Source organism: Pseudomonas sp. GW821-FHT01D09, assembly GCF_059422465.1.
In genome coordinates this window covers 115,344-227,216 of record NZ_JBWKWY010000005.1, presented here as the reverse complement: position 1 = coordinate 227,216, position 111,873 = coordinate 115,344, and the positions used below count along the sequence as shown (strand labels likewise).

The following is a 111,873-nucleotide window of genomic DNA, read 5'->3' as shown; positions in this document are numbered from 1 at the left end:
CCTTTCACGGCCAGGTCGTCGACGATGCGTAGCAGCAGCGGGTCATCAGGGGATATGTGCATGGCGCGCATAGTATCCATACGCCTGGAAAACCGACAGCGCCGCCGAGCGCCTAAATACACTTTAGTCAGGCGATTGATAGGACTTCTCGACAAATCCTACGCCCGACACGGACAATAGTGGCCGACTGACAGGAGTCCCTATGCGTCGTTTGTTTTTATCCTTGCTGATGTTCTGCGTGTTGCCCGCCTGGGCAGACAGCCATGACCAGTTGTACACGGTCGCCGGCTGGCCGGAACAACGTGCGCATTTTACTGACGCCTTGAGTGCCGCCCAGCAGCGCTACCGCAACAGCTTGCCACCGGCGGTGTACCAGGCGCTGGTGGACAACAGCAATAAACGCTTCGCCCCCAAGGCCATGGATCAGCGCGCCGAAGCCCAGTTGCGCCAGAACCTGGCCGACCCCAAGCCGGCGCTGGCGTTTTTCCAGTCGCCGCTGGGGCGCAAGATTGTCGCCGCCGAGTTGCTGGCGACCCGCCGTGACCAGTTGGCCAAGAACGCCCAGGGTTTGCCGCAGATCCAGGCCGACGCCACCCGCAGCCTGATCATCGGCCACCTGGCCCAGGCCCTGCCCGCCCGCGAAGCCGGGGCCGAGGTCAGCCTGGCGATTGCCGGCGTGGCCGCAGACAGCCTGAGCCAGATGATCCCTGGCCTGTTGGGCGCAGGCCAGGCGCAAAGCCTGCTCAACGGCCAGCGCGAGCGCTTGATGCAGCAGATCGGCAATGACCTGCACAACACCCTGCTGTACGTCTATCGGGACCTGTCGAACCCGGAGCTGGAAGAGTTCGCCACCTTTGCCGAATCGCCGGAAGGCAAGGCTTACTACCAGGCGGCACTGGCGGCGATCCGCGCCGGGCTGGCGGTCGGCCAGAGCACCTCAAGCCTGGCCCCCTGATACCCGCCCTGTAGGAGCGAGCTTGCTCGCGCCTACAGGGGGAAGGGTCAGGTCAGATGGTCGGTGAGGAACTTGAAGTATTCCTCGCGAATTTCAGGCAGCTCATTGGCCAAGTGATGCCGCCCACGGGGCAACATCAGGACCTGCGGCTGATCAAACTTGCCACGCAGCACCTGCAGGTTGTGCTGCCAATCCACCGTCATATCCTCCTCGCCCTGCACGATCAGGGGCCGCCGCGGACTGCGCGGCGCCGCTTCGATGCGTTTGATCCAGCGCGCCAGCGCGCCCACCCAGGCGGTCGGCAACTGCCGGGGCTGCAATGGGTCGGCTTCGAGGAAGGGGCGGAACGCCGGGTCGTTGCTGTTATCGCTGAAGCGCCGGGCGATGCCTTTGACGAACGGCTTGAGCAGGTAATAGCTGAGCTGCGACCAGCCCCAGGCACGCGGCCGCACCAGTGGCGACAACAGGAACGTCTGCCCCTGCGCCGGGCTGCTGGCGCCCTGGTTGAGCAGATGGTCCACCACAATCGCCCCACCGGTACTTTGCCCGAACAGATGCCAGGGCTTGGGCAGTTGCAGCGCGTCGGCCTGCTCGAACAAGCCCTGCACCACGTGCTGGTACACCGCAAAATCATCGATGCTGGCGCGCTCGCCGCTGGACAGGCCATGGCCCGGCAAATCGCAGGCAATCACCACGAAGCCCTGGTCCAGGCCCCACTCCACCACGTTGCGGTACAGGCCCATATGGTCGTAGAAACCGTGGAACATAAACAGTGTTGCCACAGGTTGCGCCGGCCACCAGGCCTGGCTGACCACCTTGAACCCCTCCACCTCGAAGCACCCCAGGCGGCTGGCCACCGGGGTTTTGCGCGCGGCCAGGTCCAGCCCGTAGAAGCGCTGGTAGACCCTGGCCTCGGCCGAAAGCGGCTGCGCGTCCACCAGGGGCCGCAAGCTTTCGCGCAGATGATCGGGGTCAAAGGTAACAGGCATAAACACTTCCAGACTCAGGCTTCACAGCCTTGAACAGATGAATATCGAGTCGCGATATTCATCTGTCAGGGCAAGCATGGCAAGCTACGCCACCTTCGAGGATGGTTCTGAATGCGAAAACCCTACCGCACCGCCCTGTTCGCCAGCCTGATCCTGCTGATCTGCGCCGCCGTGCTGTGGGCCGCGTATGACTGGTTCCAGGGCCGCTACCTGCGGGCTTTCAGCGAACATACAGCGGTGTTTTCCGGGGACCTGCTGCGCCTGCCCGACGACCTCGCCGGGCCCGGGCCGATCCGCCTGGTGCACTTCTGGGACCCGGCCTGCCCGTGCAATGTCGGCAACCAGCAGCACCTGAGTGAACTGATCGAGCAATACGCGCCCCAGGGCGTGGAGTTCTATGCCCTGCAAAAAACCGGCAGCCACGGCCAACTGCCCGCGACCCTGGGCACGATGAAAATCCTCACCAGCCTGCCCGGTGCCGACCAACTGCCCGCCAGCCCGGCAGTGGGGATCTGGGATCGCAATGGCAAACTGGCGTATTTCGGCCCGTACAGCGAGGGCCTGACCTGTAATTCGAGCAACAGCTTTATCGAACCGATCCTGCAGGCGCTCAAGGGCGGTCGAGCGGTGAACGCGACCCACACCCTGGCGGTGGGCTGCTATTGTTCTTGGCCGGAAGGTTCATAGCCCTACACGAATAAAAAGGATTGTTCATGAAGCGCGTCTTGTCGGGTCTTGCGGCCCTGCTGGTGTTGATCGCCCTCGGGGCTGGCTGGTACGTCTACAGCAAGCAACCCACCCGCCAGGGCACGGTAGAGTTGGCCAACCTGCAAGGCTCGGTCACGGTGCGCTACGACGACCGTGGCGTGCCGCATATCCGCGCCGAGAACGAGGCCGACCTGTATCGCGCCCTGGGTTATGTGCACGCCCAGGACCGCCTGTTCCAGATGGAAATCATGCGCCGCCTGGCGCGCGGTGAACTGGCCGAGGTGCTGGGCGCCAAGTTGCTGGACACCGACAAACTGTTCCGCAGCCTGCGCATCGGCGAGCGCGCCACCACCTATGCCGCGCAGATGGACCGCCAGTCACCGCACTGGAAGGCCCTGCAAGCCTATCTGGACGGGATCAACCAATATCAGGACCGCCACGCCAGCCCCATGGAGTTCGACGTGCTGGGCATCCCCAAGCGGCCGTTCACCGCGGCCGACACCGTCAGCATCGCCGGCTACCTGGCCTACAGCTTTGCCGCAGCTTTTCGTACAGAGCCTTTGTTGACCTACGTGCGCGACCAACTGGGCAGCGACTACCTGCAAGTATTTGACCTCGACTGGAAGCCCAACGGCGACCTGGGCCTGGCCGCCGCCGACTGGCAAGGCCTGAGTGCCATCGCCCGCCTCAGCGAGCAGGCCCTGGCCGACAACGGCCTGCCGCAGTTCGAGGGCAGCAACGCCTGGGCCATCAGCGGCAACCGCACCAAAAGCGGCAAGCCGTTGCTGGCAGGCGACCCGCATATCCGGTTCTCGGTGCCGTCGGTGTGGTACGAGGCGCATCTGTCGGCGCCCGGCTTTGAACTCTATGGTTATCACAACGCCTTGGTGCCGGTGGCGTTCCTGGGCCACAACAAGGCGTTTGGCTGGAGCCTGACGATGTTCCAGAACGATGACCTCGACCTGATCGCCGAGCAGGTCAACCCGGACAACCTCAACCAGGTGCGCTACCACGACCAGTGGGTCGACATGACCACCAGCGAACAACAGATCGCGGTCAAGGGCCAGGCCCCGGTAACGCTGACCCTGCGCCAGTCGCCCCACGGCCCGATCATCAACGACGTGCTGGGCGCCCATGCCGGCACCACGCCGATTGCCATGTGGTGGGCCTTCCTCGACACCGAAAACCCGATCCTCGAGGGTTTCTACCAGCTCAATCGCGCCGACACCCTGGCCAAGGCGCGCATGGCGGTGGCCAAGGTGCATGCGCCGGGGCTCAATATCGTGTGGGCCAATGCCCGGGGCGATATCGGCTGGTGGGCGGCGGCGCAACTGCCGATCCGCCCGGCCGGGGCCAACCCCGGGTTTATCCTCGACGGCAGTACGGCCCAGGCCGACAAGCTGGGCTTCTACCCGTTCAGCGCCAACCCCCAGGAAGAAAACCCCACCCGTGGCTACGTGGTCTCGGCCAATGCCCAGCCGGTGTCGCCCACGGGCATGCCGATCCCCGGCTATTACAACCTGGCGGACCGCGGCCAACAGTTGAACGCGCAATTGAGCGACAACCAGGTCAAATGGGACCTGGACAACAGCCAGGCCGTGCAACTGGGCACCACCACCGCCTACGGGCCCCGCCTGCTGGCGCCGCTGTTGCCGGTGCTGCGCGAGGTGGTCAAGGACCCCGCCGAACTCAAGTTGCTGGAGCAACTGGCCGCGTGGAAAGGTGACTACCCGGTAGAGTCGATCCCGGCCACGCTGTTCAACCAACTGTTGTACGACCTGGCCGACGCGGCCTTTCGCCCCAAGCTGGGCGACGAGATGTTCAAGACCCTGATCACCACCCGTGTCGTCGACGCGGCCTTGCCGCGCCTGGCTGCTGCGGTGGATTCGCCGTGGTGGAACGGCCAGCGCGCCGAGACGCTCAAGCGCGCCTGGGACAAGAGCCTGGCCCATCTGAAAAGCACCTTCGGCGCTGACCCGGCGCAGTGGCAGTGGGGCAAGGCCCATACCCTGACCCACGGCCATCCGCTGGGCGTCAAGCAGCCACTGGACCAGATCGTCAATGTCGGGCCGTTTGCCGCACCGGGCAGCCACGAAGTGCCGAACAACCTGTCGGCAATCATCGGCCCGGCGCCATGGCCGGTGACGTACGGCCCGTCCACCCGACGCCTGGTGGACTTTGCCGACGCCGCCCACGCCCTGACCATCAACCCGGTCGGCCAAAGCGGCGTGCCGTTCGACAAGCACTATGCCGACCAGGCCCAGACGTATATCGAGGGTGGCTACGAGCAGGCGCATTTTGATGAAGAAGAGGTCCAGGCCAATACTCGCGGCACCCTCAAGTTGTTGCCGGCCCGCCCCCCACAACAGCCCTGAAGAAACACCCACACAAGCCCACAGTTTTAATCTGCGTTGCGCATTCGACCGGGCGCTTGGCCATATGCCTCCTTGAATTTCTTGCTGAACGCCGCCTGGGACTGGTAACCCACCCGGGCCGCAATATCCGTCAGGCTCAGCCGTGACTGCTGCAGCAGATTGAACGCCAGCTCCATGCGCAACTGGGTCAGCAGCACCCACGGCGACACGCCGGCCACTTTGACAAATGCGCGCATGAACGTGGCCCGGGACATCGATGCAGCCCCCGCCAGGCTGTCGATGGTCCAGTCATGCCCGGGCTCGGCCAGCATCGCCTGCCAGGCGCGGCCCAGGCGTTTGTCGGTGAGCAAGGCAAAGGTGCCGGCCAGCGGCGCCTGTTGCGCCAACCAGGTGCGCACCAGCAAGGTGAACAGCGCCACCGACAGGGCATCAATAAACGACCGCGCGCCCAGCCGCTCACCGTCAGCCTCGCTGCGCATCAGCGCAATCAGTGCCGCCAGTTGCCCATCGGCCGGCCATTGTCGGCTGGACACCACCAGGTACTCGGGCAAGGCCGCAAACAGCAACGACTGGCGGTTGTAGTGAAAGGCGCCACAGAGCATCTCCACCTGCGGCTGATCACCGCCCAAGCGATGCACCTTCAGTACCCCGCTGTCGATCACCGTGGGCAGCCTCGGCGGGGCCTGCGCGCCCTGGCTGCGCAGCAGATGGGTCGCACCACCGGGCATCAACAGGATATCGCCTTCTACCAGCGTCACCTGCTGCCCACCCGAAAGCTCGGCGTGGCAGGTCCCCCGTACGACAATATGATACGGCGCCACCCCCAGCGATTCGGGCGCATGGTCCAGGGCCCAGTCGCCCTGGAACTGGCAGCGCACGTCAAGGCGGCCGCGCAGGTTGGCCAGTGTGATCAGCGTGTCGATAGCGTTCATTTGCGAATATCGGTCAAAAAGATGAGCGGATCGAACAATACCGCCAAATCCGAACGGCACACACTGGCTTCACACCCAACCCGTTCAGGAGTCAACGCAATGTTCAATAACTGGCCCGACTTGCTGCCCACCGTGAAGAACGCCTTTGGCGCACTGGGCAAGAGCAACCCGAAGATGGTCAAAGCCTACATGGCGCTGGGCGAGGCTGCCGAGGAAAACAACGTCCTGGATGCCAAGACCCGCGAACTGATCGCGATTGCCGTGGCCATCACCACCCGCTGCGACGGCTGCATCGGCGTGCATGCCGACGCCGCGATCAAGGCCGGCGCCACCCGCGAAGAAATCGCCGCGACGCTTGCCACCGCGATCTCGTTGAATGCCGGCGCCGCCTACATCTACTCGCTGCGCGCGCTGGAAGCCTACGACACACTCAAACCAACGCCGCAAAGTTGAGCTGAAACGCCGGGCGCTGGCACGTACATCAAGATCGTTCCCACGCTCTGCGTGGGAATGCAGCCCTGGACGCTCCGCGTCCACAGCGTGACGCAGAGCGTCACAGGAGGCGCTACCACGCAGAGCGTGGGAGCGATCAGTCTTAGACCGGCGCTGGCACGTACATAAGATCGTTCCCACGCTCTGCGTGGGAATGCAGCCCAGGACGCTCCGCGTCCACAGCGTGACGCAGAGCGTCACAGGAGGCACTCCCACGCGGAGCATGGGAGCGATCAGTCTTAGACCGGTGCTGGCGCCCGGCGTACATCCGGCTGTTTCCAGCCATCCGCCGCAGCTTCTTCAATCGCTTGCTGGATCGCCTTCTTGCGCCGCTCTTCAGCACGGCGGCTGAAGAACCACACCAGGAACGTCACCAACGACACCGCCAACAGGATCAGGCTGGCCACGGCGTTGATCTCGGGCTTGACCCCAAGGCGCACCGCCGAGAACACTTCCATCGGCAAGGTGGTCGAGCCCGGGCCCGAGACGAAGCTGGCCAGTACCAGGTCATCCAGGGACAGCGCGAACGACATCATGCCGCCCGCCGCCAGCGAAGGCGCGATCATCGGGATGGTGATCAGGAAGAACACCTTCCACGGCCGCGCCCCCAGGTCCATGGCCGCTTCTTCGATCGACAGGTCCAGCTCCCGCAGGCGCGCCGACACCACCACCGCCACATACGCCGCACAGAACGTGGTGTGGGCGATCCAGATGGTGACGATGCCACGCTCCTGGGGCCAGCCGATCATCTGCGCCATGGCCACGAACAGCAGCAACAGCGACAGACCGGTGATCACTTCGGGCATGACCAGTGGCGCGGTCACCAGGCCGCCGAACAGCGTGCGGCCCTTGAACTGGCTGATACGGGTCAGCACGAACGCGGCCAATGTGCCCAGCGCCACCGCGGCCACCGCCGTGTAGCAGGCGATTTCCAGGGAACGCGCCACCGAGCCCATCAACTGGGTGTTGTCCAACAGGCCCACGTACCACTTGATCGACCAGCCGCCCCACACCGTCACCAGTTTCGATTCGTTGAACGAATAGATCACCAGGATCAGCATCGGCAGGTAGATGAACAACAACCCGGCTACCAGCATGAAGCTGGAGAAACTGAAGCGCTTCATACCTTGCCCTCCATCTCTTTGGCTTGGCTGCGGTTAAACAGAATGATCGGCACGATCAGGATCGCCAGCATCACCACCGCCAGGGCGGAAGCCACCGGCCAGTCACGGTTGTTGAAGAATTCTTGCCACAACACTTTACCGATCATCAGGGTTTCCGGGCCGCCCAGCAGTTCCGGGATCACGAACTCGCCCACCACCGGGATGAATACCAGCATGCAGCCGGCGATGATGCCGTTCTTGGACAACGGCACGGTGATTTTCCAGAAGCTGTTGAAGGTGCTCGAACCCAGGTCCGACGCGGCTTCCAGCAGGCTCTGGTCATGTTTGACCAGGTTGGCGTACAGCGGCAGGATCATGAACGGCAGGTACGAATAGACCACGCCGATATACACCGCGATATTGGTGTTGAGGATCTGCAACGGCTCGTTGATCAGGCCCATGGACATCAGGAAGCCATTGAGCAAGCCGTTGTTGCTGAGGATGCCCATCCACGCATACACGCGGATCAGGATCGCGGTCCAGGTCGGCATCATGATCAGCAGCACCAGTACGGTCTGCATCTCTTTGCGCGCACTGGCGATGGCGTAGGCCATCGGGTAGCCGATCAGCAGGCACAAGGCCGTGCTGAAAAATGCCATCTTCAGCGAACCCAGGTAGGCGGCGATGTACAGCTCGTCGCCGGCCAACAGGCTGTAGTTGGCCAGGTTGAGCACCACCTCCAGCTTCTGCTCGAGGTAGGTGTAGATCTCGGTGTAGGGCGGGATCGCCACGTCGGCTTCGGCAAAGCTGATCTTCAGGACAATGAAGAACGGCAGCATGAAGAACAGGAACAGCCACAGGAATGGAATCCCGATGACCACCTGCTTGCCGCTGGGAATTATTCGGTGCAATCGCCGTTTGAATTTCTTCATGTTCATGAGCGAAGTACCACGCCGCTGTCGTCTTCCCACCACACGTAGACCTGGTCACCCCAGGTCGGCCGCGCGCCACGGCGTTCGGCGTTGGCGACGAAGGACTGCACCAGCTTGCCGCTCGGCAGCTCGACGTAGAACACCGAGTGGCCGCCCAGGTAGGCAATGTCATGCACCTTGCCGCTGGACCAGTTGTGCTCGCAGGTCGGCATTTCGGTGGTGACCAGCAGTTTTTCCGGGCGGATGGCGTAGGTCACCGACTTGTCTTCCACCGACGTGGCGATGCCATAACCCACGTAGATATCGCGGTCCAGGTCGGCGCACTTGAGCACCGCGTGGCCTTCGGCGTCATCCACCACCACGGTGTCGAAGATGTTGACGTTGCCGATGAACTCGCACACCAGGCGGCTGGTGGGGGTTTCGTAGATATCGATCGGGCTGCCGATCTGCGCGATCCAGCCCAGGTGCATGATCGCGATGCGCTCGGCCATGGTCATGGCCTCTTCCTGGTCGTGGGTCACCATCACGCAGGTCACGCCGACGCGCTCGATGATCTCCACCAGTTCCAGCTGCATCTGCGAGCGCAGCTTCTTGTCCAGGGCGCCCATCGGCTCATCGAGCAGCAGCAGTTTCGGGCGCTTGGCCAGGGAACGGGCCAGGGCCACCCGCTGACGCTGGCCGCCAGACAACTGGTGCGGCTTGCGCTTGGCGTACTGGCTCATCTGTACCAGCTTGAGCATCTCGGCCACGCGGGCCTCGACTTCGGCCTTGGGGATCTTGTCCTGTTGCAGGCCGAAGGCGATGTTCTGCGCCACGGTCATATGGGGGAACAAGGCGTAGGACTGGAACATCATGTTGATCGGCCGCTCGTAGGGCGGCATGTCGGTGATATCCACACCGTCGAGGAAAATCCGCCCTTCGGTCGGGCGCTCGAAACCTGCGAGCATGCGCAGCAAGGTGGACTTGCCCGAACCCGATCCGCCGAGCAAGGCGAAGATCTCGCCTTTCTTGATTTCCAGGGACACATCGTCCACGGCAATCGTCTCGTCGAACTTCTTCGTGACCCGGTCGATTTTGACCAACACCTTTTTCGGTGTCTGGTCGCCCTCGAGGGCTTTCTTATAGGCGCCGGAGGCAACTGCCATTTACGAAACTCCCAGAAAAAAAGAGTGCAGAACGTCCAATACGAACGAACCTTAGATAGTGTGAGCCTTACTTGCCCGTCTTGACCTTGGTCCAGCTACGGGTCATCAAGCGTTGCACTTTCGGGGGTAGCTCGAAGTTGACAAACGTCCGGTCGAGAACCGCCTGCGGTGGATAAACCGCTTCGTCAGTGCGTATCGATTGCTCCATCAGCGTGTCCGCCCCTGGGTTAGGGTTGGCGTAGCCGACATAATCACTGACCTGAGCGATCACTTCAGGTTGCAGTAAATAGTTGATGAAGGCGTGGGCCTCCTTGACGTTGGTCGAATCCTTGGGGATCGCCAGCACGTCAAACCACAGGTTGCCGCCTTCTTTCGGAATCACGTAGGCGATATTCACGCCCTTGCCCGCCTCGGCTGCACGGGCCTTGGCCTGGAATACATCGCCGGAGAACCCGGCGGCCACGCAGATATTGCCGTTGGCCAGGTCCGAGATGTATTTGGAAGAGTGGAAGTAGGTCACATAGGGACGCACTTTCAGGAGCTTTTCCTCGGCCTTCTTGTAGTCGGCCGGGTTGGTGCTGTTGGGGTCCAGGCCCATGTAGTTGAGCACCGCCGGCAGCATTTCATCGGCCGAGTCCATGAAGGACACGCCGCAGCTGGCCAGCTTCTTCATGTTTTCCGGCTCGAACAGCACAGCCCAAGAGTCGATCTTGTCGACACCCAGCACTTCTTTGACTTTGTCGACGTTGTAGCCAATGCCGTTGGTGCCCCACAGGTAGGGCACGGCGTATTGGTTACCCGGGTCGTTCTTTTCCAGGCGCTTGAGCAGCGCCGGGTCGAGGTTGGCGTAGTTGCTCAACTGCGCCTTGTCGATTTTCTGGAACGCGCCCGCCTTGATCTGCTTGCCCAGGAAGTGGTTGGACGGCACCACCACGTCATACCCGGTGCGCCCGGCCAGTAATTTGCCTTCCAGGGTTTCGTTGGAATCGAACACGTCATAGACCGGCTTGATGCCGGTGGCCTTTTCAAAGTTGGCCAGGGTCTCGGGGCCGATATAGTCCGACCAGTTATAAACATGCACAGTCGAAGCCGCCTGCACGCTGACTGCCAACGTGAGACCCGCCCCTACCAGCAAGGCTTTGCGAAATAAAGAAATTGGCAAGTGGAGGTCCTCTTAAATAGTTGGGCCCAAAGTTGTTGCCCGACAACAAAACCGGCGCGCAACTTACCCTCGATAAACCGATCCGGCAAAACTTTCTGTCATTTAATTTGTGAGAGCGGGCCTGGGTGGGAGCGAGCCCGCTCCCACACAAGCTCGCTCCTACAGGTTCTTGCTTATTTACCCGACTTGATCTTGGTCCAGCTGCGCGTCAGCAGGCGCTGGGTCGCGGCCGGCAGATCGCTGATTGCATACAGCTTGGCTTTCACGTCATCCGACGGGTAGATGCTCGGGTCGCCCGAGATATCCTTGTTCACCAGCGGCGTGGCGGCCTTGTTACCGTTCGGGAAACGTACGCTGTTGGTGATTGCCGCCATGACTTCAGGCTTGAGCAGGTAGTTCATGAACTGGTAGGCGGCGTCCAGGTTCTCGGCATCTTTAGGGATGGCAACCATGTCGTAGAAGCTGCCTGCGCCTTCCTTCGGAATGGCGTAGGAAACCTTGACCTTGCCACCGGCTTCAGCCGCGCGGGACTTGGATTGTTCCAGGTCACCCGAGTAACCCACGGCTACGCAGATGTTGCCGTTGGCCAGGTCCGAGATGTACTTGGAGGAGTGGAAGTAGCCTATCGAAGGACGGATCTTGAGGAACAGTGCCTCGGCTTCAGCCAGTTGCTTCTTGTCCTGGCTGTCGGTCGGGTAGCCCAGGTAGTGCAGGGCCACCGGGATCATTTCGGTTGGCGAGTCGAGGAAGCTCACGCCACAGCTCTTGAGTTTTTCGATGTTCTCGGGCTTGAACAGCACATCCCAGGAGTCGATCTTGTCCACGCCCAGCGCAGCCTTGACCTTGTCCGGGTTGTAGCCGATGCCGATGGTGCCCCACATGTACGGGAATGCGTGCAGGTTGCCTTTGTCGCTGGCGTCACCGACAGCCTTGAGCAGGTCGGTATCAAGGTTCTTCCAGTTGGGCAGCTTGGACTTGTCCAGTTCCTGGTACACACCGGCCTTGATCTGCTTGGCCAGGAAGTTGTTCGACGGCACCACCACGTCGTAGCCGGACTTGCCCGCCAGCAGCTTGGCTTCCAGGGTTTCGTTGCTGTCAAAAACGTCGTACACCACCTTGATGCCGGACTCTTTCTCAAAGTTGGCGATGGTGTCCGGTGCGATGTAGTCGGACCAGTTGTAGACGTGCAGCACTTTGTCGGCAGCCTGGGCCATGCTGGCCATTGCGCCCATCAGGGACAAGGCCAGGAGGGTCTTGCCAGCGTTCTTCAAACCTAATGCCTTCATTCGGTCATGCTCCAATTTTTTCTTTTTTGGGCCACATTTCTCTATGTTTCATGGCCCGTCGAGGGGCGACAAAACAGGGCGACAGTCTGGCAAGTTCAGGGGCCGGCTTTCAACCAAAGCCCCGCATTTATCATTGCCCGGATGCAACAGCCGCAGCCGCTGCATTCTGAGCCTAGCACTTAGCCCTGCAATGCCGCCAAAGTCAGGTCCAGGCACTGGCGAGCCTTGGTGACCAACTCGTCAATTTCGGCCTTGCTGATCACCAGCGGCGGCGAAATGATCATGGTATCGCCCACGGCGCGCATGATCAGGCCGTTCTCGAAGCAGAAGGTGCGGCAGATCATGCCCACGCCCTTGCCTTCATAACGCTTGCGCGTGGCCTTGTCCTGGACCAGCTCGATGGCCCCCAGCATGCCGACACCACGCACTTCGCCCACCAGCGGATGATCCGCCAGCTCGCGTAGACGCTTTTGCAAATACGGTGCCGTTTCGTCATGGACGCGGCTGACAATTTTTTCATCGCGCAGGATGCGGATGTTTTCCAGGGCCACCGCCGCCGCCACCGGGTGGCCGGAATAGGTGAAACCGTGGTTGAAATCGCCACCTTCGTTGAGCACCGCCACCACTTCGTCGCGCACGACCAGGCCGCCCATGGGGATATAACCCGAGGTCAGGCCCTTGGCGATAGTCATCATGTCTGGTTTGAGGCCGAAAAAGTCGCTACCGAACCACTCACCGGTGCGGCCAAAGCCACAGATCACTTCATCGGCGACAAACAGGATGTCGTACTTGGCAAGGATTTCCTTGATGCGCGGCCAGTAGGTCTCTGGCGGCACGATCACACCGCCGGCGCCCTGGATCGGCTCGGCGATAAAGGCACCGACGTTGTCCACGCCGACTTCGAGGATCTTCTCTTCCAGTTGGTTGGCCGCCCATACCCCGAATTCTTCAGGGCTCATGTCGCCGCCTTCGCCGAACCAGTACGGCTGGGCGATGTGCACGATGCCCGGGATCGGTAAGTCGCCCTGCTCGTGCATATACGTCATGCCGCCCAGGCTGGCGCCGGCCACGGTGGAGCCGTGGTAGCCATTCTTGCGGCTGATGATGGTTTTTTTGTTCGGCTGGCCCTTGATCGCCCAGTAGTGGCGGACCATGCGCAACATGGTGTCGTTGCCTTCGGAGCCGGAGCCGGTGAAGAACACATGGTTCATGCCGGCCGGAGCGATATCGGCGATGGCCTTGGCCAGTTCCAGCACCGGCGGGTGGGCGGTCTGGAAGAACAGGTTGTAATAAGGCAGTTGTTTCATCTGCTGGGCGGCGGCATCAGCCAGCTCGTCGCGGCCATAACCGATGGCCACGCACCACAGGCCGGCCATGCCGTCGAGGATCTTGTTGCCTTCGCTGTCCCACAGGTAAACGCCCTTGGCGTTGGTGATGATGCGCGGGCCTTTCTCTTTCAACTGCTTGAAATCGCTGAACGGCGCCAGGTGATGATCGTTGCTCAGGGCTTGCCATTCACGGGTTTGCGGGTTGTTGCTGGACATACCAATCTCCAAAAAGTAGGTGAAGGTGCGGCGTATGACAGCCGCACCCGGCGCATCAGACGGCGAAGAGCAGGAATTCCCGCTCCCACGAACTGATCACGCGCTTGAAGTTTTCATGCTCGGCCCGCTTGACCGCGACGTAGCCAGTGATGAATTTGTGACCCAGGTATTTCTCGATGGTCTTGCTGTTTTCCATGCGTTCCAGTGCGTCTTCGATGGTCAACGGCAGGCGCAGGTTGCGGCGCTCGTAACCACGGCCGACCACCGGGGCGCTCGGGCTGATGCCTTCGACCATGCCGATATAGCCGCACAGCAAGCTGGCGGCGATGGCCAGGTACGGGTTGGCATCGGCGCCCGGCAGGCGGTTTTCCACACGGCGGTTCTGCGGGCCGGCATCCGGCACGCGCAGGCCCACGGTGCGGTTCTCTTCGCCCCACTCCACGTTCACCGGCGCCGAGGTGTCCGGCAGGAAGCGGCGGAACGAGTTGACGTTGGGCGCAAACAGCGGCAACAGCTCGGGGATGAACTTCTGCAGGCCACCGATGTGGTGCAGGAACAGCTCGCTCTTGGAGCCGTCTTCATTGGAGAACACGTTCTTGCCGGTGGCGATATCAATGATGCTCTGGTGCAGGTGCATGGCGCTGCCGGGCTCGCCGGTCATGGGCTTGGCCATGAAGGTGGCGGCCACATCATGCTTGAGTGCGGCTTCACGCATGGTGCGCTTGAACACCAGGATCTGGTCGGCCAGGGACAGGGCATCGCCGTGACGGAAGTTGATTTCCATCTGCGCCGTGCCGTCCTCGTGGATCAGGGTGTCGAGGTCCAGCTCCTGCAGCTCGCACCAGTCGTAGACGTCTTCAAACAACGGGTCGAATTCGTTGGCCGCTTCTATAGAGAAGGATTGGCGACCGGTTTCCGGGCGGCCGGAACGGCCAATCGGCGGTTGCAGCGGGAAGTCCGGGTCTTCGCAGCGCTTGGTCAGGTAGAACTCCATCTCCGGCGCCACGATAGGCTGCCAGCCTTTGTCGGCGTAGAGCTTGAGGACTTTCTTGAGCACGTTGCGCGGCGACAGCTCGATCGGGTTGCCTTGCTTGTCGTAGGTGTCGTGGATCACCTGGGCGGTGGGCTCGATGGCCCAGGGCACCAGGAATACCGCGTTCTGGTCGGGGCGGCAGATCATGTCGATGTCGGCCGGGTCGAGCAATTCGTAATAGATGTCGTCTTCGACATAGTCGCCGGTCACGGTCTGCAACAGAACGCTCTCGGGCAGGCGCATGCCTTTTTCGGCGATGAACTTGTTGGTCGGCGAGATCTTGCCCCGGGTGATCCCCGTGAGGTCGCCAATCATGCATTCGACTTCTGTGATCTTGTGGTCTTTCAACCAATCGGTGAGCTGGTCGAGGTTGTTACTCATAAATGCCTCTGGGCTGGGTTTCCTGACATCCATTAAAGGTCAGGCGTTGTTTGACGCGTGTGCGTCTCTTTGTTTCGCCCGCGTTCGGCAGGCATCGCCAAATGCCTGGAAGATCGCGAGGTAGTACGGGTTGGAGCTTACCTGCCATTCGGGGTGCCATTGCACTCCTAATGCAAAAGCCTCTGCAAATGCCTTGCCCTGTTTGAGCGAAAAAGCCTCGACCAGGCCGTCCGGCGCGCGCGCTTCGACCTGCAGGCCGGGCGCCAGGCGGTCAACGCCCTGGCTGTGGATCGAGTTGACCTGGATCGTGTCCGGCAAGCCCAGGCCAGACAAGACCCCGCCCGGCGTGATCGCCACGGCATGCGCCGGGCCGTACTGCACGTCCAGCGGCTGGGTGTCGTCTTCGCGGTGATCGAGCATACCCGGCAGTTCATGAACCTTCTGGTGCAGGCTGCCGCCCAGGGCCACGTTCATTTCCTGGAAGCCCCGGCAGATCCCCAGCACCGGCACGCCTGCGGCAATCGCCGCGCGAATCAGCGGCAGGGTGCTCTGGTCCCGTGCAGGATCATGGGCAGTCCCGGGCGCGCTGGCCGGACCGTCGTAGTGAAAGGGTTCGATATTGGAAGGTGAGCCGGTAAAGAGAATGCCGTCCAGGCCGTCAAGAATATTGGCCGGGTCGAGCAACTGCCCCAGGGACGGAATAATCAATGGCAGGCCCTTGGCAGCGACTGCCACGGCGCGGACATATTTGTCGCCACTGATGTGATAAGCATGCAGACCGACCTGTTTGGAGCAGGCGGTGACGCCGATTAACGGCAGGCCAGACATGAAGCACCCCGGTATTATTGCTGTTATGGGTTTGAATCGAGCTTAGCCTTGTTCATTTTTTTACACAACACCCCCGTAAAAAATACAACACGGCCCGCTCAAGCCTGCTAGTCCCAAGCCGGTCAAACCGATAAAACTGCCCAAAAAAGCCACAAAAAAGCCCTCAACGCGCTTTTTTAGGGCAAAAAAGGCCTCGCTTGACTTCGGCATGCCGTTCGGGTTGACTGAAACCAGAAAAGATCAATGATTGATATTTTTAACAACAAAGGTGTTGCATCATGTCGGTACCCCCGCGTGCCGTTCAGCTTAACGAAGCGAACGCGTTCCTTAAGGATCATCCTGAGGTTCTGTACGTAGACCTTCTAATTGCGGATATGAATGGTGTGGTGCGCGGTAAGCGCATCGAACGCACCAGCCTCCACAAGGTTTACGAGAAAGGCATCAACTTGCCGGCCTCTTTATTTGCCCTGGATATCAATGGCTCAACGGTGGAAAGCACCGGCCTGGGCCTGGACATCGGTGATGCTGACCGAATCTGTTATCCAATCCCCGACACCCTGTGCAATGAACCCTGGCAAAAGCGCCCTACCGCGCAACTGCTGATGACCATGCACGAACTTGAAGGTGAACCTTTCTTCGCCGATCCGCGCGAAGTGCTCCGCCAAGTTGTAACCAAGTTTGACGATATGGGCCTGACCATCTGCGCCGCCTTCGAGCTTGAGTTCTACCTGATCGACCAGGAGAACGTGAACGGCCGGCCACAACCTCCCCGCTCGCCGATTTCCGGCAAACGCCCGCACTCGACACAGGTCTACCTGATCGACGACCTCGACGAATACGTCGATTGCCTCCAGGACATTCTGGAAGGTGCCAAAGAGCAAGGCATCCCGGCTGACGCCATCGTCAAGGAAAGTGCCCCGGCGCAGTTTGAAGTGAACCTGCACCACGTCGCCGACCCGATCAAGGCGTGCGACTACGCGGTACTGCTCAAGCGTTTGATCAAGAACATTGCCTACGACCATGAGATGGACACCACCTTCATGGCCAAGCCTTACCCAGGCCAGGCCGGCAATGGTTTACACGTGCATATTTCGATCCTGGACAAAGACGGCAAGAACATCTTTGCCAGCGAGGATCCCGAGCAGAACGCCGCATTGCGTCACGCGATCGGCGGTGTGCTGGAGACCCTGCCTGCACAAATGGCCTTCCTGTGCCCCAACGTCAACTCCTACCGTCGTTTCGGCGCACAGTTCTACGTGCCGAACTCGCCGTGCTGGGGCCTGGACAACCGCACCGTGGCGATTCGCGTACCGACCGGCTCGTCCGACGCCGTACGTATCGAACACCGTGTGGCCGGCGCCGATGCCAACCCTTACCTGCTGATGGCTTCGGTCCTGGCGGGCGTGCACCACGGCCTGACCAACAAGATCGAGCCTGGCGCACCGGTGGAAGGCAACAGCTACGAGCAGAACGAACAAAGCCTGCCGAACAACCTGCGCGATGCCCTGCGCGAGTTGGACGACAGCGAGGTGATGGCCAAGTACATCGATCCGAAATACATCGATATCTTCGTCGCCTGCAAGGAAAGTGAGCTGGAGGAATTTGAACACTCCATCTCCGACCTTGAGTACAACTGGTACCTGCATACCGTGTAAGCGGTGGCTGCAATAAATGAACGCTGCAGGCTTATGGCCTGTGGCGTTTTTTTATGCCCTGCTCCCTCGTTCCCCCGCGGAGCGTGGGAACGATCAAGGTCGCGTACAATGCCCGCTGCCTTGTAGGAGACTTCCATGACAACCCGCCCCGCCGCCCCTCGCAAACCCCGCGCCCGCAGCCAGGCCCGGATCGACGCGATCCTCGACGCCGCCCGCACGTTGCTGGCCGCCGAAGGCGTGGCCAGCCTGTCGATCTACAGCGTGGCCGAACGGGCGCAGATTCCGCCGTCATCGGTGTATCACTTTTTCGCCAGCGTCCCGGCCTTGCTCGAAGCCCTGACAGCCGATGTGCACGCCGCCTTCCGCGCCGCGCTGCAAGCGCCCATCGACCACGACCAACTGCACACTTGGCGCGACCTGTCGCGCCTGGTCGAGTTGCGCATGCTGGCGATCTACAGCAAGGACGCCGCCGCCCGCCAATTGATCCTCGCCCAGCACGGCCTCACGGAAGTGACCCAGGCCGACCGCCAGCACGACCTGGAGTTGGGGGATTTGATGCTGCACGTGTTCAACCGCCACTTTGAAGTGCCGGTGCTACCAGCGGATGTGGACGTGTTTGCCCTGGCGCTGGAACTGAGCGACCGCGTGTATGCACGCTCGGTGCATCAGCATGGGCAGATCACCCCGCGCATGGCGGAGGAAGGGATGCGGGTGTTTGATGCGTATGTGGGGCTTTATTTGCCGGCGTTTTTGCCCAAGCGCCTCCAATGATCGTTCCCACGCTCTGCGTGGGAACGCCTCTTAGGACGCTCTGCGTCCGCTGTTGTGACGCAGAGCGTCACGGGGTGCATTCCCACGCAGAGCGTGGGAACGATCATCCGCAGAGCGTGGGAACGATCATCACAGCTTGGCGATCGACACCTCGGTGGACTTCACAAACGCAATCACTTCACTGCCAATCACCAGCTCCAGCTCTTTCACCGAGCGAGTGGTGATCACTGATGTGACGATGCCGGATGCCGTCTGCACATCGATCTCCGACAGTACGTCGCCTTCGACGATTTCCTTGATGGTGCCTTTGAACTGGTTACGCACGTTGATGGCTTTGATAGTCATGGTGTTCTTCCTTCGTAGGACAAGTGAGTTATTGCGCCCACCGCAATTGCGTAGGCAACGGTGAAACAGGTTCCGGCGCAGGCGGCGTGCCGGGCAGTGCCAGCACACGGTTGAGCACTTCGGTTTCCAGGGCCGCCTGGCGATGGGAGCCACGGACCCGCGGGCGCGGCAGTTCCACCTGCAAGTCGAGGCCGATTGCGCCGTCTTCGATCAGGATCACCCGGTCGGCAATGGCCACGGCTTCGCTGACGTCATGGGTCACCAGCAACACGGTAAAACCGTGCTTGCGCCACAGGTTCTCGATCAGTTGCTGCATCTCGATGCGGGTCAGGGCATCCAGCGCGCCCAAGGGCTCATCCAGCAGCAACAGACGCGGTTGGTGAATCAGCGCGCGGGCCAGGGCCACCCGTTGTTTCTGCCCACCGGACAACGCCGCCGGCCATTCATCGGCACGCTCGGCCAGGCCGACCGCTTCCAGCGCCTCCAGCGCCTGGGGCCGCCAGTTGCCTTTAAGGCCCAGGCCGACGTTATCGATGATCTTTTTCCACGGCAGCAGGCGCGCTTCCTGGAACATCAGCCGCGTGTCTTCCAGCGCGTCACTCAACGGTGCGGAGCCTGCAAGCAACTCGCCACTGCTGGCGCTATCAAGGCCGGCCAGCAGGCGCAGCAAAGTACTTTTGCCGCAGCCACTGCGGCCGACCACAGCGACGAACTGGCCCGCCGGGATGTGCAGATCGATCTCGCGCAGCACTTCCCGCGCGCCAAACGCCTTGCGCAACTTGCGCACCGCCAACGGGATGCCGCGCAGCAAACGTGGAGGTTGTTGAGCGGTCATGCCGCACCTCCCTTATGCACTTGATAGGCCGGATGCCAGCGCAGCCACACCCGCTCCAGGCCTCGCGCCGCGAGGTCCGCCAACTTACCGAGCACGGCGTACAGCACAATCGCCAATACCACCACGTCGGTTTGCAGGAACTCCCGGGCATTCATCGCCAGGTAGCCAATACCGGAACTGGCCGAGATGGTTTCCGCAACGATCAGCGTCAGCCACATAAAGCCCAGGGCAAAGCGCACCCCCACCAGGATCGAGGGCAAGGCGCCGGGCAGGATCACCTGGCGAAACAGACTAAAGCCGGACAAGCCATAACTGCGGGCCATCTCCACCAGTGCCGGGTCGACGTTGCGGATGCCGTGATAGGTGTTGAGGTAGATCGGGAACAGCGTGCCAAGGGCCACCAGGAAAATCTTCGCCGTCTCATCGATGCCAAACCACAGGATCACCAGCGGGATCAGCGCCAGGTGCGGCACGTTGCGAATCATTTGTACCGAGCTGTCCAGCAGGCGCTCGCCCCAGGCCGACAGGCCGGTGATAAAACCCAGGGCCAAGCCGATGCCGCCGCCGATCACAAAGCCCAGGCCAGCACGCCAGCCACTGATGGCCAGGTGGGTCCAGATTTCACCGCTGCTGACCAGGTGCACCCCGGCCGCAATCACGGCGCTGGGGGCCGGCAGAATCCGTGTCGACAACCAGCCCGTCGACACCGACAACTGCCACACCGCCAGCAACAGGATCGGCAGCGCCCACGGCGCCAGCCGATGCACAATCCGTTGACTCTTCATGACGGCGCCTCAGCTCTGCGACGCGGCTTTGGGAAGAATGTCGTTGGCCACCATCTCGCCAAACGGGCTGACGTAACCGGCGCTTTTCGGCAGCTCTGGGCGCTCGATATCCAGGTGCGGGAACAGCAATTCCGCGACCCGATACGACTCTTCCAGGTGTGGATAACCAGAGAAGATAAAGGTGTCGATGCCAAGCTCTGCGTATTCCTTGACCCGCGCCGCCACGGTCGGGCCATCGCCCACCAGTGCCGTGCCAGCACCGCCGCGCACCAGGCCGACGCCGGCCCACAGGTTGGGGCTGACTTCCAGGTTGTCGCGGCTGCCGCCATGCAGGGCGGCCATGCGTTGCTGGCCCACCGAATCAAAGCGCGCCAGCGAGGCCTGGGCGCGGGCGATGGTGTCGTCGTCCAGATGGGAGATCAGTTTATCGGCGGCTTTCCACGCCTCTTCGTTGGTTTCACGCACGATCACATGCAAGCGAATACCAAAGCGCACAGTGCGCCCAAGCTTGGCCGCCTTGGCCCGTACCTGCTGGATTTTTTCCGCCACCGCCGCCGGTGGTTCGCCCCAGGTCAGGACCATTTCCACCTGTTCGGCCGCCAGGTCCTGGGCCGCTTCGGAAGAGCCGCCGAAATACAGCGGCGGGCGCGGTTGCTGGATCGGCGGGTACAGCAGCTTGGCGCCTTTGACGCTGATGTGCTGGCCGTCGTAGTCCACGGTTTCGCCTTCCAGCACGCGCCGCCAGATGCGGGTGAATTCCACCGAGGCCTGGTAGCGCTCCTCATGGCTGAGGAACAGGCCGTCGCCGGCCAGTTCTTCCGGGTCACCACCGGTCACCAGGTTGAACAACGCCCGGCCACCGGACAGCCGGTCCAGGGTCGCCGCCTGGCGCGCCGCCACCGTCGGGGAAATGATCCCGGGGCGCAGTGCAACCAGAAATTTCAGGCGCTGGGTCACCGGGATCAGCGAGGCGGCCACCAGCCACGAGTCTTCGCAGGAGCGGCCGGTGGGAATCAACACCCCGCCAAAGCCCAGGCGATCAGCGGCCTGGGCCACCTGTTGCAAATAACCGTGATCCACGGCGCGAGCGCCTTCGGCAGTGCCAAGGTAATGGCCATCGCCGTGGGTAGGCAGGAACCAGAAAATACTGAGGCTCATGGAGTTGTCTCCTGAAGAAGTCGGATTACGGCGCTTTGGCCACGGTCGCAGGTGGGGTCCAGATCACGTCCTTGATGCTCAAGGGCTTGGGAATCAATTTGAGCTGGTAGAAGGTGTCGGCGATTTTCTGCTGGGCGGCGACCACTGCCGGGGTCAGGAACAGCGCGCCATAGCCCTGGCGTTTCACCGAGGTCAGGGTGATGTCAGTCGGCAGGCCGAGCAGCGGTGCGACTTGTTCGGTGACTTGCTGGGGGTTGGCCTTGGACCATTCGCCCACGGCGCGCACTTCTTCCACCAAGGCCTTGATCACCTGCGGGTGTTTCTCGGTGTAAGGCTTGGTGGCCAGGTAGAACTGATGGTTGTCGGCAATGCCGGTGGCGTCACGCAACGTGCGGGCTTGCAACTGCTTCTCGGCAGCCGCCTGGTACGGGTCCCAGATCACCCAGGCGTCGACACTGCCCCGCTCGAAGGCGGCACGGGCGTCGGCGGGCGGCAGGAACACGGTCTGTACATCGGTGTATTTCAGGCCGGCATCTTCCAGGGCGCGCACCAGCAGGTAATGCACATTGGAGCCTTTATTGAGCACGACTTTCTTGCCCTTGAGCCCGGCCACCGATGTGATCGGCGAGTCCTTGGGCACCAGGATGGCTTCGCTGGTCGGCGCTGGCGGTTCATAGGCGACGTACAGCAGGTCGGCGCCGGCGGCCTGGGCAAACACTGGCGGGGTCTCGCCGGTGACGCCAAAGTCGATGGAGCCGACATTCAGCCCTTCAAGCAACTGCGGGCCGCCGGGGAACTCGGTCCACTGCACGTTCACGCCCTGCTCGGCCAGGCGTTTTTCCAGGGTGCCCTTGGCCTTGAGCAGCACCAGGGTGCCGTATTTCTGATAACCGATCCGCAGGGTTTCGGCCGCTTGAGCTTGAACAATGGCGCCGAAGGACACAGCCGCAGCAAACAGTGCGACCAGGCCCCGACGCAAGATGACAGTGCGCATGGCGCTCTCCATATTGACGATAAGGGTTGTGGCTGCACCTGCTTGGCCGTTGGCGGCGAAGTAAGGTGAGGGTTTCTTACATTAGGGTTCGGCTTAGATGCTCCAGCGAGCACTCAACAAACGTTCATTCAACACATGGGGGTCCAGCGGTTGTGGGCGGCGGGCCATGGCGCTGTAGAACTGCTCCAGGGCTTCGCTCAAGCGTTGTTCCAGGATCGGCAGCAACTGCGCCTGGGCACTGCCTTCGCCATAGGCAATCTGACTGTCTTCGGCAAAAATCCCGTGCAGCAGCTCCTCGGCTTTGAGCGCCGACAGCACGGGCTTCAAGGCGTAATCCACCGCCAACATATGGGCAATGCTGCCACCGGTGGCCATGGGCAATACCACCTTGTGGGCCAGGGCCCGTTCCGGCAGCAGGTCGAGGACGGTTTTCAACGCGCCGGAAAACGAAGCCTTGTACACCGGCGTAGCGATCAGCAAACCATCGGCATTGGCCACCTGGGCCAGCAGGTCGAGGACCTTGGGGCTGTCAAAGCGGGCATACAGCAAATCTTCGGCCGGGAAGTCCCGTACCTGATAACTCACCACTTCCACGCCTTGCTGCTGCAGCCAGCGCCGGGAATGATCCAGCAGCACCCCGGATCGGGAGCGTTGGCTGGGACTGCCACCAAGTGTTACGACCAGCATTGGGGAGGTTCCTTGAGCAAGTGTCGGCGGTTCGCGGTGTGGCGATGGCGCCAAGATGGAACAGACCTTATCAGCAGATTTATATATCTATAAATCTTATTTATTCATTTGTTTATTCTTAAATTGCATATGAGAAAGAGCATTCGGAGGGCGAAAAAAAGGCCGTCGAAACGGCCTGAAAACCCCTGCTAGGTGAGCACTGAAATGCGATCCACTTGTGCGCGGGCTTGTGTGGGAGCGGGCTTGCTCGCGATAGCGGTGTTTCAGTCAGCACATTTTTTGCTGATCCACCGCCATCGCGAGCAAGCCCGCTCCCACATTAAATTCGGTTCCTACAGTTGGATTTAGGTTAGCGGTTGGGCTGCGGGGTCAGCCGCAGATACGGCTTCACCGCGCGATAGCCCTTGGGAAAGCGTTTCTGGATCTCGTCCTCATCCTTGAGCGACGGCACGATCACCACTTCATCACCGTCCTGCCAGTTGGCTGGGGTGGCGACCTTGTAGTTGTCGGTCAGCTGCAACGAGTCGATGACCCGCAGGATTTCATGGAAGTTGCGCCCGGTGCTGGCCGGGTAGGTGATGGTCAGGCGAATTTTTTTGTTCGGGTCGATCACGAACAGCGAACGCACGGTAAGGGTGTCGTTGGCATTGGGGTGAATCAGGTCGTACAGGTCCGAGACCTTGCGGTCGGCATCGGCCAGGATCGGGAAGTTGACGAGGGTGTTCTGGGTTTCGTTGATGTCCTCGATCCACTTGTGGTGGGAGTCCACCGGGTCTACCGACAGGGCAATGGCCTTGACCCCACGCTTGGCGAATTCGTCCTTGAGCTTGGCAGTAAAGCCCAGTTCGGTGGTGCACACCGGGGTGAAGTCCGCCGGATGGGAAAACAACACGCCCCAGCTATCGCCCAGCCACTCGTGGAAGCGAATCTTGCCGGCGCTGGAATCCTGTTCAAAGTCGGGGGCGATATCGCCCAGTCTGAGGCTCATGGTGTGGCTCCTGATGAGTGCTTATGGAGCCCACTGTGCCTGTGCTGCTGGTTTTTTTAAAAGAATAAATATCGATTTATTTAGACGATATAGGAATATTAAAAATCTGTTCACTGGACCGTGGAAAAGACCCAGGCCAACATGCCACCCAAGGTTCGAGAAGGCCTTGAGACACGGTAAAAAGAGGGTTCAGGAAGGGCTGCGGGGGCTGGGCCCGACTTGTGCAGACAAAAAAACCTCGCGATAAACGCGAGGTTTTTTTATGCACTTGGCTTACAGGAAGCTGTAAGTGTAGTTAAAGATCAGACGAGTCTGATCCTGGTCCTGAATGCCGGTACCGCTGCCGCGATAGGCACCATGACGCAGTGTGGTGCCAAAGCCTTTAAGCGCGCCCGACTGAATGGTGTAGTCGATACGCATATCGCGTTCCCACTCAGACTGGTCACTGCCACCGTTCTTGGCTTTGATGTTGTCGCCACGCAGGTAAGCAATCGAGGTTTTCAAACCTGGAACGCCCAAGACAGCGAAGTCATAGGAGTACTGACCGAAGGTGGTGTTTTCACCTGCACGTACGAAGGAGTTGATCATGCTATCGGTGAAGAGGTAGAAGCTGGAACCACCGGCACCTTCGTTACGACCATTACCGTCGACAACACCGCCCTGGTTCAACCAAACGAAGCCACCGTCGTCATTGACACGCTGGTGCCCGAGCATGAACGCGCTGCCACCCAGGGAGTAGGTAAACATGGCGCTCCAGGTTTTGTTATTAACCTCGCCAGCATCCTTCGCGTAACCACCATTGTTGTTGAACTGGTAGCCCGCCTGGCCATTCTTACCGTCGGAGCTACTGTCAAAGTAGCGCAGGTCGGTTTTGAACGACTGACCTTCCGTGATCGGGTAGACGTGAACCAGACCCAGGAAGTGTTGCTTATAGAAGTCTTCCAGGTTGGCGTAGTAGTACTGCAATGTCAGGTCTTTGGTGACTTTCCAATCAGCACCGCCAAAGCGGAACTTGTTGCTTTCCTGACTGGCGCCGGCCACAGACAGGCCGGTGCTGTTGGTCGAAGCACGCCCGGTGGCGTGCTCAAGTTGGCCGCCGTTAAACGTAACGTTGTCGATTTCTTTAGAGGTGACGGTGCCGCCCTCGAAGGTCTGTGGCAACAGACGACCGTCACTGGCAATCAGAATCGGCAGGTTTGGCGCCAGAGCGCCACCCAGATGGGCTTCTGTCTTGGAGAAGCGGGCCTTGACATTGGCGCTTGCGCTGCTCCAGTTGCTTACAGCAGAGCCGTCGGTGTCGCTGGGTACAAAGGAGTTGTTGTCTGGGTGATGACCACGGCCACCATCCAGGTGGATACCGACCAGTGCCTGAGCATCAATACCAAAACCAACGGTGCCTTGAGTGAAACCAGACTGGTAGTTGAACTTCAGGCCAGTGGCCGTTTCGCGTTGGTCCGCCCCACCTTCGCGCTGGTCGTTATCAAAATACAGGGTCCGGGAACTGACAGTTGCCTTGCTGTCCTCAAGGAAACCCGCGGCGCCGGCTTGTTGAGCCAGAACCCCAGCTGCAACGGCGATCGCCAATGTGTACTTCTTCATATTTCGCTCCTCTGATTTCTAATTTTTGTAGTTCTTTGGTCTCGGGTCTGACGCCCTCGATCCATAGATGCGCGATTAGCGCCAGATCATGACTGACAAGTCAATCGTAACCTTGTGTGTCTACTACCTTCGTCTAATCGCAGTTGATTGAATCTCTACAGGTTAATGAGTTTTTCATACACCCAAAAAGAATTATTTCATCCTTTTTCATACTATTCAGGAATAACAATTTCCATGGAGCCACCAGCCCGCAGCGGGGTATCGCTCCATAAGCTAATTCCTAAAGGGTATTTATTGGCCGTTTTTTAGATCGTTTAGTGTGAGCAAAATCTTGCACACGTCACTCACGATCAAAAAGGCGACGCCATCATGGCCAAACGCGCATCCTCTAGTCAATTTGTTACAGTTTTACTGTCAGTTACACTTTCTTTTGGCGTGCAGGCAGCCAACCTCACCATCGGCTACCAGACCGGCGTCGACCCAAGCAAAGTGCCCCAGGCCGACGGTCTTTACGAGCAAGCCATCGGCGAGAACATCGACTGGCGCCGCTTCAACAGCGGCCCGGACGTGATCAGCGCAATGGCCTCTGGCGATGTGCAGATCGGCAACCTCGGTTCCAGCCCGTTGGCCGCCGCCGCATCCCGCAATCTACCCATCGTAGCGTTCATCGTATCGGCTCAGATCAACAGTTCTGAAGCGTTGGTAGTGCGTAACGACAGCCAAATTGACGCACCCAAGGACCTGATCGGCAAAACCATTGCCACACCTTTTGTCTCCACATCCCACTACAGCCTGCTCGGGGCCTTGAAACACTGGGGCCTGGACACCCGCCAGGTGAAAGTGGTGAACCTGCAACCGGCACAAATTGCCGCAGCCTGGAAACGCGGGGATATCGACGGGGCTTTTGTCTGGTCGCCTGCCCTGGGGGAAATCCGCAAAACTGGTAAGACGTTGACCGATGCGGCCGAGGTGGGCCAATGGGGCGCGCCGACCTTCGAGGTGTGGGTGGCGCGCAAGGACTTTGCCGAGAAACATCCTGAGGTCGTGGCCAAGTTTGCCAAGGTCACCCTGGATTCGTTTGCCGAGTATGCGGCGCACAAATCCGAGTGGACGGTGGATTCGGTGCCGGTACAGAAGATCGCCCGGTTGACCGGGGCAAACGCTGCGGATATCCCGGAACTGCTGGAGGGCAGCACATTCCCGGATGTCCGGGCGCAGCAAACTGAGGCCTTGCTCAATGGTGGGACGGCCAGGTCCATTGGGGAAACAGCGAAATTTCTCAAGGAACAAGGGAAGGTAGAGACAGTGCTACCAGACTATTCGGCCTATGTGACCGGAAAATTCATCAAGGAATAAACCCGGACAAAAATGTGGGAGCTGGCTTGCCTGCTCCCACACTAGATGTGTGGCGCCTATAGGGTCTTCTCGAAGATCTTTGAATTACGCTGGAAGTTGTACAGCGAAGCCCGCGCCGACGGCAGGCGGTCTACGCTGCTCGGTACAAAGCCGCGCTCGCGGAACCAGTGGGCGGTGCGGGTCGTCAACACGAACAGGGTCTTCAAGCCTTGGGTGCGGGCGCGGGTTTCGATGCGTTCGAGCAGCTCATCGCCACGCCCGCCATGGCGATATTCCGGGTTGACCGCCAGGCACGCCAGCTCACCCGCGTCCGAATCGGCAATCGGGTACAACGCGGCGCAGGCGATGATCATGCCTTCGCGCTCCACCACGCTGAACTGCTCGATTTCCCGCTCCAGCACTTCCCGCGAGCGACGCACCAGGATCCCCTGCTCTTCCAGCGGGCTGATCAGGTCCAGCAAGCCGCCGACATCCTCAATCGCCGCCTCGCGCACCAGCTCGAACTGTTCCTGGGCCACCAGCGTACCGCCGCCGTCCCGGGTAAAGAGTTCGGTCAGCAGTGCACCATCCTCGACATAACTGACGATATGGCTGCGCCCCACGCCCCCACGACAGGCCTCGGCCGCCGCATCCAGCAGTTCGGCCTGGTAGTTGTTGCCCAGGCGTTGCAGGTGCGCCGGCACTTGCTGCGGGCGCAGTTCGCGCACCAGCCGGCCATTTTCGTCGATCAGGCCCAGGTCGGCGCCAAACAGCAGCAGCTTGTCGGCGCCCAGGTCGATGGCGGCGCGGGTGGCCACGTCTTCACAGGCCAGGTTGAAAATCTCCCCGGTCGGCGAATAGCCCAGGGGCGACAGCACCACGATGGAGCGCTCGTCCAGCAGGCGGTTGATACCCTTGCGATCGACCCGGCGTACTTCGCCGGTATGGTGGTAGTCGATGCCATCCAGCACACCGATGGGCCGCGCGGTCACCAGGTTGCCGCTGGCCACCCGCAGGCGCGAGCCCTGCATCGGCGACGATGCCATGTCCATGGACAGCCGCGCTTCGATGGCGATGCGCAGGTGGCCGACCGCATCGATCACGCACTCCAGGGTCGCCGCATCGGTAATGCGCATGCCGTCGTGGTAATGCGGGGTCAGGCCGCGAGCGGCGAGGCGGGTTTCGATTTGCGGGCGCGAGCCGTGCACCAGCACCAGGCGCACGCCGAGGCTGTGCAGCAGCACCAGGTCGTGGACGATATTGCCGAAGTTGGGGTGATCCACACCGTCGCCCGGCAACATGACCACAAAGGTGCAGTCGCGGTGGGCATTGATATAGGGCGAAGCGTGACGAAGCCAATTGACGTATTCGGGCATAACACCTGGGCCTGTAATAAAAAGCAGCCAAAAAAGGATGAATCGCTAAACGCACAGCGGGCTGATGGTTATCGTCGGAACAGGCTTGGCGACACGCTCGCTCTCCTTCTATGTACGGGGTGCAATGGGGTTAATTTATGCGGGTTTGAGGCAGTAGTGTTCAATCAATTCCCGCAATAGACGCACTGTAGGCGTCAAGCGTGACATTTCTAGGTACTCGCCCGGTTGATGGGCGCAGGCGATGTCGCCGGGGCCGAGCACCAGGGTTTCGCAACCCAGGCGCTGAAGATAAGGCGCTTCAGTGCCGAACGCTACTGCTTCGGCACGATGGCCGGTCAAACGCTCCGCGACCCGCACCAGCTCGGCGTCTTCGGGCTGCTCGAAGGGTGGCACTTCGGGGAACAGCGGCGCGTAGTCGATCTGCACCTGGTGGCGCTCGGCAATGGGCGTCAACTTCTGGCGAATGGCCTCGCGCAACACCTGGGGGTCCATGCCGGGCAAGGGCCGCAGGTCGAACTCCAGGGAGCACTGGCCGCAAATGCGGTTGGGGTTGTCGCCGCCGTGGATGCAGCCAAAATTCAAGGTCGGCTGGGGCACGCTGAACTGAGGGTTGCGATACTCCCGCTGCCAGGCCAGACGCAGGCCGCGCAGCTCGCCCATGGCGTCATGCATGGCTTCGAGGGCGCTGTGGCCCAGGCTCGGGTCCGACGAATGGCCGCTGCGCCCGAGAATATCGATGCGCTCCATCATCACGCCCTTGTGCAGGCGGATCGGCTTGAGGCCCGTGGGCTCGCCAATCACCGCCGCGCGACCCAGGGGGCGACCGGCCGCCGCCAGGGCGCGGGCGCCGGCCATGGAGCTTTCTTCATCACAGGTGGCGAGGATCAACAGCGGCTGCTTGAACGGTTGGTCCAGCAGCGGCAGCACCGCTTCGATGGCCAGCGCGAAAAAGCCTTTCATGTCGCAGCTACCCAGTCCTACCCAACGGCCATCCACTTCCGTCAATTTCAAAGGATCGGTCTGCCACAGCGCTTCATCGTACGGCACGGTATCACTGTGCCCCGCCAGCACCAGGCCACCGGGGCCGCTGCCGAAGCTGGCCAGCAGGTTGAATTTGCCGGGGCTGACCTGCTGGATATCGCAGGCAAACCCCAGGTCGCCCAGCCAGGTGGCAAGCAAGTCGATCACCGGGCGGTTGGTCTGGTCGAGAGACGCTTGGGTACAACTGACAGAGGGCGCGGCAACCAGGGCGGCAAACTGTTCTTTCATGGACGGTAAAGGCATACGCTGTCTCTCAACTTCCACGGATGAAACCCATCATAGAACCATCTGCGCTGCACAATAAACCCGTTGCGGCACGTTGCCCGGCTCAGTCCTGTACACTGCACGACCTTGGCAGCCACCGATTCCCCCGGCTGCACTCCCGATCCTGGATGTTCCGGCCATGCAAAAAGAAACCGAAATCAAGCTGCGCGTCAGCCGCGAGACCCTCGTCGCGCTACGTGAGCACCCGCTCCTGAAAAAACGCAACAAAAGTGGCTGGGAACGCCGTGAGTTGATGAACCAGTACTTCGACACCCCCGAGCGCGACCTGGCCCAGGCCAAGGTTGCCCTGCGCCTGCGCAAGGATGGCGACGAAGTGATCCAGACCCTCAAGACCCGTGGCCACAGCGTTGCCGGCTTGTCGGAGCGCAATGAATACGACTGGAAACTGGCCAAGGCCAAGCTCGACGTGAAGAAACTCGACGGCGAATGCTGGCCCGAGCAACTGGCCGAGCTGGACAAAAAGACCCTCAAGCCGATCTTCACCACCGACTTCGTACGCGAACGTGCCGAGATCGCCTGGGGCCGTGGCAAAGCCAAGGTGGTGATCGAAGCCGCCCTGGACCTGGGCCAGGTAATTGTCGGCAAGCAGAAGGAAGAAATCTGCGAGCTGGAACTGGAACTGCGCGAAGGCGAACCCGCCGCCCTGCTGGAGCTGGCGGCCGAACTGGCCCAGACCCTGGCGCTGATGCCGTGTGATATCAGCAAGGCCGAGCGCGGCTATCGCCTGTTCGACGCCAACAGCTACTCCCTGAGCCTGCCGGCCCCGCAACTGCAACCGCAAATGCCCCTGGATGACGTTTTCGCCGCGCTGACCTGGCATCTGCTGGGCAGCAGCCAGCGCCTGGCCGAGCAATATCGTTTCAACGGCCACTGGCGCCTGTTGCAGGACTGGGTAGAAAACCTCGCACAAATGCGTGCCCTGATCGGCAGCCTCGGCCAGGCCGCACCACGCCAGTCCACCAGCGAACTGCGCAGCGCCCTCGACGCCCTGCTGGAAGACTGGCGCCCGCTGGTCCAGGCCGGTGAAGACGATGAAGACGTGCGCAAGGCCGCGCCGGAACAGTTCCTCGAAGAATTGACCGACGTGCGCTGGGGCCTGTTCTCACTGAACACTTCACGCTGGCTGCTGGCCCGTACCTGGACCCTGGAGCGCAATGTGCGGGGCAACCGCCAGGGCGCCGCCCAGGTCGCCAACTGGTTGCCACGCCTGCTGGCCGACGAAGCCGTCGCCCTGCGCCTGCCACGCTACCAGCAACAGCCGGAAGACCTGGCCGAGCAACTGCCGCGTATCGAGCGCCTGCAGGCCTGGCTGCACCACGCCCGCCACCTGCTGGAGATCCCGGAGCTGGACCGCTTGTACGGTGAACTGAACAAGTTGGCGGCCCTGGCCAACCAGCCGATCACCGATGAGTCGCTGGATGCGCGGATGCACCAGGTGATTGCGGTGTATCAGAACCGGGCCTGGAAGACTTTGTTGCGCATGTAAGATTGCTATCGCGGGCAAGCCCGCTCCCACATTGGAATGTATTTTCCTGTGGGAGCGGGCTTGCCCGCGATGACACCCGTACACTCACCGCAACACTGGCAGGCTGGTGGTGGACTTGATCTCCGACAGCGCCACAATCGAATTAACCTCCTGTATCCCCGGCACCATCGACAGCTTCTCGAAGAAAAACCGCTCATATGCCTCGATATCCGAGGTGACAATGCGCAACAGAAAATCCACCGACCCCATCAGCACATAACACTCCAGCACTTGCGGGAAGCCGCGAATCGCCTCGGTGAATTCCGTGAAGTTGGAGCGCCCATGGGCGTTGAGTTTGACCTCGGCAAAGATCTGCGTGTTGAGGCCGATTTTCTTGCGGTCGAGCAATGTCACCTGGGCACGAATCACTCCCTCTTCCTTGAGCCGCTGGATCCGCCGCCAGCAGGGCGACTGCGACAGGCCGACCTGTTCGGCAATCTGCGCGCTGGAGAGCGACGCGTCTTCCTGGAGCAACGCCAGAATCCGACGGTCGTAGACATCCAATTCACTGTGCATAAAAATACCTTTAAACCCCACTTCCGCGAATTGCCTTAGTCATTTATAAGGCATATCGCTCAAACATAGATAAAAAATACCCGCCACCCCATGTAAAAATTTCTCCAGTCAATTTTGGAGAACGGCCATGCATTCAGTCCCCGCCAGCCCCGCCACCCGCCTCGATGCCTGGGCCGTCAACAACAGCCATTGCCAGGCGCGCTATCAGATCCTCGCCGAGGCCGAGCCCGATGTGCTGTGCCGCATCCTCAACTACTTCGCCTTGCAGTGCCTGGTGCCCCAACAAGTGAGCGTGACCCGCGACGATGACCTGCTGAACATCGACGTGGTGATGGATGGCCTGAGCTGGCACCGTGCCCAGGTGATCGGTGAAAAGCTTCGTAACCTGATCAGCGTGTGCTCGCTGGAACTGCAACCCGTTGAATCCACAAAGCTGCAAGCCGTACAGGCGGTGGCGCAGTAAAAGCCGGCAACAACCCTGGGGGCGACAGCGGCCAGGAGCGGACTAGCCTTGGCGCTACTGCTCGAAATTGCCCAGGAAACCGCCATGTCCGCTGTGCCAGAACACCAGGATCGCAGGCTTTGTCTCGACGACCTGCTGCCCGCCCTCACTGCCCACGGCCTACTCGACCAGGCCCTGGCCGAGCGTTTGCGGCGCACCCCGGCGGGCGGCCTGCACCCGTTGGAGTTTCTCGCCAGCCAGGCCCTGCCCGACCCCGCCCGGCCCGGCCTGTCGCTGTCCCTGGAGCACCTGTCGGAGTGGCTCGCCAGTCATGTGGGGCAACCCTATCTACGCATCGACCCGCTGAATATCGAGGTGGCGAGCGTGGTGCCGCTGATGTCCCATGCCTTCGCCCAGCGCCACCATATCCTTGCCGTCGCCCTTGAGCGCGACAGCGTGACGGTGGCCAGTGCCGAGCCGTACCTGCGCGAGTGGGAAACAGGCCTGGCCCATGTGTTGAAGCGCTCGATCAAGCGCGTGGTGGCCAACCCCCAGGCGATCCGCCGTTGTACCCAGGAGTTCTTCCAGCTGGCCAGGTCGGTCAGCGGGGCCGATCAGGTCAACCCCGCTGCATCCCCTATGGAGACCCTACTCAGCCTCGGCGCCAGCGATCAGGAACCCGATGCCAACGACGCGCACATCGTCAATATTGTCGATTGGCTGCTGCAATTTGCCTTCGGCCAGCGCGCCAGCGATATCCATATCGAGCCTGGCGGCGACCAGGGCCGCGTGCGCTTGCGTATCGATGGGCTGCTGCACGATGTCTATCAGTTCCCGCCCCAGGTCACCACCGCCGTGGTCAGCCGCCTGAAAAGCCTCGGGCGGATGAATGTCGCCGAGAAGCGCAAACCCCAGGATGGCCGGATCAAGACCAGGACCCCCACGGGTCTCGAAGTGGAACTGCGTCTTTCAACCCTGCCCACGGCCTTCGGCGAGAAACTGGTGATGCGGATTTTCGACCCCCAGGTCCTGCTCCAGGATTTCCAGCAACTGGGCCTTTCGGCCGATGACCTGCAGCGCTGGCAGCAAATGACCGGCCAGGCCAACGGCATCATCCTGGTCACCGGCCCTACCGGGTCGGGCAAGACCAGCACCCTCTATAGCACCCTGCGGCAACTGGCGACCCGCACGGTCAACCTGTGTACGGTGGAAGATCCCATCGAGATGGTGGAGCCGGCCTTCAACCAGATGCAGGTCCAGCACAATATCGACCTGACCTTTGCCAGCGGCATCCGCGCCCTGATGCGCCAGGACCCGGACATCATCATGATCGGCGAGATCCGCGACCTGGAAACCGCCGAAATGGCGATCCAGGCAGCCTTGACCGGCCACCTGGTGCTCTCGACCCTGCACACCAACGACGCCCCCAGCGCAGTCAGCCGCCTGCTGGAACTGGGCATTGCCCATTACCTGATCAAGGCCACCTTGCTTGGGGTCATGGCCCAGCGCCTGGTGCGGCGGTTATGCCCACAGTGTAAAAGCCCGGTGGCGTTGAACCAGGACGACTGGCACAGCGCCACCCAGTCCGGCATGCCGCCACCCGCCAGCGTCTACCGGGCCAATGGCTGCGCAGAGTGCCGGGACAGTGGCTATCGCGGGCGCGTCGGGGTCTACGAGATCATGCTGATGAATGACGCTGCCAGGGCCCTGGTCAGCGCCGACACCGACCTGCAGGCCTTGCGCCGCGAGGCGCTCAAGGGCGGCATGCACAGCCTGCGCCTGGCGGGTGCGCACAAGGTGGCTGCCGGGCTGACCACCCTCGAAGAAGTGTTGCGGGTCACCCCCGCGAACGAGTAAACCGTTCTTATCTGCGACAAGCCCGTTACAATCGACAGACCTCACGTTAGCCATCACCAGACAAGGAATCGTTATGCAGATCGGAACAGTGCTTCTCCTCTTCGTAGGCTTGGCCATCGCCATCCTGTTCATGGGCTTCAAGGTCGTGCCCCAGGGCTACCAGTGGACGGTGGAGCGCTTCGGCCGCTACACCAATACGCTCAAGCCTGGCCTGAATATCATCATCCCGGTGATGGACCGCATCGGTCGCAAGATCAACGTGATGGAAAGCGTGCTGGATATTCCGCCCCAGGAAGTGATCACCGCCGATAACGCCACGGTGCAGATCGACGCGGTGTGTTTCTTCCAGGTGGTGAACACCGCCCAGGCGGCCTACGAGGTCAACAACCTCGAACATGCGATCCGCAACCTGCTGCAAACCAATATCCGTACGGTGCTCGGTTCCATGGAACTGGACGCCATGCTCAGCCAGCGCGACGGCATCAACGAAAAGCTGCTGCGCACGGTCGATGAAGCCACCGCGCCGTGGGGCATCAAGATCACCCGTATCGAGATCAAGGACATCAGCCCGCCTGCCGACCTGATGGCGGCCATGTCCGGCCAGATGAAAGCCGAGCGGATCAAGCGTGCCCAGATCCTGGAAGCCGAAGGCCTGCGCGCCTCCGCCATCCTGACCGCCGAAGGCAAGAAGCAGGCGCAGATCCTCGAGGCTGAAGGGGGTCGCCAGGCCGCGTTCCTCGAATCCGAAGCCCGTGAACGGCAAGCCGAAGCCGAAGCCCGCGCCACCCAAGTGGTCTCGGAAGCGATTGCCACCGGTAACGTGCAGGCCATCAACTACTTTGTCGCGCAAAAATACATCGATGCCCTGGGCAAGCTGGCCTCGGCCAACAACAGCAAAGTGATCCTGATGCCGCTGGAGGCCAGCCAGGTCATCGGCGCAGTGGGCGGCATCGGCGAAATCGTCAAGGCCACCTTCGACAACAAGAAAGCCTGAGGCCCGCACCATGTGGGAATTTTTGCAACACCTGTCGTTCTGGGATTGGCTGGCGCTGGGCACGGTGCTGTTGATTCTCGAAGTGTTTGGTGCCGGTGGCTATCTGCTGTGGATGGGGATCGCGGCGGCGGCCGTGGGCGTGCTCAAGTTCCTGATCCCGGGGCTTGGGCTGGAGCTGCAACTGCTGCTGTTTGCCGTGCTGTCCATCCTCACGGCGGTGTACTGGTGGAAGCGCCAGCGCAGCAGCGCCAAGGCCAGCGACCAGCCGGGCCTGAATATGCGGGGTTCGGAGCTGGTTGGCCGTACCTTTGTGGTGCACCAGGCAATTATCGATGGCCGGGGCAAGATCAAGGTCGGCGATGGGGTATGGATGGTCACCGGGCCTGATGCGCCTGTGGGGGCTCAAGTGCGGGTGGTTGGCCAGGACGGCGTGATTCTGCGGATCGAAACTGTTTAGGCCGCCACGGAACTAGGCTGGGTTATCGACAATCAAACAGTTCAGTTAACCCAGTCGGAGTCACCCATCATGCGTCTCAAATATGCTGTCGCCACCCTCGCCGTGCTGTCCCTCCCTGTTGGTTCAGCGATGGCCGACAGCTTCTGGCGTAATGTCATCTCATCGGGCGCCACTACCGGCTCGACCTACCTGACCTTCAAGGACCACAAGCTGGTCGTCGCCGCCCAGGACGACGCTGGCAGCTTCGTCGCCAGCGACGGTGGCATCCGTGGCCCTTACCTGGAAGCCGCCATGCAGAAAGTGCGGGCCGACCACCCAGGCCTGAAGGCCACGGACATGGAACTGGCCAACGCCATCCTGGCGAAAAACGCCATTGCTGCCGAGTAATACCGTCCAGTAAAAATGCCGCTTTTTAAAGCGGCATTTTTTTGCGTTTTTTTCCTACAAGCCGCACTGAATATTCAATAGACGCTTGCATCGACGTCGCCAACAAATGCCAGAGAAGTCCTGTTCAGACCAGGCACTCCCCGCCGCAAGCTATGGATTCCCTTCTTGGTGAAAGTGAATCAACAACCATGCAAAAGCTGCCTCTGACCCTGCTACTGGCCACGGTCGCAACCACCTCAGCCCAGGCGGAAGGCTGGTACGGTTCGGCAAAATTCAACAGCGCCCGTCAAAACCTCTCCAGCGCACTGCTGACCAGCCCGCGTGTTAACGAACGGGTCGATGCGCCAGACAACACCAAAACATTCACCCCGGCCTTCGCCGTGGGTTATGCCTTTATGGAGGGGTGGCGCCTGGAAGGTGAATACACCATGCCAAGCAACTCGACATTCAAATCCTATTGGGCGCCCTTCAACGCCAACGTCAACAGCCTCGACACCCATAGCCAACGCTTGATGCTCAATGGCTACAAGGATATCCCGCTCAACGATTGGCTTTCGTTTTATGGCATGGCCGGAGTGGGGCTGGCCCGTATCGACTCCGACGGTTACCAGACCAACGAAACCCGGCGCTTTGCCGGCAACCGCCAGCACAACTTTGCCTACAGCGTAGGTCTTGGGCTCGACGCCAAGGTCAGCGAAAAAGTGACCCTGGGCGTCGGCTATCGCTATGTGTCCATGGGTGATGTTGAAACGGGCTACAACACCTTCGCCAATCGTATAAACGCGCGGGATGAGCAGCTCAAAGGCAAGCTCAAGGAACAGAATCTCTTCCTTGAAGCCCGGGTTGCCTTCTAAGCACCATGGCTGACAATTCGTTCACAGGCGACAGGCTATATTCAGTCAGGCCGTGCAACCATACCGGCACTGATCTGCTTCTTTACTTATCGCCTATCTGAAACGGATGCTTTCAACATCATGAGCCAACTGCCTTTCCTGCCGTTTTCAAAACCTAGCATTGATGAAGCCACTATTGCGGCGGTTGGTGATGTGTTGCGTTCCGGCTGGATCACCAGCGGGCCCAAGGTGCAGGCGTTTGAAGCGCAATTGTCGGCCTATTTTGGCGGCCGGCCGGTACGTACCTTCAACTCCGGCACCTGCACCATGGAGATTGCCCTGCGCATCGCCGGTGTCGGGCCAGGGGATGAAGTGATCACCACGCCGATTTCCTGGGTGGCAACGGCCAACGTGATTCTGGAGGTCGGCGCCACGCCCGTGTTTGCCGATATTGACCCGGTGACCCGCAATATAGACCTGGCGCAACTGGAGGCGGCCATTACGCCGCGCACCAAGGCGATCATTCCGGTCTACCTGGCGGGCCTGCCGCTGGACATGCCGATGCTCTACGCGCTGGCCAACAAGTATGGGCTGCGGATCATCGAGGATGCCGCCCAGGCGCTGGGCTCCAGCTGGGATGGCCAGCGTATTGGTGCCACCGGGGATTTTGTCTCGTTCAGTTTCCAGGCCAACAAGAACATTACCTGCTCCGAAGGCGGCTGCCTGGTCTTGAACACCCCAGAAGAAGCACGCCTGGCAGAGAAGTACCGCCTGCAAGGCGTGACCCGCAGCGGGTTCGATGGCCTGGACGTGGATGTACTGGGCGGCAAGTTCAACATGACCGATATCGCCGCCGCCATCGGCCTGGGCCAGTTTGCCCATATCGAACAGATCACCGCCCATCGGCAAGCGCTGGCCCGGCATTACTTCGAGTGCTTTGGCGACGACTTCGAGCACCTGTACGGCGCGCAGCTGCCACCTGCAGACTTTGAAAACAGCAACTGGCACCTGTTCCAGCTGGTGCTGCCCGAGCGCGCGGACGGCCTGCCGGCCCGTGCCACGTTCATGGAACAGATGCAGGCCCAGGGCGTGGGCATTGGCTATCACTACCCGCCGATCCACCTGCTGAGCCTGTATCGGGCACAGGGGTTCAAGGACGGCATGTTCCCGGTGGCGGAAAGAGTCGGGCGTTTGATTGTGTCGCTGCCGATGTTTACGGCGATGACCAAGACGGATGTGGAGCGGGCTGTGGCGGCGGTGAAGCTGGTGCTCAAGCCTTGACCTTTGCAGGGGCCGGCAAGCCGGCTCCTGCAGCGGGCGCTGTTATTCGCCGATGGCGGCCTTGTAGCCAGCGGCATCCAGCAATTTTTCCAAGTCGGCGGTATCGCTTGGCTTGACCTTGAAGATCCAGGCCTCGTAGGGTTTTTCATTGAGCGACTCAGGGGCATCGGCCAACGCCTGGTTGACCGCAATCACTTCACCCGACACTGGCGAATAAATATCCGAAGCAGCCTTCACCGACTCTACTACGCCCGCAGCGTCGCCTGCGGCGAACACCTTGCCCACTTCCGCCAACTCAACAAAAACCACATCACCCAACGCTGACTGGGCGTGATCGGAGATCCCGACGGTCACGGTGCCATCCGCTTCCAGGCGTGCCCATTCGTGGCTTTCGGCAAAACGCAGTGCGGCAGGGATATCGCTCATAGTCTGTGTCCTCAAAAAGAAATGTCAGCGGCCATTGGCCCGCCAGAAAAGGTTAGATCAAGGTTTTGCCATGACGCACGAAGGTCGGCTTGACCACTCGCACCGGGTACCACTTTCCGCGAATCTCAACTTCGGCACGGTCAGCGGTGGCCATCGGTACACGCGCCAGGGCAATGGATTTACTCAGCGTAGGAGAGAAACTACCACTGGTGATCTCTCCTTCGCCAACATCGGCGATACGAACCACTTGATGAGCGCGTAAAACCCCGCGTTCTTCCAGCACCAAACCCACCAATTTAAGCTGCACCCCGGCCGCCCGCTCGGCTTCCAGGGCGGCGCGCCCGATGAAGTTGCGGCTGGCGGGCTCCCAGGCGATGCTCCAGGCCATATTCGCGGCCAACGGTGACACATTCAGGTGGATATCCTGGCCGTAGAGGTTCATGCCGGCCTCCAGGCGCAGGGTGTCGCGCGCGCCCAGGCCGATGGGCGAGATGCCCGCGCCCACCAGGTCGTTGAAAAACCCCGGGGCCTGGTCGGCAGGCAGGACGATTTCCAAGCCATCTTCGCCAGTATAGCCAGTACGTGCGATAAACCAGTCGCCGTCGGCACGGCCCTCGAAAGGCTTGAGCTGGTGGATCAACACACCGCGAGACTGGGTAACCAGCTCGGCAATTTTGTGCCGGGCGTGGGGGCCCTGGATCGCCAGCATGGCCAGGTCCGGGCGTTCGCGCATCAGTACCGGGTAGTTGCCCAGTTGGGCCTGCATCCAGGCGATATCCTGGTCGCGGGTGGCCGCATTGACCACCAGCCGGTAACCGTCTTCGGCGCGGTAGACAATCATGTCGTCCACCACCCCGCCCTGCTCGTTGAGCATGGCGCTGTACAACGCATGGCCGCAACCATGCAAACGATCGACATCATTGGCCAGCAGGTACTGCAGCCATTCCCTGGCCTGGGGGCCCGAAATATCGATCACGGTCATGTGGGAAACATCAAACACCCCGCAGTCACGACGCACCTGATGGTGCTCCTCGACTTGCGAGCCGTAGTGCAGAGGCATATCCCAACCGCCAAAATCGACCATCTTCGCGCCAAGGGCGAGATGCAGGTCATACAGAGGCGTACGCTGTCCCATGGGTTTCTCCTTCCGGGCGTGGCGAAGGTGCGGACGGTTGCCGTTCGGGCTACACACCTTGAAATACAAGGCCCGCAGCCACAATCAGCAACCCAGCCCGAAAGACGGGCCGCACCGAATGCCGCGCATTGTAGCCTCAAGCCGTAGGACTGGCACCTAACCGATTCGTCGGGCCGAACGTCGGATCAGACCGATGACCGGCAACAGGCCGACCAATACCAGGGTCAGGGCAGGCAAGGAGGCACGCGCCCACTCGCCCTCGCTGGTCATCTCAAAGATGCGTACCGCCAGCGTATCCCAGCCGAACGGGCGCATCAGCAGGGTCGCGGGCATTTCCTTGAGCACATCGACAAACACCAGCAAGGCCGCGCTCAAGGTGCCTGGCAGCAACAGCGGCAGATACACTTTGCAAAACAGTCGTGGCCCACTGACCCCAAGACTACGCGCTGCCTCCGGCAACGACGGGCGGATGCGCGCCAGGCTGTTTTCCAGCGGGCCATAGGCCACGGCCAGGAAGCGCACCAGATAGGCCATCACCAGGGCCGACAGGCTGCCCAGCAACAAAGGCTTGCCCGCACCGCCCAACCAGCTGGAAACCGGGATCACCAGCTCGCGATCCAGATAGCTGAACGCCAGCATGATCGACACCGCCAAGACCGACCCCGGCAAGGCGTAGCCCAGATTGCCCAGGCTGATCCCGGAACGGATGGCCCGGGTCGGCGCCAGGCGGTTGGCGAAGGCCAGCAGCAACGCGACGCTGACGGTGATCAACGCGGCCATGCCGCCCAGGTAGAGGGTATGCACGATCAGCCCGGCATAGCGCTCGTCAAGGTCGAAACGCCCGCGCTGCCAGAACCAGGCCAGCAGTTGGATCATCGGGATGACGAAGGCGCAGGCAAACACCAGGGCACACCAGCCCGTGGCGGCGGCTGCCTTGAAGCCATGCAGGTGATACAGCGCCTTGCCCCGCGGTCGCTCATTGCCCGGGCGGCTGGCCCCCCGGGCACGGCGCTCGCCGTAGAGCACCAGCATCACCACCAACAGCAGCAGGCTCGCCAGTTGCGCGGCGCTGGACAGGCTGAAAAAGCCATACCAGGTCTTGTAGATGGCGGTAGTAAAGGTATCGAAATTAAACACCGACACCGCGCCGAAATCCGCCAGGGTTTCCATCAACGCCAGGGCCACGCCGGCACCGATAGCCGGGCGCGCCATGGGCAGGGCCACCCGCCAGAAGGCCTGCCAGGGCGATTGGCCCAGCACCCGCGCCGCTTCCATCAAGCCCTTGCCCTGGGCCAGGAAGGCGGTACGCGCCAGCAGGTAGACATAGGGATAGAACACCAGCACCAGCACGATGATCACGCCACTGGTCGAACGCACACGCGGCAGGCGCAGGCCCATGCCGAACCATTCGCGCAGCAGGGTTTGTACCGGCCCGGAGAAGTCCAGCAGGCCAACGAAGACAAATGCCAGGACATAGGCCGGGATGGCAAACGGCAGCATCAAGGCCCAATCCAGCCAGCGTCGGCCGGGGAACTCACAGAGGCTGGTCAGCCACGCCAGGCTCACGCCCAGCACCGTGACACCCACCCCGACGCCCAACACCAGGGTCAAGGTGTTGCCCAGCAGACGCGGCATCTGGGTGGCCCACAGGTGCGACCAGATTTGCGTATCGATGCTTTGCCAGGACAGCAGCAGGACGCTCAGCGGCAGCAGCACCAGGGCGGCGACAGTGAAGACCGGCAGGTACCAGCGGCGTTGGGCGGGGTGGGCCAAAAGGAATTCTCAAGCAGTGGATGATTTGGAGGCATGCACAAAACATTGTGGGAGCTGGCTTGCCTGCGATGCAGACACCTCGGTTTATCAGTGATACCGGGGTGATGCTATCGCAGGCAAGCCAGCTCCCACATTAGATTTGTGGAGCCTTACAAATTGTACTCAGTTCCAGCCTGCGCGATCCATCAGGCGAATCGCCTCGGCCTGGCGCTTGCCCGCCACTTCCACCGGCAGGGTGTCGGCCTTGAACTTGCCCCAGGCAGCCACTTCTTCAGACGGCTGCACCGCCGGGTTGGCCGGGAACTCCTGGTTCACGTCGGCAAAGATCTTCTGCGCCTCAGGCGTGGTCATCCATTCCACCAGGGCCTTGGCGGCTTCCGGGTGCGGCGCGTACTGGGTCAGGCCGATGCCCGAGAGGTTGACGTGTACACCACGGTCACCCTGGTTCGGCCAGAACAGTTTGACGCCCAGGTCCGGCTTTTGCTTATGCAGGCGGCCATAGTAGTAAGTGTTGACGATACCGACATCGCATTGCCCGGCATTGATCGCTTCCAGCACGGCCACATCATCGGAGAACACGTCGGTGGACAGGTTGTTGACCCACCCCTTGATGATCTCCTCGGTCTTTTGCGCGCCATGGGTCTCGATCAGGGTGGCGGTCAGCGACTGGTTGTAGACCTTCTTCGCCGTACGCAGGCACAGGCGGCCTTCCCATTGTTTGTCGGCCAGGGCTTCGTAGGTGGTCAACTCACCCGGTTTGACGCGAGCGGTGGAGTAGGCAATGGTCCGCGCCCGCAGGCTCAAGCCGGTCCAGGCGTGGCTGGCAGCACGATATTGCGCAGGAATATTGGCGTCGATCACCTTGGAGGTGAACGGTTGCAGAATGCCCATCTGCTCGGCTTGCCAGAGGTTGCCGGCATCGACGGTCAGCAGCAGGTCAGCCGTGGCGTTCTGACCTTCGGCCTTGATGCGCTGCATCAGCGGCGCTTCCTTGTCGGTGATGAACTTCACCTTCACCCCGGTTTTCTGGGTGTAGGCGTCGAAGACCGGCTTGATCAACTCATCGATACGAGAGGAGTAGACCACCACCTCGTCAGCCGCCTGGGCGGTGGTGCTGGCGATCAGGGTGAGTGCCAGGGCAGTCAGGAGGCGCTTGGGTGCCAACATAGGTGCGGTCTCTCGTAGGAAAAGTGAGCGCAAATGATAAGGACTCACATTTAGCATCTCAACCGAACACTGGTCGCAGAAGTTACGAGATGTTGCATGAGCCCCCCTTTAGGGTGCGGCAGATGGCCTCAGGCCTTGGCCAGATCCGGCAAGTCCCCAGTCAAACCCAGCGCCTGTCGCACAAACAGGGCCTTGGCCTCAGGCATCTGGTCGACCATCTTCAACCCGGCATTGCGCAACCAGCGCAACGGCAACTGATCGGCCTGGAATAACCGTTCAAAGCCCTCCATCGCCGCCATCAGCGCCAGGTTGCGGGGCATGCGCCGCCGCTCGTAGCGGCTGAGCACCTTCACATCCGCCAAGCGTTCACCGCGTTCAGATGCCTGCAACAGCACCTCGGCCAACACCGCCGCGTCGAGGAAGCCCAGGTTCACGCCCTGCCCCGCCAATGGGTGGATAACGTGGGCGGCATCACCAATCAGCGCCAGGCCCTCGGCGACGTAGCGCTTGGCGTGGCGCTGGCGCAGCGGGACGCACAGGCGTGGGTCGGCACTGACCACGCGGCCCAGCCGGCCTTCAAAGGCGCGCTCCAGTTCACCGCAGAAGCTTGCGTCGTCCAGGGCCATCAGGCGTTCGGACTCGCTCGGCGTGGTCGACCAGACGATCGAGCACCAATCGTCCTGGCCATCGCGCACCAGCGGCAGGAACGCCAGCGGGCCATGGTCGGTGAAACGCTGCCAGGCCGTGCGCTGGTGTGGTTGGCTGCTGCGCACGCTGGTGACGATGGCGTGGTGCAGGTAATCCCATTCACGGGTGGCGGTGCCGGTCAGGCGGCGCACGGCCGAGTTGGCACCGTCGGCGGCGATCACCAGCCGCGCGCGCAAGGTGCGGCCATCGGCCAGGGTCAGCAGCCAGTCATCGCCGGAGCGACGCATCTGCTCCAGGCGCGCATTGGCCAGCAGGCCCAGGTCGCAATCGTGCAGGCGGTCGAGCAGGGCGTCCTGGACCACACGGTTTTCGACAATATGCCCCAGCACCTCGGCATGCACGCTGGCCGCCGAAAAGTGGATCTGCCCGGTGCCGCTGCCATCCCACACCTGCATCTCGCCGTAGGGGCTGGCGCGGCGGCTGGCAATGCCGTCCCACACGCCCAGGCGTTCGAGAATGCGCTGGCTGGCGGCCGACAAGGCGCTCACCCGCGGTTCAAAGGGTGCATCGGCGTCGAACGGCTTGACGCTCATTGGGCTGCCATCGAGCAGCAGCACCTGCAGGCCACTGCCCTGCAACGCCAGCGCCAGGGCGCTTCCGACCATTCCGGCCCCGACAATCAGCACATCTGCGCGCATGTCCATGCTTTATGCCTGTTTCGCTGGCGGCGTGTGCCGCAGGTAAAGGACTCGCGCCACCTGGGTGGCGCAACTGTCATGAAGGTGTTCGTAGGGCAACCACTTACGCATCGGGGCGCGTGCCCAGGCCCATGGCCTGTCGGGCGAACCAGCGTTTGGCCGGCGGCAGCAGGTCCAGGCCCAGCAGGCCGAGGTTGCGGCCCATGGCGACTAGCGGTTGGCCACTGCCGAACAGGCGGGTGACCTGGTCGGAGAAGCCCACGGTCAATTGCTGGTCCAGGCGCTGGCGTTCGCGGTAGGCCTGCAAGGTCGCCAGGTCGCCCGGCACCGCCGGCCCGGCCAGCAAGGCCTCGGCCAAGGCATAGGCATCGCGCAGCGACAGGTTGAAACCCTGGCCGGCAATCGGGTGCAGGCTGTGGGCGGCGTTGCCGAGGATCACCAGGTGCGAGCGCACCTGCTCCTCGGCCTCCACCAGAGTCAGCGGATACAAGTGACGGGCACCGACCTGCTTGAGGGTGCCCAGGCGATAGCCGAACACGCCCTGCAACTCGCTGAGGAAACTGCGTTCATCCAACTGCGCCAAGCGCTGGGCGTCCATGCCGACGCGGGTCCACACCAACGCGCAACGGTTGTCGGCCAGGGGCAGCAAGGCCATCGGGCCATCGTCGGTGAAACGCTCGAAGGCCTCGCCGTTATGGGCTTCGCTGGGGGTGATGTTGGCGATCAGGGCACTCTGGTTGTAGGGGCGCTGCTTGACGCCAATGCCCAACTGCTCGCGCAGGCCGGAGCGGCCACCATCGGCCAGTACCGCCAGGTCGCACTCGATGACGGTTTCGTCGTTGAGGGTCAAGCGGTAGCCATCGGCCAGCGGTTCCAGGCGGCTGACTTCGGCCGGGCAACGCCAACTGATCACGTCCTTATCCAAGCCTTGCCACAGGCACTGCCCGAGCCAGGCGTTTTCCACCACATAGCCCAGGGCCGGCACACCCTCTTCGAGCGCCGACAAGCGTGCCGTGGAGAAGCGGCCACGGTCGGAAACATGGATCTGCTTGATCGGCTCGGCGCGCCGGGAAATGTCTTGCCACACACCCAGGCGCTGATAGATCTGCCGCGCGCCAAAGGACAGCGCCGAGGAACGGGCGTCGTAGCTCGGCTGGTAGCTGTCGCCGGGGGCGAAGGGTTCGATCAGCACGATCTTCCAGCCCCGGGCCTTGGCCCCGGCCTGCAACGCCAATGCCAGGCTGGCGCCCACCAGGCCGCCACCGATAATCGCCAGGTTGACCCGGCTCATCGGGCGGCCGCCATCAGCGCTTCGATCTCGGCCACACCCTTGGGCACGCCACCGGTCAGAATTTCACAGCCTTGCTTGGTCACCACCACGTCATCCTCGATGCGCACGCCTATGCCACGCCATTTCTTTGCCACGTTCTGGTTGTCCGGGGCAATGTAGATACCCGGTTCCACGGTCAGGGCCATGCCCACTTCCAGCACCCGCCATTCGCCGCCGACCTTGTACTCGCCTACATCATGCACATCCATGCCCAGCCAGTGCCCGGCGCGGTGCATATAGAACGCCTTGTAGGCTTCGCTGGCGATCAACTCGTCCACCTCACCCTGCAACAAGCCCAGCTTCACCAGCCCGGCGGTGATCACTTGCACGGTTGCCTCATGGGCCTGGTTCCAGTGCTTGTTCGGCGCGATCTGCGCAAAAGCGGCTTCCTGGGAGGCCAGCACAATTTCGTAGATCGCCTTCTGCTCGGCGGAGAACTTGCCATTGACCGGCCAGGTCCGGGTGATATCGCTGGCATAGCAGTCGATCTCACAACCGGCGTCGATCAATACCAGGTCGCCGTCCTTGAGCAGCGCGTCATTCTGCTGGTAGTGCAGGATGCAACTGTTGCGCCCCGAAGCGACGATGGAGCCATAGGCCGGCATCTTCGCCCCGCCCCGGCGGAACTCGTAGTCCAGCTCGGCTTCCAGGCTGAACTCATGCAGCCCGGCGCGGCAGGCCTGCATCGCCCGGATATGGGCCGCGCAGGAAATCCGCGCGGCTTCGCGCATGACTTTCACTTCTGCGGCGGATTTATACAGGCGCATGTCGTGCAGCAGATGATCCAGGGCAACGAATTCGTTCGGCGGCTGCGCGCCGAGGTGCGCCTTGGAGCGGATCACATTGATCCACTCCATCAGGTGCCGGTCGAACTCGGCATTGCTGCCCATGGCCGAATACACCCGGTCGCGGCCTTCGATCAGGCCGGGCAGGATGTCGTCGATATCGGTAATCGGGAACGCATCGTCGGCGCCGTATTCGCGAATCGCGCCTTCGGTGCCAGCGCGCAGGCCGTCCCACAATTCGCGCTCGGCATTGCGTTCGCGGCAGAACAGCACGTATTCGCCGTGAATGCGCCCAGGCATCAACACAATCACCGCTTGCGGCTCGGGGAAACCGCTCAGGTACTGGAAGTCGCTGTCCTGGCGGTAGACGTGTTCGACATCACGGTTGCGGATCGCCACAGCGGCGGCCGGCAGGATCGCGATGCTGTTGGGTTCCATCTGCGCCATGAGCGCCTTGCGGCGGCGGGTGTATTCCGCTTTGGGGATATGGATCATGGGCAGGTGGGTTCCCTCTCTTAGTGCAGCGACGGCTTGATGGCGGCGGGTTCAGCCGATTTTTTGGTCTCGGTGAACAGCAGCAGCGGCGCGACGCGCAGGTATTCCATGACTTCCATGTAGTCGCCTTCGCCGTCTTCGGATTCTTCCAGGGCATCTTGCACCTGGGAGATGGCTGCCAGGTCCTGCAACACTTCCTGGGCGTCGGTGCTCAGTTCCAGGCCGCCGGAATTCACGCCAAAGCCGGTGAGGAAACCCTTGCACCATTCGCCCAGGGCGGCAGCGCGCTCGGCCAGTGGCGCATCATCGCTCGGCAGCAATAGGACTACCGCAATGTCATCGCCGGTCAACTCGCCCTTGACCATTTCTTGCAGGCCGATCAAGGCGTTACGAACATTATCTACTGGCTCCGTTTCGAGCACTTCTGCGGCGTCGGCCAACCAGTTGTCGGCGTCAAAACCGACGCCGGTGCAACTGCGGCCCAGCAGCACGCCATGCAGTTCGGCAGGCGAGCAAGAATGACCGCTGGCGCTCAGCAGTTTGGAAAAAGCATCGTACGGGGAGTTCTGAATAGGCATGATGAGCTAGGCGCCAGGCGGCGCGATGTCTAGAATGAAGCGCTGTATCCTAGCACCGGCAGACGCACCCGACTATCAAGGGCGTCAGATCGTTTATCCTGCAGTTGCCATTCATCAGACAAATCCAGTGGAACCCCATGGAAGACACCGACTTGCAAGCGCTGATGGCCAGACTCGAATTGCTAATTACCCGGGTCGAGCAACTAAAGAGTCAAAACGGACTCCTATTAGCTCAGGAAAAGACCTGGCGCGAGGAACGCGCTCACCTCATTGAAAAAAACGAAATCGCCCGGCGTAAGGTCGAATCGATGATTTCGCGCCTGAAGGCCCTGGAGCAAGACTCATGAGTTCAAGCAATAGCGTCACCGTGCAGATCCTCGACAAAGAGTATTCAATCATCTGCCCCCAGGAAGAGCGCAGCAACCTGGTGAGCGCCGCCCGCTACCTGGATGGCAAGATGCGTGAAATCCGCAGCAGCGGCAAAGTCATCGGCGCCGACCGTATCGCCGTGATGGCCGCGCTGAACATTACCCACGATTTGCTGCACAGGCAGGAACGCCCTGACGTCCAGGCCAGCGGCTCGACACGCGAGCAAGTACGCGACCTGCTGGAACGTGTCGACCTGGCCCTTTCCAACGATCAAGAGCAACCCAAAGGCTGATTGCCGGACCTGTTTGGGGTATACTCGCCTCACTCCCTGGCGTGCTTGCCAGTCGGCGATGTCCCTGAGCCGATTCGCACTACCCTGGAAGTTGCACGTTGGGCTGGTGTGCATGTCCGCTAGACGGAAAGCCTTAAAGCCTACTGCTTCTTCCACCTTGAACTTTCGGGTTCAAGGGCTAAGTCGACAGCGGTTCTGTCGGGGAGCCTGAATTCCCAAACTCAATGCCAGTCCCCGGACTGGCATTGTTTTATGAGCCGAACACCATGACCGAACCTGCGCCGCTTTCCCGTCCGCACCTTCGACGCATGTTGCGCAAGGCCCGCCGCGCCCTCACGCCAGGCGAGCAACGCCAGGCAGCGCTTGGCCTGTATCGGCAACTGGCACAGCACCCGCTGTTTTGCCGGGCCAAACATATTTCCCTGTACCTGCCGACGGATGGCGAAATCGATCCGCGCTTGCTGCTGCGCGCGGCCCAGCGTCGGGGCAAGGCCACCTACCTGCCGGTGCTCAGTGCCTGGCCACGGACCAAGATGGTGTTCCAACGCGTGCGCCCCGGGGAAAAGCTTGTGCCCAATCGCTTCGGCATTCTTGAGCCACGGGTCAATGTCGGCCGCCAGCGCAAGGTCTGGGCCCTGGACCTGGTGCTGCTGCCGTTGGTGGGGTTCGATGAGGCGGGTGGGCGGCTGGGCATGGGCGGCGGTTTTTACGATCGTAGCCTGGCGTACCTGGCGCGCCGCTCGGCGTGGCGCAAGCCGACGCTACTGGGGCTGGCCCATGAGTGCCAGAAGGTCGAACGCCTGGCGCAGGCAAGCTGGGACGTGCCGCTGAATGGCGCCGTGACCGACAGGAAGTGGTATGTCGCAGAGGGGACGCCGCTGCAATCAACGGCGCCGAAATAACATCAACGCTTGAAGGTTTGTGGCTGCTGCTGTGCAAATTCAACAGGCGCTTCGGTCTTGTTCGACCAGAGGCTCTGCGCATACCCGGTGGTCACGACGCCCAGACCGAACAAAATAACCAAAATCCATAGTAAATCCGGTTTGCGTTTCATCGATTGCCCCCCTTCAGGCCTATCACACACGATGACAGCAACGTTCCAAAGTAGCCCGTTCCAGCTGCGTCAAGCTTAAAATCCCGGCATTCTGCGTTAACGTGAACCAACACGCAAACCTTGACGTCAACCGACCGTCGGTTTGTCATGAAGTTGCCGCACAACCTATCCAATCCCCTGCAAAGGAGCAAAAACCATGGCCTATTGGCTGATGAAATCCGAGCCTGATGAGTTGTCCATCCAGGGCCTGGAAAAACTCGGCGAAGCACGCTGGGATGGCGTGCGCAATTACCAGGCGCGCAACTTCCTGCGGGCCATGGCCGTGGGTGACGCGTTTTTCTTCTACCACTCCAGTTGCCCGGAACCGGGGATTGCCGGCGTAGGAAAAATCATCGAAGCGGCGTATCCAGACCCGACGGCGCTGGAGCCCGGCAACCATCACTTCGATGCCAAGGCCACAGCAGAAAAAAATCCGTGGAGCGCCATCACCGTGGCCCACGTCGAGACCTTCCCCAAAGTCCTCGGGCTGGGCTACCTCAAGCAACAAACCGCCCTGGCCGAATTGCCGCTGGTACAAAAAGGCAGTCGCTTGTCGGTGATGCCGGTGACGGCCGAGCAATGGGCGGCGGTCATGGCCCTGCGTTAACGCCTAAAGGGATTCATTTGACCGGTATCAACGGCTATCGGTTACGATCCCGGCAAACTAGGACGCTAACACCGCAGGATGCACCCATGTCGACGCCCCATCGCAGTTCGCACTTTTTCGCCTTTCTTCTGATTCTGTTGCTGGTGGCCGCCGGCGGCTTCGGCTACTGGAAGTCCACCCTCGACCGCCTGCCGGAAGGTTTGCACATGGGCAACGGCCGGCTGGAATCCACCGAAGTGCAGATCGCCACCAAGATCCCCGGGCGCCTGGCCGAGGTACGGGTCGATGAAGGCGACAAAGTGCTCAAGGGCCAACTGCTGGCACGTATCGACACCCGCACCCTGGAAGCCCAGCGCTCCCAGGCCGAAGCCGAAGTGCTGCGGGCCAAGGAAAACTTCGCCGCCGCCGAAGCCAATGTGCAGCTGCGCCAGAGCGAAAACCTGCTGGCCAGCCAGGAACTCAAGCGTACCCAAGAGCTGTACCGCCGCGGCTTCGCCAGCGCGCAGTTGATCGACCAGCAACAGGCACGCCAGAACACCGGCAATGCAGCGGTGGTAGCCGCCCAGGCCCAGGTCAATGCGGTCAAGGCTGCCATCGGTGCGGCCCAGGCCCAGGTGGCGCAACTGACCAGCGAAATCGAGGACAGCAGCCTGCGCGCGCCCATCGACGGCATCATCCAGCTGCGCCTGGCCGAACCTGGCGAAGTGCTCGGGGCCGGCGGGCGAGTGTTGCTGCTGATCGATCCGAATGACCAGTACATGAACCTCTACCTGCCCGCCTCCGTCACCGGCCGCCTGACCGTGGGCAGTGAAGCGCGGATCGTACTCGACGCCCTGCCGGACCAGCCGTTGCCGGCGAAAATCAGCTTTGTTGCGGCCAAGTCGCAGTTCACCCCCAAAGAAGTGGAAACCCGCGACGAACGCCAGAAACTGGTGTTCCGCGTCAAACTGCGCCTGACTCAACCCAGCGCCGTGCCCCAGGCCAAGCCCGGCATGCCCGGCGCCGGCTACGTGCGCACTGCCGACCTGGACTGGCCGGCCAACCTGCAATGAACGGGCTGGCGCTGCACGCCACGGGCATCAACCACCGCTACGGCAAGCAACAGGCACTGCTCGACATTGCCTTCAGCCTGCCGGCCGGCACCCGCTGCGGCCTGATCGGCCCGGATGGCGCGGGCAAGTCGAGCCTGCTGGGCCTGATCGCCGGGGTTAAAAAGCTGCAGGCCGGCGACCTGCAGGTGCTGGGCGGCTCCATCGAAGACCGCCGCCACCGCAACAGCCTGTACCCGTTGATCGCCTTTATGCCCCAGGGCCTGGGCGGCAACCTGTACCCCGAGCTGTCCATCCGCGAAAACATCCGGTTTTTTGCCACCCTGTTTGGCCTGTCCAAAGCCGATTGCGAGCAGCGCATGCACAACCTGCTGCTGGCCACCGACCTGGCACGTTTCGCCGACCGCCCAGCCGGCAAGCTGTCGGGCGGGATGAAGCAGAAACTGGGGCTGTGCTGCGCGCTGATCCATGACCCGGACTTGCTGATCCTTGATGAGCCCACGACCGGCGTCGACCCATTGTCACGCCGACGTTTCTGGGAGTTGGTAGAAACCGTACGCAGCGAGCGCCCGCAACTGACGCTGCTGGTGGCCACGGCCTACATGGAAGAAGCCGAGCAGTTCGAGCACTGCCTGATGCTCGACCGCGGCAAGCTGATTGCCGATGGCCTGAGCCATGAACTGGCGGCGGTCACGCCCAGCGGCAAGCTGGATGAAGCCTTTACCCATTTCCAGGGCGACAGCGCGCACAACAACCAGCCGCTGGTGATCCCTCCTCGGGCACACGACACCACCGATATCGCCATCGAAGCCCACGACCTGACCCTGCGCTTTGGCGACTTCACCGCCGTCAACAAGGTCAGCTTCGCCATCGGCCGTGGTGAGATCTTTGGCTTTCTCGGCTCCAACGGCTGCGGCAAGACCACCACCATGAAAGTCCTCACCGGGCTGATGCCGGCCAGTGAAGGCAGCGCCACACTGCTGGGCAACCCGGTGAATGCCAAGGACCTGGCGACCCGCAAGCGCGTGGGCTTCATGTCCCAGAGCTTCTCGCTGTACGGCGAACTCAGCGTGCGCCAGAACCTGGTGCTGCACGCACAGTTGTTCGACCTGCCCAAGGCCGACAGTGGGCCGCGCATTGAGGAACTGATCCAACGCTTTGACCTGGGCGAAATCGCCGAACAGCCCTCCGGCGAACTGCCCCTGGGTTTGCGCCAGCGCCTGTCCCTGGCTGTGGCGGTGCTGCATCGCCCGGAAGTGCTGATCCTCGACGAACCCACGTCCGGCGTGGACCCCGCCGCGCGCGACGATTTCTGGCGTTTGCTGGTGGAGCTGTCCCGCGAGCAAGGGGTGACGATTTTCCTCTCCACCCACTTTATGAACGAAGCCCAGCGCTGCGACCGCATCTCGTTGATGCACGCCGGCAAGGTGCTGGCCTGCGACACCCCGGACGCTCTGCAACAGCAATTCCACGGCGAGACCCTGGAAGCCGCGTTCGTCACCTGCCTGGAGCAAGCCCAGGAGGCCCCGGAAGCCGCCGCGCCCAGTGCAACCGTCAGCACACCGAGCACGCCGCCGGTCAGCAAACGCGGCTTCAGCCTGGTCCGCCTGCTGGCGGTGGCCAGTCGCGAAGGCAAAGAGCTGCTGCGCGACAAAGTGCGCATGGCCTTTGCTCTGCTCGGGGCGATTTTCATGATGGTGATCTTCGGCTACGGCATTTCCCTGGACGTAGAGAAGCTCGCCTTCGCCGTGTACGACCAGGACCAGACGCCGCAAAGCCGCGCTTACCTAGAGGCCTTCCGCAGTTCGCGCTACTTCGCCGAACAGCCACCGATCAGCGATTCGGCCGAGTTGCACCGGCGCCTGCAACGTTCGGAAATCAAACTGGCCCTGGAAATCCCCCCGGGCTTTGGCCGCGACCTGTACGCCGGGCGCCAACCGGCGGTGGCCGCCTGGCTCGATGGCGGCATGCCGTTTCGCGCCGAGACCAGCCGCAACTATGTCGAGGCTGTGCATCAGGCCAATCTGCAGCAGTTGGCCGAACTCAGCAGCACACCACAGACCCGCCCCGCCGCCGCCAAACTGGAAACGCGCTTTCGCTATAACCAGGACGTGGTCAGCGTCAATGCCATCGGCCCGGGCGTGATGGCGCTGATCCTGGCGTTTATCCCGGCCATGCTCACCGCCCTGGGCATCGTGCGCGAGAAGGAACTGGGCTCGATCACCAACTTTTATGCCACGCCGCTGACCCGCCTGGAGTTCCTCCTGGGCAAACAGGCACCGTACCTGGTCATCAGCCTGATCAACCTGGCCTTGCTGGTGGCGATGAACCGCTGGCTGTTCGGCGTGCCGTTCAAGGGCAGTGGCGTGACCCTGGCGTTTGGCGGCCTGCTGTATGTACTGGCCACCACTAGCATGGGCCTGCTGATTTCCGCGTTCACCCGCACCCAGATCGCGGCGATCCTCGGCACCATGATCATCACCAGCCTGCCGACCATCCAGTTCTCCGGGTTGATCGTGCCACGCTCATCCCTGGAAGGCGCGGCCGCGCTGATGGGTATGCTGTTTCCCGCCGGTTACTTCCTGGATGTCGCCGTCGGCACCTTCACCAAAGCCCTGGACCTGCGCCAACTGTGGCCACAGTGCCTGGCGCTGTTCGGGTTTTTCCTGGGGTTCACCGGGCTGAGCCTGGTCATGCTCAAGAAGCAGGAGGCCTGATGCATAAGTTCGCCCATATCCTGCGCCTGGGGCTCAAAGAACTCACCAGCCTGCGTCACGACAGCGTGTTGCTGCTGTTTCTGTTCTACGCCTTCACCGTCGCCATCTATATGCCAGCGGCCGGCTCGGTGATTGGTGTGCATAACGCCAGCGTGGCCTTTGTCGATGAAGACCATGGCCAATTGTCACGCCAGTTGGCCGAAGCCCTGCAACCCCCGGAATTCCAGCCCGCCGTGCCACTGGCCTACGACCAGTTGGACAAGGTGATGGACAGCGGCCAGTACACCTTCGTGATCAACGTGCCGGCCAATTTCCAGGCCGACCTGCTGGCCGGCCGCCAGCCGAGCGTGCAGGTCAATGTGGATGCCACGGCCATGAGCCAGGCGTTTATGGGCGCCGGCTATATCGGGCGGATTTTCCAGCGCGAACTGCTGACCTACAGCGGCCAGGCGGATGCCAGCCAACGCGCGCCGGCGGCGCTCACCACCCGCGCGTTGTTCAACACCAACCTGGAAGGTGGCTGGTTCCTGGCGGTGATCCAGATCGTCAATAACATCACCATCCTCGCCATCGTCCTGACCGGCACCGCCCTGCTGCGCGAGCGTGAGCACGGCACCCTCGACCATCTGCTGGTGCTGCCACTGACCGCCCTGGAAATCATGCTGGCAAAAATCTGGAGCAACATGCTGGTGGTGGTGCTGTGTACCTGGCTGTCACTGGAAGTGGTGGTCAAGGGCCTGCTCGGCGTGCCGCTGGCCGGCTCGTTGAGCCTGTTCCTGCTGGTGACGGCGCTGTACCTGTTTGCCAGCACCGCCCTGGGCATCTTCCTCGCCACCCTCGCCCGCTCGACGCCGCAGTTTGGCTTGTTGGCGATCCCGGTGATTATTCCGATGTTGCTGTTGTCAGGCGGCAGTACGCCGCTGGACAGCATGCCCGAATGGTTGCAATGGGTGATGCAGGGCTCGCCGTCGACGCATTTTGTGAGCTTGAGTGCGGCGATTCTGTTTCGCGATGCCGGGGTGAGTGTGGTGTGGCCGGATTTACTGGCGCTGGGGGGGATTGGGTTGGTGTTTTTTGCGGTGGCGTTGGCCAGATTCAGGAAAAGCCTGGCATCTTGAGGCGCCCGCAAGGCCGTCATCGCAAGCCAGCTCCCACACTTTGATTTGTGAACACCGTCAAAATGTGGGAGCTAGCTTGCCTGCGATGGGCGCTAAGCGCCCGCTTTACTGGATGATCAGATTATTGAACAACAAGTCCTCAACCACCGGCTTCCCCGTCTCATCATTCATCACTTGCTGAGTCTGCTTCAACGCTTCCTGACGCAACTTCTCTTTGCCTTCGACACTGCCCATGCTTTCGACAGTCTGCTGGGTAAACAGCGCCACCAGTTGATTACGGATCAACGGCTCATTGGCCTTGATCGCCGCCGCCGCTTCCGTGCCGGTCACGCGCAGGGCCACATCGGCCTTGTACACCCGCAGTTTCGGGCCGCCATCCAGGGCGTAGTTGCCGACAAAGGGCGGGGTCAGGCTGTAGTAGCTGACCTTCGGCGCTTCGCCTTCCTTGGCTTCTTCGGCATGGGCTGCCATCGGCAACGTCAGGGCCAGCATCAACAGGATCCACGCTTTCACAGTTCATTCCTCACATTCGGTTGCCAGTAGCATAACGCTAGCAAGGCAGAGCACAAGCTTATGGCGACTTATCAGGCCGGGGCATGCTCGTTGACCCGTGACCTGACCCACCTACACTTATCGGCCAATACGCCAAAAGGAATAGTCCGATGAAAGCCGTGCTGTGCAAAGCCTTCGGCCCTGCCGAAACCCTGGTGTTGGAAGACGTCGAAAGCCCGGCGATCAAGAAGAACGAGATCCTGCTGGAGGTGCATGCCGCCGGGGTGAATTTCCCGGACACGCTGATCATCGAGGGCAAGTACCAGTTCAAACCGCCCTTCCCGTTCTCGCCGGGTGGCGAAGCGGCAGGGGTGGTCAGCGACGTAGGGGAAAAGGTCAGCCACCTGAAGGTCGGCGACCGGGTCATGGCGTTGACCGGTTGGGGCAGCTTTGCCGAGCAGGTCGCGGTGCCGGGCTATAACGTATTGCCGATCCCGCCGAGCATGGACTTCAACACCGCCGCCGCCTTCAGCATGACCTACGGCACCTCGATGCACGCCCTCAAGCAGCGTGGCCAGCTGGCGGCCGGCGAGACCCTGCTGGTACTGGGCGCGTCCGGTGGCGTGGGCCTGGCCGCTGTGGAAATTGGCAAGGCCATGGGCGCCCGGGTGATCGCCGCCGCCAGCAGCGCCGACAAGCTGGCCGTGGCCAAGGCGGCGGGTGCCGATGAATTGATCAACTACAGCGAAAGCAACCTCAAGGATGAAATCAAGCGCCTGACCGACGGCAACGGTGCCGACGTGATCTACGACCCGGTGGGCGGCGATCTGTTTGACCAGGCCATTCGCGCCATTGCCTGGAACGGCCGGCTGCTGGTGGTGGGGTTTGCCAGCGGGCGCATCCCTGAATTGCCGGTGAACCTGGCGCTGCTCAAGGGCGCGGCGGTGGTCGGGGTGTTCTGGGGTGCGTTTGCCCAGCGCCAGCCGCAGGAGAATGCGGCGAATTTCCAGCAGCTGTTTGGTTGGTATGCCGAGGGGAAGTTGAAGCCGCTGGTGTCGCAGGTGTATCCGCTGGACAACGCGGCGCAGGCGATCAATGACCTGGGGCAACGCAGGGCGGTAGGCAAGGTGGTCGTGCAGGTCCGCCAGTGATTTGAAATGCAGTCAATGTGGGAGCTGGCTTGCCTGCGATAGCGGTGGGTCAGCTACATCTTTCGTGACTGATCCACCGCTATCGCAGGCAAGCCAGCTCCTACATTTGATCTGCGGTGTTCTGAGGAATCTGATCACGACCCAAATTTATCTATTAGCGACATGTTCGTAAAAGAACATGTAATTACTCCAGTTTCCTGTGTTTGCAGATAAGAGGCGATGCTATTTTCGGTAACGAAACTGTAACATTCGCATCCGCAGTCAAAACAAGAAATTTGGAGCTCTTGAATGTTTGCTTTCTTTCGTCCTGCCCCTCATCAGGCACCCCTGCCTGAAGAAAAGATCGACAGTACCTACCGACGACTGCGCTGGCAGATCTTCGCCGGTATTTTCTTTGGCTACGCGGGTTACTACCTGCTGCGCAAAAACTTCTCCCTGGCCATGCCGTACTTGATCGACGAGGGTTACACCCGTGGTCAGCTGGGCCTGGCCATGTCGGCGATCGCGATTGCCTACGGCCTGTCCAAGTTCCTCATGGGCCTGGTGTCCGACCGCTCCAACCCGCGCTACTTCCTGCCCTTTGGCTTGCTGGTATCGGCCGGGGTGATGTTCATTTTCGGTTTCGCGCCTTGGGCAACGTCCAGCGTGACCATGATGTTCATTCTGCTGTTCATCAACGGCTGGGCCCAGGGCATGGGCTGGCCGCCGAGTGGACGGACCATGGTGCACTGGTGGTCGCAGAAAGAACGCGGTGGCGTGGTATCGGTATGGAACGTGGCGCATAACGTCGGCGGCGGCCTGATCGGCCCGCTGTTCCTGTTGGGCATGGCCTGGTTCAACGACTGGCACGCAGCGTTCTATGTCCCGGCAACGGTGGCCTTGGCAGTGGCGGCCTTTGCCTTTATCACCATGCGTGACACCCCGCAGTCGGTAGGCTTGCCGCCGATCGAGAAGTACAAGAACGACTACCCGGAAGGCTACGACGACAGCCACGAAGACGAATTCAGCGCCAAGGAAATCTTCGTCAAGTACGTGCTGCGCAACAAGATGCTGTGGTACATCGCCTTCGCCAACGTGTTCGTCTACCTGCTGCGTTATGGCGTGCTGGACTGGGCACCGACCTACCTCAAGGAAGCCAAGCACTTCACCGTCGATAAATCGTCGTGGGCGTACTTCTTCTACGAGTGGGCGGGGATCCCCGGCACGCTGCTGTGCGGCTGGATGTCGGACAAGATCTTCCGTGGCAACCGTGGCCTGACCGGCATTGTGTTCATGGCCTTGGTGACCGTGGCGACCCTGGTGTACTGGCTCAACCCGCCGGGCAACCCGATGGTCGACATGATCGCGCTGTTCTCCATTGGCTTTTTGATCTACGGCCCGGTGATGCTGATCGGCCTGCAGGCCCTGGAACTGGCGCCGAAGAAAGCCGCAGGTACGGCGGCAGGCTTTACCGGTCTGTTCGGTTACCTGGGCGGTTCGGTAGCCGCCAGTGCGGCCATGGGCTACACCGTGGACCACTTCGGCTGGGACGGCGGCTTTGTGCTGCTGATCGGCGCGTGCCTGTTGGCCATCGCGTTCCTGATCCCCACCCTGTGGCACACCAATAGCGTCAGCTCGGCGCGTTAATCGCCGCGACGCCTTTGGCACATCGCTTGAGCCGCGCCTCCAGATTCTTGTCTGGCATGGCGTGGCTACGCAGGGCGTTGACAGTCTGCTCGACATAATCGCGAGTGGTGCCGTAACGCCCGCAAGCACAGGCAAAGACCTGGTTCAGCACACTGTCGGGCAAGTTGCCGGCATAGCTGGGCAGGTGCCGCTCCAGCACAAAACCCAATGCCTGCACCTGGCTGCCGTCTTCAAGCCGGCAACTGAGCCAGTGTGGCCGGTAGGACGGGTAAGGCATCTCGCGCTGCCACAAGGCATAGAGCGAGGCCTCCAGTTGATCCTCCGGCAGGCGATAGGCAAAACCGCTGCACGAGCCGCCACGATCCAGGCCAAACACCAGCCCCGGTAACTCCGGCGTGCCCCGGTGTTCGTGGGACCACAGGTACAGGCCCCGGTGATACCCATGGACCCGTGCGCGCACGCGCTGGGCTGCCGAACATTCCGGGCGCCAGATCAGCGAACCATACGCAAACAGCCAGACCGGCCCACCCTTGTGCAGCCCCATGGTGGCCTGCATCGAGCTCATTAATTGTTCGTGAGTGAGTTGCGGCCCCAGATCGAGCCGCGGCGGGTAAGCCCATTGCAGAAGTTCGGATTCAATAACGGTCATGGCAGATCGCTTAGGTCTCCTGTGCCTTACCAGTTATAGGCGACTTTACCGTAATAGAACGCGCCGCTGTAACCGCAAGGCGAAAAAGTGCTAGTGGATGAGCCCGGAAAACGCCGCAATTTTCAGCGTCCGTTCAGCCTTTATCGGCGGCCTGCCCGCAAAATAGACCCGCGTCACGACCCACTTTGTCGCGCATCTACCGACTATCGAGGTCGCCCCATGAAAAACCGACTTTCCGGCCTGCTGCTCCTGGCGCAGGCCACCACCGCCCTGGCCGCCGAAGCGCCGGCCAACGACGACAAAGGCTTCTGGTACGCCCAGACCAGCGTCTACACCCGGCACTTTGCACCGGATCCCGAGCACAACAACCATCAAGACCTGATCGGCCTGGAGCGCAATGACGCTTCGGGGTGGGTGTATGGCGGTGCGACCTTTCGCAACTCGTTTCGCCAGCGCTCGTATTACGCCTATGCGGGTAAGCGCTATGACATGGCCGACTATCCGGTGTATCTGAAGCTGACCGGCGGCGCGATCCAGGGCTATCGCGGCCAATACCGCGACAAGATCCCGCTGAACCGCTACGGCGTAGCGCCAGTGATCATTCCGTCGGTGGGTGCCTACTACGGACCGGTGGCGGCGGAGTTTGTGTTGCTGGGGTTCAATGCGGCGATGGTGACCACGGGCGTGCGCTTCTGACGCCGCACACCTGAGTAGACACAATCCAATGTGGGAGCTTGCCCGCTCCCACAGTTTGAGCGGCGTCTCAGGCGCGGGGGGCGTAGGCAAATACGTCAGCGCGCATCTGGTGCGCATCCATCCCGGCATGTACCAGCGCATCCAGCGTGCCATAGATCATCGCCGGCGAGCCGCTGGCGTAGACATGCACGGCCTTGAGGTCGGTGATGTCTTCGCACACCGCTTCATGCAATAAGCCACAACGCCCTTCCCACCCGCACAGGTCGCTGACCACTTTGTGCAGGAACAGGTTGGGCAATTGCTGCCACTGCTCCCAGTGCTCGACCTGGTAGAAATCCTCGGGACGGCGCACGCCCCAGTACAGATGCACCGGGTACTTGAAACCGCTGGCCCGGCAGTGTTCGATCAGGCTGTGCATCTGCGCCATACCGGTGCCAGCCGCGATCAGCACCAGCGGACCGTCGGGTAGCTCGGCCAGGTGGGTATCGCCAAATGGCAGTTCGACCCGCGCCATCTGGTTACGCTGCAACTGCTCGATCAGGCTGCGGGCGCTGTCTTCACGCACCAGCACATGCAGCTCCAGCTCGCGCCCGGCATGGGGTGCCGACGCCAGGGAAAACGCCGACTTCTCGCCGTTCTCGCGCTCGATCATCAGGTACTGGCCCGCGTGGTAACGCAGCGCTTTGCCAGCCGGGGCCCGCAGGCGCACGCGCCACACATCGCCCCCCAGCTCCACGCATTCGCTCAACTGGCAGGCAAGCTGGCGCACCGGCAACTCGCCCGGCGCCAGCACGCCATCCCACAGCACGATGCAATCTTCCAGCGGTTCGGCGATGCAGGTGTAGAACTCGCCATGATCGCGTACCTCACCGGCTTGCTGCACCCGGCCCTCGACCAGCAGCGCCGCACACACGTGACACACTCCATTACGACACGCCTGGGGGCATTCATAGCCCAGGCGCCGCGCACCTTCAAGAATCCGCTCGCCCGGCTGCAAGTCGAGGACCGCACCGGAAGGTTGCAGGGTTACACGCATCAATCTATTCCCAATTCTTTCCACATCGCATCGACACGCGCCGTCACCGCTTCATCCTTGACGATCACCCGGCCCCACTCGCGGGAGGTTTCACCCGGCCATTTATGGGTGGCATCCAGGCCCATCTTCGAGCCCAGGCCCGACACCGGCGAGGCAAAGTCGAGGTAGTCGATGGGCGTGTTATCGATCATCACCGTGTCGCGCTTGGGGTCCATGCGCGTGGTGATAGCCCAGATCACGTCGTTCCAGTCCCGGGCGTTGATGTCGTCGTCGGTGACAATAACGAACTTGGTGTACATGAACTGTCGCAAAAACGACCACACACCGAGCATCACGCGCTTGGCATGGCCCGGGTACGACTTCTTCATGGTCACGATGGCCATGCGGTACGAGCAGCCTTCCGGCGGCAGGTAGAAGTCGGTGATTTCCGGGAACTGCTTCTGCAGGATCGGCACGAATACTTCGTTCAGCGCCACGCCGAGGATCGCCGGCTCATCAGGCGGGCGGCCGGTGTAGGTGCTGTGGTAGATCGGCTTGATCCGGTGGGTGATGCGCTCGACGGTGAACACCGGGAAGCTGTCGACTTCATTGTAGTAGCCGGTGTGGTCGCCATACGGGCCTTCATCGGCCATCTCACCCGGATGAATCACGCCTTCGAGGATGATTTCGGCGGTGGCCGGCACTTGCAGGTCGTTGCCACGGCACTTCACCAGCTCGGTACGGTTGCCGCGCAGCAGGCCGGCAAAGGCGTATTCGGACAAGCTGTCGGGCACCGGCGTCACGGCGCCGAGGATCGTCGCCGGGTCGGCGCCCAGGGCCACGGAGACCGGGAACGGCTGGCCCGGGTGCTTCTCGCACCACTCGCGGTAATCCAGGGCGCCGCCACGGTGGCTCAGCCAGCGCATGATCACCTTGTTGCGGCCAATCACTTGCTGACGGTAGATGCCGAGGTTCTGGCGGTCCTTGTTCGGGCCCTTGGTGACGGTCAGGCCCCAGGTGATCAGCGGGCCGACGTCGCCGGGCCAGCAGGTCTGCACCGGGAGCATCGCCAGGTCGACATCATCGCCTTCGATGACCACTTCCTGGCAGACCGCGTCCTTGACCACCTTGGGCGCCATGGCAATGATCTTGCGGAAGATCGGCAGCTTCGACCACGCATCCTTGAGGCCCTTGGGCGGCTCGGGCTCCTTGAGGAAGGCCAGTAGCTTGCCGATCTCGCGCAGTTCGCTGACCGACTCGGCGCCCATGCCGAACGCTACCCGGTCGGGTGTGCCGAACAGGTTGCCGAGCACCGGGATATCAAAGCCTGTGGGGTTCTCGAACAGCAGCGCCGGGCCCTTGTTGCGCAAGGTGCGGTCGCAAATCTCAGTCATTTCCAGGACCGGGGACACCGGCACCTGAATACGTTTCAACTCTCCGCGCTGCTCAAGTTGCTGCACGAAATCCCGAAGATCCTTGAATTTCATTAACCATGCCACCCGTAAAATAGGCGTACATCCTACCTGCTCTGAGGGCCGCTGGCAGCCTTATCGAGGCGCAATTACCCGCCAGGTGTCGTTAAAAATCCCGGGCAAAAAAATGGCGCCCCTAGGGGCGCCATTCTTTCGGACCTGAAACGTCGTATTACTTACGTTTCATCGACAGGAAGAACTCGTCGTTGGTCTTGGTGGTTTTCAGCTTGTCGATCAGGAACTCGATGGCAGCGACTTCGTCCATCGGATGCAGCAGCTTGCGCAGGATCCACATGCGCTGCAGCTCGTCGTCGGCCGTCAGCAACTCTTCGCGGCGAGTACCGGAGCGGTTGATGTTGATGGCCGGGAACACACGCTTTTCAGCGATGCGACGGTCCAAAGGCAGCTCCATGTTGCCGGTACCCTTGAACTCTTCGTAGATCACTTCGTCCATCTTCGAGCCGGTTTCAACCAGCGCGGTGGCGATAATGGTCAGCGAGCCGCCTTCTTCGATGTTACGCGCAGCGCCGAAGAAGCGTTTCGGCTTCTCCAGGGCGTGGGCATCGACACCACCGGTCAACACCTTGCCGGAGCTCGGGATCACGGTGTTGTAGGCACGGGCCAGACGGGTGATGGAGTCGAGCAGGATCACCACGTCCTTCTTGTGCTCGACCAGGCGCTTGGCCTTCTCGATCACCATTTCGGCAACCTGCACGTGGCGGGTTGGCGGCTCATCGAACGTCGAGGCAACCACTTCGCCGCGCACGGTGCGCTGCATTTCGGTCACTTCTTCCGGGCGTTCATCGATCAGCAACACGATCAGGTGAACTTCAGGGTTGTTACGCGCGATGTTCGCTGCAATGTTCTGCAGCATGATGGTCTTACCGGCTTTCGGCGGTGCGACGATCAGGCCACGCTGGCCCTTGCCGATCGGGGCGCACAGGTCGATCACACGACCGGTCAGGTCTTCGGTGGAACCGTTGCCGGCTTCCATCTTCATGCGCACGGTCGGGAACAGCGGCGTCAGGTTCTCGAAGAGAATCTTGTTCTTCGCGTTCTCCGGGCGATCGAAGTTGATCGTGTCGACCTTGAGCAGGGCGAAGTAACGCTCGCCTTCCTTCGGAGGGCGGATCTTGCCAACGATGGTGTCACCGGTGCGCAAGTTGAAGCGACGGATCTGGCTCGGCGAGACGTAGATATCGTCTGGGCCGGCGAGATAGGAGGCGTCTGCAGAGCGGAGGAAGCCGAAGCCGTCCTGGAGAATCTCCAGCACGCCATCACCGGAGATTTCCTCGCCGCTTTTCGCGTGCTTTTTCAGCAGGGAGAAAATCACGTCCTGCTTGCGCGAACGGGCCATATTTTCTATGCCCATTTCTTCGGCCAGTTGGAGCAGGTCGGTAATCGGCTTTTGCTTGAGTTCAGTCAGATTCATATAGGAATGACGTAATCATTTATAGAGGGGGGGAATTAAGCTTTTGGCTTAATGAGGCCGCGCCGCAGAGAAGGCGACAGGATCGCGTACTAATCGAAAGGAGTGCGTCGGCGACGGCTTGCAGGGGGCAGTGGAGAAACCAGTGCGGGGCCGAATGTACCACCTGGATTTCAGAGCGTCTAGCCCTGCTTCACGAAAAAGCCCCGCAAATTGCGGGGCTTTTTTACGACGCTTAGATATTGGCGTCGAGGAATGCCGCCAGTTGCGACTTCGACAGTGCGCCGACCTTGGTGGCTTCGACGTTGCCGTTCTTGAACAGCATCAGGGTCGGGATACCACGCACGCCGTGCTTGGCCGGGGTTTCCTGGTTCTCGTCGATATTCAGCTTGGCAATGGTCAGCTTGCCTTCGTAGGTGGTAGCGATGTCGTCCAGGACCGGAGCGATCATTTTGCAAGGACCGCACCACTCAGCCCAGTAGTCAACCAGCACCGGGCCTTCAGCCTTAAGTACTTCGGCCTCAAAGGTCGCGTCGGTGACGTGCTTGATAAGATCGTTGCTCATGGATGTCTCCGGGTTGTAAGCAAAAAAAACGTTGCCCATCATAGCCGCCCTTCCTTCATTCAGGAAGCCGCCGCTGATTGACTCTTGCTATGGGATGCGCTCATTTTGGGTATGGCCCATTGCCGAAGCCGACGGTAAAGACCTCGACGCCACCACGCTGACCTGCGGCAGAAAGCCGGCATGGCGCTCCAGCAGTGCCTGACGCAACCGCGCACCGCTGAGCCGGCCAACGTCATTGGCTCGGTGGGGCAACCGGGCTGACGCCAACCCCACGCGGCAACCACTCGACCTGTATCTGCCCTTCGAGCGTTGTTTCACGGCGGACAGAAAAGGCATCGGACGATAGAGAGGGGTCGATCTCCAGTTGCACCGATAACCGACGGCCGGTTACCGGTACACCAGCCGCCCGGGCGATCAGAACCTGCCCGGGCACAAGGCGCTCGCTGGCCTCTGCCGGCGCCGAATCCTTGGCGACCAGGTCCACGGACCGGCCGTCAAGGTGGGCATCCCGGACACTCAGGGCAACGGCACCGGCGCCGCCAAACCGAAAGCCCTGCGCACCTCCTGGCGCCCCACTGAACCGTAGCGCCATGGGGACCGGGTCGATACACACTACGTTCAACAGCACCGTACGCTTGCCCAGGGACTGCGGGTTGGCGTGCCCGTCAAACACCTGCCCTTGGCGCAATACACCGTAATCAACCCGCGGCTGGCTTAACGCCAACTGACAGCTGGCGGCGCTGACCTCACTGATCAACAACACCATCACGAACAACAGGCATGGATAGACCCTGCCTGGCGATTTACAGCGCACGACAGGTTGCCGAGGCGGTTTCATACAGTTTTTCATTGGAAGGATCTGGCTCAAGGTTCAGTTGCAACAGGCAGGGTTTCGTGGAGCCCGGCATTTCCACCCTCAGGGTTTGCTGAGGCTGGCTGTCATTCAGGAAGATCAGGCCTTCACCCACCACGCTGGTCAGGAAGGCCTTGTCCTCGCCAAATACCGGGGCGCCCTGGGGTAATGCCCGCCCACTGGCGTCGCGAGCGGTCAACAGCACGCGGCGAGCGCTGATCACCTTGAACTCCACGGTATTGAACGAGCCGCGTGCGGCAGCGAGCGTCTGCGTGCCGTTCTTGAGGTCGACACGCTTGGGCAGGGACTGGGTCTGCACTTCGAGGTGACTGTTGCTGTAGGCCGGCAAGCCAGGAATGACCGCGAAGCCACGGTAATCGGTCCAGACCGGGCCCTGGGGGGTCTCGACTTTGGCGCCTGAGACATTGCCCACCGACAGTAAGCCGAAAGTGTCCTGCACCGCGTAGGGCGAAAAGGTCAGCCCCTGTTCATGGGCCACAATAGCGCCCTGCAATTGCCCGGTGTAGCTGGTGCCCGATGCATCCCGGTTGATTCCCGCACCCACACGGGTGTAGCGCGGCATGACATCGACCCGGCCGTGTACCGCTTGCTGACGATCCGTCAGGTCGCGTTCGGTTCCGACTTCGTAGTCCACATACTCGTTGACTCGTTCCGACAGGGTTGTACCGATATCGGAGCGGCCATTGCGGCGGCTGGCGAAGGAGGTAAGGCGCCGGCTCTCGCCGAAGGGCACGCTGACTTGCAGACGCACCGACACGCCTTCGGAGGGGAGTTCCTCATTGGCGGTGTAACGACGCTTTCGCCGCCTTGACGGGCCGGTCTGCGAATCGGCGATCAGGGCCACATCGACATCCCTGAAGCGCTGGTTCCACGACGCGAACACATGCTCGGCACCCTGCCCGTCAAACTGCTCACTGCGCGAATAGCTAAGGGAGAACCCGCCGAACGTCGGCCCGCCCCAACTCAACCCGACGGTGTACTGGCGATGGAAGCGCGCATCCAGGTCATCCCTGGCCGATGCGCCGGCCTCCAGGACATCGCGATAGCCTCGACTCTGGGTGGTGGCACTCAGGTTAACTTCAACCCCGGCGCCCACTGGGCTGCTCAGCGACAAGGCATTGCGCGTGCCCCCCACGCCACGCACCTGATCCCGGGACACGTTGTGCCGTGCCGCCACCGAAACCCGCTGGAAAAAGACACGACTCAATGTCCCCCCTGCCGCGTGGTATTCATCCGTCCCCAGCAAGCCGAACCCCAGGGCCGTGCCCGCCCCCAGGCCCCAGGTGCCGCTGCCCATCGCCACCACCGGCGGCTCTCGGTCGCTGAGAAGCGTTTCGCGCACCTTGCCCAGGGCAAAGTCAAAGCCTGGCGCAACAGGCACCTGGGCACCGAAGGACGCAGCGGGCACCACAAAACTGCGCTTGCCACCCCGCATGTCGATAACGCTCACGTCTAGGTCACTGGTGCCATTGAGCAGCGGCAGGCCGGTGAGGCTGAACGGCCCTTCAGGCACCAGGGTCGAATAAATCAGCACCCCGGACTGGCGCACCTCGACCCTCGCCTGGCTATGGGCCAAGCCCTCGACCACAACGTCATTAGCGCTCCCCAGGCGTGAAACACCGTCGGGAAAGAGTTGGAAACCCGACAGTTGGAGCCCGCCAAACACCGGGCTCCGGCTGGAGATCTGGCCGACCTGGAAGGTCGATTGCAGGGGCGCGAAATCCCGCTGGGCATAGGCATACACATGCTCGCTGCTGCCCCGGCCATTATCAGAGATATAGAACTGCCGACTGCGCACCACCCAGTTGCCAAGGTTGAACCCCGCCTCGGTATAGGCCGAGACAAACCGGCTGGAATCATTGCGCCCCTGGTTATCGAACCCCAGCACATCGTAATTGAGCAGGGCGGCCGTACCGCCCTGGCTGAAATTGCCCGCCTCCCATTGCGGCTCGCGAAACGACTGCGTGGGCACCACCAGGGACACTTCGTCATTGCTGGGACGCAACCTCACCAGCGTCGCCGGGAACTCGCCAAGGAAGTCATGGCACGCCTGGTCGGCCGTAACACCCGCCTGCAGGACCGTCGACGGCACCCGCAAGCCGGCCTTGTCCAGCAACCCGCGGGTAAAGCACAACTGGCCCTGATAGTCGAAACGGGCATCGACCAGCCCCAATGCGACGCCATTGACCCGCAGCCCGACCACCTGGACACCCTCGCGAAAGCGCGCAGCACTGCGGAAATAATCCGAGACCTTTGGGTCAATGCCGTGGGTGGTCAGGGCCGCCAGGTCAAAGCCGTCCCCCAATTCGAGGGCCAACGCCTCGCCATGAAACCCTGAAAGGGTTGCCAGGCCCATAAACAGCCCCGAACAACAGGCTGCACCGGCCCCCTTGCTCACCGCCCGGTCAAATCCCATGATCGGTCACATCAGCTTTGTAGCTGTCAACACTGAAGCCATACACCGTGGCAGGCTGCAAAACCACCGAGGTAACACCGGCCAGGGAACCCTGGGTGTCGACCGCCAGCACTTCACCCGGCAGGACATAGCTGCGCGGCAGGGTCGCCAGCCGTTTTTCCGGCAGCAACTGCAACTCCAGCGCCAGCCGTACCACATACGCACTGTCGTTGTGGACCGTCAGGCGACTGCCTTGGCGCTTCCACTTCAGCAACTCCCACGGTGCCAGGTGCTTGGCCAACCCCTTGGGGTGCAGGATCAGCGGCAGGTTCTGTCGCAGCGTGATCCCAATGGTCGCCCCTCCGGGGGTGCGGGCCTGAGGAATGCCTTCAAAGGACACACGCTTCAGGCGCTGGGTCTTGAGTGGCGCCCCGACGGTGCTGATAAAGCGGACCAGCTGGGTTTCGCCGGCCTCGACCCGGGTAATTGGTGGCGTGACTATCAGCAAGGGCTCCTGGTCTTCCGGTATGTTTTCGATGACCGAATAAAGCAGTGCGGGCCCCGGGTCTGTGTTCTTGATATTGATCGTTGCTTCACCGTCTTCTTCATTAAGCACGACGACGGTTGTTTCGGGCTGCATACCATCGGCTATCACGATGCCATTTGCGCCAAACAATAAACCTGCACACCACAACAGCGTCACACTTGCTTTCAAAAAACGATTCACCGTGTTTTCTCCGCAACGACCCAAATATTCAGCAAATAAATAATCACCCACGCGAAAGCAGCCGATAAGTTCCGCAAGTACCATGACAACTTCCGTCCCACTATCGGCTGTTTTCTTCGCTTATATGTAGCTAAGTACTAAGGTCGCACGCCCATCCAGGGTGACATCACGCGACAGGTCCAAGTCCTGTGCCTTGTTGATGACCGCTTTTACAGCAATGACACCTGTTAGCTGAGCGATCGCGGCCGGCGTAATCGTTGCACCATTACGCCATGAGTACTGGCTAGGTGCTTGCGCGACTTTGCCATCGCTGCTCTGCCAGGCGCCTTGGCTGATCCGCACGATCGGATTCAACGTAGCGCCTGAAGACCTCAGGTCGCGTAGCGTGACCGAGTACCCGCCCGTACGCCGGGACGCTGTAGCGCCCAGGCCAAAGTTCTGGGCTTCGGTGTAACCACTACCGAGGATGCCAGGCACCTTGCTGGCCGACTGCAAGTCGGTCAGGGCCAGGCCGAACTTGGTCGGCGTGGTGCCACAGTTGACAGACAGCGATGTGGTTTTCTCTTCACGGGGGTTGAAGGCGGTCTGGGACAACTCACCGGAGCGGATGGTCCCGTAGTCGATGATCCCACCCCCCCCCAGGCTGAGATTGCAGGCTGCGGGAACGATCGTGCCACGCACCACCAACTGCGCAACGTTTGTTGCTTGAGCGCCAATACTTGCACCCAAGCAGATAATGCCCATCGTCAAACCTAATACTTTTTTCATGATCAACCTGTCGTTTGTAAGTGTCAGGTATTTTTTATTCAAACCGGGCAGTTCCACCGCCCACAATGAGTTCCTCCATGAAACAAAAAGCCATAAATAAATAACACCACGGCATCATTGCCGAACGACAGTTTCCCTCTTCAACTCACCCAAGAAATATAAGACTAAACCTTGATCCTTGTGAGACTCGTTAAAAACAATTGTCAACCTCACAAACTTCAGAAGTAGTCCAAAACAAGTTATGAACCTTCACAAGTAGATTCACCATGTAGGAAACAGCATAAAAACTCTAAAAAAACCAACTACCTCTTACTTACCTACAGCCCCTGGAATGATGTCATCCGCCATCCAGGAATTTGCCTTACATTTTTTACAAATTTTGATCGAGAGCATGTGTAGGGCAAATCACCGAGCACTGCGCGTTGGCGTCAGCGTTTGATCGTGGCACGATGGCGAGGTTATCGACCGAGATCCCCTACCCATGCCGCAATCCAAAGCCAAGAATCTGTCCCTGATCGCCGCCATCGACCTGGGCTCCAACAGCTTTCACATGGTCGTGGCCAAGGCCCAGAACGGTGAGATCCGCATCCTTGAGCGGCTCGGCGAAAAGGTACAACTGGCAGCCGGGATCGACGACGAGCGCAAGCTCAACGAAGAATCCATGCAGCGCGGGCTCGATTGCCTCAAGCGCTTTGCCCAGTTGATCAACGGCATGCCCCAGGGCGCCGTGCGCATCGTCGGCACCAACGCATTGCGCGAAGCGCGTAACCGGGGCGAATTCATCCGCCGTGCCGAGGAGATCCTCGGGCACCCGGTGGAAGTCATCTCCGGCCGTGAAGAAGCGCGCCTGATCTACCTCGGCGTTTCCCACACCCTGGCCGATACCCCCGGCAAACGCCTGGTGGCCGACATTGGCGGCGGCAGCACCGAGTTCATCATCGGCCAGCGCTTCGAGCCGCTGCTGCGCGAAAGCCTGCAAATGGGTTGCGTCAGCTACACCCAGCGCTATTTCAAGGACGGCAAGATCACCCCGGCCCGCTACGCCCAGGCCTACACGGCGGCGCGGCTGGAGATCATGAGCATCGAGCACGCCCTGCACCGCCTGACCTGGGATGAAGCCATCGGCTCATCCGGCACCATCCGCGCCATCGGCCTGGCCCTGAAGGCCGGCGGCCATGGCACCGGCGAGGTGAATGCCGAAGGCCTGGCCTGGCTCAAGCGCAAGCTGTTCAAGCTCGGCGATGCGGAGAAGATCGACTTCGAGGGCATCAAGCCCGACCGCCGGGCCATCTTCCCGGCCGGCCTGGCGATCCTTGAAGCCATCTTCGACGCCCTCGAACTGCAACGCATGGACCACTGCGATGGCGCCCTGCGTGAAGGCGTGCTCTACGACCTGCTGGGCCGCCATCACCATGAAGACGTGCGTGAGCGCACCCTGGGCTCGCTGATGGAGCGTTACCACGTTGACCTGGAACAGGCGGCACGGGTCGAGCGCAAGGCGCTGCATGCCTTCGACCAGGTGGCTGCGGACTGGGAGCTGGAAGACGGGGTCTGGCGTGAACTGCTGGGCTGGGCGGCCAAGGTCCATGAAGTGGGGCTGGATATCGCCCACTACCATTACCACAAGCACGGTGCGTACCTGATCGAGCACTCCGACCTGGCGGGGTTTTCCCGGGAGGACCAGCAGATGCTGGCGCTGCTGGTACGCGGTCATCGCCGCAATATTCCCAAGGACAAGTTCGCCGAGTTCGGCGCCGAGGGCATCAAGCTGATTCGCCTGTGCGCCCTGCTGCGCTTTGCGATCCTGTTCCATCACATTCGCGGCACCCAACAGATGCCGCAAGTCACCCTGCTCGCCAATGGCGACAGCCTGGATGTGGTGTTCCCCGAAAATTGGCTGGATGAAAACCAGCTGACCCAGGCGGATTTCGCCCAGGAGGCCGAGTGGCTGACGCGGGTGGGTTTCAGCCTGAACGTGCACTGACCCCCTAGGCGTTCTCGGACGACACCGGCGTGCCAGGCAAGAACGCCGGCTCGCGGATGGCCTGCGAGGCCTGTTCATAGCCATGGGCGACCGAGAGCAGCGTGGCTTCACTGTTGCCCGCACCCGAAAAATGCAGCGCCGTCGGCATGCCCTCGTCATCCATGCCCGAGGGCACCGAGATGCCGGGGTAACCGGCAGCGGCAGCAAAGTAGTAACTGTCAGAGCGGAAGTTCGACACGATGGCATCGAGCCTGTGCTCGCTCAGCGGCTTATCGAGGGTGCCCTTGAACACCGGCAGGACGCTCGCCCATAGTTGCTCGCGCTGTTCATCCGTCACCTGCAGGCGGTTGATCTGCTCCAGCAATGCCTGGTCCGGCTCCCCGGCCTGCCTGTCACGCTCATTGAAGGCAATCAGTTCAGCCAACGACTTCACGGGCAACCCTTCCCGGCCAGCCAGGTAGCTGTCCAGGTGGTGCTTGATCCCGGCAAGTAGCGCATCGCTGTATTGATCGTAAGCTTCACGGGAGACCTCCGCATCCAGCCTGCCTATCGGCACCATGACGGCGCCCCTGGACGCCAGCAATGCGATCGCGTCCGCGAAGTGCCGGCGGTCCGCGCGCAAGGCCGGATCCCCGGCCTCCTCAGGCGACAACACAGGCAGCGGCGTGTAGCCAATGCGCTTGCCCTGTAAGGCATCCGGCGTGAGCCCGGCGGTGTAGCCGGTTGTTTCGGTCATGGCATTGAGCGCTTCGCCAGCATCGCGCACGCTGCGCGTAAAGGTGCCCACCGAATCCAACCTTGAACTGGTCATCACCCCCTCGGTACTCACCAGCCCGGCCGTGGTTTTCAGCCCGACCACGCCGTTGTAGGCCGCCGGGGCAATGATCGAGCCATTGGTCTCGATGCCCAGTGCCAGCGGCACCAGGCCCTGGGCGACCGCCACCGCCGACCCCGAACTGGACCCTGCTACCTGCCCTCCCAGTCGATGGGGATTGAGGGTTTGCCCACCACGAGAGCTCCAGCCATCGACCGGTACGCTGGAGCGGAAGTTGGACAGTTCGCTCATATTGGTCTTGCCCACGATCACGGCGCCGGCCTTGAGCAGGTTGTCCACGACCCTGGCGTTTTTGCTCGACGGTGAACCGACCAACGCCCGGGACCCGGCACTGGTGTGCATTTTCCCGCGGGTTTCAAAGACATCTTTCAGGGCAACCGGCACGCCATGCAAAAACCCGCGCACAATACCGCCGGCACGCTCCTGGTCGCGCATGCGCGCCTGCTCACGCGCATCGGGGTTGACCTGCACAAAGGCATTGCCGCCCTGCAAACCCTGATCGATAGTGGCAATACGCCTCAATGCATCGCGCACCAGTGACTCGCAAGTGACTGCCGCCCGAGCCATGTCGGACGACATGGCCTGCGCACTGCGGTAGCCCTTTGGCGGCGAAGCCAGCGCTTCGTATAGCCCCACAGTGCCCAACCCGATACCAACGGATCCCATCATCGAAAATTCCTTAACTGCCCTGTACCGGCTATCGCCTGATAGCCCGAGGTCAGTCTAGGAACCGGAGCCTGGCTCCCCAACCTGGAAAATCTGACAATCCTGTCCGATTTCCCGGTGGCCGATGTAGGCCTAGTCGATATCAGCGAACCGTCAGCACCGGGCTGCCCAGGCGCTCCAGCAAGGTCGCCTGCGCACTGCGCGGGTTCTGGTTGCCGGTCGGGGTGTTGCGCAGGTAGCGCCCGTCCGATTGCAGGCTCCAGCTGTGGGTGTTATCGGTCAGATAGCTCTCCAGCTCCTTCTTGACCCGCATGATCAGCTTCTTGCCTTCCACCGGGAAACAGGTCTCTACGCGCTTGTCGAGGTTGCGCTCCATCCAGTCGGCACTGGACAGGAACATCTGCTCTTCGCCGCCGTTGAGGAAGTAGAACACCCGCGTGTGCTCCAGGAAGCGGCCGATGATCGAACGCACATGGATATTGTGGGACACACCCGCGATGCCCGGACGCAGGCAGCACATGCCCCGCACCACCAGGTCGATACGCACGCCGGACTGGCTGGCCTTGTACAGCGCGCGGATGATCTTCGGATCGGTCAGGGAGTTGAACTTGGCGATGATGTGCGCCGGCTTGCCATCGAGGGCGAACTGGGTCTCGCGGGCAATCATGTCGAGCATGCCCTTCTTCAGGGTAAACGGCGCATGCAGCAGTTTTTTCATGCGCAGCGTCTTGCCCATGCCGATCAACTGGCTGAACAGTTTGCCGACGTCTTCGCACAAGGCGTCGTCGGAGGTCAGCAGGCTGTAGTCGGTGTAGAGCTTGGCGTTGCCGGCGTGGTAGTTACCGGTGCCCAGGTGCGCGTAACGCACGATCTCACCGGCTTCGCGGCGCAGGATCAACATCATCTTGGCGTGGGTCTTGAAGCCCACCACGCCATAGATCACCACCGCGCCGGCCGCTTGCAGGCGGCTGGCCAGTTGCAGGTTGGACTCTTCGTCGAACCGCGCACGCAGCTCGATCACCGCCGTGACTTCCTTGCCGTTACGCGCAGCGTCTACCAGTGCATCGACGATTTCCGAATTGGCGCCGCTGCGGTACAGGGTCTGGCGCACGGCCAGGACGTGGGGGTCCTTGGCGGCCTGGCGCAGCAGGTCGACCACCGGGGTGAACGACTCGAAGGGGTGCAGCAGCAAGATGTCCTGCTTGCTGACCACGCTGAAGATGTTCTCGCTGTTTTGCAGCAGTTTCGGGATCTGCGGGGTGAACGGCGTGTATTGCAGCTCCGGGTGACTGTCCAGGCTGGTGATACTGAACAGGCGCGTCAGGTTCACCGGGCCGTTGACCTGGTACAGCTCGGTCTCGGCCAGGTTGAACTGCTTGAGCAGGTAGTCCGACAGGTGCTTGGGGCAGGTATCCGCCACTTCCAGGCGCACTGCGTCGCCGTAGCGCCGCGAGAACAGCTCGCCGCGCAGGGCGCGGGCCAGGTCTTCCACATCTTCGGTGTCTACCGCCAAGTCGGCGTTACGGGTCAGGCGGAACTGGTAGCAGCCCTTGACCTTCATGCCCTGGAACAGGTCATCGGCGTGGGCGTGGATCATCGACGAAAGGAATACATAGTTATCGCCAGCCCCCCCGACCTCTTCCGGTACCTTGATAATGCGTGGCAACAGGCGCGGCGCGGGGATGATCGCCAGGCCCGAGTCACGGCCAAAGGCATCGATACCTTCGAGCTCGACGATAAAGTTCAGGCTCTTGTTCACTAGCAGCGGGAACGGGTGCGTCGGGTCCAGGCCAATCGGGGTGATGATCGGCGCGATCTCGTCGCGGAAATAGCGACGGACCCAGGTCTTGAGCTTGACGGTCCAGTTGCGCCGACGGATGAAGCGCACCTGGTGCTTTTCCAGCTCCGGCAACAGGATGTCGTTGAGGATGGCGTATTGGCGGTCCACATGGCCGTGCACCAGCTCGCTGATGCGGGCCAGGGCCTGGTGCGGCTGCAGGCCATCGGCGCCGGCCTGTTCACGGGCGAAGGTGATCTGTTTCTTGAGGCCGGCGACACGGATCTCGAAGAACTCGTCCAGGTTGCTGGAGAAGATCAGCAGGAACTTCAAGCGCTCCAGCAGCGGGTAGGACTCATCCAGCGCCTGTTCCAGCACACGGATATTGAATTGCAGTTGCGACAGCTCGCGATGGATGTACAGGCTGCTGTCGTCCAGGTTCGGAATCACCAGAGGCGGTGCCGCCACCACCGGCTCCGCGATCACGACAGGCTGCTCAGGCACAAGCTCCGGCGGGGTTTCGGCGACCTGTTCAACCACCGGGTGCGCATCTTTTACAGCAACGTCTGTGAGTCCTTCGGTATTCATCGAGTGTTCCTGTGAGGGCTATTGTTGCTCTCTAAGCAATTGGGCGGCACGGGCGGCAAAGTAAGTCAGGATGCCATCGGCACCCGCACGTTTAAAGGCGGTAAGAGATTCCAGGACGACACCTTCACTCAACCAGCCATTTTGAATCGCGGCCATGTGCATCGCATATTCACCACTGACCTGATAGACAAAGGTCGGCACCTTGAATTCCTCCTTGACCCGATAAAGGATGTCCAGGTACGGCATGCCAGGCTTGACCATCACCATATCGGCGCCTTCGGCCAGGTCCGCCGCCACTTCGTGCAAGGCTTCGTGGCTGTTGGCCGGGTCCATCTGGTACGAGGCCTTGTTGGCCTTGCCCAGGTTCAACGCCGAGCCGACCGCATCGCGGAACGGGCCGTAGTAGGCACTGGCATACTTGGCCGAATAGGCCATGATCCGCACATTGACATGCCCGGCCAGCTCCAGCGCCTCGCGGATCGCCTGGATCCGACCATCCATCATGTCCGACGGAGCCACCACCTGGGCGCCCGCGGCGGCATGGGACAGCGCCTGCTTGACCAGTGCGTCAACAGTGATGTCGTTCTGCACATAGCCTTCTTCATCCAGGATGCCATCCTGCCCGTGGGTGGTGAACGGGTCCAGCGCCACGTCGGTGATCACCCCCAACTCCGGGAACCGCTCGCGCAGAGCGCGGGTCGCACGCTGGGCAATGCCTTCGGGGTTCCAGGCCTCGGCGGCGTCCAGGGACTTGAGCCCGGCCGGCGTGACCGGGAACAGCGCCAGCGCCGGGATCCCCAGCTCGACCCACTGTGCGGCCTCTTCCAGCAGCAGATCGATGGTCAAACGCTCGACACCCGGCATCGACGCCACCGCTTCCCGGCGATTTTCACCGTCCAGCACAAACACCGGCAGGATCAGATCATCCACCGTCAGGACGTTTTCACGCACCAGGCGGCGAGAAAAATCATCACGGCGGTTGCGGCGCAGGCGGGTAGCGGGAAACAGGCGTTGGGCGGGGGTAAAGCTCACGGCAGACTCCTGAGCCCGGCTTGACGGGCGAGCGTGACAGTTATAAGCGGCCATTATGACGAAGGAATGACAGTTGTGCTTACTCATCCATCCGGCATGCGGCCTGTCGTCTCCTTCATGGTTTCCGTAGGAAATGTTCACTTCGTGACACATCTCGATACTTTCATGAATGTTCGCGAAGGCGTAGGCTGCGCGTTCATTTCGCCAGCACCCAGACAATGCTCCAACAATTTCTGAATGACTTTGGCTACTTTGCCCTCTTCCTGGGGACGTTCTTTGAAGGTGAGACCATTCTGGTACTCGCAGGCTTCCTGGCGTTCCGCGGATACATGGATATCAACGTGGTGGTGGTGGTCGCGTTCTTCGGCAGCTACGCCGGCGACCAGCTCTGGTACTTCATGGGCCGCAAGCATGGGCGCAAATTGTTGGCGCGCAAGCCACGCTGGCAACTGCTGGGCGATCGGGCGCTGGAGCATATCCGCCGGCACCCGGATATCTGGGTGTTGAGCTTCCGTTTTGTCTATGGCCTGCGCACGGTCATGCCCGTGGCCATTGGCTTGTCCGGCTACCCGCCAGGGCGCTACCTGTTGCTCAACGGCATCGGCGCGGCGATCTGGGCGGCAGCGCTGGGCGCGGCGGCCTATCACTTTGGCGCCGTGCTCGAAGGCATGCTGGGCAGCGTCAAGAAGTACGAGCTGTGGGTCCTGGGCGCCTTGCTGGTGCTCGGCCTGGGCCTGTGGCTGCGCCGGCGCATCCGCAACGCCCGCCTGGCCCGGGAAAACTGCGCCGCCGAGCAAGCCCAACTGGCGCAGGCGCAACTGGCCGAGCCGAAAAAGCCCGAGCCTACGACACCCACCGAGTAAGCCGGCCCCGGCAACAGTAGAGGCCGATGACACTGAGCAGGCTGTAGCTGGCCAGCCCCAGCCAGCCCAGCGCGCTGGCCGGCCACAACCCGACCAGCGGCGCCAGCCACACCAGCGGCACGTTCAGCAGCAGCCGCAGCAACTCGGCCTTCACGGCCCATGGGCGGTTCTCCAGTGCCACGCCCAAGGTAAACAGCCCCAACGCCATCACACTCCAGCCCAGCACCAACGCGGCGGTCGGCATACCTTCGCCAAAGTTCATCAGGTAGCTGCCAAAGCCCACATACGCGGCAAATTGCAGGGCGATGTAGACCTGCTGGCGTGTATCGAGGGGCACCTCGAATTTGCGGAACTGGCTCAGGTCCGGCTTGGCCAGCGGGTACTTGGCCTTGACGTCCGCCGGGCGCCAGCCGGTGCGCATGAACCAGATACGCAACTTGTCCCACCCACTTTCGGTACGCCGGGCATCACTCCACAACTGCGCATAGAACTGCAGGTTGGCCCACAGCGGGTTCCAGCTGGCCAAAGGCGTGGTCACGCCAAAGATCACCGGCTCGTTTTCGTCTTCTTCCTGGAACGAACCAAACAGGCGGTCCCAAATAATGAACACCCCACCGTAGTTGCGATCCATGTAGAGAGCGTTCTGTGCATGGTGGGCCCGATGATTGGACGGCGTGACAAAAAACCACTCGAACCAGCCAAGCTTGGGCACATGACGGGTATGCACCCAGAATTGATACAGCAGGTTGAGTGACGCCACACTGATAAAGACCACCAGCGGTACACCGGCCACAGCCAGTGGCAGATAGAAGATCCAGCTCAACAGGAAACCCGTGCTGGTCTGGCGCAAGGCCGTGGTGAGGTTATAGTCCTCGCTCTGGTGATGCACCGAGTGCGCCGCCCACAGGATGTTGCGCTCATGCCCGCAGCGGTGCAGCCAGTAGTAGCAGAAGTCATAGAAGACAAAGGCAAACACCCAGGTCCAGACGCTCTGGGTCGGCAGCTCGAACAGTGCCAGGTGTTGGAGGGCAAAGGCGTAGGTCAGCAGGCCCACGCCCTTGGTCAACAGCCCGGTGGTGGTGGACAACACACCGGTGCTCAGGCTGTTGATGGCATCGGCCACCCGGTAGTTGCGCTCGCCGCGCCAACGGTCAGCCAGCAGTTCGAGCACAATCAGGGCAATGAAAAACGGTACCGCGTAAGGGACGAAGTCCATGGGCAAGTCCGATCAATTATTGTTACATCAAGATTAGGTCGAGTGGTCGGATATCCCATTGGCAATGAGTGACAAATCAGTAGACATTTAACGCCATAAATCAGGAGAAATGCCCATGAGCAAAAAGATTGCAGTGATCCTTTCCGGCTGTGGCGTGTACGACGGCGCTGAAATCCATGAAAGCGTGATCACTTTATTGCGCCTGGACCAACGCGGCGCCGAGGTCCAGTGCTTTGCCCCGGATATTGCCCAGCTGCATGTGATCAACCACCTCACGGGTGCAGAAATGCCCGAGTCGCGCAATGTCCTGGTGGAGTCGGCACGCATCGCCCGGGGCGAAGTGAAGGACATTCGCCAGGCCCGCGAGGAAGATTTCGACGCACTGATCGTGCCCGGTGGTTTTGGCGCGGCGAAGAACCTGTCGAACTTTGCCCTTGAGGGCGCCGGCTGCAGCCTCAACCCGGATGTACTGGCGCTGGCCGAAGCCTTTGCCGAAGCGAGCAAGCCCGTGGGGCTGATCTGTATCTCGCCGGCACTGGCGGCGAAGATCTACGGCCCGGGCGTGGTCTGCACCATCGGCAACGACACCGACACGGCTGCCGCTCTGGACAAGATGGGCGCCACCCACCAGGCGTGCGCGGTCGACGAGATCGTCGAAGACAAGGCGCGCAAACTGGTGAGCACACCAGCCTATATGCTGGGCAAGAACATCAGCGAAGTGGCCTCCGGCATCAACAAGTTGGTGGACCGGGTGCTGGAACTGACCCACGAGCACGACTGAACGGGCGACACCGATCAAACATATGTGGCCTGTCTAGGGGTGGATTTGTGTGGGAGCTGGCTCCCACACAAGCCACACAGTTTGACCGCAAGTACCTTCAGGAAGCCGCCACCCGGCGCTTCTCGGCCAACCGGCTGCGGCTGTACAGCACCACAATCGCAATGATCGCCAGCGCCTGTGCACTCAACGAATACGCATCGGCATGAATGCCCAACCAGTCAAAATCAAAGAACGCCACCGGCCGGGTGCCGAAGATGCCGGCTTCCTGCAACGCCTTGACGCCATGCCCGGCAAACACTACCGACAGCGCGCACAGCAGCGCCGCGTTGATTCCGAAGAACAGCGCCAGCGGCAGCTTCGCCGAGCCACGCAGGATGATCCACGCCAGACCCACCAGCAGCACCAGCGCCGTGGCGCCACCGGCCAATACCGCGTTATGCCCGGCAGGGCCGGCCTGTAGCCACAGGGTTTCGTAGAACAGGATCACTTCAAACAGTTCGCGGTACACCGAGAAGAACGCCAGGACCGCAAACCCAAAACGCCCACCGCCGCCGACCAGGCTGCTCTTGATGTAGTCCTGCCAGGCGGCCGCGTGCCGGCGGTCGTGCATCCACACCCCCAGCCACAGCACCATCACGCTGGCAAACAGCGCCGTGCAGCCTTCCAGCAACTCGCGCTGGGCACCGCTGACGTCAATCACATAGGCCGCCAGGGCCCAGGTCGCCGCACCGGCCAGCAAGGCCAGGCCCCAACCGACGTTGACGCTGCGCACCGCCGACTGCTGGCCGGTGTTGCGCAGGAAGGCGAGGATCGCCGCCAGCACCAGGATCGCTTCCAGCCCTTCACGCAGCAGAATCAGCAAGCCCGAGATATAGCTCAACGACCAGCTCAGGCCGTCGCCGCCCAACAGGCCGGCCGCTTCAGTGAGCTTGCCCTTGGCCACGTCCAGGCGCTGCTGGACCTGTTCGATCGGCAATCCATCCTGCAACGACTGCCGATACGCCATCAGGGCCTTCTCGGTGTCCTTGCGCACGTTGGCATCGACGTTATCCAGGGAGCTCTCCACCAGCTCGAAACCTTCCAGGTACGCCGCTACCGACAGGTCGTAGGCCTGTTCGTGCTCGCCGCCGCGGAATGCCGCCAGGCTTTTATCCAGGGTGGCGGCGGTGTACGCCAGCAACTGCGCCGGGCCACGCTGGACCTGCGGCGGCTGCGCGCGCTGGGCGCGGAACACCCGGACCGCGTCCGGCCCTTCGGCGGCCAGCACTTCTTCCGGGGTCTGGCGGGCCAGGTCGGCCAGGTTGAAGGATTTTTCGCTATTGGCTGCCGCCGGGTCAGCAGTGAAGCCGGCGATATAGGTCGCCAGGTCCCAGCGCTGACGGTCATCCAACTGGTCGGCGAACGACGGCATATCGGTGCCTTCGACGCCCAGGCCCAGGGTGTTGTAGATGCCATACAGGCTCAGGCGGTCCAGGCGCTGCGCATCGCGCAGGTTGGCCGGTGGCGGGGTCATGCCGACACCCGCCGGGCCATCGCCCGCCCCGGCGTCACCGTGGCATACCGAGCAGTGCTGGGCATACAGCGGCGCGCCGCGGGTCGGGTCGGGGGTAATGGCCGGTGCCTGGCTCACTTCATAGGCCGCCGCCAGTTGCGCCCCCAGTTGCCGCGCCTGGCGCGCTACCACGCCGCCATCCTGGTGGGTGGTGACGGCGGCCAACAACGCAGCGACGCCTTTGACCAGGCTTGCGCGCTCAGGCTTGTCCGGCAGTTGCGCCACTAGGCCCTGCAACACACCGAGGAATTCCACCTGCTCACGGTACTCGGACTCATCGACCACCTTGCCCGCCTCCACCGTCGGCGGATAGTCAGCGCCAATGTAGTCCAGTAAATGCAGGGCCTGGGGCGCACCGTCTGCAGTGGCCGCCAGCAGGTTGAAGCTGCACAACACCAACGCCGGCAACAACAGCCAGGCGAGAAAACGGGAAGGGGCAGTCATGAATGACTCTCAAATGGAAACAAGAAGTAACATATTGTCGAATGTTAATGGGTTTGACTCAAGATGTTAGTGATTGACGGCTGAAATCAGTGGCCTGCGTAGTGGCACAAACCTTAAAGAATGCAGCTGAAAAGCCATTGTTTTGCCAGTAACGAGACCTATAATGCGCCGCCTTCGTTATCGCGAAACGGCATTTCGGCTCCTCTTTTTATGAGGAATATGTGGGAAAAGACTTTTCCTGCGCTTGGTTATTCGGCCCGACCAGCCCCTTCGGCCGATTACGCTCAGGGAAGCAGCACCTCAATGGCATCTCGCGTCTTTACCTCCCTTGCCCTCGCGGCGGTTACGCTGCTGTCGGGCTGCTCGATGTTCCGCAGCTACGACACTGAACTGCAAGCCACCAACCAGCAGTTGGCCAGCGGCAATGTGGATGCCGCGCTGACCCTGCTGGAAAAGAACAACAGCAGCGAAGACAAAGACCTTCTCTACTATTTTGAAAAAGGCGAGTTGCTGCGGGCCAAGGGCGACCTGGCCGGCAGCCAGGCGGCCTGGCACCGTGCGGACCTGGTGGTGTACACGTGGGAAGAGTCGGTCAAGTTCGATACCGAGCGCTACCTGGCGCAATTCGGCAGCTTCCTGGTCAATGACAAGGTGCGGCGCTACGAAGGCTATGACTACGAAAAAGTCATGCTCACCACCCAAATGGCGCTGAACCTGCTGGCGGTCAATGACTTCGACGGCGCACGCACCGAAATCAAGAAGACCCACGAACGCGAAGCCGTGATCGCCGAACTGCGGGACAAGGAATACCTCAAGCGCGAAAACGAAGCCGAGCGCCAGGGCGTCGCCACGCAGTTCAAAGACCTGCGCGGCTACCCGGTGGAAAGCCTCGACGCCCCGGACGTGGTGGGCCTGAAGAACAGCTACCAAAGTGCGTTCAGCCATTACCTGGCTGGCTTCGTCTACGAAGCCCTGGGCGAAAAGGACCTGGCCGCGCCGGGCTATCGTAAGGCCGCCGAATTGCGCCCCAACACACCGTTGCTGGAACAGGCCCTGCTCGATCTGGATGCCTCCCCCGTGGCGGCTGACGAAAGCGACGTGCTGATCGTGGTGCAGAGCGGCCTGGCGCCGGCCCGCGACTCGATCCGCCTGCCGCTGCCGATCCCGATCGACGGGCATTGGGTGATCACGCCGCTGTCGTTCCCGGTGATCAAGCCAGACACCTCGACGGCCACCTTTGCGCAGATCGGCGTCGATGGCCGCCAGCAAAACCTCACCGCCCTCAACAGCACCACCGCGATGTCGCGCCGCGCCCTGCGCGACGACATGCCGGGGATCATCCTGCGCACCACCGTGCGCGCCATCAGCCGCGGCGTGACACAAAAGAACCTCAACCAGACCAACCCGATGGCCGGCCTGGTGCTGGGCATCGCCTCCGCCGTCACCGAGGGCGCCGATACCCGCACCTGGCGCACCCTGCCGGACATGACCCAGGTCACGCGCCTGCGCCTCAAGCATGGCGAGCACCAGGTGAGCCTGCCCAATGCCCTGGGCGGCAGCCTGGTGACGGTCAAGGCCGAGCAACGCCATCAGGTGATCACTTTGCGGGTGGTCGGCAACCAGGTGTTCGCCAGCGGCGTGGCAGCCCGTGTGGTCGCGAGCAACCCGACCCAGGCCGTCGCCAGCCTCAAACAACCTTAAGGAGCACGCTATGCGTCATTTTATCCTCGGTGCCCTGGCGCTGATCGTCCTCGCCGGGTGCGCCACGCCGCCGCCGACACCGGGCAGCGCCGCGAGCAAATTCGTGGTGATGGGCACGTTCAAGGGCATCGCCGTCGGTGCCATTCGGGTGGCCCGCGAAAACGGCTTCCTGACCGCCAAGGTGCAACTGAGCAACATCACCAGCAGCAACCAGATGATGTATTACCGCTTCGCCTGGCTGGGCGCCGATGGCTTCCCGGTGGGCGACGAAGAACCCTGGAAAGTGCTGAACCTCTACGCCAACCAGGCCACCTTCCTGCCGGCCATCGCCAACCTGCCCCAGGCCGCCGACTTCCGTCTTGAAGTGAAAACGCCTTGAGCCAGCCCCCTATTCAGTTTTCGAGAGACATTCCCATGCTTGCACGCTTTTCGTTCCTCGCCGTGGTCGCCGTGTTGGCCAGCGGCTGCGCCAACACCTCGCCAGTCATCGGCGGCAAAAATATCAGCTACGGCGACACCAAGGCCGTGGAACTGGTGACCAACGAGTTCGGCTCCACCGACCTGCAGATGATCGCCGAAAGCATGACCCGCTCCCTGGCGCAGTCCGGCATCCTCCAGGGCCGCCCGGTGGTGCAGGTGTATGACGTGAAGAACAAGACCAGCGAGTACATCGACACCCGCGAGATCACCACCTCGATCAAGACCCAGTTGATGAAGACCGGCACCGCCCGCTTCGCCAGCGACAACACCGATATGCAAAGCCAGGTCGAGCAGCTCAAGCTGCAAAACCAGAGCGGCCTGTACAAGAAGTCCACCGTCAGCAAGACCGGCAACATGATTGCCGCCAAGTACCGCCTGGAAGGCTCCATCAGCTCCATCGTCAAGCGCAGCGCCGACTACAAGGACGTGTTCTACAAGTTCAGCCTGCAACTGATCGACGTCGAAAGCGGCCTGGCCGAATGGATGGACGAAAAAGAAATCCGCAAGACCACGGAGCGCTAGGCCATGCGCCCATGGATCGGCATCATCGCCCTGCTGTGCAGCGCTGGCGCCTGGGCGGCGCCGAAAATCGCGGTCACGGACCTGGCCTACGAGGCGCGCGTGGAGGAATACATCCACGCCGTCGCGGCCAGCAATAACTTCCAGGCCAGCCCGTACAACGCCAGCGGCGCGTCCAGCTACGCCGAATTCGAGAGCCGCAACAGCTACATCGAACAGAGCGAGCTGCGTAAATTCAGCGGCGATATCAAGGGCGAAATCCTCAAGTCGCGCCAGTTCCAGCTGGTCCAGGGCACGCCCTACACCCGCGAGGCCAAGGGCGACGTGTACGACGTGATCAAGCGGATCAAGGCCGGCCACTTCAAGGGCGCCGACTATGTGCTGTTTGGCACCTTGTCGGATATCGACTTCACCCAGGACATCAACGCCCTGGATCGCACCAACAGCTATTCGGCGGTGCTGGGGCTGGCGGTCGTGGCGGATTTCAGCCTGATCAACACCCGCACCTACGAGATCACCTCGGCGTTTACCGCCATGGGTGAAGGCCAGGACACCAAGCTGGTGAGCAGCCGCGACGTACGCGTGAGCCTGAGCCGGCCACGGGTGGTGAAGGACGTGTCGAAAACCTTGGGGGAGGATGTGGCGCGCCAGTTGCAGGAGCAACTGGGCGGCGGCTACCAGGAGCCTGGGCAGCCGGCATTGCGCAACAACCTGCCAAGGGATGAGGCGCCGAAGATCCTGCACTGAACCTCGGTGGCTCGGCTAGCACACATCAATGTGGGAGCTGGCTTGCCTGCGATCGCATCACCGCGGTGTATCAGTGACACCGCGGCGCTTGCATCGCAGGCAAGCCAGCTCCCACAGTTTTGATTGGGCTTGTTCAGTCAGGCCGTGGCGCGATGCAGGCTGGCGAGGAACCCCGCAGCGCCCACGAACAACCCGGCAAACGTACGGTTCATGCGCTTCTGCTGCTTGGGTGTGCGCAACAGGCGCAACACTTTCGCCGCCAGCCCGGTGTAGCCGGCCATCACGATCATATCCACGCCAATCATGGTCGCACCGAGGATCAGGTACTGGATCAGCAGCGGCGCCTGTGGGTTCACGAACTGTGGCAGCACCGCCAGCATAAAGACCAGGGCCTTGGGGTTGCTGGCATTGACCAGAAAGCCACGGAACATCATCGCCATCGGCTTGCCGATCGGGCGCACCGGCGCGTCATCGCTCATGTCCATGGGCAGGGCGCGCCATTGCTTGATGGCCAGGTACACCAGGTACGCCACGCCAAACCATTTGATCGCATAGAACGCGGTTGAAGACGTCGCCAGAATGGCGCCCAGGCCGCCCGCTACCACGGCAATCTGCATCGCCAGGCCCAGTTGCAGGCCAATAGCGTTCCAGTAACCGCGCAGGAAACCATATTGCAGGCCGCTGGACATGGAGGCGATGGCGCCCGCGCCGGGGGAGAGACTGATGATCCAGCTGGCCAGGAAAAAGGCCAGCCATGTGTCGAGCGCCATTACACACCTCGTAGCAAATTCGTTGTGAGCACTAAGCTAACGCCAAGGGCCGAGGGCTGGCTAGAGATTTTTCAGGGCAAGGGGCTGATATCGCTACCGCGCCAGCGGCGTACCGAGCGCTGGAAGAACAGGCTGTTGGGCACTTGCACCACGGCACTGTCGGTGCCCGCTTCGGGCACTTCGATCAGCGTGGTGTACAGCAAGTTGATCGCAATCACCCGGCCCTTGACGCCAGGTTTGTCGACGGTGTCCACCAGCTCGACCACATCGCCCAGACGAAACGGCCCGACGGTGAAGATCAGGATCGCGCACAGCAGGTTGGACAGTACCGACCACATGGCAAAGAACGCCACCGCCGCCACCGCCACAAAGCCCGACAGCGCGGTCCACAGCACAATGGCCGACACCCCCAGGCGCTCGAGGACAAAGATCAGCGCACTGCCCATGATCAGCCAGCGCAGGCCGCCGCGCAGGGGCATCAGCAGTTGCGGCGGGAACGGGTAGCGCTCGCCCAGGCGCGTCAGGCCCTTGGCGACGAAGCGCTGCGCCAGGTAACCGGCCAGCAGGATCAGCAGGATTTGCACGCCCATCCATACCGGTTCGATCCATTGCGCCGGCAGCGGCAGTTCCAGGGCTTCCATCAGGACAACGCCTCCAGCTCCGCTTGCAGGCCTTCGAGCAGTTCGAGGGCTTCCATCCAGGTTTCCTCCAATTGCCCTTCGCGCACCTTGAGTTTGGCCTGTTCGGCCAGCAAGTCGCGCAGTTCATCCTTGCGGGCCGCTTCGTATACCGCACTGTCGCCGAGGCTGGCCTCGATCTTGGCCAGGCGCTCGTGCACCTTGCCCAGTTCGGCTTCGAGCTTGTCGGCTTCGCGCTTGTGCGGCGCCAACTGCTGACGCAGGGCCGCGGCAGCCTGGCGCTGGGCTTTCTTGTCGGTTTTGTCCGGGTTGACCGGGGTGTTGCTGACCGGCGCGTTACGCAGACGATAGTCGGTCAACCAACGGGCGTAGTCGTCCAGGTCACCGTCAAACTCTTCGACCTTGCCATCGGCCACCAGCAGGAAATTGTCAGTGGTGCTCTTGAGCAAGTGACGGTCGTGAGACACCACCAGCACTGCGCCACTGAATTCCTGCAGGGCCATGGTCAGCGCCAGGCGCATTTCCAGGTCCAGGTGGTTGGTCGGTTCGTCGAGCAGCAACAGGTTGGGCCGGTCCCAGGCGATCAGGGCCAGGGCCAGGCGGGCTTTTTCGCCGCCGGAGAAGTTCAGCACCGGCTCATCGATGCGCGCGCCACGGAAGTCGAAACCACCGAGGAAGTCGCGCAGGGTCTGTTCGCGCTCGGTCGGCGCCAGGCGTTGCAAGTGCAACAGCGGGCTGGCCTTGGCATCCAGGGAGTCCAACTGATGCTGGGCGAAATAGCCTACCACCAGGTTCTCGCCACGGGTCAGGCGGCCGGCCAGGGGTTGCAGCTCGCCCGACAGGTTCTTGATCAGCGTCGACTTGCCCGCACCGTTGGGGCCGAGCAAACCGATGCGCGCGCCCGGCGTGAGTTGCAGCTTGACCTTCTCCAGGATGGTTTTGTCGCCATACCCCAGGCGGGCATCCGAGAGATCGAGCAAGGGGCTGGAGATTTTCAGCGATTCGCGGAACACAAAGTCGAACGGCGAATCGACGTGGGCCGCCGACAGTTCTTCCATGCGCTCCAGGGCCTTGATCCGGCTCTGGGCCTGGCGGGCCTTGGTGGCCTGGGCCTTGAACCGGGCGATGTAGCTTTCCATGTGCGCGCGCTGCGCCTGTTGCTTCTCGAAGGCCTGTTGCTGCTGGGCCAGGCGTTCGGCACGGGCCCGCTCGAACGCGGTGTAGCCGCCGCGATAGAGGGTGATTTTCTTCTGTTCGACATGGGCGATGTTATCGACCACGGCGTCGAGGAAATCCCGGTCGTGGGAAATCAGCAACAAGGTGCCTTGGTAACTCTTGAGGAAATCCTCCAGCCACAGGATCGCATCGAGGTCCAAGTGGTTGGTCGGCTCATCGAGCAGCAACAGGTCCGACGGGCACATCAGGGCCTGGGCCAGGTTCAGGCGCATGCGCCAGCCCCCGGAGAAGTCGGCGACCGGGCGGTCCATCTGTTCGTTGGTGAACCCAAGACCGGCGAGCATCTTGCGCGCACGGGCGTCAGCGGTGTAGCCGTCGGCACTGTCGAGTTCCGAGTGCAGGCGGGCCTGGGCGGCACCGTCCTGGGCTTTCTCGGCCTCGGCCAGGTCGTGTTGCACCTGGCGCAGGCGCAGGTCGCCATCAAGCACGTAGTCGATCGCGATGCGGTCCAGGGTGTCGATCTCCTGGCGCATATGGGCGATACGCCAGTCGGCCGGCAGCAGGCAGTCCCCGGAATCCGGGGTCAGCTCACCGAGCAACAGGGCGAACAACGTGGATTTGCCGGCGCCATTGGCACCGATCAGGCCGGCTTTGTGACCGGCGTGCAGGGTCAGCTCGGCGTCTTCAAGAAGACGTTGCGGGCCACGCTGTAATGTTAGGCTTTGAAGTCGGATCATAATGGCGGCGGAGTCTACCAGCTTCGTTGGCCGCTGGCTTGGGTGTGAACATGTGCGCTGACCTGTGGAGCTTTGCCCTCTCGACCTACGCCCGTGCGGGTGCTGAAGATGCCTGCCTGCGCTTGCAGGAGCAAGGGGCGGATGTGTGTCTGTTGTTGTGCGGGTTGTGGCTGGAACAGCGCGGGGTCGCCCCTGAACCTGGACGCCTGCAAGTGCTGCGGGCAATCGCCGGGCCTTGGCAGGCAGATGTTGTGGAGCCCTTGCGCAGGCTGCGCAAGCAATGGCGCACCTTGGCGCAGCAGGATGTGGCGCTGGGAGCGTTGCGTGAGCGGGTCAAGGCCCTGGAGCTGGAAGCCGAACGGCAGCTGCTGTTACGTCTGGAGACGCTGGTACAGGCTTGGCCAACGGGGGAGCGCGCCACGAATCAGACATGGCTTGAAGGACTGGCGACCGAAGCCGCCAACCTCGACCACGACGCGCTGCATCAGCTGCGCGCCGCGGCCACCGGCACTTAGGAAGCGCTGGTTGGGGTGGTGCCTGATGCTGCCGGGGCAGGCGTGCTGCTGGCCGGTGCGGTGGTAGCGGCTGGCGCTGCCGGTGCGGCAGGGGTCGCTGGCTTGACAGCTGCTGGAGCTGGCGCTGGTTTGGCGGCTGGCTTTGCAGCAGCGGGTTTGGCAGCCGGCTTTGCAGCAGTTGGTTTGGCAACTGGCTTGGCGGCCGGCTTTGCAGCAGCTGGTTTGGCAACTGGCTTGGCGGCCGGCTTTGCAGCAGCTGGTTTGGCAGCGGGCTTGGCGGCTGGTTTTGCAGCAGCAGCTTTAGCAGCTGGCTTGGCGGCTGGTTTTGCAGCAGCCGTTTTAGCAACTGGCTTGGCGGCTGGTTTTGCAGCAGCCGTTTTAGCAACTGGCTTGGCGGCTGGTTTTACAGCAGCCGTTTTAGCAACTGGCTTGGCGGCTGGTTTTGCAGCAGCCGTTTTAGCAGCTGGCTTGGTAGCTGGTTTTGCAGCAGCGGTTTTAGCAGCTGGCTTGGTAGCTGGTTTTGCAGCAGCCGTTTTGGCAACTGGCTTGGCAGCTGGTTTTGCAGCAGCAGCTTTAGCAGCTGGCTTGGCGGCTGGTTTTGCAGCAGCGGTTTTGGCAACTGGCTTGGCGGCCGGTTTTGCAGCAGCAGCTTTAGCAACTGGCTTGGCGGCCGGTTTCGCCGGCGCTTTTTTAGCGGCAGGCTTGGCTGCAACTTTGGCGGGTGCCTTGGCAGCAACGGCCTTGGCTGGTGTACGAGCGCTCAATACTTTGGCCACCGCTTCTTTCACCCGACCAACACCCTGTGCCAGTTTCAGGCTCTCTTGGGCATCGCGCTTGAGTTGAAGGATGTAGGTGCGGGTTTCGGATTGACGATCCTTGAGGGCATCGAGCAAGTCCTCAAGTTCTTTGACGGCGCCCTTGGCTTTGGTCTGCGCCTTGGCTTTGCCGGCAGTCGCGGCGTCTTGCAGTTTGATGCGGGATTTATGCAGTTTTTCTTGCGCCTTGCCCCGTTGTTTTTCCAGCTTGGCGAGCAGTTTCTCTGCATCAGCCAAGGCTTGGGAGCAAGCACTTTCCAAATGTTCGAGCAGGCTGCCCGAGAGTTGTTGGAGCAAGTGCAATGGGGTATTAACAGGCTTCTGTTTGGCCGACATGGTTTACCTCCTGGCTGACGTGGGTGCGGCTCATACTAGCCCTCTGCTCTTACCGCCGCTAGGGCATGTTGACAGTATCGAATGCGTTGCGTTGCACCGCACAAAAATTCTTATTGATATAACGAAAAACCACTGCGTTTTTTACCCCACCACGCTGGCATAATTCACCGCACTTTCGGCTGGAGAATACCCATGTCGCGTTACCTTTTTTTCATCCTGGGCTTATCGTTTTCAGTGGCCAACGCAAGTGAGCCGACGACGTCCAAAGACAGCCATGACCTGGCTTACAGCCTGGGTGCCAGCCTGGGTGAACGCCTGCGCCAGGAAGTCCCCGACCTGCAGATCCAGGCCTTGCTCGAAGGTCTCAAGCAAGCCTATCAAGGCAAGCCCCTGGCCCTGGACGACGCACGCATCGCACAGCTTCTTGCCCAACACGAAGCGCAGGCCAGCACCGGGCCCCAAGTGCCGCAAAGCGAACAGGCTCTTGCCGCCGAACAACAATTTATAACCACGGAAAAAGCCAAACCCGGCGTGCGCGAATTGGCAGACGGTATCTTGCTCACAGAGTTGGCTCCCGGCCGCGGGGAAAAACCAGGCGCCTACGATCGGGTTCAAGTGAAGTACGTGGGGCGATTGCCCGATGGGACGATTTTCGACCAGAGTGCACAGCCCCAGTGGTTCCGCCTGGACAGTGTGATCAGCGGCTGGCAAAGCGCGTTGCAGCAGATGCCGGTGGGCGCGAAGTGGCGCTTGGTGATTCCATCGGCACAGGCCTATGGCGCAGACGGTGCAGGTGAACTGATCGCGCCTTACACTCCGCTGGTTTTCGAGATTGAATTGCTCGCAACCGACGTCTGACCCCAACGAAAAACGGTGCGCCATGCGCACCGTTTTTTTGTCTTGCCGCTAAGAATCAAGCCTGGGTTGCAGGCTCTTCCTTATGGGCGTTGTGCAGCACTTCGATCAGGCAGTCTTCCAGCTCGAAACGCTCATGGAGCAGGCCGCCCAGCTCTTTGAATTTTGCGGCCACACACTCGCCCTTGTCGCAAAGGTCGTTAAAAGCCAGGAGTTTTTCGGTGATGTCTTTGATTCGTGGATAAAGCGTCTTGGCCAAGTCCAGGCCGCGCTGGTCGTCGAAGGCCTCGGCCTCCTTGGTCAATTGTTCATAGATACCGAAGTGCCCTGCCGAGACGTAATCCACCAAGACACCACAGAAGTCCTGCAAAGGCTCACGGTTCTCAGCCAGCGCTTCGGGTTTCTCGCCCAGAGCATCAAAGGCTTGAACCAATTCGTGACGCGCCTTCAACCAGCTGTCGATCAGCTTATGCACACCACCCCAGCGTTCCTGAGCATTCTGACAACGTTCCAACATGATGATCTCTTCCCTTATGGGCGGTGCCGCTTTTGCCCGCGCAACACGTCGAGGATAAGGCGGCAACCGGACAACGCCGCATCGAACAAATTGTTTCAATAACGCGTGCGGGCCAGATTATGCCCGCGTGACTGTGGCTTCAAGGTACGCAGACCAGAAAGTTCATACAAGTGTTTAATCCCATCCTACGGGCCAACACCGCTAATCAGTGCTTCACGAAGCGCAAACCCTGACCGGACAACACGCGCGAAAACTGGGTTGCCCCCAGGATAAGCATGGCCACGAAGAACAGCAGGCTCCACTCCGGGATGCTCAAGTCGAACAACGTCCAGTTGATTTCCACACAGTCGACCGTGCCCTTGAATGCCAATTGCAGGGCTTGCCCCAACGACAGGTTTTCGATCATGTATTCCAGGCTTGGCCAACAGTGGGGCATCTGGTCAGGCGGGATGTTCTGCAACAGCACCTGGCGCACCGCTGTCACTGCGCCGAGCAACGCACACCCCATACTCGCCGCCCAGTACAGGTAAATACCTGCGCGCCTGGGGCCATGGAGTGTCGCGATCAGGTTGACCAGGGTGAACAGCGCCAACAGGCTGCGCTGGATCAGGCACAGGAAACAAGGTCGCAGAAGAGCCCCGTATTCCAGATAAAAAGACGCGCCCAACGTCAATGCACCGGCCATGAACGCCAGGAAGAACAAGGAGCGTGAAGGGGCCAAAGACATTGTTTATCCGCAACACAAGAGATAGGTCGTTACGGTAGAGGAAAGACCTTACCCCTTTCAATACGCGTTGGAGCAGACGCTTCCGTGAGATCGCAAGGATATTCCGTCAATAGGTAGGTAACTTTACGTGGCCCCCTGTGGGAAACCACTTCAAGCCCCTGAAATCCGCAAAACCGAGAGGTTTTGAAGGGTTGGTCTGAACCAACCCTTCAAGGCTTCCTACGCTAGACCCGGGCAGGCACCGGCAGCGGCGAAGCCAGCAGACGGCTGTCCAACAGACCCAGGCCCTCCTGGAACAACTGGTTACTGCGCTCGGTGTCACCCAACTGCGCCAGCAGCCGCGCCAACTCGGCACAGGCCTCGGGGTTGCGCTGCACTTGCAGGCTGTTTTCCAGATAGTCCCGCGCCTTGCCCCACAAACTGTTTTGCAGGCACAGCCGGCCCAATGTCAGTAACAGGCTGGCATCCCCCGGATGGTCCTTGAGCCAGCCTTCGGCGAATTTCAGCTGGCGTGCCGGATCGCCACCACGCAACAGGCCATACAATCGGATCAGGTGACTGTCGTAACCGCGCTTGAGCGCAACACGCAATGCCTCTTCGGCCTTGGCATCGGCACCCAACTGGCGCAACTGCTCGGCATAGGCCAGCACCAGCTGAGGCTCCTGGCGCTGGGCCGAGGTCAGTTGCTGCCAGGCCCGTTCAAGGGATTGCAGGCCGGCTTCACCGTGCTCTTCGCGCTGGACCGCCAGGCTCAGGTTTTCACCCCAGGCCCGGCGCTCCAGATCTGCCAGCTCGGTAGCCGGCAGCACCTTGTCCTTGCGCAATTGCGGCAATAGGCGGATCACCGAAGACCAGTCACCGCGCTGCTGGTGCAAACGCTGAAGCTGGCGCAGGACCTGGGCGTTGTGCGGGTGGCGTTCATGCATGGCCTGCAGCGTCACAAGGGCCGCTTCCGTGTCACCACGGTCCATCTGCAGCTGTGCGTGGCTCAAGGCGATGGCCAACTCGGCCTGGGGCTGACGCTCCAGGGCCCGCTCCAGCAGGCTGTCGGACTCTTCATAACGCCCCTGCTCGTTGGCCGCCCGCGCCGCGCCGAGGTAATACAGCAATGGCTGGCGCTCGGCTTCCGCCGCACGGTGCAGGTGCCGCTCGGCACTGGCCCAGCGGCCTTCCGCCAGGTCCATCTGCCCCTGCTCGATCGCCACCTGCACCCGGCGGCTGCGATTGCGCCGTGACCAGGGATTGACCACGCCACCGGAGGTGGTCACCAGGCCCAGCAGCACCCGCAACAGATAGATCGCCAGGCCGACGACAAACACGGCCACCAGGGTCGACCATAGGCCGGACTCGTAATGCAGCACATGGGGATAACTGATCAGCACATAGCCGGTGTGTTTCGAGATGCCCACCGCCAGCGCCAGGGCGAGAGCAATCGCCAGCACCAGGATCACATAGAAACGCTTCATCGGCTTTACTCCTGGGTCGCCGGCTTACCGGCGGAAGCCTTGGCTTCATCGGCAGACAGATGGCGGCGTTCAAGGTAAGCCTGCACCGCAGACAGGCTCGCGGCGAGGTCCGGGGTCACCACCGAGACGGCCTTGGGCTCAAGCTCGGCGATACGCGCCAGCATGGCCTGGCTTTGCGGGTTGTCCTGATTGAAGTTGTCTTGCAAGACGCTGCGCGCCTCGCCCAATGCACGGGCGTACACCGCCGGCTCGCCATTGAGGGCGGCCCATTGCGCCTGTTCCAGCGCCAGGCTCAGGGCCAGGCGCACCTGGTTCAGGCCTTGGCCTGCCAGCAGTGGGCGGATGTTGTCATCGGGGTTGAAGTCGATACGGAAGTAGCGGGAAATCTGCTCCCACCATTGGCTCCAGCGGCTATCGGTGTCGGTGGTCGGCCGGCCCTGCGGGCTCTCTTGCAGCTGATATTCCGGGGACACGGCGGCCAGTTGCACCACCTGGTCACGCAGCGCCGCCAGTTGCAGGTACAGCCCGGTGCGGTCGGGTTGCTCAACGCTGCGCAAGGCCGCCAGGCTCTTGGCCAACTGCTCGCGGGCGGCGTAGGAGCCGGGATCGCTCTGCTCACGCAGGATCTCATCGGCGCCCTGCACCAGCGCCTGGGCACTGTTGATATCCTGCAAGGCCGACAGGCGCAGGCTGGCCAGGCGCAGCAGGTGCTCGGCCTCGGCCAGGCGCCAGTCCTTGCGGCTGGCACCCAGCACGGTTTCCAATCGCTGGTTCAAGCGTTGCTGGTCGCCCTGCAACTGCGCCACCAACCGGCGGCGTTCTTCCAGTTCATCAGCGCCCGGCAATTGCGCCAGGCGCGCGGCCAACTGCTGTTGTGCCTGCGCGATGCCCTGGGATTGTTCGTCCAGGGTGCGCACCTGCCCCAACTGTTGCTGGCTGCTCGCTTGCAGGGCCCGGACCTGCCAGAGCCCCCAGCCGCCGGCCGCAACACCGGCGGCACCCAGCAGCAAAGCAAAGACCGCCAGGCCGTTGCCACGGCGAGGCGTAGTGACCGGGGTCTCAACGGGCGCATCAAGCGCGGGCTGAGCTTCATCTTTAGGCAAGGCTGTTTCGCTCACGTGTCCATCCTTTGCGTTATTAGAGAGTGGGAACGGGCTGGCTCCGTAACGCCACTAGCAAAGCCGCGGCACTGGCACCGCGGCAATCCACAACTTTTTCCGCGCCCGCCGCCCGGGCCATTTCGGCGACTCGCGGGCTGGGCACGAACAACGGCAACTGTGCCACGCGTGGCCACTGGGCGCCGGCGAGGCCTTGCAGATGCAAAAAACCCTGCCCACTGCTGACCACCAGGCCGTTCAAGCGTTCCACTGCAATGCGCTGGGCGAGCACATCCGGGTCGTAGGCCGGCAGAAACCGACGATACAACTCCAGGTAATCGACACTAGCACCTTGGCCGCGTAAACGCTCAGCCAGCAGCTCTCGCCCACCCTGCCCACGCAGGATCAAGACCCGGGCATCGTCAACGGCGATAGCCTCGCGCAACCGGGGCAATTCAAGCAAGGCCTCGCTGTCATCCCCAAGCTCGGGGTAGCTCACGTTAAGGCCACGCTCGGCCAGGACCTGGGCCGTGGCCGCACCGACGCTGAACCACGGCAAGCCCGGCACCGCTGGCGCGTGCTGATCGAGCAATTGCAGCGCCAGGCGCGCGGCCGGCTTGCTCACCACGATCACCGCACAATAGCGATCCAGGCCCTGGAATACCGCCTGGTGTTCGCCCGTGACGGGCAAGGGTGCGGTTTCCAGCAACGGCAGGCTGCTACTGAAGATACCCGCGTCGGACAACGAGGCCGCCAGGGCTGCCGATTCCTCGGCAGGCCGCGTCAGCAGCACACGCCAGCCGGTCACTGCGGACCGGCCTCGCCATAGACTTTCTGCAGAATGGCGCCGGCGCCTTTGGCCAGGAGCTCTTCGGCGACCTGCACGCCCAGGCTCGCAGCCTCGGCCTGTGGCCCGCGGATTTGCGCAGTAAGCAGCAAACCACCGTCGGGGTCGCCCACCAGGCCACGCAGCCACAGGTTGTCACCTTCAAGTACCGCGTAACAGGCAATCGGCACCTGGCAGCCACCGTTAAGGTGCTTGTTCAGGGCGCGTTCGGCAGTGACGCGGATTTCGGTTTGCGGGTGATCGAGGGGCTTGAGCAGCGCCTGGATTTCACGGTCTGCGGTGCGGCATTCGATACCGACTGCCCCCTGGCCACCGGCCGGCAAGCTGTCTTCGACACTGATGGCCGAGGTGATACGGTCTTCAAAGCCCAGGCGGATCAGGCCGGCTGCCGCCAGGATGATCGCGTCGTACTCACCGGCATCCAGCTTGGCCAGGCGGGTATTGACGTTGCCCCGCAGGAAGCGGATCTGCAGGTCCGGGCGACGGGTCAGCAACTGCGCCTGGCGACGCAGGCTGGAGGTGCCGACGATGCTGCCCTGCGGCAAGTCATCCAGGGAGGCGTAGGTGTTGGACACGAAGGCATCGCGGGGATCTTCACGCTCGCAGATGCAATACAGGCCCAACCCCTCGGGAAAGTCCATCGGCACGTCTTTCATCGAGTGCACGGCGATGTCGGCCTCATTCTCCAATAGAGCGGTTTCCAGCTCCTTGACGAACAGGCCCTTGCCGCCGATTTTCGACAGCGGCGAGTCGAGCAGCTTGTCGCCACGGCTGACCATGGGCACCAGAGACACCGTGAGGCCCGGATGGGCTTGCTCAAGGCGGGCTTTGACGTATTCGGCCTGCCACAAGGCCAGGGCGCTTTTACGGGTGGCGATGCGGATTTCGCGAGAGGACATGGATCGATCCGTACTGAATAGATACGGCAGATAATAACAGCTCAGGCAGAACCGCCTTGATTTGAATCAGCAAGTGCAGGGCCTCCCTGGCCGCTGCGCACCGGGATACGGGGCATGCAGGTCGCTACAGCCCTCGGGCTAAAGCTGCTGCATCATTTTGCGCACGCCTGCGACATGGCGCCGGCTGACGATCAACGCGTCGCCGTTGAGCCCTTTGAGGAACAACTGGAAATGCCCCAGGGGCGTGCGCTGCAGGCGCTCGATGCGTTCGCGGGCCACCAGCGCATTGCGGTGGATACGCACGAAACGTTCGCCAAATTCGTCTTCCAGGGCCTTGAGTGGCTCATCGAGCAGCACTTCACCGACCTCGTGGCGCAAGGTCACGTACTTGTGGTCGGCGATAAAGTAAATCACCTGGTCCACCGGAATCAGTTCGATGCCCTTGCGGGTCCGGGCACTGATATGGCTGCGGGGGCCGTTGCCACTTTGCGCTGCGGGCTGAGTCAGGGCAGCAAGCTGCACGCGATTGGGCCGCTCAGCCTTCTTCAAGGCCTTGAGCAGCGCATCGGCCGATACCGGTTTGGTCAGGAAGCTGACACCGCTGGCCTCCAGGACCTCGGAAGAAAATTCCTCTTCGCTGGCGCATAGCACCAGCGCTGGCGGCGACTCGCGTTCGCTCAAGCGGGCAGCAACCTGCAGGCCATCAAGGCCCGGCATGCGGATATCGAGCAGCACCACATCCGGCTTCAGGCTTTCGATCAAGGCCAACGCCTCGTCGCCACTGCAAGCGCTGGGTTCAAGGACACTGTATCCCTCGAGTTCACTGACCATACGGCTCAGTCGCTCGCGGGCTTGGGGTTCGTCATCAACGATCAGGACATTCATATTGCGCTGGATTCCTGCGTGAGTCTCGCACAAGGATAGCGTAGACAGGTGCGGTGACTTCCGTCACGGCGATCCACGCTAAGACTAGCGCGAGCGGCAAAAAGTGCCCTGAGAGCGACACCAATATTTACCCGGACCTGTTCAATACCGCCCATACCCCGATACCGCAGGGCATCTTCATAGGGTTTGCTGATACACAATATGAACACCCCCTCTACTTAAAGGTTAGCCTGGAGTTCGACCTCATCGCCTGGCATTGGTGCACTGCACCCCTGTCAGTGCAACTGTAGACGCTCATGAAGACGACATTGCTCAATCGTCAAATATCGTTTCAATAAACATCCTTTGTTTACCTCAGGATCCGGTCGGGTGAAACCCCCTTTCACTCCCGCCTCCAGTCTCATCCCGGACGCGGCCAACGGCAAGGCACTTTGCCACCCAGCAAACAAATAAAAATGCCGACGCGGCGTATCAACGCCTCCACGGGCAACCCTGTTATTATCGGCGGCACACTTTCATGCCTCTTTTAAGCAGATCACGAGCGAATCCATGAGCACCGACAAGACCAACCAGTCCTGGGGCGGCCGCTTCAGTGAGCCCGTCGACGCCTTCGTCGCGCGCTTCACCGCCTCCGTCAATTTCGACCAGCGCCTCTATCGCCACGACATCATGGGCTCGATCGCCCACGCCACCATGCTGGCCAAGGTCGGCGTGCTGACCGACGCCGAGCGCGACAGCATCATCGATGGCCTGACCACCATCCGTGGCGAAATCGAGGCCGGCACCTTTGACTGGCGCGTGGACCTTGAAGATGTGCACATGAATATCGAGGCGCGCCTGACCGACCGCATCGGCGTGACCGGCAAGAAGCTGCACACCGGGCGTAGCCGCAACGACCAGGTGGCCACCGATATCCGCCTGTGGCTGCGTGATGAAATCGACCTGATCCTGGCCGAAATCACCCGCCTGCAAACAGGCCTGCTGGAGCAGGCCGAGCGTGAATCGGGCACCATCATGCCCGGTTTCACCCACCTGCAGACCGCGCAGCCCGTGACCTTCGGCCACCACCTGCTGGCCTGGTTTGAAATGCTCAGCCGCGACTACGAGCGCCTGGTCGATTGCCGCAAGCGCGCCAACCGCATGCCCCTGGGCAGCGCCGCCCTGGCCGGCACCACCTACCCGATCGACCGCGAATACACCGCGCAACTGCTGGGTTTCGACGCCGTGGGCGGCAACTCCCTGGACGGCGTGTCGGATCGCGACTTCGCCATCGAGTTCTGTGCCGCGGCCAGCATTGCGATGATGCACTTGTCGCGCTTCTCTGAAGAGCTGGTGTTGTGGACCAGCGCGCAGTTCCAGTTCATCGACCTGCCGGATCGCTTCTGCACCGGCAGCTCGATCATGCCGCAAAAGAAAAACCCCGACGTGCCAGAGCTGGTGCGCGGCAAGAGCGGCCGCGTATTCGGCGCGCTGATGGGCCTGCTGACCCTGATGAAAGGCCAGCCCCTGGCCTACAACAAGGACAACCAGGAAGACAAGGAACCGCTGTTCGACGCCGCCGACACCCTGCGCGATTCGCTGCGCGCGTTTGCCGACATGATCCCGGCGATCAAGCCCAAGCACGCCATCATGCGCGAAGCGGCCCTGCGCGGTTTCTCCACCGCCACTGACCTGGCGGACTACCTGGTGCGCCGTGGCCTGCCGTTCCGCGACTGCCATGAAATCGTCGGGCATGCGGTGAAATACGGTGTGGATACCGGCAAGGACCTGGCGGAAATGAGCCTGGAAGAGCTGCGCCAGTTCAGCGACCAGATCGAGCAGGACGTGTTCGCGGTGCTGACCCTGGAAGGCTCGGTGAATGCCCGCAACCATATCGGCGGCACGGCTCCGGCCCAGGTCAAGGCGGCAGTGGTGCGCGGCCAAGCGCTGCTCGCCAGCCGCTAACAGCATCGCGGGCAAGCCCGCTCCCACCTTTGACCGGGGCCTTCAATTTAACTCGGTCAAAATGTGGGAGCTGGCTTGCCTGCGATAGCATCACCTTAGTGTCACTGACACACCGAGGTGCCTGCATCGCGGGCAAGCCCAGCTCCCACACAAGCCCGCTCCCACATTTATCACTTCTTCGCCGCGATCATCGCCATGAAGGCCGGCATCGCCGCTTCCTTGTCTGCCGCCACTCGCTGGGCGTTGGGCAGGTCTTGCAGCGTCTTCAGCAAGGCCTTGGCCTGCGGCAATTCAGCCAGCAGATCCAGGCCAAACAGCTTCCCACCGACCGCACATGCCAAGTCCACGCTGTACATGAAGTACAGGTCGGCCAGGGTAAAACTCTCCCCCGCCACATACGGCGCAAACTTGCCGTGCCGGCCCAGCGAAGCAACCCCCAACAGCAACTCGGCCCTGGCCTTGTCCTTGATCGCTTCCGGCACCGTCATGCCAAAGAATGCCTCGGCATAGCAGGTCCGGGCCGGCAGCTCGATGTACAACTCGATTTCCCTGCACAACGCCAACACCTGGGCACGCTGGAATGCATCGCCTGGCAGCAGGGCCGGGCCCGACTGGGTCTGTTCGAGGTATTCGAGAATCACGCCGGTTTCGTTGATAAAGCCTTTTTCGACCTTGAGCACCGGCACCTTGCCACGTGGGCTCACCGCCAGTGCTTCAGGGGTTTGCCCGGCATAAAACGGCACCTCCTCAAAGGGCAGGCCCTTTTCCAGGAGCGCCAGCTTGACCATGTTGTAGTAGTTACTGACCGAAAATCCATAGAGCTTAAGCATCACAAAGCCTCCAGGCCGTGCAGGGGGTTGGCTGGGTAGGTTATAGAACGAGATGAGCCGCCTGGCTAGCAGCATCACCTGGCTGAATGGGGGTAGACTGGCGCCCTTTCCTGACAGGAGGCTGCCATGAGCGAGCCAACCGATATCGACAACGACGAAGAAGAGTTCGCCGAATCCACCTTGACCCAAGCGATCGAAAACCAGATCGAAAGCGACAACCCGCCGGCGGCCAAGGCCACGTTCAACAAGCTGACCCTGGTGGGCTACGAGCGCGAAGACATCCTGAACCTGATGGCTCATGTGCTGGCCGTGGAAATCGACGCAATGCTGGAAGAAGACCGGCCGTTCAATACCGACTGGTATGAAACCGCCCTGCGCGCCCTGCCAGAGCTGCCGCCAGAAAACCAGTAACTGCCCGGTATCGCCATCGCCGGCAAGCCGGCTCCTGCAGGAGTGCGGCTTGCCCCCCCTGTGTCCATATCGCACTGGACAGTTCGCCCAAGTACGTTCACCTTAGGGGCTGCTAGCGTCTGACAATTCCTAGAACGTCTGGAGTCCTTATGTCGTATACCCCTGAGTTGGTTGCCGAACTGGAAATCCTTGCACTTTTCAACCTGGGCAGCTCCCAGGAAGGCCTGAAAGTCCATCAGACCGCCGCTCCCACTGCCATTGCTGCTGCCAAGCGCCTGTTCGAGAAAAAACTGATCGACCAGCCAGATGGCGGCTACCTGACCAGCCTGGGCCGCGACGCAGCAGAACAAGCGCAAACATTGCTGACTATCCTGACCACCGCCACCACCAAAGAAGCCGCCTGACACTCTGTATCGCCCACGGGATCCTCGGTTCACGGATTCCGCGGGCACGCCTGCGCACGCGATAGAATTCTGGCGCCAAAAACAAATTCCCCTTAAGCCTCCTACGATTCTGTCTGTAAACTCCTACACGGCGGCCCACGCCGGGCCTGTGAGCCGTTGAGTTCGACATGACCAGTACCCATGAAATCCGCCCTGACTTGGATGAAGGCATTGACCGCAAGGTACTGGCCCAACTGCGCTCGCGTTTCCTGACCCTCAATGCCGGCCGCATGGCCCGGGCTGTCGAAGGCCTGACACCGCGCCAGCAAAGCGTGCTGGCGCTGCTGCCGCTGTTTTTCCACGTCAATCACCCGCTGCTGCCGGGCTATGTCTCGGGCAGTACCCCGGCCGGGTTGTCGAATTTTGAACCGGACGCCCAGGTCCTGGCCGAAGCCCAGCGCCTGACCCGCTCGTTCTCCTACAAGCCACGCCATGGCAACCCGCCCACCCCGATCCACGGCCTGTTCCTGATGGGCAGCCTCGGCACGCTGGCCCAGGCCGACCAGAGCGATATGGACGTGTGGGTGTGCCACGCCGACAACCTGAGCGAGGCCGAGCTGGGCGAGTTGCGCAAAAAGTGCCAGTTGCTGGAGGCCTGGGCCCTGACCATGGGCGCCGAGGCGCACTTTTTCCTGGTCGAACCGAGCCGTTTTGCACTGGGTGATCGCGATACCCTGCTCAGTTCGGATGACTGCGGCACCAGCCAGCACTATCTGTTGCTCGACGAGTTCTACCGCACCGCTATCTGGCTGGCCGGGCGCACGCCGATCTGGTGGCTGGTGCCGGTCTACGAAGAGGCGCGCTACGCCGAATTTACCCACACGCTGATCTCCAAACGTTTTATCCGCGCCGACGAAACCCTCGACCTCGGGCACCTGGCCCACATCCCACCGGGAGAATTTATCGGCGCCGGCCTGTGGCAGTTGTTCAAGGGCATCGAGTCACCCTATAAGTCGGTGCTCAAGCTGTTGCTCACCGAGGTGTATGCCAGCGAACACCCCAGGGTGCAGTGCCTGAGCCTGCGCTTCAAACGGGCGGTATTCGCCAACCAGCTGGATCTGGATGAGCTGGACCCGTACATCGTGGTCTACCGCCGCATCGAGGAATACCTGCGCGGGCGCAACGAGCCCGAACGCCTGGAACTGGTGCGGCGCAGCCTGTACCTGAAGGTCAACCGCAAGCTCACCACCGGCCAGCGCACCGCCGGTTGGCAACGCGCACTGCTGGAGCGCCTGGCCAATGAATGGGGCTGGGACCCACGGCAACTGGCCCTGCTCGACAGCCGCAGCCAATGGAAAGTGCGCCAGGTTGCGTCCGAACGCCGGGCCCTGGTCAACGAGCTCAATTACAGCTATCGCTTCCTGACCCAGTTCGCGCGTACCGAGCAGACCGTCAGCCTGATCAACAAGCGCGACCTCAATGTGCTGGGCCGACGCCTGTATGCCGCCTTTGAACGCAAGGCCGGCAAGGTCGAGTTCATCAACCCCGGGATTGCCCCGGACCTGGCCGAAGACACCCTCACCCTGGTCCACTCACCCAACCGCAAAGAGCCGGGCCAGTCCCATTGGGGCCTGTATAACGGCAGCCTGACCGCCCTGGAATGGGAGCACTTTGCACCGATCAAACGCAGCCGCGACCTGCTGGAGATGCTCACCTGGTGCCATCGCAACGGCGTGATCGACAGCAGCACGCGCCTGGCCCTGCACCCGGGCACCAGCGACTTGAGCGAGTTCGAGCTGTTCAACCTGCTGGGCAGCCTGCAACAGACCCTCGCCCTGCCCCTGGCCATGGTCGATGAGGAGCGCTTGCTGCGCACGGCGATACCCGATGAAGTGCTGTTGCTGATCAACGTCGGGGTCGACCCGCTCAAGCATCACCGCGACTTGAATATCCTGATGACCACCGAGCGCACCGACTCCCTGAGTTACGCAGGCGTGCGGGAAAACCTGGTCCTGACCCTGGACCAGGTGACACTCAACAGCTGGAACGAGGTGATGGTCAGCCGCTACGACGGCCCCCACGCCCTGCTCGACTGCCTGCGCGACTACCTGAACCAATTGCCGCGCAACCAACTGCCACGGCTGCGGGTGCGCTGCTTTTGTCATAACCGCGCACAGTTTATCGCCCAGCGGGTGGAAGAGATTTTCGACACCGCGCAACACCTGATGCTCAGCCAGCTCAACCACCGCTACCTGATCCAGGTGCAGCAGCACTATCACGTCATGGAGCTGGCGCCAGGGCAAGCCAATCATGTGTCACTGGCCAGCCAGCAGGCGCTGGTGGACTACCTCAGTGAAGAACTGGCCAGCTACAGCCCGCTGCACCTGGACGCCATGGCCCTGGAAGACCACGACCTGGCGATCTTGCTGCCCATGGGCCAGGCGGACTGTGTGCAGGTGTTCTATCGCATCAACGATGGCTTCGCCGAGCTCTATGTGCTCGACGAGTTCAACGCCCTCTGGCAACAGCGCCTGCCGTTTCATGATGAGCAGAGCCTGCTCGCACCGTTGCAGCGCTTCCTGCAATCGATCATCTATCGTCGGGACGCCCTGTCACCGCTGGACCCGCAGCAGCCACTAGGGGCCGTGCAGACGTTGTATTACCAACTATTGCCATCGGCAGGCGGCCGCGCCCGTCGGGTCGAGCCACGACCAGCCCCCCAGGTCCCGGCCAACAAACCGTTCTACGATGTGCAGGCGATTATCGGCAAGGGCGCGCCAGGCCAGGTGGGGATTACCCTGTACTGCAATCAGCGGGAGTTTTGCGAACTGGAATTTGGCGACCAGCTGTTTGCGGTGGTCGCCCAGGAGATCGTCGGGCAGCGCCGGGAAACCGAGCGCTATCGTTGCTACATCACCGATCTGGACCTATCCGGCCTGCTTGGCGATGTTCAAGGCCCGAGCAATCTGTACCTGCGCTACAAAGCCGAGTTGGAGCAGGCGCTCAACCAGGCCTTGAATCAGATTTAAAGTGTAAACGCGCCGCCGTCTTTGGGCTGGCCTTCGACACTCAGCAGCTCAAGCTTGAGGGTCTTGCCGCCTGGAGCCGGCCAATCGATATGCTGGCCAACCTGCAGGCCCAGCAACGCACTGCCCACCGGGGCCAGGATCGAGATCTTGCCTTCGTCGGCATTCGCATCCTTGGGGTAGACCAGGGTCAGGTGATAGTCCTTGCCGCTGCTTTGCTCACGGCAATGCACGCTAGAGTTCATGGTCACGACGCCCGCAGGCACTTCATCGTGGCCAACCACGTCTTCGGCACGGTCAAGTTCGGCTTGCAGGGCGATGACGCCTGGCAATTTGTCGTCCATACGGTCGATCAGTTGCTCAAGACGTTGCACATCGAGACGGGTGAGGATGATGGAAGGTGCAGTCATGATTGCGGCAGACTCCTTTTTTTTCTGCACAAAAAAGCAAAACCCCGCCAATAAACGGCGGGGTTCTCACGGACCTCGATGAGTTGAGGTATACCCGGACACTACCACAGCACAACAAATAAACAAGATGGACCGGTCTGAAGCTCAGGCGCCAGCCTTGCGTTGCTCGGCCTGGGCGACAATCACCCGGCGCCGTTGATCGTCGGCAGAGCGCCATTCCCGGATATCTTCCACATGCCGGAAGCAGCCGAGGCAGACTTTTTGCTCATCCAGCCGACACAAACTGATACAAGGTGACGGCACCGCCGGGCTGACATTACTGAACAGCGGCTTGGGCGCACGGGCGGGAGCGGGCTGGGTCACGATCAAATCTCGTCGAAGTCCAGCTCGACGCCGGCCTGTTCCAGGGTGAGGCGTGCAAGCATTTCGCTCAACAGCTCGTCACTGGTGTCGTGCGACCAGCGTTTTTCTTCTTCGTCATAGTCAAAGTGAAAACCGCCAGAGCGCGCCGCCAGCCACAACTGACGCAGCGGCTCCTGGCGGCTGAAGATCAATTGGCTGCCGTTCTCGAACTTGACGGTCAACACGCCTGCAGAATTTTCCAGATCCACGTCCAGGCCACTCTCGTCGAAAATATCCTCCAGCGCTTGCTGGGTCGCATCGACCAGGTCGTGAAAGCGGGCTTCGGTCAAACTCATGGTGGGAACCTCAAAAAGTGTCTACTCACGCTCAAGCGCCGCACGATACGGAGGCGCCATGATGATTGCAAAGGATACCGATTTCATTCCCACCAGCCGCGTGAAATATCCCAGAGTGATGTAGGCCACTTCACGACATACTCGGCAAAGCCCCGCCGGACGGGTGTCCCGGCGCATAGGCAAGCTGGCGGGTGGTCGGTATACTCGGGCGCAATTAATGCATATTCAAGGATTTAGCCATGAAGCGCCTGATCTCTTCCCTTGCTGCGCTCGTCGCGGTCGCTTGCCTCGTCAGTGCCTGTGGTCAAAAAGGCCCGCTGTACCTGCCCGATGACAGCAAAGACCCGAATGAACAGGCAAAAACCTCGCAATCCAAAGCGCACAAGCACGACACCTACTAAGGGATCACCATGGACGCTTTTAACTACCGGGACGGCGAGCTGTTCGCGGAAGGTGTCGCGCTGTCTGCCATTGCCGAGCGCTTTGGTACCCCGACCTACGTGTACTCCCGCGCCCATATCGAAGCGCAATACCGCACCTTCGCCGATGCGCTGGAAGGCACGCCAAGCCTGGTGTGCTACGCCGTAAAAGCCAACTCCAACCTGGGTGTACTCAATGTCCTGGCGCGCCTGGGCGCTGGTTTTGACATTGTGTCCCGGGGCGAGCTGGAGCGTGTGCTGGCCGCTGGCGGCCAGGCCGACAAAATCGTGTTCTCCGGTGTTGGCAAGAGCCGCGAAGACATGCGCCGCGCCCTGGAAGTGGGCGTGCATTGCTTCAACGTCGAATCCACCGACGAGCTGGAGCGCCTGCAAGGGGTGGCCGCCGAGATGGGCGTGCGTGCGCCGATCTCCCTGCGCGTCAACCCGGATGTGGATGCCGGTACCCACCCGTACATTTCCACCGGTCTCAAAGAGAACAAGTTCGGCATCGCCATTGCCGACGCCGAAGACGTGTACATCCGCGCCGCCCAACTGCCGAACCTGGAAGTGCTGGGCGTGGACTGCCATATCGGCTCGCAACTGACCAGCCTGCCACCGTTCCTCGATGCCCTCGACCGCCTGCTGGCGCTGATCGACCGCCTCGGCGAGTGCGGCATCTACCTGCACCACATCGACCTCGGTGGTGGCGTGGGCGTGCGTTATCGCGACGAAGAGCCGCCACTGGTGGCCGACTACATCAAGGCCGTACGCCAGCGCACCGAAGGCCGCGACCTGACGCTGATGTTCGAGCCGGGCCGCTATATCGTCGCCAATGCCGGCGTACTGCTGACCCAGGTCGAGTACCTCAAGCACACCGAATACAAGGATTTCGCCATCGTCGATGCGGCGATGAACGATTTGATCCGCCCGGCGCTGTACCAGGCCTGGATGAACGTCACCGCCGTGACACCGCGTAACAGCGAAGCACGCGCCTACGACATCGTCGGCCCGATCTGCGAAACCGGCGACTTCCTGGCCAAGGACCGTGAACTGGCCCTGGCAGAAGGCGACCTGCTGGCCGTGCATTCGGCCGGCGCCTATGGGTTTGTCATGAGTTCCAACTACAACACCCGCGGGCGTACCGCCGAAGTGTTGGTGGACGGTGATCAAGCGTTTGAAGTGCGTCGCCGCGAGACGGTAGCCGAGTTGTTTGCTGGCGAAAGCCTGCTGCCGGAGTAAGCCATGCTGCTGCGTTTTACCAAGATGCACGGCCTGGGCAATGACTTCATGGTCCTTGACCTGGTCAGCCAGCATGCGCACATCCTGCCCAAGCACGCCAAGCTGTGGGGCGATCGCCATACCGGTATCGGCTTCGACCAGTTGCTGATCGTCGAGGCGCCGAGCAACCCGGAGGTGGACTTCCGCTACCGGATCTTTAACTCCGACGGCTCCGAAGTGGAGCAATGCGGCAACGGCGCACGCTGCTTCGCCCGTTTTGTGCTGGACAAGCGCCTGACCGCCAAACGGCAGATTCGCGTCGAGACCAAAAGCGGCATTATCGAGCTGGATATCCGCAGCGACGGCCAGATCAGCGTCAACATGGGCGCCCCGCGCCTGGTGCCGGCCGACATTCCGTTCCAGGCCGATGCCCAGGCCTTGAGCTATCCGCTGGATGTCGACGGCACCGTGGTCGAGGTGGCCGCCGTGTCCATGGGCAACCCCCATGCGGTGCTGCGGGTCAACGACATCAACAATGCGCCGGTGCATGAGCTGGGGCCGAAGATCGAACATCACCCGCGCTTTCCGGCACGGGTCAATGTCGGCTTCCTGCAGGTCATCGACCGCTCCCGTGCGCAATTGCGGGTGTGGGAGCGCGGCGCCGGGGAAACCCAGGCCTGTGGCACCGGTGCGTGCGCCGCCGCCGTGGCCGCGATCAGCCAGGGCTGGATGGACTCGCCCCTGTTGATCGACCTGCCCGGCGGACGCCTGTCCATCGAATGGGCAGGCCCCGGCCACCCGGTAAAAATGACCGGCCCGGCATCCCGTGTATACGAAGGACAGGTCCGTCTATGAGAGCGACTCGCCAATGACCGATAAGCCCCAGGCACCCGCCAAGCAGCCCGAAGCATCCCCTTGCGCAAGCCTGGAGGCAGCGGCCGTCGCCGCTTACCTGGAGGCTAACCCGGACTTCTTCGTCGAACACGACGAGTTGCTGCCGGCCTTGCGCATTCCCCATCAGCGTGGCGATACCGTGTCGCTGGTGGAACGGCAGATGAAAATCCTGCGCGAGCGCAATATCGAAATGCGCCATCGACTCTCGCAGTTGATGGACGTGGCCCGCGACAACGACCGCCTGTTCGACAAGACCCGCCGCCTGATCCTCGCGCTGCTGGATGCTGGCAGCCTGGAAGACCTGACCATTGCCGTCGAAGACAGCCTGCGCCAGGACTTCCAGGTGCCGTTTGTCAGTCTGATCCTGTTCAGCGACAACCCGATGCCGGTCGGGCGCTGGGTCAAGGGCAGCGAGGCGCAGACCGCCATTGGCGGCCTGTTGTCGGAAGGCAAGACCATCAGCGGCACCCTGCGCGAGCATGAGCTGGACTTCCTGTTTGGCGAAGACCAGCGCGTGCAGATCGGCTCGACGGCCGTGGTCGCCCTCAGCCATCAAGGCTTGCACGGCGTGCTGGCCATCGCCAGCCGTGATCCGCAGCACTACAAGAGCACGGTCGGCACGCTGTTTTTGACCTACATTGCCGAAGTGCTGAGCCGCAGCCTGCCGCGCTTTACCAGCGCCCTGCGCGCGGTGCGCTAGCCATGGAACGGCAACTGGACGCCTACTGCGCTCACCTGCGCAGCGAGCGCCAGGTGTCTGCCCATACGCTGGAAGCCTATCGACGGGACTTGAACAAGGTCCTGGCGTTCTGCCAGAAACAACAGATCGGCAGCTGGAAGGCCCTTGATATCCAGGGCCTACGCAGCCTGATTGCACGCCTGCACCAGCAGGGCCAATCCTCCCGCAGCCTGGCGCGCCTGCTGTCGGCGGTGCGCGGCCTGTATCACTACCTCAACCGCGAAGGCCTGTGCGACCACGACCCGGCCAACGGCCTGGCGCCGCCCAAGGGTGAGCGCCGCCTGCCCAAGACCCTGGATGCCGACCGCACCCTGCAATTGCTCGACGGCGCGGTCGAGGATGATTTCCTGGCGCACCGCGACCAGGCGATCCTGGAGCTGTTCTACTCCTCGGGCCTGCGCCTGTCGGAGCTGACCAGCCTCAACCTCGAACAACTGGACCTGGCCGATGGCCTGGTGCAAGTGCACGGCAAAGGCAGCAAGACCCGCGTGCTGCCCATCGGTAAAAAGGCCCGGGACGCCCTGCTGGTATGGCTGCCCCTGCGAGCCCTGGCCAACCCACCGGACGATGCGGTGTTTGTCAGCCAGCAAGGCCGACGCCTCGGGCCACGGGCCATTCAGTTGCGGGTCAAGGCGGCGGGCGAGCGGGAGCTGGGGCAAAACCTGCATCCGCACATGCTGCGCCACTCCTTTGCCAGCCACCTGCTGGAATCGTCACAAGACTTGCGCGCCGTGCAGGAACTGCTCGGCCACTCGGATATCAAGACCACCCAGATCTACACCCACCTGGACTTCCAGCACCTGGCGACGGTGTACGACAGCGCCCACCCTCGGGCCAAACGCGTTAAAGGCGGCGACTCATGAGCATCAAACTAATCACCTTCGACCTGGACGATACCCTGTGGGACAACGTCCCCGTCATCATCAGTGCCGAAGCATCGATGCGCCAATGGCTGGCGACCCATGCGTCCAAGGTCGGCGAGTTGCCCCTGGAGCATTTCGCCAGCCTGCGCCAGCAGGTGCTGCAACGTCATCCAGAGCTCAAGCACCGGATCAGCGTGCTGCGCCAACGAGTGCTGATGCACGCCTTTGAAGAGGCCGGCTACCCACAACCGCAGGCCACGGAAATGGCCGATGTATGCTTTGAAGCGTTCATTCATGCACGGCACCAGCTCACCGTCTTCCCGGAAGCCGAGCCGATGCTGCAAGCCCTGCGCCAGCACTTTTTGCTGGGGGTGATCACCAATGGCAATGCCGATGTGCAGCGCGTAGGCCTGGCGGATTACTTCCACTTCGCCCTGAGGGCCGAGGATATTGGCATCGCCAAGCCGGATGCACGCTTGTTCCAGGAGGCTCTGCAACGTGGCGGGGTGGATGCCGCTGCGGCGGTGCACATTGGCGACCATCCTGGCGATGACATCGCCGGGGCACAGCAGGCGGGGTTGCGGGCGGTGTGGTTCAACCCGACGGGCAAGGCTTGGGAAGGTGAAACGTTGCCGGATGCGCAGATTCGTAGCCTGGCCGAGTTGCCGGAGCTGCTGACCCGCTGGAAATGACACAAAACCCAATGTGGGAGCTGGCTTGCCTGCTCCCACATGGGTTTCGGCAGTGGCCATTTATTTCAGGCATGAAAAAACCCGCAGCGACGGCGGGCTTTTTCAGCAAGCCAGTAACCGGCCTCAGATAGGCCGACTGCCGTACTTGTTATCCGGCTTCTTCGGTGGGTCGGCCACCACGTTAGCCTCGACTTCCTGCACTTTGCCGCCTTTGGCGAGGAATTCTTCCATCGCGCGGGCCAGCGCATCGCGCTCTTTGTTCTTGGCTTCAACGCTCGGCAACTCGTCTACCGACACAGCCGCCTTGGCCTTACCCTTGGCGGTAGGGGCCGGTGCGTCCTCGCCACCATCGTCGTCAGCTACGTCTTCGGCTACCGCTTCCAGACCTTCTTCGGTTTCATCGTCACCTACTTCAAGGTCATCGTTTTCCAGATCATCGTCGCTCATGTTCTACCTCATGACTTGCGAAAAGCAGATTAGTTATAGCCCAGCTTCACCATCTGTCGAAGGCTGCCGGAAAAAAATCAACGTCCACCGGATAACCAGTGGCTTATGCCCCGTCACCGTGCAAGGTGCCGAGGGTTTTGCGAGCACCGTCATGATCACGCTGCTCGCCCAGATAAACGCTTTGCCATGTGCCCATTGCCAAGTGGCCGGCCTTGACCGGCAAACTCGGTTGGCGACCCGATAGGCTGCCCTTGAAATGACCCGGGGCCTGGCCCGCTGAGTAATCAGGGTCTGTCGCCATATACAGTTCTGCGCCCATCGGCGCGCATTCTAGCGCGCTCTGGGAAAAAACAAAGTGCCGAATACGCCTACATGCCTGTAAGACATTCGCACAGTGAAAACTGCCTTGTGGATCCGATCACAAACGCGACACAAAAAATCTCACAAGCCTTCACCACAGGCAAATACCAGACAAAAAAATGCCCGGCAAGCCGGGCATGTTTTTTTTCATACGTTCTTACAAGTTGTAGCCACGCTCGTTGTGCTCCGCCAGGTCCAGGCCCACGGCCTCTTCCTCTTCGGTTACACGCAAGCCAATGGTCAAGTCCAGCACCTTGAGAATCACAAAGGTCACGATACCGGTATAGATCACGGTGAAACCAACGCCCTTGGCCTGGATCCAGACCTGTGCGGCAATATCGGTCACCGTGCCGAAGCCACCCAGGATCGGCGCCGCGAATACGCCGGTCAGAATCGCCCCGACAATCCCGCCGACACCGTGTACACCGAAGGCATCCAGGGAGTCATCGTAGCCCAGCTTGCGCTTGAGGCTGGTGGCACAGAAGAAGCAGATCACGCCAGACGCCAGGCCGATCACCAGGGCCCCCATTGGGCCCACGGTACCGGCGGCCGGTGTAACCGCCACCAGGCCGGCCACCACACCCGAGGCGATGCCCAGCGCGCTTGGCTTGCCGTGGGTAATCCACTCGGCGAACATCCAGCCCAGGGCCGCAGCAGCGGTGGCGATCTGGGTCACCAGCATCGCCATGCCGGCCGTGCCGTTGGCCGCTGCGGCGGAGCCGGCGTTGAAGCCGAACCAGCCGATCCACAGCATCGCCGCGCCGATCAGGGTGTAGCCCAGGTTATGCGGGGCCATTGGGGTGGTCGGGTAGCCTTTACGCTTGCCGAGCACGATGCACGCCACCAGGCCAGCCACACCGGCGTTGATATGCACCACGGTGCCGCCAGCGAAGTCCAGCACGCCCCAGTCCCACATCAGGCCGCCATTGCCGCTCCAGACCATGTGCGCGATCGGCGCATAGACCAGGGTGAACCAGATGGCCATGAACAGCAGCATCGCAGAGAACTTCATGCGCTCGGCGAACGCACCGACGATCAGCGCCGGGGTGATGATCGCGAAGGTCATCTGGAAGGTGATGAACACCGCTTCCGGGAACAGTGCCGCCGGGCCCGTGATGCTGGACGGGGTGACACCCGCCAGGAACGCCTTGCCCATGCCGCCGAAGAACGAGTTGAAGTTGACGACGCCCTGCTCCATGCCCGTGGTGTCGAACGCAATGCTGTAGCCGTAGACGACCCACAGAATGCTGATCAGACCGGTAATGGCAAAGCACTGCATCATCACGGAAAGAATGTTTTTGGAGCGGACCATGCCGCCGTAGAACAGCGCCAGGCCAGGGATGGTCATGAACAGCACCAATGCAGTGGCTGTCAGCATCCAGGCGGTGTCGCCGGAGTTGAGGACTGGCGCCGCCACTTCGTCTGCCGCCAAGGCCAGGCTGGGTATTACGATGGACAACAGGGCTCCTAGCCCTGCGAATTTACGCAGAGTCATATTGTTTTCTCCTGGGGCGTTGGGGTTTGGCGGCTTAGATTGCGTCGGTATCGGTTTCGCCGGTACGGATGCGAATAGCCTGTTCCAGATTGACCACGAAGATCTTGCCGTCACCGATCTTGCCGGTGTTGGCCGCCTTGGTTATCGCCTCGATAACCCGGTCAAGATCCTTGTCGTCAATGGCGACATCAATCTTCACCTTCGGCAGGAAATCGACCACGTATTCCGCACCGCGATACAGCTCGGTATGACCCTTCTGCCGACCGAAGCCCTTGACCTCGGTAACGGTAATGCCCTGCACGCCGATCTCGGACAGCGACTCGCGTACATCGTCCAACTTGAACGGCTTGATGATGGCAGTGACTAGCTTCATGAAAACTCTCTCCCGAATTGGTGGACTTGCCCCAGGAAAACAAACCCGTCTCAAGTCTAAGCGCAGTGCCTGGCTTTGTAACGCATCGTCGCCTCGGCAATTGCCATTGCGACGCCAGCCAACCGTTGGTAACGAAACATGTACCCTGATCCGTCAGCGCACTGCATTCGTCACAGCGACTGCATCAGTGCATGGGTCATGATCACCTAAGCAGAAACCTTGCCAGCTCCGTAAAAACAAACGAAATCAGCCCCTTGCCCGCTCCTGCCGGCCCATCGGCCTGTGTGGCGGCCTGGATACGCACAAAAACAGTGCAAGCCTATTCCGCTCAATGCGCGAAAAACGTGCAGTTGCCAGCGTGAAAAAGACTATAGCCACTGCGTGATACACTGCCGGCCAACTGTTTTCCGGAATGTTTCCCATGCTCGCGCCCAAAGACCTCCTCGACGCCCTGAGCGGCCACGCCTCTCGCCTGTTTAGCGGCGAAACCCCGCTGCCCCGCACTGAAATCGAAAGCCAGTTCAAGGCGTTGCTGCAAAGCGGGTTCAGCAAGCTGGACCTGGTCAGCCGTGAAGAATTCGACAGCCAGATGGTAGTCCTGGCCCGCACCCGTGCGCGGCTGGAGAGCCTGGAGGCGAAGGTGGCAGAGCTGGAAGCGCGGTTGAATCCCAGCGAGCAATAACACGCCGTACTTGTAGGAGCGAGCTTGCTCGCGAAAAACCTGAAAACGCCGCGTGCATCCAGAAGCCCCGCGTTATCGTTGGCGTTTTTCGCGAGCAAGCTCGCTCCTACAGTGGGTTTCCTGTTGCCTTGGATACGTTCTGTAAAACCTCCACACGGCGCCTCCCCCGCCCTCGTCTACCCTTGAAAAACCGCAAAGCGGCCCTCCCTTTCAAGGAACGAGCATGTCCCTCGCCATCGTCCACAGCCGCGCCCAGATCGGCGTCGAAGCCCCTGCTGTCACCGTCGAGGTGCATATGGCCAATGGTTTGCCATCGCTGACGCTGGTGGGCCTGCCGGAGGCGGCGGTCAAGGAGAGCAAGGACCGGGTGCGCA

At 61.6% G+C, this 111,873-nt stretch carries 110 protein-coding genes, 1 other RNA gene and 1 pseudogene (2 of these 112 running past the window's edge); 47 read left to right on the top strand and 65 right to left on the bottom strand.

Annotated elements, in window-relative coordinates:
- Window positions 1-71, bottom strand: the 5' portion of a protein-coding gene (locus tag AC07W7_RS08225; RefSeq protein ID WP_169900895.1) for a 2OG-Fe(II) oxygenase. Its footprint begins 562 nt before the window's first position; only the first 71 of its 633 coding nucleotides appear in the window; its start codon is at window positions 69-71; its stop codon lies off the left edge, out of view.
- 131 nt (window positions 72-202) lie between these two features.
- On the opposite strand from AC07W7_RS08225, the gene AC07W7_RS08220 reads away from it, so the two are divergent.
- Window positions 203-955 (top strand): DUF2059 domain-containing protein, encoded by a 753-nt coding sequence (locus AC07W7_RS08220; RefSeq protein WP_495039067.1) that lies wholly within the window; start codon window positions 203-205, stop codon window positions 953-955.
- Between the two features lie 47 nt (window positions 956-1,002).
- Here AC07W7_RS08220 and bipL read toward each other — a convergent pair whose 3' ends face one another.
- Window positions 1,003-1,944, bottom strand: coding sequence for a phospholipase BipL (gene bipL / locus AC07W7_RS08215; RefSeq protein ID WP_099168590.1), 942 nt, complete (start codon window positions 1,942-1,944; stop codon window positions 1,003-1,005).
- Between the two features lie 111 nt (window positions 1,945-2,055).
- Between bipL and AC07W7_RS08210 the strand changes: the two genes are divergently transcribed.
- Both AC07W7_RS08210 and AC07W7_RS08205 read left to right on the top strand, forming a co-directional pair.
- Window positions 2,056-2,631, top strand: a complete 576-nt coding sequence (locus AC07W7_RS08210) for a DUF6436 domain-containing protein (RefSeq protein WP_197881413.1) — start codon at window positions 2,056-2,058, stop codon at window positions 2,629-2,631.
- A 26-nt stretch (window positions 2,632-2,657) separates the two neighbouring features.
- Window positions 2,658-5,027 (top strand): penicillin acylase family protein, encoded by a 2,370-nt coding sequence (locus AC07W7_RS08205; protein ID WP_495039066.1) that lies wholly within the window; start codon window positions 2,658-2,660, stop codon window positions 5,025-5,027.
- 26 nt (window positions 5,028-5,053) lie between these two features.
- On the opposite strand, the gene AC07W7_RS08200 is transcribed toward AC07W7_RS08205, so the two are convergent.
- Window positions 5,054-5,959, bottom strand: coding sequence for an AraC family transcriptional regulator (locus tag AC07W7_RS08200; protein ID WP_495039065.1), 906 nt, complete (start codon window positions 5,957-5,959; stop codon window positions 5,054-5,056).
- Window positions 5,960-6,058: 99 nt separating this feature from the next.
- Here AC07W7_RS08200 and AC07W7_RS08195 point away from each other — a divergent pair, with 99 nt between their 5' ends.
- Window positions 6,059-6,412: a carboxymuconolactone decarboxylase family protein gene (locus AC07W7_RS08195; RefSeq protein WP_169866165.1), complete on the top strand. Its 354-nt coding sequence runs from the start codon at window positions 6,059-6,061 to the stop codon at window positions 6,410-6,412.
- Between the two features lie 278 nt (window positions 6,413-6,690).
- Here AC07W7_RS08195 and AC07W7_RS08190 read toward each other — a convergent pair whose 3' ends face one another.
- From AC07W7_RS08190 to AC07W7_RS08155, 8 genes are all read right to left on the bottom strand, one after another.
- A complete protein-coding gene (locus AC07W7_RS08190) occupies window positions 6,691-7,575 on the bottom strand; it encodes an ABC transporter permease subunit (protein WP_038444270.1) in 885 nt (294 codons plus the stop codon).
- Window positions 7,572-8,492 carry an ABC transporter permease subunit gene (locus AC07W7_RS08185; protein WP_099168585.1) on the bottom strand — a complete coding sequence of 307 codons (921 nt, stop codon included), beginning with the start codon at window positions 8,490-8,492 and terminating at the stop codon, window positions 7,572-7,574. Before AC07W7_RS08185 ends, AC07W7_RS08190 begins: the two co-directional genes overlap by 4 nt.
- Window positions 8,489-9,631, bottom strand: a complete 1,143-nt coding sequence (locus tag AC07W7_RS08180) for an ABC transporter ATP-binding protein (protein ID WP_029289449.1) — start codon at window positions 9,629-9,631, stop codon at window positions 8,489-8,491. Before AC07W7_RS08180 ends, AC07W7_RS08185 begins: the two co-directional genes overlap by 4 nt.
- A 67-nt stretch (window positions 9,632-9,698) precedes the next feature.
- Window positions 9,699-10,793: a polyamine ABC transporter substrate-binding protein gene (locus AC07W7_RS08175; RefSeq protein WP_495039064.1), complete on the bottom strand. Its 1,095-nt coding sequence runs from the start codon at window positions 10,791-10,793 to the stop codon at window positions 9,699-9,701.
- A 173-nt stretch (window positions 10,794-10,966) separates the two neighbouring features.
- Window positions 10,967-12,064 (bottom strand): polyamine ABC transporter substrate-binding protein, encoded by a 1,098-nt coding sequence (locus AC07W7_RS08170; RefSeq protein WP_076963677.1) that lies wholly within the window; start codon window positions 12,062-12,064, stop codon window positions 10,967-10,969.
- Between the two features lie 194 nt (window positions 12,065-12,258).
- Entirely contained in the window at window positions 12,259-13,623 is a 1,365-nt protein-coding gene (locus AC07W7_RS08165) for an aspartate aminotransferase family protein (RefSeq protein ID WP_076963654.1), read from the bottom strand.
- A 55-nt stretch (window positions 13,624-13,678) separates the two neighbouring features.
- Window positions 13,679-15,037, bottom strand: coding sequence for a glutamine synthetase family protein (locus AC07W7_RS08160; RefSeq protein ID WP_038444282.1), 1,359 nt, complete (start codon window positions 15,035-15,037; stop codon window positions 13,679-13,681).
- A gap of 39 nt (window positions 15,038-15,076) precedes the next feature.
- Entirely contained in the window at window positions 15,077-15,865 is a 789-nt protein-coding gene (locus AC07W7_RS08155) for a gamma-glutamyl-gamma-aminobutyrate hydrolase family protein (RefSeq protein ID WP_099168583.1), read from the bottom strand.
- Between the two features lie 278 nt (window positions 15,866-16,143).
- Between AC07W7_RS08155 and AC07W7_RS08150 the strand changes: the two genes are divergently transcribed.
- Window positions 16,144-17,520: a glutamine synthetase family protein gene (locus AC07W7_RS08150; protein ID WP_057440427.1), complete on the top strand. Its 1,377-nt coding sequence runs from the start codon at window positions 16,144-16,146 to the stop codon at window positions 17,518-17,520.
- 135 nt (window positions 17,521-17,655) lie between these two features.
- Entirely contained in the window at window positions 17,656-18,291 is a 636-nt protein-coding gene (locus tag AC07W7_RS08145) for a TetR/AcrR family transcriptional regulator (RefSeq protein WP_076963652.1), read from the top strand.
- A 129-nt stretch (window positions 18,292-18,420) separates the two neighbouring features.
- On the opposite strand, the gene AC07W7_RS08140 is transcribed toward AC07W7_RS08145, so the two are convergent.
- The 8 genes from AC07W7_RS08140 to AC07W7_RS08105 all read right to left on the bottom strand — a co-directional run bounded on the left by AC07W7_RS08140 (window position 18,421) and on the right by AC07W7_RS08105 (window position 25,682).
- Entirely contained in the window at window positions 18,421-18,636 is a 216-nt protein-coding gene (locus AC07W7_RS08140; RefSeq protein WP_003213899.1) for a TOBE domain-containing protein, read from the bottom strand.
- Between the two features lie 28 nt (window positions 18,637-18,664).
- A complete protein-coding gene (ssuB, locus tag AC07W7_RS08135; RefSeq protein WP_495039063.1) occupies window positions 18,665-19,471 on the bottom strand; it encodes an aliphatic sulfonates ABC transporter ATP-binding protein in 807 nt (268 codons plus the stop codon).
- On the bottom strand, window positions 19,468-20,256 hold the full coding sequence (gene ssuC / locus AC07W7_RS08130) for an aliphatic sulfonate ABC transporter permease SsuC (protein WP_495039062.1): 789 nt from the start codon (window positions 20,254-20,256) through the stop codon (window positions 19,468-19,470). Before ssuC ends, ssuB begins: the two co-directional genes overlap by 4 nt.
- Before the next feature lie 9 nt (window positions 20,257-20,265).
- Window positions 20,266-21,414, bottom strand: coding sequence for an FMNH2-dependent alkanesulfonate monooxygenase (ssuD, locus tag AC07W7_RS08125; RefSeq protein WP_099168578.1), 1,149 nt, complete (start codon window positions 21,412-21,414; stop codon window positions 20,266-20,268).
- Between the two features lie 25 nt (window positions 21,415-21,439).
- A complete protein-coding gene (locus AC07W7_RS08120) occupies window positions 21,440-22,408 on the bottom strand; it encodes a sulfonate ABC transporter substrate-binding protein (protein WP_495039061.1) in 969 nt (322 codons plus the stop codon).
- Between the two features lie 93 nt (window positions 22,409-22,501).
- Window positions 22,502-23,095, bottom strand: coding sequence for an NADPH-dependent FMN reductase (gene ssuE / locus AC07W7_RS08115; RefSeq protein WP_495039060.1), 594 nt, complete (start codon window positions 23,093-23,095; stop codon window positions 22,502-22,504).
- 349 nt (window positions 23,096-23,444) lie between these two features.
- Entirely contained in the window at window positions 23,445-24,083 is a 639-nt protein-coding gene (locus AC07W7_RS08110; RefSeq protein ID WP_169866175.1) for a peroxiredoxin, read from the bottom strand.
- Between the two features lie 273 nt (window positions 24,084-24,356).
- Window positions 24,357-25,682, bottom strand: coding sequence for an OprD family porin (locus AC07W7_RS08105; protein ID WP_099168576.1), 1,326 nt, complete (start codon window positions 25,680-25,682; stop codon window positions 24,357-24,359).
- A gap of 369 nt (window positions 25,683-26,051) precedes the next feature.
- Between AC07W7_RS08105 and tauA the strand changes: the two genes are divergently transcribed.
- Window positions 26,052-27,038 (top strand): taurine ABC transporter substrate-binding protein, encoded by a 987-nt coding sequence (tauA, locus tag AC07W7_RS08100; RefSeq protein ID WP_099168575.1) that lies wholly within the window; start codon window positions 26,052-26,054, stop codon window positions 27,036-27,038.
- A 56-nt stretch (window positions 27,039-27,094) separates the two neighbouring features.
- Here the strand turns inward: tauA and argA are convergent, their stop codons facing one another.
- Entirely contained in the window at window positions 27,095-28,393 is a 1,299-nt protein-coding gene (gene argA, locus AC07W7_RS08095; protein WP_032858930.1) for an amino-acid N-acetyltransferase, read from the bottom strand.
- A 135-nt stretch (window positions 28,394-28,528) separates the two neighbouring features.
- Entirely contained in the window at window positions 28,529-29,677 is a 1,149-nt protein-coding gene (gene argE / locus AC07W7_RS08090; RefSeq protein ID WP_076963644.1) for an acetylornithine deacetylase, read from the bottom strand.
- A 160-nt stretch (window positions 29,678-29,837) separates the two neighbouring features.
- On the opposite strand from argE, the gene AC07W7_RS08085 reads away from it, so the two are divergent.
- Window positions 29,838-31,205, top strand: a complete 1,368-nt coding sequence (locus AC07W7_RS08085; protein WP_099168574.1) for a CYTH domain-containing protein — start codon at window positions 29,838-29,840, stop codon at window positions 31,203-31,205.
- Window positions 31,206-31,289: 84 nt separating this feature from the next.
- On the opposite strand, the gene AC07W7_RS08080 is transcribed toward AC07W7_RS08085, so the two are convergent.
- Window positions 31,290-31,760 (bottom strand): Lrp/AsnC family transcriptional regulator, encoded by a 471-nt coding sequence (locus AC07W7_RS08080; RefSeq protein WP_076963642.1) that lies wholly within the window; start codon window positions 31,758-31,760, stop codon window positions 31,290-31,292.
- A 127-nt stretch (window positions 31,761-31,887) separates the two neighbouring features.
- Here AC07W7_RS08080 and AC07W7_RS08075 point away from each other — a divergent pair, with 127 nt between their 5' ends.
- The 7 genes from AC07W7_RS08075 (at window position 31,888) to AC07W7_RS08045 (ending at window position 38,011) form a co-directional block, all read left to right on the top strand.
- Window positions 31,888-32,223, top strand: coding sequence for an ACT-like domain-containing protein (locus AC07W7_RS08075; protein WP_495039059.1), 336 nt, complete (start codon window positions 31,888-31,890; stop codon window positions 32,221-32,223).
- 84 nt (window positions 32,224-32,307) lie between these two features.
- Complete coding sequence (gene tfpB / locus AC07W7_RS08070; protein ID WP_495039058.1) at window positions 32,308-34,059, top strand: type IV pilus assembly ATPase TfpB; 1,752 nt, start codon at window positions 32,308-32,310, stop codon at window positions 34,057-34,059.
- 73 nt (window positions 34,060-34,132) lie between these two features.
- Window positions 34,133-35,053, top strand: a complete 921-nt coding sequence (locus AC07W7_RS08065) for an SPFH domain-containing protein (protein ID WP_027608388.1) — start codon at window positions 34,133-34,135, stop codon at window positions 35,051-35,053.
- A 10-nt stretch (window positions 35,054-35,063) separates the two neighbouring features.
- Entirely contained in the window at window positions 35,064-35,510 is a 447-nt protein-coding gene (locus tag AC07W7_RS08060) for an NfeD family protein (RefSeq protein ID WP_076963640.1), read from the top strand.
- Window positions 35,511-35,579: 69 nt separating this feature from the next.
- Window positions 35,580-35,897, top strand: coding sequence for a DUF2388 domain-containing protein (locus AC07W7_RS08055; RefSeq protein WP_076963639.1), 318 nt, complete (start codon window positions 35,580-35,582; stop codon window positions 35,895-35,897).
- A 188-nt stretch (window positions 35,898-36,085) separates the two neighbouring features.
- Complete coding sequence (locus tag AC07W7_RS08050) at window positions 36,086-36,751, top strand: outer membrane protein (protein WP_076963638.1); 666 nt, start codon at window positions 36,086-36,088, stop codon at window positions 36,749-36,751.
- Between the two features lie 120 nt (window positions 36,752-36,871).
- On the top strand, window positions 36,872-38,011 hold the full coding sequence (locus AC07W7_RS08045) for a DegT/DnrJ/EryC1/StrS family aminotransferase (protein WP_495039057.1): 1,140 nt from the start codon (window positions 36,872-36,874) through the stop codon (window positions 38,009-38,011).
- Window positions 38,012-38,053: 42 nt separating this feature from the next.
- On the opposite strand, the gene gcvH is transcribed toward AC07W7_RS08045, so the two are convergent.
- The 8 genes from gcvH to AC07W7_RS08005 all read right to left on the bottom strand — a co-directional run bounded on the left by gcvH (window position 38,054) and on the right by AC07W7_RS08005 (window position 47,046).
- Window positions 38,054-38,437: a glycine cleavage system protein GcvH gene (gene gcvH, locus AC07W7_RS08040; protein WP_099168572.1), complete on the bottom strand. Its 384-nt coding sequence runs from the start codon at window positions 38,435-38,437 to the stop codon at window positions 38,054-38,056.
- A 52-nt stretch (window positions 38,438-38,489) separates the two neighbouring features.
- Entirely contained in the window at window positions 38,490-39,572 is a 1,083-nt protein-coding gene (gene gcvT, locus AC07W7_RS08035; RefSeq protein ID WP_495039056.1) for a glycine cleavage system aminomethyltransferase GcvT, read from the bottom strand.
- Window positions 39,573-39,728: 156 nt separating this feature from the next.
- Window positions 39,729-41,345 (bottom strand): ABC transporter permease, encoded by a 1,617-nt coding sequence (locus AC07W7_RS08030; RefSeq protein WP_197881397.1) that lies wholly within the window; start codon window positions 41,343-41,345, stop codon window positions 39,729-39,731.
- Between the two features lie 162 nt (window positions 41,346-41,507).
- A complete protein-coding gene (locus AC07W7_RS08025) occupies window positions 41,508-42,512 on the bottom strand; it encodes an extracellular solute-binding protein (RefSeq protein WP_076963633.1) in 1,005 nt (334 codons plus the stop codon).
- Window positions 42,513-42,640: 128 nt separating this feature from the next.
- Complete coding sequence (locus AC07W7_RS08020; protein WP_495039094.1) at window positions 42,641-43,858, bottom strand: 2-octaprenyl-3-methyl-6-methoxy-1,4-benzoquinol hydroxylase; 1,218 nt, start codon at window positions 43,856-43,858, stop codon at window positions 42,641-42,643.
- A gap of 103 nt (window positions 43,859-43,961) precedes the next feature.
- The gene (ubiH, locus tag AC07W7_RS08015; RefSeq protein WP_169866182.1) at window positions 43,962-45,149 is read right to left on the bottom strand and encodes a 2-octaprenyl-6-methoxyphenyl hydroxylase; all 1,188 of its coding nucleotides are present in this window, start codon (window positions 45,147-45,149) and stop codon (window positions 43,962-43,964) included.
- The gene (gene pepP / locus AC07W7_RS08010; protein ID WP_495039055.1) at window positions 45,146-46,468 is read right to left on the bottom strand and encodes a Xaa-Pro aminopeptidase; all 1,323 of its coding nucleotides are present in this window, start codon (window positions 46,466-46,468) and stop codon (window positions 45,146-45,148) included. Before pepP ends, ubiH begins: the two co-directional genes overlap by 4 nt.
- Before the next feature lie 20 nt (window positions 46,469-46,488).
- Window positions 46,489-47,046 (bottom strand): YecA/YgfB family protein, encoded by a 558-nt coding sequence (locus AC07W7_RS08005; RefSeq protein ID WP_076963629.1) that lies wholly within the window; start codon window positions 47,044-47,046, stop codon window positions 46,489-46,491.
- A gap of 137 nt (window positions 47,047-47,183) precedes the next feature.
- Here AC07W7_RS08005 and AC07W7_RS08000 point away from each other — a divergent pair, with 137 nt between their 5' ends.
- From AC07W7_RS08000 to AC07W7_RS07985, 4 genes are all read left to right on the top strand, one after another.
- Window positions 47,184-47,393 (top strand): TIGR02449 family protein, encoded by a 210-nt coding sequence (locus AC07W7_RS08000; RefSeq protein ID WP_007982902.1) that lies wholly within the window; start codon window positions 47,184-47,186, stop codon window positions 47,391-47,393.
- Window positions 47,390-47,707 carry a cell division protein ZapA gene (locus AC07W7_RS07995; protein WP_076963628.1) on the top strand — a complete coding sequence of 106 codons (318 nt, stop codon included), beginning with the start codon at window positions 47,390-47,392 and terminating at the stop codon, window positions 47,705-47,707. The genes AC07W7_RS08000 and AC07W7_RS07995 overlap by 4 nt, the downstream gene beginning before the upstream one ends.
- Before the next feature lie 30 nt (window positions 47,708-47,737).
- A non-coding RNA gene (ssrS, locus tag AC07W7_RS07990) (6S RNA) lies at window positions 47,738-47,916 on the top strand.
- 57 nt (window positions 47,917-47,973) lie between these two features.
- Window positions 47,974-48,609 carry a 5-formyltetrahydrofolate cyclo-ligase gene (locus AC07W7_RS07985; protein WP_495039054.1) on the top strand — a complete coding sequence of 212 codons (636 nt, stop codon included), beginning with the start codon at window positions 47,974-47,976 and terminating at the stop codon, window positions 48,607-48,609.
- A gap of 2 nt (window positions 48,610-48,611) precedes the next feature.
- Here the strand turns inward: AC07W7_RS07985 and AC07W7_RS07980 are convergent, their stop codons facing one another.
- Window positions 48,612-48,761: a hypothetical protein gene (locus AC07W7_RS07980; protein ID WP_143110453.1), complete on the bottom strand. Its 150-nt coding sequence runs from the start codon at window positions 48,759-48,761 to the stop codon at window positions 48,612-48,614.
- 196 nt (window positions 48,762-48,957) lie between these two features.
- Between AC07W7_RS07980 and AC07W7_RS07975 the strand changes: the two genes are divergently transcribed.
- The 4 genes from AC07W7_RS07975 (at window position 48,958) to AC07W7_RS07960 (ending at window position 54,291) form a co-directional block, all read left to right on the top strand.
- The gene (locus AC07W7_RS07975; RefSeq protein WP_099168567.1) at window positions 48,958-49,407 is read left to right on the top strand and encodes an EVE domain-containing protein; all 450 of its coding nucleotides are present in this window, start codon (window positions 48,958-48,960) and stop codon (window positions 49,405-49,407) included.
- A gap of 86 nt (window positions 49,408-49,493) precedes the next feature.
- Window positions 49,494-50,459, top strand: a complete 966-nt coding sequence (locus AC07W7_RS07970; RefSeq protein WP_169900882.1) for an HlyD family secretion protein — start codon at window positions 49,494-49,496, stop codon at window positions 50,457-50,459.
- Window positions 50,456-53,173 carry a ribosome-associated ATPase/putative transporter RbbA gene (rbbA, locus tag AC07W7_RS07965; protein WP_495039053.1) on the top strand — a complete coding sequence of 906 codons (2,718 nt, stop codon included), beginning with the start codon at window positions 50,456-50,458 and terminating at the stop codon, window positions 53,171-53,173. Before AC07W7_RS07970 ends, rbbA begins: the two co-directional genes overlap by 4 nt.
- The gene (locus AC07W7_RS07960; RefSeq protein WP_495039052.1) at window positions 53,173-54,291 is read left to right on the top strand and encodes an ABC transporter permease; all 1,119 of its coding nucleotides are present in this window, start codon (window positions 53,173-53,175) and stop codon (window positions 54,289-54,291) included. Before rbbA ends, AC07W7_RS07960 begins: the two co-directional genes overlap by 1 nt.
- 105 nt (window positions 54,292-54,396) lie before the next feature.
- Here AC07W7_RS07960 and AC07W7_RS07955 read toward each other — a convergent pair whose 3' ends face one another.
- Window positions 54,397-54,804, bottom strand: coding sequence for a flagellar basal body-associated protein FliL (locus AC07W7_RS07955; RefSeq protein WP_099168563.1), 408 nt, complete (start codon window positions 54,802-54,804; stop codon window positions 54,397-54,399).
- Between the two features lie 149 nt (window positions 54,805-54,953).
- On the opposite strand from AC07W7_RS07955, the gene AC07W7_RS07950 reads away from it, so the two are divergent.
- Together AC07W7_RS07950 and glpT are read left to right on the top strand one after the other, a co-directional pair.
- On the top strand, window positions 54,954-55,934 hold the full coding sequence (locus AC07W7_RS07950; protein WP_236309390.1) for an NADPH:quinone oxidoreductase family protein: 981 nt from the start codon (window positions 54,954-54,956) through the stop codon (window positions 55,932-55,934).
- A 288-nt stretch (window positions 55,935-56,222) separates the two neighbouring features.
- On the top strand, window positions 56,223-57,560 hold the full coding sequence (gene glpT, locus AC07W7_RS07945) for a glycerol-3-phosphate transporter (protein WP_029289546.1): 1,338 nt from the start codon (window positions 56,223-56,225) through the stop codon (window positions 57,558-57,560).
- Here glpT and AC07W7_RS07940 read toward each other — a convergent pair.
- Window positions 57,544-58,209: a gamma-glutamylcyclotransferase gene (locus AC07W7_RS07940; RefSeq protein WP_099168560.1), complete on the bottom strand. Its 666-nt coding sequence runs from the start codon at window positions 58,207-58,209 to the stop codon at window positions 57,544-57,546. The two genes, glpT and AC07W7_RS07940, sit on opposite strands and share 17 nt — an antisense overlap.
- Window positions 58,210-58,428: 219 nt before the next feature.
- Here AC07W7_RS07940 and AC07W7_RS07935 point away from each other — a divergent pair, with 219 nt between their 5' ends.
- Complete coding sequence (locus AC07W7_RS07935) at window positions 58,429-58,905, top strand: sn-glycerol-3-phosphate transporter (RefSeq protein WP_099168559.1); 477 nt, start codon at window positions 58,429-58,431, stop codon at window positions 58,903-58,905.
- A 67-nt stretch (window positions 58,906-58,972) separates the two neighbouring features.
- Here the strand turns inward: AC07W7_RS07935 and AC07W7_RS07930 are convergent, their stop codons facing one another.
- From AC07W7_RS07930 to AC07W7_RS07895, 8 genes are all read right to left on the bottom strand, one after another.
- Window positions 58,973-59,941, bottom strand: coding sequence for a CDP-6-deoxy-delta-3,4-glucoseen reductase (locus AC07W7_RS07930; protein ID WP_495039051.1), 969 nt, complete (start codon window positions 59,939-59,941; stop codon window positions 58,973-58,975).
- On the bottom strand, window positions 59,941-61,407 hold the full coding sequence (gene ubiD, locus AC07W7_RS07925; RefSeq protein WP_495039050.1) for a 4-hydroxy-3-polyprenylbenzoate decarboxylase: 1,467 nt from the start codon (window positions 61,405-61,407) through the stop codon (window positions 59,941-59,943). The genes AC07W7_RS07930 and ubiD overlap by 1 nt, the downstream gene beginning before the upstream one ends.
- 157 nt (window positions 61,408-61,564) lie before the next feature.
- Window positions 61,565-62,824: a transcription termination factor Rho gene (gene rho / locus AC07W7_RS07920; RefSeq protein WP_003176825.1), complete on the bottom strand. Its 1,260-nt coding sequence runs from the start codon at window positions 62,822-62,824 to the stop codon at window positions 61,565-61,567.
- A gap of 232 nt (window positions 62,825-63,056) precedes the next feature.
- On the bottom strand, window positions 63,057-63,386 hold the full coding sequence (trxA, locus tag AC07W7_RS07915) for a thioredoxin TrxA (RefSeq protein ID WP_076964277.1): 330 nt from the start codon (window positions 63,384-63,386) through the stop codon (window positions 63,057-63,059).
- A 232-nt stretch (window positions 63,387-63,618) separates the two neighbouring features.
- Window positions 63,619-64,224, bottom strand: coding sequence for a DUF1120 domain-containing protein (locus AC07W7_RS07910; RefSeq protein WP_495039049.1), 606 nt, complete (start codon window positions 64,222-64,224; stop codon window positions 63,619-63,621).
- On the bottom strand, window positions 64,190-66,616 hold the full coding sequence (locus AC07W7_RS07905) for a fimbria/pilus outer membrane usher protein (protein ID WP_495039048.1): 2,427 nt from the start codon (window positions 66,614-66,616) through the stop codon (window positions 64,190-64,192). The genes AC07W7_RS07910 and AC07W7_RS07905 overlap by 35 nt, the downstream gene beginning before the upstream one ends.
- A 49-nt stretch (window positions 66,617-66,665) precedes the next feature.
- Entirely contained in the window at window positions 66,666-67,466 is an 801-nt protein-coding gene (locus AC07W7_RS07900; protein WP_495039047.1) for a fimbria/pilus chaperone family protein, read from the bottom strand.
- Window positions 67,467-67,502: 36 nt separating this feature from the next.
- Entirely contained in the window at window positions 67,503-68,150 is a 648-nt protein-coding gene (locus AC07W7_RS07895) for a DUF1120 domain-containing protein (protein WP_169866214.1), read from the bottom strand.
- Window positions 68,151-68,631: 481 nt separating this feature from the next.
- On the opposite strand from AC07W7_RS07895, the gene ppx reads away from it, so the two are divergent.
- Window positions 68,632-70,134 carry an exopolyphosphatase gene (gene ppx / locus AC07W7_RS07890; RefSeq protein ID WP_099168556.1) on the top strand — a complete coding sequence of 501 codons (1,503 nt, stop codon included), beginning with the start codon at window positions 68,632-68,634 and terminating at the stop codon, window positions 70,132-70,134.
- A gap of 4 nt (window positions 70,135-70,138) precedes the next feature.
- Here the strand turns inward: ppx and AC07W7_RS07885 are convergent, their stop codons facing one another.
- The 3 genes from AC07W7_RS07885 to hemB all read right to left on the bottom strand — a co-directional run bounded on the left by AC07W7_RS07885 (window position 70,139) and on the right by hemB (window position 75,032).
- The gene (locus tag AC07W7_RS07885) at window positions 70,139-71,548 is read right to left on the bottom strand and encodes an amidase family protein (protein WP_495039093.1); all 1,410 of its coding nucleotides are present in this window, start codon (window positions 71,546-71,548) and stop codon (window positions 70,139-70,141) included.
- A gap of 229 nt (window positions 71,549-71,777) precedes the next feature.
- Window positions 71,778-74,000, bottom strand: a complete 2,223-nt coding sequence (gene ppk1, locus AC07W7_RS07880) for a polyphosphate kinase 1 (protein WP_076964236.1) — start codon at window positions 73,998-74,000, stop codon at window positions 71,778-71,780.
- 18 nt (window positions 74,001-74,018) lie between these two features.
- Entirely contained in the window at window positions 74,019-75,032 is a 1,014-nt protein-coding gene (gene hemB, locus AC07W7_RS07875; protein WP_099168554.1) for a porphobilinogen synthase, read from the bottom strand.
- A gap of 218 nt (window positions 75,033-75,250) precedes the next feature.
- Between hemB and AC07W7_RS07870 the strand changes: the two genes are divergently transcribed.
- The gene (locus AC07W7_RS07870) at window positions 75,251-75,895 is read left to right on the top strand and encodes a DedA family protein (protein ID WP_076964238.1); all 645 of its coding nucleotides are present in this window, start codon (window positions 75,251-75,253) and stop codon (window positions 75,893-75,895) included.
- On the opposite strand, the gene AC07W7_RS07865 is transcribed toward AC07W7_RS07870, so the two are convergent.
- On the bottom strand, window positions 75,876-77,111 hold the full coding sequence (locus tag AC07W7_RS07865) for a sterol desaturase family protein (RefSeq protein WP_495039046.1): 1,236 nt from the start codon (window positions 77,109-77,111) through the stop codon (window positions 75,876-75,878). The genes AC07W7_RS07870 and AC07W7_RS07865 overlap by 20 nt on opposite strands.
- Before the next feature lie 115 nt (window positions 77,112-77,226).
- On the opposite strand from AC07W7_RS07865, the gene elbB reads away from it, so the two are divergent.
- Window positions 77,227-77,892, top strand: a complete 666-nt coding sequence (gene elbB / locus AC07W7_RS07860) for an isoprenoid biosynthesis glyoxalase ElbB (RefSeq protein ID WP_099170010.1) — start codon at window positions 77,227-77,229, stop codon at window positions 77,890-77,892.
- A 97-nt stretch (window positions 77,893-77,989) separates the two neighbouring features.
- On the opposite strand, the gene AC07W7_RS07855 is transcribed toward elbB, so the two are convergent.
- Window positions 77,990-79,888: an FTR1 family protein gene (locus AC07W7_RS07855; protein ID WP_169902179.1), complete on the bottom strand. Its 1,899-nt coding sequence runs from the start codon at window positions 79,886-79,888 to the stop codon at window positions 77,990-77,992.
- A 303-nt stretch (window positions 79,889-80,191) separates the two neighbouring features.
- On the opposite strand from AC07W7_RS07855, the gene AC07W7_RS07850 reads away from it, so the two are divergent.
- Genes AC07W7_RS07850 through AC07W7_RS07835 form a run of 4 tightly spaced genes read left to right on the top strand, consistent with a single transcriptional unit; the run spans window position 80,192 to window position 83,335 of the window.
- Window positions 80,192-81,589 (top strand): COG3014 family protein, encoded by a 1,398-nt coding sequence (locus AC07W7_RS07850; protein WP_236309549.1) that lies wholly within the window; start codon window positions 80,192-80,194, stop codon window positions 81,587-81,589.
- 10 nt (window positions 81,590-81,599) lie between these two features.
- Window positions 81,600-81,968 (top strand): YcfL family putative periplasmic lipoprotein, encoded by a 369-nt coding sequence (locus tag AC07W7_RS07845; protein WP_495039045.1) that lies wholly within the window; start codon window positions 81,600-81,602, stop codon window positions 81,966-81,968.
- Window positions 81,969-82,003: 35 nt separating this feature from the next.
- A complete protein-coding gene (gene lpoB / locus AC07W7_RS07840; RefSeq protein WP_076964244.1) occupies window positions 82,004-82,591 on the top strand; it encodes a penicillin-binding protein activator LpoB in 588 nt (195 codons plus the stop codon).
- A gap of 3 nt (window positions 82,592-82,594) precedes the next feature.
- Window positions 82,595-83,335: a penicillin-binding protein activator LpoB gene (locus AC07W7_RS07835; RefSeq protein ID WP_495039044.1), complete on the top strand. Its 741-nt coding sequence runs from the start codon at window positions 82,595-82,597 to the stop codon at window positions 83,333-83,335.
- A gap of 137 nt (window positions 83,336-83,472) precedes the next feature.
- Here the strand turns inward: AC07W7_RS07835 and AC07W7_RS07830 are convergent, their stop codons facing one another.
- The 3 genes from AC07W7_RS07830 to AC07W7_RS07820 all read right to left on the bottom strand — a co-directional run bounded on the left by AC07W7_RS07830 (window position 83,473) and on the right by AC07W7_RS07820 (window position 86,656).
- Window positions 83,473-84,105, bottom strand: a complete 633-nt coding sequence (locus tag AC07W7_RS07830) for a LysE family transporter (RefSeq protein ID WP_076964246.1) — start codon at window positions 84,103-84,105, stop codon at window positions 83,473-83,475.
- Between the two features lie 71 nt (window positions 84,106-84,176).
- On the bottom strand, window positions 84,177-84,746 hold the full coding sequence (locus AC07W7_RS07825) for a mechanosensitive ion channel family protein (protein ID WP_076964247.1): 570 nt from the start codon (window positions 84,744-84,746) through the stop codon (window positions 84,177-84,179).
- Window positions 84,746-86,656: an ATP-binding cassette domain-containing protein gene (locus AC07W7_RS07820; protein WP_076964248.1), complete on the bottom strand. Its 1,911-nt coding sequence runs from the start codon at window positions 86,654-86,656 to the stop codon at window positions 84,746-84,748. The genes AC07W7_RS07825 and AC07W7_RS07820 overlap by 1 nt, the downstream gene beginning before the upstream one ends.
- Before the next feature lie 50 nt (window positions 86,657-86,706).
- Between AC07W7_RS07820 and AC07W7_RS07815 the strand changes: the two genes are divergently transcribed.
- The gene (locus tag AC07W7_RS07815) at window positions 86,707-87,171 is read left to right on the top strand and encodes a TIGR02444 family protein (RefSeq protein ID WP_495039043.1); all 465 of its coding nucleotides are present in this window, start codon (window positions 86,707-86,709) and stop codon (window positions 87,169-87,171) included.
- On the opposite strand, the gene AC07W7_RS07810 is transcribed toward AC07W7_RS07815, so the two are convergent.
- The gene (locus tag AC07W7_RS07810; RefSeq protein WP_495039042.1) at window positions 87,168-88,322 is read right to left on the bottom strand and encodes an AlgP family protein; all 1,155 of its coding nucleotides are present in this window, start codon (window positions 88,320-88,322) and stop codon (window positions 87,168-87,170) included. The genes AC07W7_RS07815 and AC07W7_RS07810 overlap by 4 nt on opposite strands.
- 192 nt (window positions 88,323-88,514) lie before the next feature.
- Here AC07W7_RS07810 and AC07W7_RS07805 point away from each other — a divergent pair, with 192 nt between their 5' ends.
- The gene (locus AC07W7_RS07805; protein ID WP_495039041.1) at window positions 88,515-89,180 is read left to right on the top strand and encodes an FKBP-type peptidyl-prolyl cis-trans isomerase; all 666 of its coding nucleotides are present in this window, start codon (window positions 88,515-88,517) and stop codon (window positions 89,178-89,180) included.
- A 55-nt stretch (window positions 89,181-89,235) separates the two neighbouring features.
- Here AC07W7_RS07805 and AC07W7_RS07800 read toward each other — a convergent pair whose 3' ends face one another.
- The 7 genes from AC07W7_RS07800 to AC07W7_RS07770 form a co-directional block, all read right to left on the bottom strand.
- Window positions 89,236-89,694, bottom strand: coding sequence for an Rsd/AlgQ family anti-sigma factor (locus tag AC07W7_RS07800; RefSeq protein ID WP_076964252.1), 459 nt, complete (start codon window positions 89,692-89,694; stop codon window positions 89,236-89,238).
- A 205-nt stretch (window positions 89,695-89,899) separates the two neighbouring features.
- Entirely contained in the window at window positions 89,900-90,421 is a 522-nt protein-coding gene (locus AC07W7_RS07795; protein WP_076964253.1) for a disulfide bond formation protein B, read from the bottom strand.
- Window positions 90,422-90,645: 224 nt separating this feature from the next.
- Window positions 90,646-91,887 (bottom strand): heme biosynthesis protein HemY, encoded by a 1,242-nt coding sequence (locus AC07W7_RS07790; RefSeq protein WP_169902181.1) that lies wholly within the window; start codon window positions 91,885-91,887, stop codon window positions 90,646-90,648.
- Between the two features lie 5 nt (window positions 91,888-91,892).
- Complete coding sequence (locus AC07W7_RS07785) at window positions 91,893-93,005, bottom strand: uroporphyrinogen-III C-methyltransferase (protein ID WP_076964255.1); 1,113 nt, start codon at window positions 93,003-93,005, stop codon at window positions 91,893-91,895.
- 19 nt (window positions 93,006-93,024) lie between these two features.
- A complete protein-coding gene (locus tag AC07W7_RS07780) occupies window positions 93,025-93,792 on the bottom strand; it encodes a uroporphyrinogen-III synthase (protein ID WP_197881377.1) in 768 nt (255 codons plus the stop codon).
- Complete coding sequence (hemC, locus tag AC07W7_RS07775) at window positions 93,789-94,730, bottom strand: hydroxymethylbilane synthase (protein WP_076964257.1); 942 nt, start codon at window positions 94,728-94,730, stop codon at window positions 93,789-93,791. The genes AC07W7_RS07780 and hemC overlap by 4 nt, the downstream gene beginning before the upstream one ends.
- A 138-nt stretch (window positions 94,731-94,868) precedes the next feature.
- Complete coding sequence (locus AC07W7_RS07770) at window positions 94,869-95,615, bottom strand: LytR/AlgR family response regulator transcription factor (RefSeq protein ID WP_495039040.1); 747 nt, start codon at window positions 95,613-95,615, stop codon at window positions 94,869-94,871.
- Between the two features lie 549 nt (window positions 95,616-96,164).
- Between AC07W7_RS07770 and argH the strand changes: the two genes are divergently transcribed.
- Window positions 96,165-97,559: an argininosuccinate lyase gene (gene argH, locus AC07W7_RS07765; RefSeq protein WP_115129266.1), complete on the top strand. Its 1,395-nt coding sequence runs from the start codon at window positions 96,165-96,167 to the stop codon at window positions 97,557-97,559.
- 170 nt (window positions 97,560-97,729) lie between these two features.
- On the opposite strand, the gene AC07W7_RS07760 is transcribed toward argH, so the two are convergent.
- Window positions 97,730-98,389 (bottom strand): glutathione S-transferase family protein, encoded by a 660-nt coding sequence (locus AC07W7_RS07760; protein WP_076964261.1) that lies wholly within the window; start codon window positions 98,387-98,389, stop codon window positions 97,730-97,732.
- Between the two features lie 126 nt (window positions 98,390-98,515).
- Between AC07W7_RS07760 and AC07W7_RS07755 the strand changes: the two genes are divergently transcribed.
- From AC07W7_RS07755 to AC07W7_RS07745, 3 genes are all read left to right on the top strand, one after another.
- Window positions 98,516-98,800, top strand: coding sequence for a hypothetical protein (locus AC07W7_RS07755; protein WP_032856903.1), 285 nt, complete (start codon window positions 98,516-98,518; stop codon window positions 98,798-98,800).
- Between the two features lie 149 nt (window positions 98,801-98,949).
- Window positions 98,950-99,204 carry a TIGR02647 family protein gene (locus AC07W7_RS07750; RefSeq protein WP_057440483.1) on the top strand — a complete coding sequence of 85 codons (255 nt, stop codon included), beginning with the start codon at window positions 98,950-98,952 and terminating at the stop codon, window positions 99,202-99,204.
- 167 nt (window positions 99,205-99,371) lie between these two features.
- Window positions 99,372-102,212 carry a class I adenylate cyclase gene (locus AC07W7_RS07745; protein WP_495039039.1) on the top strand — a complete coding sequence of 947 codons (2,841 nt, stop codon included), beginning with the start codon at window positions 99,372-99,374 and terminating at the stop codon, window positions 102,210-102,212.
- Here AC07W7_RS07745 and rnk read toward each other — a convergent pair.
- The 3 genes from rnk to cyaY form a co-directional block, all read right to left on the bottom strand.
- Window positions 102,209-102,619 carry a nucleoside diphosphate kinase regulator gene (gene rnk / locus AC07W7_RS07740; RefSeq protein WP_057444204.1) on the bottom strand — a complete coding sequence of 137 codons (411 nt, stop codon included), beginning with the start codon at window positions 102,617-102,619 and terminating at the stop codon, window positions 102,209-102,211. The two genes, AC07W7_RS07745 and rnk, sit on opposite strands and share 4 nt — an antisense overlap.
- A gap of 144 nt (window positions 102,620-102,763) precedes the next feature.
- On the bottom strand, window positions 102,764-102,982 hold the full coding sequence (locus tag AC07W7_RS07735; protein ID WP_032856898.1) for a DUF1289 domain-containing protein: 219 nt from the start codon (window positions 102,980-102,982) through the stop codon (window positions 102,764-102,766).
- Between the two features lie 2 nt (window positions 102,983-102,984).
- Window positions 102,985-103,317, bottom strand: coding sequence for an iron donor protein CyaY (gene cyaY / locus AC07W7_RS07730; RefSeq protein WP_076964263.1), 333 nt, complete (start codon window positions 103,315-103,317; stop codon window positions 102,985-102,987).
- Between the two features lie 239 nt (window positions 103,318-103,556).
- Between cyaY and lptM the strand changes: the two genes are divergently transcribed.
- Genes lptM through AC07W7_RS07700 form a run of 6 tightly spaced genes read left to right on the top strand, consistent with a single transcriptional unit; the run spans window position 103,557 to window position 108,142 of the window.
- A complete protein-coding gene (lptM, locus tag AC07W7_RS07725) occupies window positions 103,557-103,718 on the top strand; it encodes an LPS translocon maturation chaperone LptM (RefSeq protein WP_076964264.1) in 162 nt (53 codons plus the stop codon).
- Window positions 103,719-103,727: 9 nt separating this feature from the next.
- On the top strand, window positions 103,728-104,975 hold the full coding sequence (gene lysA, locus AC07W7_RS07720; RefSeq protein WP_076964265.1) for a diaminopimelate decarboxylase: 1,248 nt from the start codon (window positions 103,728-103,730) through the stop codon (window positions 104,973-104,975).
- 3 nt (window positions 104,976-104,978) lie between these two features.
- A complete protein-coding gene (gene dapF, locus AC07W7_RS07715) occupies window positions 104,979-105,809 on the top strand; it encodes a diaminopimelate epimerase (RefSeq protein WP_076964266.1) in 831 nt (276 codons plus the stop codon).
- A 13-nt stretch (window positions 105,810-105,822) separates the two neighbouring features.
- A complete protein-coding gene (locus AC07W7_RS07710; RefSeq protein WP_076964267.1) occupies window positions 105,823-106,548 on the top strand; it encodes a DUF484 family protein in 726 nt (241 codons plus the stop codon).
- A 2-nt stretch (window positions 106,549-106,550) separates the two neighbouring features.
- Window positions 106,551-107,450, top strand: coding sequence for a tyrosine recombinase XerC (gene xerC / locus AC07W7_RS07705; RefSeq protein ID WP_076964268.1), 900 nt, complete (start codon window positions 106,551-106,553; stop codon window positions 107,448-107,450).
- A complete protein-coding gene (locus AC07W7_RS07700) occupies window positions 107,447-108,142 on the top strand; it encodes an HAD family hydrolase (RefSeq protein WP_076964269.1) in 696 nt (231 codons plus the stop codon). Before xerC ends, AC07W7_RS07700 begins: the two co-directional genes overlap by 4 nt.
- Window positions 108,143-108,265: 123 nt before the next feature.
- On the opposite strand, the gene sutA is transcribed toward AC07W7_RS07700, so the two are convergent.
- From sutA to glnK, 4 genes and pseudogenes are all read right to left on the bottom strand, one after another.
- The gene (gene sutA / locus AC07W7_RS07695; RefSeq protein WP_076964270.1) at window positions 108,266-108,589 is read right to left on the bottom strand and encodes a dormancy-specific transcriptional regulator SutA; all 324 of its coding nucleotides are present in this window, start codon (window positions 108,587-108,589) and stop codon (window positions 108,266-108,268) included.
- 103 nt (window positions 108,590-108,692) lie between these two features.
- A pseudogene (locus AC07W7_RS07690) lies at window positions 108,693-108,854 on the bottom strand (YjbQ family protein); the annotation flags it as partial.
- A 252-nt stretch (window positions 108,855-109,106) separates the two neighbouring features.
- The gene (locus AC07W7_RS07685) at window positions 109,107-110,444 is read right to left on the bottom strand and encodes an ammonium transporter (RefSeq protein ID WP_076964271.1); all 1,338 of its coding nucleotides are present in this window, start codon (window positions 110,442-110,444) and stop codon (window positions 109,107-109,109) included.
- A 34-nt stretch (window positions 110,445-110,478) separates the two neighbouring features.
- Window positions 110,479-110,817, bottom strand: coding sequence for a P-II family nitrogen regulator (gene glnK, locus AC07W7_RS07680; protein ID WP_002555808.1), 339 nt, complete (start codon window positions 110,815-110,817; stop codon window positions 110,479-110,481).
- 421 nt (window positions 110,818-111,238) lie between these two features.
- Here glnK and AC07W7_RS07675 point away from each other — a divergent pair, with 421 nt between their 5' ends.
- On the top strand, window positions 111,239-111,499 hold the full coding sequence (locus AC07W7_RS07675) for an accessory factor UbiK family protein (RefSeq protein WP_076964272.1): 261 nt from the start codon (window positions 111,239-111,241) through the stop codon (window positions 111,497-111,499).
- 223 nt (window positions 111,500-111,722) lie between these two features.
- Window positions 111,723-111,873, top strand: partial view of a YifB family Mg chelatase-like AAA ATPase gene (locus AC07W7_RS07670; protein WP_495039038.1) — the 5' portion only. It continues 1,346 nt past the right edge of the window; 151 of the gene's 1,497 nt are visible here — the first part of the coding sequence; the start codon lies at window positions 111,723-111,725; the stop codon falls past the right edge of the window.

Excerpts from the sequence above, each read along its gene's own strand:
- AC07W7_RS08220 (WP_495039067.1), top strand. The coding sequence starts at position 203 with ATGCGTCGTTTGTTTTTATCCTTGCTGATGTTCTGCGTGTTGCCCGCC.
- bipL (WP_099168590.1), bottom strand. The coding sequence starts at position 1,944 with ATGCCTGTTACCTTTGACCCCGATCATCTGCGCGAAAGCTTGCGGCCC.
- AC07W7_RS08210 (WP_197881413.1), top strand. The coding sequence starts at position 2,056 with ATGCGAAAACCCTACCGCACCGCCCTGTTCGCCAGCCTGATCCTGCTG.
- AC07W7_RS08205 (WP_495039066.1), top strand. The coding sequence starts at position 2,658 with ATGAAGCGCGTCTTGTCGGGTCTTGCGGCCCTGCTGGTGTTGATCGCC.
- AC07W7_RS08200 (WP_495039065.1), bottom strand. The coding sequence starts at position 5,959 with ATGAACGCTATCGACACGCTGATCACACTGGCCAACCTGCGCGGCCGC.
- AC07W7_RS08195 (WP_169866165.1), top strand. The coding sequence starts at position 6,059 with ATGTTCAATAACTGGCCCGACTTGCTGCCCACCGTGAAGAACGCCTTT.
- AC07W7_RS08190 (WP_038444270.1), bottom strand. The coding sequence starts at position 7,575 with ATGAAGCGCTTCAGTTTCTCCAGCTTCATGCTGGTAGCCGGGTTGTTG.
- AC07W7_RS08185 (WP_099168585.1), bottom strand. The coding sequence starts at position 8,492 with ATGAACATGAAGAAATTCAAACGGCGATTGCACCGAATAATTCCCAGC.
- AC07W7_RS08180 (WP_029289449.1), bottom strand. The coding sequence starts at position 9,631 with ATGGCAGTTGCCTCCGGCGCCTATAAGAAAGCCCTCGAGGGCGACCAG.
- AC07W7_RS08165 (WP_076963654.1), bottom strand. The coding sequence starts at position 13,623 with ATGTCCAGCAACAACCCGCAAACCCGTGAATGGCAAGCCCTGAGCAAC.
- AC07W7_RS08160 (WP_038444282.1), bottom strand. The coding sequence starts at position 15,037 with ATGAGTAACAACCTCGACCAGCTCACCGATTGGTTGAAAGACCACAAG.
- AC07W7_RS08155 (WP_099168583.1), bottom strand. The coding sequence starts at position 15,865 with ATGTCTGGCCTGCCGTTAATCGGCGTCACCGCCTGCTCCAAACAGGTC.
- AC07W7_RS08150 (WP_057440427.1), top strand. The coding sequence starts at position 16,144 with ATGTCGGTACCCCCGCGTGCCGTTCAGCTTAACGAAGCGAACGCGTTC.
- AC07W7_RS08145 (WP_076963652.1), top strand. The coding sequence starts at position 17,656 with ATGACAACCCGCCCCGCCGCCCCTCGCAAACCCCGCGCCCGCAGCCAG.
- AC07W7_RS08140 (WP_003213899.1), bottom strand. The coding sequence starts at position 18,636 with ATGACTATCAAAGCCATCAACGTGCGTAACCAGTTCAAAGGCACCATC.
- ssuB (WP_495039063.1), bottom strand. The coding sequence starts at position 19,471 with ATGACCGCTCAACAACCTCCACGTTTGCTGCGCGGCATCCCGTTGGCG.
- ssuC (WP_495039062.1), bottom strand. The coding sequence starts at position 20,256 with ATGAAGAGTCAACGGATTGTGCATCGGCTGGCGCCGTGGGCGCTGCCG.
- ssuD (WP_099168578.1), bottom strand. The coding sequence starts at position 21,414 with ATGAGCCTCAGTATTTTCTGGTTCCTGCCTACCCACGGCGATGGCCAT.
- AC07W7_RS08120 (WP_495039061.1), bottom strand. The coding sequence starts at position 22,408 with ATGCGCACTGTCATCTTGCGTCGGGGCCTGGTCGCACTGTTTGCTGCG.
- ssuE (WP_495039060.1), bottom strand. The coding sequence starts at position 23,095 with ATGCTGGTCGTAACACTTGGTGGCAGTCCCAGCCAACGCTCCCGATCC.
- AC07W7_RS08110 (WP_169866175.1), bottom strand. The coding sequence starts at position 24,083 with ATGAGCCTCAGACTGGGCGATATCGCCCCCGACTTTGAACAGGATTCC.
- AC07W7_RS08105 (WP_099168576.1), bottom strand. The coding sequence starts at position 25,682 with ATGAAGAAGTACACATTGGCGATCGCCGTTGCAGCTGGGGTTCTGGCT.
- tauA (WP_099168575.1), top strand. The coding sequence starts at position 26,052 with ATGGCCAAACGCGCATCCTCTAGTCAATTTGTTACAGTTTTACTGTCA.
- argA (WP_032858930.1), bottom strand. The coding sequence starts at position 28,393 with ATGCCCGAATACGTCAATTGGCTTCGTCACGCTTCGCCCTATATCAAT.
- argE (WP_076963644.1), bottom strand. The coding sequence starts at position 29,677 with ATGCCTTTACCGTCCATGAAAGAACAGTTTGCCGCCCTGGTTGCCGCG.
- AC07W7_RS08085 (WP_099168574.1), top strand. The coding sequence starts at position 29,838 with ATGCAAAAAGAAACCGAAATCAAGCTGCGCGTCAGCCGCGAGACCCTC.
- AC07W7_RS08080 (WP_076963642.1), bottom strand. The coding sequence starts at position 31,760 with ATGCACAGTGAATTGGATGTCTACGACCGTCGGATTCTGGCGTTGCTC.
- AC07W7_RS08075 (WP_495039059.1), top strand. The coding sequence starts at position 31,888 with ATGCATTCAGTCCCCGCCAGCCCCGCCACCCGCCTCGATGCCTGGGCC.
- tfpB (WP_495039058.1), top strand. The coding sequence starts at position 32,308 with ATGTCCGCTGTGCCAGAACACCAGGATCGCAGGCTTTGTCTCGACGAC.
- AC07W7_RS08065 (WP_027608388.1), top strand. The coding sequence starts at position 34,133 with ATGCAGATCGGAACAGTGCTTCTCCTCTTCGTAGGCTTGGCCATCGCC.
- AC07W7_RS08060 (WP_076963640.1), top strand. The coding sequence starts at position 35,064 with ATGTGGGAATTTTTGCAACACCTGTCGTTCTGGGATTGGCTGGCGCTG.
- AC07W7_RS08055 (WP_076963639.1), top strand. The coding sequence starts at position 35,580 with ATGCGTCTCAAATATGCTGTCGCCACCCTCGCCGTGCTGTCCCTCCCT.
- AC07W7_RS08050 (WP_076963638.1), top strand. The coding sequence starts at position 36,086 with ATGCAAAAGCTGCCTCTGACCCTGCTACTGGCCACGGTCGCAACCACC.
- AC07W7_RS08045 (WP_495039057.1), top strand. The coding sequence starts at position 36,872 with ATGAGCCAACTGCCTTTCCTGCCGTTTTCAAAACCTAGCATTGATGAA.
- gcvH (WP_099168572.1), bottom strand. The coding sequence starts at position 38,437 with ATGAGCGATATCCCTGCCGCACTGCGTTTTGCCGAAAGCCACGAATGG.
- gcvT (WP_495039056.1), bottom strand. The coding sequence starts at position 39,572 with ATGGGACAGCGTACGCCTCTGTATGACCTGCATCTCGCCCTTGGCGCG.
- AC07W7_RS08025 (WP_076963633.1), bottom strand. The coding sequence starts at position 42,512 with ATGTTGGCACCCAAGCGCCTCCTGACTGCCCTGGCACTCACCCTGATC.
- AC07W7_RS08020 (WP_495039094.1), bottom strand. The coding sequence starts at position 43,858 with ATGCGCGCAGATGTGCTGATTGTCGGGGCCGGAATGGTCGGAAGCGCC.
- ubiH (WP_169866182.1), bottom strand. The coding sequence starts at position 45,149 with ATGAGCCGGGTCAACCTGGCGATTATCGGTGGCGGCCTGGTGGGCGCC.
- pepP (WP_495039055.1), bottom strand. The coding sequence starts at position 46,468 with ATGATCCATATCCCCAAAGCGGAATACACCCGCCGCCGCAAGGCGCTC.
- AC07W7_RS08005 (WP_076963629.1), bottom strand. The coding sequence starts at position 47,046 with ATGCCTATTCAGAACTCCCCGTACGATGCTTTTTCCAAACTGCTGAGC.
- AC07W7_RS08000 (WP_007982902.1), top strand. The coding sequence starts at position 47,184 with ATGGAAGACACCGACTTGCAAGCGCTGATGGCCAGACTCGAATTGCTA.
- AC07W7_RS07995 (WP_076963628.1), top strand. The coding sequence starts at position 47,390 with ATGAGTTCAAGCAATAGCGTCACCGTGCAGATCCTCGACAAAGAGTAT.
- AC07W7_RS07985 (WP_495039054.1), top strand. The coding sequence starts at position 47,974 with ATGACCGAACCTGCGCCGCTTTCCCGTCCGCACCTTCGACGCATGTTG.
- AC07W7_RS07980 (WP_143110453.1), bottom strand. The coding sequence starts at position 48,761 with ATGAAACGCAAACCGGATTTACTATGGATTTTGGTTATTTTGTTCGGT.
- AC07W7_RS07975 (WP_099168567.1), top strand. The coding sequence starts at position 48,958 with ATGGCCTATTGGCTGATGAAATCCGAGCCTGATGAGTTGTCCATCCAG.
- AC07W7_RS07970 (WP_169900882.1), top strand. The coding sequence starts at position 49,494 with ATGTCGACGCCCCATCGCAGTTCGCACTTTTTCGCCTTTCTTCTGATT.
- rbbA (WP_495039053.1), top strand. The coding sequence starts at position 50,456 with ATGAACGGGCTGGCGCTGCACGCCACGGGCATCAACCACCGCTACGGC.
- AC07W7_RS07960 (WP_495039052.1), top strand. The coding sequence starts at position 53,173 with ATGCATAAGTTCGCCCATATCCTGCGCCTGGGGCTCAAAGAACTCACC.
- AC07W7_RS07950 (WP_236309390.1), top strand. The coding sequence starts at position 54,954 with ATGAAAGCCGTGCTGTGCAAAGCCTTCGGCCCTGCCGAAACCCTGGTG.
- glpT (WP_029289546.1), top strand. The coding sequence starts at position 56,223 with ATGTTTGCTTTCTTTCGTCCTGCCCCTCATCAGGCACCCCTGCCTGAA.
- AC07W7_RS07940 (WP_099168560.1), bottom strand. The coding sequence starts at position 58,209 with ATGACCGTTATTGAATCCGAACTTCTGCAATGGGCTTACCCGCCGCGG.
- AC07W7_RS07935 (WP_099168559.1), top strand. The coding sequence starts at position 58,429 with ATGAAAAACCGACTTTCCGGCCTGCTGCTCCTGGCGCAGGCCACCACC.
- AC07W7_RS07930 (WP_495039051.1), bottom strand. The coding sequence starts at position 59,941 with ATGCGTGTAACCCTGCAACCTTCCGGTGCGGTCCTCGACTTGCAGCCG.
- ubiD (WP_495039050.1), bottom strand. The coding sequence starts at position 61,407 with ATGAAATTCAAGGATCTTCGGGATTTCGTGCAGCAACTTGAGCAGCGC.
- rho (WP_003176825.1), bottom strand. The coding sequence starts at position 62,824 with ATGAATCTGACTGAACTCAAGCAAAAGCCGATTACCGACCTGCTCCAA.
- trxA (WP_076964277.1), bottom strand. The coding sequence starts at position 63,386 with ATGAGCAACGATCTTATCAAGCACGTCACCGACGCGACCTTTGAGGCC.
- AC07W7_RS07910 (WP_495039049.1), bottom strand. The coding sequence starts at position 64,224 with ATGAAACCGCCTCGGCAACCTGTCGTGCGCTGTAAATCGCCAGGCAGG.
- AC07W7_RS07905 (WP_495039048.1), bottom strand. The coding sequence starts at position 66,616 with ATGGGCCTGGCAACCCTTTCAGGGTTTCATGGCGAGGCGTTGGCCCTC.
- AC07W7_RS07900 (WP_495039047.1), bottom strand. The coding sequence starts at position 67,466 with ATGGTACTTGCGGAACTTATCGGCTGCTTTCGCGTGGGTGATTATTTA.
- AC07W7_RS07895 (WP_169866214.1), bottom strand. The coding sequence starts at position 68,150 with ATGAAAAAAGTATTAGGTTTGACGATGGGCATTATCTGCTTGGGTGCA.
- ppx (WP_099168556.1), top strand. The coding sequence starts at position 68,632 with ATGCCGCAATCCAAAGCCAAGAATCTGTCCCTGATCGCCGCCATCGAC.
- AC07W7_RS07885 (WP_495039093.1), bottom strand. The coding sequence starts at position 71,548 with ATGTCGTCCGACATGGCTCGGGCGGCAGTCACTTGCGAGTCACTGGTG.
- ppk1 (WP_076964236.1), bottom strand. The coding sequence starts at position 74,000 with ATGAATACCGAAGGACTCACAGACGTTGCTGTAAAAGATGCGCACCCG.
- AC07W7_RS07870 (WP_076964238.1), top strand. The coding sequence starts at position 75,251 with ATGCTCCAACAATTTCTGAATGACTTTGGCTACTTTGCCCTCTTCCTG.
- AC07W7_RS07865 (WP_495039046.1), bottom strand. The coding sequence starts at position 77,111 with ATGGACTTCGTCCCTTACGCGGTACCGTTTTTCATTGCCCTGATTGTG.
- elbB (WP_099170010.1), top strand. The coding sequence starts at position 77,227 with ATGAGCAAAAAGATTGCAGTGATCCTTTCCGGCTGTGGCGTGTACGAC.
- AC07W7_RS07855 (WP_169902179.1), bottom strand. The coding sequence starts at position 79,888 with ATGACTGCCCCTTCCCGTTTTCTCGCCTGGCTGTTGTTGCCGGCGTTG.
- AC07W7_RS07850 (WP_236309549.1), top strand. The coding sequence starts at position 80,192 with ATGGCATCTCGCGTCTTTACCTCCCTTGCCCTCGCGGCGGTTACGCTG.
- AC07W7_RS07845 (WP_495039045.1), top strand. The coding sequence starts at position 81,600 with ATGCGTCATTTTATCCTCGGTGCCCTGGCGCTGATCGTCCTCGCCGGG.
- lpoB (WP_076964244.1), top strand. The coding sequence starts at position 82,004 with ATGCTTGCACGCTTTTCGTTCCTCGCCGTGGTCGCCGTGTTGGCCAGC.
- AC07W7_RS07835 (WP_495039044.1), top strand. The coding sequence starts at position 82,595 with ATGCGCCCATGGATCGGCATCATCGCCCTGCTGTGCAGCGCTGGCGCC.
- AC07W7_RS07830 (WP_076964246.1), bottom strand. The coding sequence starts at position 84,105 with ATGGCGCTCGACACATGGCTGGCCTTTTTCCTGGCCAGCTGGATCATC.
- AC07W7_RS07825 (WP_076964247.1), bottom strand. The coding sequence starts at position 84,746 with ATGGAAGCCCTGGAACTGCCGCTGCCGGCGCAATGGATCGAACCGGTA.
- AC07W7_RS07820 (WP_076964248.1), bottom strand. The coding sequence starts at position 86,656 with ATGATCCGACTTCAAAGCCTAACATTACAGCGTGGCCCGCAACGTCTT.
- AC07W7_RS07815 (WP_495039043.1), top strand. The coding sequence starts at position 86,707 with ATGTGCGCTGACCTGTGGAGCTTTGCCCTCTCGACCTACGCCCGTGCG.
- AC07W7_RS07810 (WP_495039042.1), bottom strand. The coding sequence starts at position 88,322 with ATGTCGGCCAAACAGAAGCCTGTTAATACCCCATTGCACTTGCTCCAA.
- AC07W7_RS07805 (WP_495039041.1), top strand. The coding sequence starts at position 88,515 with ATGTCGCGTTACCTTTTTTTCATCCTGGGCTTATCGTTTTCAGTGGCC.
- AC07W7_RS07800 (WP_076964252.1), bottom strand. The coding sequence starts at position 89,694 with ATGTTGGAACGTTGTCAGAATGCTCAGGAACGCTGGGGTGGTGTGCAT.
- AC07W7_RS07795 (WP_076964253.1), bottom strand. The coding sequence starts at position 90,421 with ATGTCTTTGGCCCCTTCACGCTCCTTGTTCTTCCTGGCGTTCATGGCC.
- AC07W7_RS07790 (WP_169902181.1), bottom strand. The coding sequence starts at position 91,887 with ATGAAGCGTTTCTATGTGATCCTGGTGCTGGCGATTGCTCTCGCCCTG.
- hemC (WP_076964257.1), bottom strand. The coding sequence starts at position 94,730 with ATGTCCTCTCGCGAAATCCGCATCGCCACCCGTAAAAGCGCCCTGGCC.
- AC07W7_RS07770 (WP_495039040.1), bottom strand. The coding sequence starts at position 95,615 with ATGAATGTCCTGATCGTTGATGACGAACCCCAAGCCCGCGAGCGACTG.
- argH (WP_115129266.1), top strand. The coding sequence starts at position 96,165 with ATGAGCACCGACAAGACCAACCAGTCCTGGGGCGGCCGCTTCAGTGAG.
- AC07W7_RS07760 (WP_076964261.1), bottom strand. The coding sequence starts at position 98,389 with ATGCTTAAGCTCTATGGATTTTCGGTCAGTAACTACTACAACATGGTC.
- AC07W7_RS07755 (WP_032856903.1), top strand. The coding sequence starts at position 98,516 with ATGAGCGAGCCAACCGATATCGACAACGACGAAGAAGAGTTCGCCGAA.
- AC07W7_RS07750 (WP_057440483.1), top strand. The coding sequence starts at position 98,950 with ATGTCGTATACCCCTGAGTTGGTTGCCGAACTGGAAATCCTTGCACTT.
- AC07W7_RS07745 (WP_495039039.1), top strand. The coding sequence starts at position 99,372 with ATGACCAGTACCCATGAAATCCGCCCTGACTTGGATGAAGGCATTGAC.
- rnk (WP_057444204.1), bottom strand. The coding sequence starts at position 102,619 with ATGACTGCACCTTCCATCATCCTCACCCGTCTCGATGTGCAACGTCTT.
- cyaY (WP_076964263.1), bottom strand. The coding sequence starts at position 103,317 with ATGAGTTTGACCGAAGCCCGCTTTCACGACCTGGTCGATGCGACCCAG.
- lptM (WP_076964264.1), top strand. The coding sequence starts at position 103,557 with ATGAAGCGCCTGATCTCTTCCCTTGCTGCGCTCGTCGCGGTCGCTTGC.
- lysA (WP_076964265.1), top strand. The coding sequence starts at position 103,728 with ATGGACGCTTTTAACTACCGGGACGGCGAGCTGTTCGCGGAAGGTGTC.
- dapF (WP_076964266.1), top strand. The coding sequence starts at position 104,979 with ATGCTGCTGCGTTTTACCAAGATGCACGGCCTGGGCAATGACTTCATG.
- AC07W7_RS07710 (WP_076964267.1), top strand. The coding sequence starts at position 105,823 with ATGACCGATAAGCCCCAGGCACCCGCCAAGCAGCCCGAAGCATCCCCT.
- xerC (WP_076964268.1), top strand. The coding sequence starts at position 106,551 with ATGGAACGGCAACTGGACGCCTACTGCGCTCACCTGCGCAGCGAGCGC.
- AC07W7_RS07700 (WP_076964269.1), top strand. The coding sequence starts at position 107,447 with ATGAGCATCAAACTAATCACCTTCGACCTGGACGATACCCTGTGGGAC.
- sutA (WP_076964270.1), bottom strand. The coding sequence starts at position 108,589 with ATGAGCGACGATGATCTGGAAAACGATGACCTTGAAGTAGGTGACGAT.
- AC07W7_RS07685 (WP_076964271.1), bottom strand. The coding sequence starts at position 110,444 with ATGACTCTGCGTAAATTCGCAGGGCTAGGAGCCCTGTTGTCCATCGTA.
- glnK (WP_002555808.1), bottom strand. The coding sequence starts at position 110,817 with ATGAAGCTAGTCACTGCCATCATCAAGCCGTTCAAGTTGGACGATGTA.
- AC07W7_RS07675 (WP_076964272.1), top strand. The coding sequence starts at position 111,239 with ATGCTCGCGCCCAAAGACCTCCTCGACGCCCTGAGCGGCCACGCCTCT.